Origin of the sequence: Bremerella volcania (assembly GCF_007748115.1) — a bacterium.
Lineage (GTDB): Bacteria > Planctomycetota > Planctomycetia > Pirellulales > Pirellulaceae > Bremerella > Bremerella volcania.
This window is the reverse complement of the sequence record NZ_CP036289.1, coordinates 2,477,959-2,593,301: the sequence shown is the minus strand read 5'-3', so window position 1 is coordinate 2,593,301 and position 115,343 is coordinate 2,477,959. Positions and strand designations below refer to the sequence as shown.

108 protein-coding genes and 3 tRNA genes (2 of these 111 only partly in view) are annotated in these 115,343 nt (G+C 55.8%); 58 read left to right on the top strand and 53 right to left on the bottom strand.

The window, feature by feature from the left end:
• The 5 genes from gnd to Pan97_RS10625 all read right to left on the bottom strand — a co-directional run.
• On the bottom strand, positions 1–629 hold the start of the coding sequence (gnd, locus tag Pan97_RS10645) for a decarboxylating NADP(+)-dependent phosphogluconate dehydrogenase (RefSeq protein ID WP_144972341.1). 817 nt of this gene lie to the left of the window's left edge; 629 of the gene's 1,446 nt are visible here — the first part of the coding sequence; the start codon lies at positions 627–629; its stop codon lies beyond the left edge, outside the window.
• 193 nt (positions 630–822) lie between these two features.
• Positions 823–1,692, bottom strand: a complete 870-nt coding sequence (locus tag Pan97_RS10640) for an HAD family hydrolase (RefSeq protein WP_144972338.1) — start codon at positions 1,690–1,692, stop codon at positions 823–825.
• 60 nt (positions 1,693–1,752) lie between these two features.
• On the bottom strand, positions 1,753–3,057 hold the full coding sequence (locus Pan97_RS10635; RefSeq protein WP_144972336.1) for a diphosphate--fructose-6-phosphate 1-phosphotransferase: 1,305 nt from the start codon (positions 3,055–3,057) through the stop codon (positions 1,753–1,755).
• Between the two features lie 128 nt (positions 3,058–3,185).
• Positions 3,186–4,292, bottom strand: coding sequence for a calcium/sodium antiporter (locus Pan97_RS10630; protein ID WP_144972334.1), 1,107 nt, complete (start codon positions 4,290–4,292; stop codon positions 3,186–3,188).
• A 119-nt stretch (positions 4,293–4,411) separates the two neighbouring features.
• The gene (locus Pan97_RS10625) at positions 4,412–4,918 is read right to left on the bottom strand and encodes a CBS domain-containing protein (RefSeq protein ID WP_144972332.1); all 507 of its coding nucleotides are present in this window, start codon (positions 4,916–4,918) and stop codon (positions 4,412–4,414) included.
• A 274-nt stretch (positions 4,919–5,192) separates the two neighbouring features.
• Here Pan97_RS10625 and Pan97_RS10620 point away from each other — a divergent pair, with 274 nt between their 5' ends.
• A complete protein-coding gene (locus tag Pan97_RS10620; RefSeq protein ID WP_144972330.1) occupies positions 5,193–5,468 on the top strand; it encodes a hypothetical protein in 276 nt (91 codons plus the stop codon).
• Positions 5,469–5,544: 76 nt separating this feature from the next.
• On the opposite strand, the gene Pan97_RS10615 is transcribed toward Pan97_RS10620, so the two are convergent.
• Positions 5,545–6,387 (bottom strand): enoyl-ACP reductase FabI, encoded by an 843-nt coding sequence (locus Pan97_RS10615; RefSeq protein WP_144972328.1) that lies wholly within the window; start codon positions 6,385–6,387, stop codon positions 5,545–5,547.
• Positions 6,388–6,604: 217 nt separating this feature from the next.
• On the opposite strand from Pan97_RS10615, the gene Pan97_RS10610 reads away from it, so the two are divergent.
• Positions 6,605–7,330, top strand: a complete 726-nt coding sequence (locus Pan97_RS10610; protein WP_144972326.1) for an SDR family oxidoreductase — start codon at positions 6,605–6,607, stop codon at positions 7,328–7,330.
• A gap of 73 nt (positions 7,331–7,403) precedes the next feature.
• Complete coding sequence (locus Pan97_RS10605; protein ID WP_144972324.1) at positions 7,404–7,730, top strand: thioredoxin family protein; 327 nt, start codon at positions 7,404–7,406, stop codon at positions 7,728–7,730.
• Positions 7,731–7,742: 12 nt separating this feature from the next.
• Here Pan97_RS10605 and Pan97_RS10600 read toward each other — a convergent pair whose 3' ends face one another.
• Positions 7,743–8,087, bottom strand: coding sequence for a DUF4190 domain-containing protein (locus tag Pan97_RS10600; RefSeq protein WP_144972322.1), 345 nt, complete (start codon positions 8,085–8,087; stop codon positions 7,743–7,745).
• Positions 8,088–8,310: 223 nt separating this feature from the next.
• Between Pan97_RS10600 and Pan97_RS10595 the strand changes: the two genes are divergently transcribed.
• Positions 8,311–9,564: a serine hydroxymethyltransferase gene (locus Pan97_RS10595; RefSeq protein ID WP_144972320.1), complete on the top strand. Its 1,254-nt coding sequence runs from the start codon at positions 8,311–8,313 to the stop codon at positions 9,562–9,564.
• Between the two features lie 93 nt (positions 9,565–9,657).
• On the opposite strand, the gene Pan97_RS10590 is transcribed toward Pan97_RS10595, so the two are convergent.
• Positions 9,658–10,131, bottom strand: coding sequence for a hypothetical protein (locus Pan97_RS10590; RefSeq protein ID WP_144972318.1), 474 nt, complete (start codon positions 10,129–10,131; stop codon positions 9,658–9,660).
• A 374-nt stretch (positions 10,132–10,505) separates the two neighbouring features.
• Between Pan97_RS10590 and Pan97_RS10585 the strand changes: the two genes are divergently transcribed.
• Positions 10,506–10,937 (top strand): hypothetical protein, encoded by a 432-nt coding sequence (locus Pan97_RS10585; protein WP_144972316.1) that lies wholly within the window; start codon positions 10,506–10,508, stop codon positions 10,935–10,937.
• A gap of 446 nt (positions 10,938–11,383) precedes the next feature.
• Here the strand turns inward: Pan97_RS10585 and Pan97_RS10580 are convergent, their stop codons facing one another.
• Entirely contained in the window at positions 11,384–13,504 is a 2,121-nt protein-coding gene (locus tag Pan97_RS10580) for a prolyl oligopeptidase family serine peptidase (RefSeq protein ID WP_196782344.1), read from the bottom strand.
• A 274-nt stretch (positions 13,505–13,778) separates the two neighbouring features.
• On the opposite strand from Pan97_RS10580, the gene mnmA reads away from it, so the two are divergent.
• Positions 13,779–14,903, top strand: coding sequence for a tRNA 2-thiouridine(34) synthase MnmA (mnmA, locus tag Pan97_RS10575; RefSeq protein ID WP_144978298.1), 1,125 nt, complete (start codon positions 13,779–13,781; stop codon positions 14,901–14,903).
• 265 nt (positions 14,904–15,168) lie between these two features.
• On the opposite strand, the gene Pan97_RS10570 is transcribed toward mnmA, so the two are convergent.
• Positions 15,169–16,209 (bottom strand): IS110 family RNA-guided transposase, encoded by a 1,041-nt coding sequence (locus Pan97_RS10570; protein ID WP_144972314.1) that lies wholly within the window; start codon positions 16,207–16,209, stop codon positions 15,169–15,171.
• A gap of 477 nt (positions 16,210–16,686) precedes the next feature.
• Here Pan97_RS10570 and Pan97_RS10565 point away from each other — a divergent pair, with 477 nt between their 5' ends.
• On the top strand, positions 16,687–17,106 hold the full coding sequence (locus Pan97_RS10565) for a hypothetical protein (RefSeq protein ID WP_144972312.1): 420 nt from the start codon (positions 16,687–16,689) through the stop codon (positions 17,104–17,106).
• Positions 17,107–17,389: 283 nt separating this feature from the next.
• Here the strand turns inward: Pan97_RS10565 and Pan97_RS10560 are convergent, their stop codons facing one another.
• The 3 genes from Pan97_RS10560 to Pan97_RS10550 all read right to left on the bottom strand — a co-directional run bounded on the left by Pan97_RS10560 (position 17,390) and on the right by Pan97_RS10550 (position 20,236).
• Positions 17,390–18,742 carry a mandelate racemase/muconate lactonizing enzyme family protein gene (locus Pan97_RS10560; RefSeq protein WP_144972310.1) on the bottom strand — a complete coding sequence of 451 codons (1,353 nt, stop codon included), beginning with the start codon at positions 18,740–18,742 and terminating at the stop codon, positions 17,390–17,392.
• Positions 18,743–18,881: 139 nt separating this feature from the next.
• Positions 18,882–19,514 carry a response regulator gene (locus tag Pan97_RS10555; protein WP_144972308.1) on the bottom strand — a complete coding sequence of 211 codons (633 nt, stop codon included), beginning with the start codon at positions 19,512–19,514 and terminating at the stop codon, positions 18,882–18,884.
• Positions 19,515–20,164: 650 nt separating this feature from the next.
• Positions 20,165–20,236: transfer RNA gene (locus tag Pan97_RS10550), tRNA-Cys, on the bottom strand.
• A gap of 253 nt (positions 20,237–20,489) precedes the next feature.
• On the opposite strand from Pan97_RS10550, the gene Pan97_RS10545 reads away from it, so the two are divergent.
• Both Pan97_RS10545 and Pan97_RS10540 read left to right on the top strand, forming a co-directional pair.
• The gene (locus Pan97_RS10545; protein WP_144972306.1) at positions 20,490–20,819 is read left to right on the top strand and encodes a hypothetical protein; all 330 of its coding nucleotides are present in this window, start codon (positions 20,490–20,492) and stop codon (positions 20,817–20,819) included.
• 137 nt (positions 20,820–20,956) lie between these two features.
• Complete coding sequence (locus tag Pan97_RS10540) at positions 20,957–21,301, top strand: hypothetical protein (protein WP_144972303.1); 345 nt, start codon at positions 20,957–20,959, stop codon at positions 21,299–21,301.
• A gap of 33 nt (positions 21,302–21,334) precedes the next feature.
• Here Pan97_RS10540 and Pan97_RS10535 read toward each other — a convergent pair whose 3' ends face one another.
• From Pan97_RS10535 to Pan97_RS10520, 4 genes are all read right to left on the bottom strand, one after another.
• On the bottom strand, positions 21,335–21,595 hold the full coding sequence (locus tag Pan97_RS10535; RefSeq protein ID WP_144972301.1) for a hypothetical protein: 261 nt from the start codon (positions 21,593–21,595) through the stop codon (positions 21,335–21,337).
• A gap of 125 nt (positions 21,596–21,720) precedes the next feature.
• Entirely contained in the window at positions 21,721–25,296 is a 3,576-nt protein-coding gene (locus Pan97_RS10530; protein WP_144972299.1) for an efflux RND transporter permease subunit, read from the bottom strand.
• 54 nt (positions 25,297–25,350) lie between these two features.
• Entirely contained in the window at positions 25,351–26,616 is a 1,266-nt protein-coding gene (locus Pan97_RS10525) for an efflux RND transporter periplasmic adaptor subunit (protein ID WP_144972297.1), read from the bottom strand.
• The gene (locus tag Pan97_RS10520) at positions 26,613–27,086 is read right to left on the bottom strand and encodes a MarR family winged helix-turn-helix transcriptional regulator (protein WP_144972295.1); all 474 of its coding nucleotides are present in this window, start codon (positions 27,084–27,086) and stop codon (positions 26,613–26,615) included. Before Pan97_RS10520 ends, Pan97_RS10525 begins: the two co-directional genes overlap by 4 nt.
• A 205-nt stretch (positions 27,087–27,291) precedes the next feature.
• Between Pan97_RS10520 and Pan97_RS10515 the strand changes: the two genes are divergently transcribed.
• Both Pan97_RS10515 and Pan97_RS10510 read left to right on the top strand, forming a co-directional pair.
• Complete coding sequence (locus Pan97_RS10515; protein WP_144972293.1) at positions 27,292–28,014, top strand: superantigen-like protein SSL4; 723 nt, start codon at positions 27,292–27,294, stop codon at positions 28,012–28,014.
• 72 nt (positions 28,015–28,086) lie between these two features.
• Positions 28,087–28,530: a nucleotide pyrophosphohydrolase gene (locus Pan97_RS10510; RefSeq protein WP_196782343.1), complete on the top strand. Its 444-nt coding sequence runs from the start codon at positions 28,087–28,089 to the stop codon at positions 28,528–28,530.
• A gap of 15 nt (positions 28,531–28,545) precedes the next feature.
• Here the strand turns inward: Pan97_RS10510 and Pan97_RS10505 are convergent, their stop codons facing one another.
• Positions 28,546–28,896: a hypothetical protein gene (locus Pan97_RS10505; protein WP_144972291.1), complete on the bottom strand. Its 351-nt coding sequence runs from the start codon at positions 28,894–28,896 to the stop codon at positions 28,546–28,548.
• A gap of 25 nt (positions 28,897–28,921) precedes the next feature.
• A complete protein-coding gene (locus Pan97_RS10500) occupies positions 28,922–29,302 on the bottom strand; it encodes a hypothetical protein (RefSeq protein ID WP_144972290.1) in 381 nt (126 codons plus the stop codon).
• A gap of 137 nt (positions 29,303–29,439) precedes the next feature.
• Between Pan97_RS10500 and Pan97_RS10495 the strand changes: the two genes are divergently transcribed.
• Entirely contained in the window at positions 29,440–30,054 is a 615-nt protein-coding gene (locus Pan97_RS10495; RefSeq protein WP_144972288.1) for a nitroreductase family protein, read from the top strand.
• 182 nt (positions 30,055–30,236) lie between these two features.
• On the opposite strand, the gene uvrB is transcribed toward Pan97_RS10495, so the two are convergent.
• Both uvrB and Pan97_RS10485 read right to left on the bottom strand, forming a co-directional pair.
• Positions 30,237–32,312: an excinuclease ABC subunit UvrB gene (gene uvrB, locus Pan97_RS10490; protein WP_144972286.1), complete on the bottom strand. Its 2,076-nt coding sequence runs from the start codon at positions 32,310–32,312 to the stop codon at positions 30,237–30,239.
• A 126-nt stretch (positions 32,313–32,438) separates the two neighbouring features.
• Positions 32,439–32,765 carry a tetratricopeptide repeat protein gene (locus Pan97_RS10485; RefSeq protein ID WP_144972284.1) on the bottom strand — a complete coding sequence of 109 codons (327 nt, stop codon included), beginning with the start codon at positions 32,763–32,765 and terminating at the stop codon, positions 32,439–32,441.
• A 166-nt stretch (positions 32,766–32,931) separates the two neighbouring features.
• On the opposite strand from Pan97_RS10485, the gene Pan97_RS10480 reads away from it, so the two are divergent.
• Positions 32,932–35,166, top strand: a complete 2,235-nt coding sequence (locus Pan97_RS10480) for a COG1361 family protein (RefSeq protein WP_144972282.1) — start codon at positions 32,932–32,934, stop codon at positions 35,164–35,166.
• 6 nt (positions 35,167–35,172) lie between these two features.
• On the opposite strand, the gene Pan97_RS10475 is transcribed toward Pan97_RS10480, so the two are convergent.
• The 3 genes from Pan97_RS10475 to Pan97_RS10465 all read right to left on the bottom strand — a co-directional run bounded on the left by Pan97_RS10475 (position 35,173) and on the right by Pan97_RS10465 (position 39,190).
• Positions 35,173–36,150, bottom strand: a complete 978-nt coding sequence (locus Pan97_RS10475) for an SMP-30/gluconolactonase/LRE family protein (RefSeq protein ID WP_144972280.1) — start codon at positions 36,148–36,150, stop codon at positions 35,173–35,175.
• A 78-nt stretch (positions 36,151–36,228) separates the two neighbouring features.
• Positions 36,229–37,410, bottom strand: a complete 1,182-nt coding sequence (locus tag Pan97_RS10470) for a ribonuclease D (RefSeq protein WP_165698695.1) — start codon at positions 37,408–37,410, stop codon at positions 36,229–36,231.
• 145 nt (positions 37,411–37,555) lie between these two features.
• On the bottom strand, positions 37,556–39,190 hold the full coding sequence (locus Pan97_RS10465) for a sodium:proton antiporter (protein WP_144972275.1): 1,635 nt from the start codon (positions 39,188–39,190) through the stop codon (positions 37,556–37,558).
• 288 nt (positions 39,191–39,478) lie between these two features.
• On the opposite strand from Pan97_RS10465, the gene Pan97_RS10460 reads away from it, so the two are divergent.
• The 3 genes from Pan97_RS10460 to Pan97_RS10450 all read left to right on the top strand — a co-directional run bounded on the left by Pan97_RS10460 (position 39,479) and on the right by Pan97_RS10450 (position 40,993).
• A complete protein-coding gene (locus tag Pan97_RS10460; RefSeq protein WP_144972273.1) occupies positions 39,479–40,195 on the top strand; it encodes a (5-formylfuran-3-yl)methyl phosphate synthase in 717 nt (238 codons plus the stop codon).
• 169 nt (positions 40,196–40,364) lie between these two features.
• Positions 40,365–40,574 (top strand): hypothetical protein, encoded by a 210-nt coding sequence (locus Pan97_RS10455; protein ID WP_144972271.1) that lies wholly within the window; start codon positions 40,365–40,367, stop codon positions 40,572–40,574.
• A 104-nt stretch (positions 40,575–40,678) separates the two neighbouring features.
• Positions 40,679–40,993 carry a polyhydroxyalkanoic acid system family protein gene (locus tag Pan97_RS10450; protein ID WP_144972268.1) on the top strand — a complete coding sequence of 105 codons (315 nt, stop codon included), beginning with the start codon at positions 40,679–40,681 and terminating at the stop codon, positions 40,991–40,993.
• Here Pan97_RS10450 and Pan97_RS10445 read toward each other — a convergent pair whose 3' ends face one another.
• The 6 genes from Pan97_RS10445 to Pan97_RS10420 all read right to left on the bottom strand — a co-directional run bounded on the left by Pan97_RS10445 (position 40,994) and on the right by Pan97_RS10420 (position 49,643).
• Positions 40,994–42,526 (bottom strand): AarF/UbiB family protein, encoded by a 1,533-nt coding sequence (locus Pan97_RS10445; protein WP_144972266.1) that lies wholly within the window; start codon positions 42,524–42,526, stop codon positions 40,994–40,996. It lies immediately after the preceding gene.
• 131 nt (positions 42,527–42,657) lie between these two features.
• The gene (locus tag Pan97_RS10440; protein WP_196782342.1) at positions 42,658–43,263 is read right to left on the bottom strand and encodes a chemotaxis protein CheC; all 606 of its coding nucleotides are present in this window, start codon (positions 43,261–43,263) and stop codon (positions 42,658–42,660) included.
• A gap of 9 nt (positions 43,264–43,272) precedes the next feature.
• Positions 43,273–46,266, bottom strand: a complete 2,994-nt coding sequence (locus Pan97_RS10435) for a chemotaxis protein CheA (RefSeq protein WP_144972264.1) — start codon at positions 46,264–46,266, stop codon at positions 43,273–43,275.
• Between the two features lie 57 nt (positions 46,267–46,323).
• Positions 46,324–47,151 carry a CheR family methyltransferase gene (locus Pan97_RS10430; RefSeq protein WP_144972262.1) on the bottom strand — a complete coding sequence of 276 codons (828 nt, stop codon included), beginning with the start codon at positions 47,149–47,151 and terminating at the stop codon, positions 46,324–46,326.
• Between the two features lie 96 nt (positions 47,152–47,247).
• Positions 47,248–48,969: a methyl-accepting chemotaxis protein gene (locus Pan97_RS10425; protein ID WP_165698694.1), complete on the bottom strand. Its 1,722-nt coding sequence runs from the start codon at positions 48,967–48,969 to the stop codon at positions 47,248–47,250.
• 149 nt (positions 48,970–49,118) lie between these two features.
• Positions 49,119–49,643, bottom strand: coding sequence for a chemotaxis protein CheW (locus tag Pan97_RS10420; protein WP_196782341.1), 525 nt, complete (start codon positions 49,641–49,643; stop codon positions 49,119–49,121).
• A 523-nt stretch (positions 49,644–50,166) separates the two neighbouring features.
• Here Pan97_RS10420 and Pan97_RS10415 point away from each other — a divergent pair.
• Positions 50,167–50,529: a response regulator gene (locus Pan97_RS10415; RefSeq protein WP_144972260.1), complete on the top strand. Its 363-nt coding sequence runs from the start codon at positions 50,167–50,169 to the stop codon at positions 50,527–50,529.
• Between the two features lie 99 nt (positions 50,530–50,628).
• Here Pan97_RS10415 and Pan97_RS10410 read toward each other — a convergent pair whose 3' ends face one another.
• Positions 50,629–51,768, bottom strand: a complete 1,140-nt coding sequence (locus Pan97_RS10410; RefSeq protein WP_144972258.1) for a hypothetical protein — start codon at positions 51,766–51,768, stop codon at positions 50,629–50,631.
• 120 nt (positions 51,769–51,888) lie between these two features.
• On the opposite strand from Pan97_RS10410, the gene Pan97_RS10405 reads away from it, so the two are divergent.
• From Pan97_RS10405 to Pan97_RS10380, 6 genes are all read left to right on the top strand, one after another.
• A complete protein-coding gene (locus Pan97_RS10405; RefSeq protein ID WP_144972257.1) occupies positions 51,889–52,551 on the top strand; it encodes a tetratricopeptide repeat protein in 663 nt (220 codons plus the stop codon).
• Positions 52,552–52,598: 47 nt separating this feature from the next.
• A complete protein-coding gene (locus tag Pan97_RS10400; protein ID WP_144972256.1) occupies positions 52,599–54,176 on the top strand; it encodes a glycerol-3-phosphate dehydrogenase/oxidase in 1,578 nt (525 codons plus the stop codon).
• Positions 54,177–54,200: 24 nt separating this feature from the next.
• Complete coding sequence (gene glpK / locus Pan97_RS10395) at positions 54,201–55,694, top strand: glycerol kinase GlpK (RefSeq protein WP_144972255.1); 1,494 nt, start codon at positions 54,201–54,203, stop codon at positions 55,692–55,694.
• Complete coding sequence (locus Pan97_RS10390) at positions 55,691–55,912, top strand: hypothetical protein (RefSeq protein ID WP_144972254.1); 222 nt, start codon at positions 55,691–55,693, stop codon at positions 55,910–55,912. The genes glpK and Pan97_RS10390 overlap by 4 nt, the downstream gene beginning before the upstream one ends.
• Positions 55,913–56,033: 121 nt before the next feature.
• Positions 56,034–57,368 (top strand): rhomboid family intramembrane serine protease, encoded by a 1,335-nt coding sequence (locus Pan97_RS10385; protein ID WP_144972253.1) that lies wholly within the window; start codon positions 56,034–56,036, stop codon positions 57,366–57,368.
• Between the two features lie 138 nt (positions 57,369–57,506).
• On the top strand, positions 57,507–58,700 hold the full coding sequence (locus Pan97_RS10380; RefSeq protein ID WP_165698693.1) for a rhomboid family intramembrane serine protease: 1,194 nt from the start codon (positions 57,507–57,509) through the stop codon (positions 58,698–58,700).
• Between the two features lie 63 nt (positions 58,701–58,763).
• Here the strand turns inward: Pan97_RS10380 and Pan97_RS10375 are convergent, their stop codons facing one another.
• Complete coding sequence (locus Pan97_RS10375; protein ID WP_144972251.1) at positions 58,764–59,924, bottom strand: thioredoxin family protein; 1,161 nt, start codon at positions 59,922–59,924, stop codon at positions 58,764–58,766.
• Between the two features lie 993 nt (positions 59,925–60,917).
• On the opposite strand from Pan97_RS10375, the gene rho reads away from it, so the two are divergent.
• On the top strand, positions 60,918–62,243 hold the full coding sequence (gene rho, locus Pan97_RS10370; RefSeq protein ID WP_144972250.1) for a transcription termination factor Rho: 1,326 nt from the start codon (positions 60,918–60,920) through the stop codon (positions 62,241–62,243).
• Between the two features lie 22 nt (positions 62,244–62,265).
• On the opposite strand, the gene Pan97_RS10365 is transcribed toward rho, so the two are convergent.
• The 6 genes from Pan97_RS10365 to Pan97_RS10340 form a co-directional block, all read right to left on the bottom strand.
• A complete protein-coding gene (locus tag Pan97_RS10365) occupies positions 62,266–62,997 on the bottom strand; it encodes a prolipoprotein diacylglyceryl transferase (RefSeq protein WP_144972249.1) in 732 nt (243 codons plus the stop codon).
• The gene (locus Pan97_RS10360) at positions 62,994–64,493 is read right to left on the bottom strand and encodes a radical SAM protein (RefSeq protein WP_144972248.1); all 1,500 of its coding nucleotides are present in this window, start codon (positions 64,491–64,493) and stop codon (positions 62,994–62,996) included. Before Pan97_RS10360 ends, Pan97_RS10365 begins: the two co-directional genes overlap by 4 nt.
• 20 nt (positions 64,494–64,513) lie before the next feature.
• Positions 64,514–64,906: a hypothetical protein gene (locus Pan97_RS10355; RefSeq protein ID WP_144972247.1), complete on the bottom strand. Its 393-nt coding sequence runs from the start codon at positions 64,904–64,906 to the stop codon at positions 64,514–64,516.
• Positions 64,907–64,908: 2 nt separating this feature from the next.
• Positions 64,909–65,382, bottom strand: a complete 474-nt coding sequence (locus Pan97_RS10350) for a hypothetical protein (RefSeq protein WP_144972246.1) — start codon at positions 65,380–65,382, stop codon at positions 64,909–64,911.
• Positions 65,379–66,032, bottom strand: coding sequence for a hypothetical protein (locus Pan97_RS10345; protein WP_144972245.1), 654 nt, complete (start codon positions 66,030–66,032; stop codon positions 65,379–65,381). Before Pan97_RS10345 ends, Pan97_RS10350 begins: the two co-directional genes overlap by 4 nt.
• A 76-nt stretch (positions 66,033–66,108) precedes the next feature.
• On the bottom strand, positions 66,109–66,690 hold the full coding sequence (locus Pan97_RS10340; RefSeq protein ID WP_144972244.1) for a hypothetical protein: 582 nt from the start codon (positions 66,688–66,690) through the stop codon (positions 66,109–66,111).
• Positions 66,691–66,849: 159 nt separating this feature from the next.
• On the opposite strand from Pan97_RS10340, the gene Pan97_RS26245 reads away from it, so the two are divergent.
• The 4 genes from Pan97_RS26245 to Pan97_RS10325 all read left to right on the top strand — a co-directional run bounded on the left by Pan97_RS26245 (position 66,850) and on the right by Pan97_RS10325 (position 70,528).
• Positions 66,850–66,932, top strand: a tRNA-Ser gene (locus Pan97_RS26245).
• A gap of 94 nt (positions 66,933–67,026) precedes the next feature.
• Complete coding sequence (locus tag Pan97_RS10335) at positions 67,027–68,262, top strand: DUF1559 domain-containing protein (protein ID WP_241676384.1); 1,236 nt, start codon at positions 67,027–67,029, stop codon at positions 68,260–68,262.
• Between the two features lie 53 nt (positions 68,263–68,315).
• The gene (locus tag Pan97_RS10330) at positions 68,316–68,738 is read left to right on the top strand and encodes a hypothetical protein (RefSeq protein ID WP_144972243.1); all 423 of its coding nucleotides are present in this window, start codon (positions 68,316–68,318) and stop codon (positions 68,736–68,738) included.
• Between the two features lie 401 nt (positions 68,739–69,139).
• Positions 69,140–70,528, top strand: a complete 1,389-nt coding sequence (locus tag Pan97_RS10325) for a tyrosine-type recombinase/integrase (RefSeq protein ID WP_165698692.1) — start codon at positions 69,140–69,142, stop codon at positions 70,526–70,528.
• A gap of 30 nt (positions 70,529–70,558) precedes the next feature.
• Here Pan97_RS10325 and Pan97_RS10320 read toward each other — a convergent pair whose 3' ends face one another.
• Positions 70,559–71,086: a hypothetical protein gene (locus Pan97_RS10320; RefSeq protein ID WP_144972241.1), complete on the bottom strand. Its 528-nt coding sequence runs from the start codon at positions 71,084–71,086 to the stop codon at positions 70,559–70,561.
• A 123-nt stretch (positions 71,087–71,209) separates the two neighbouring features.
• On the opposite strand from Pan97_RS10320, the gene Pan97_RS10315 reads away from it, so the two are divergent.
• Positions 71,210–72,091, top strand: a complete 882-nt coding sequence (locus Pan97_RS10315; protein ID WP_165698691.1) for a DUF4238 domain-containing protein — start codon at positions 71,210–71,212, stop codon at positions 72,089–72,091.
• 518 nt (positions 72,092–72,609) lie between these two features.
• Here the strand turns inward: Pan97_RS10315 and Pan97_RS10310 are convergent.
• From Pan97_RS10310 to Pan97_RS10295, 4 genes are all read right to left on the bottom strand, one after another.
• Positions 72,610–73,392, bottom strand: coding sequence for a hypothetical protein (locus Pan97_RS10310; protein ID WP_144972237.1), 783 nt, complete (start codon positions 73,390–73,392; stop codon positions 72,610–72,612).
• The gene (locus Pan97_RS10305; RefSeq protein WP_144972235.1) at positions 73,392–73,802 is read right to left on the bottom strand and encodes a hypothetical protein; all 411 of its coding nucleotides are present in this window, start codon (positions 73,800–73,802) and stop codon (positions 73,392–73,394) included. Before Pan97_RS10305 ends, Pan97_RS10310 begins: the two co-directional genes overlap by 1 nt.
• A gap of 83 nt (positions 73,803–73,885) precedes the next feature.
• A complete protein-coding gene (locus Pan97_RS10300) occupies positions 73,886–74,377 on the bottom strand; it encodes a hypothetical protein (protein WP_144972233.1) in 492 nt (163 codons plus the stop codon).
• Between the two features lie 18 nt (positions 74,378–74,395).
• Complete coding sequence (locus Pan97_RS10295; RefSeq protein ID WP_144972230.1) at positions 74,396–74,992, bottom strand: hypothetical protein; 597 nt, start codon at positions 74,990–74,992, stop codon at positions 74,396–74,398.
• A 106-nt stretch (positions 74,993–75,098) separates the two neighbouring features.
• Between Pan97_RS10295 and Pan97_RS10290 the strand changes: the two genes are divergently transcribed.
• The 3 genes from Pan97_RS10290 to Pan97_RS27145 all read left to right on the top strand — a co-directional run bounded on the left by Pan97_RS10290 (position 75,099) and on the right by Pan97_RS27145 (position 77,118).
• Positions 75,099–75,416, top strand: a complete 318-nt coding sequence (locus Pan97_RS10290) for a hypothetical protein (RefSeq protein ID WP_144972229.1) — start codon at positions 75,099–75,101, stop codon at positions 75,414–75,416.
• A 226-nt stretch (positions 75,417–75,642) separates the two neighbouring features.
• Positions 75,643–75,715: transfer RNA gene (locus tag Pan97_RS10285), tRNA-Arg, on the top strand.
• 758 nt (positions 75,716–76,473) lie between these two features.
• Complete coding sequence (locus tag Pan97_RS27145) at positions 76,474–77,118, top strand: helix-turn-helix domain-containing protein (protein WP_144972226.1); 645 nt, start codon at positions 76,474–76,476, stop codon at positions 77,116–77,118.
• A 22-nt stretch (positions 77,119–77,140) separates the two neighbouring features.
• On the opposite strand, the gene Pan97_RS10275 is transcribed toward Pan97_RS27145, so the two are convergent.
• Positions 77,141–77,572, bottom strand: a complete 432-nt coding sequence (locus tag Pan97_RS10275) for a YciI family protein (RefSeq protein ID WP_144972224.1) — start codon at positions 77,570–77,572, stop codon at positions 77,141–77,143.
• 141 nt (positions 77,573–77,713) lie between these two features.
• Here Pan97_RS10275 and Pan97_RS10270 point away from each other — a divergent pair, with 141 nt between their 5' ends.
• A complete protein-coding gene (locus Pan97_RS10270) occupies positions 77,714–78,100 on the top strand; it encodes a VOC family protein (protein ID WP_144972222.1) in 387 nt (128 codons plus the stop codon).
• A 49-nt stretch (positions 78,101–78,149) separates the two neighbouring features.
• Here Pan97_RS10270 and Pan97_RS10265 read toward each other — a convergent pair whose 3' ends face one another.
• The 3 genes from Pan97_RS10265 to Pan97_RS10255 all read right to left on the bottom strand — a co-directional run bounded on the left by Pan97_RS10265 (position 78,150) and on the right by Pan97_RS10255 (position 82,273).
• Entirely contained in the window at positions 78,150–79,976 is a 1,827-nt protein-coding gene (locus tag Pan97_RS10265; RefSeq protein WP_144972221.1) for an SLC13 family permease, read from the bottom strand.
• 43 nt (positions 79,977–80,019) lie between these two features.
• Positions 80,020–81,534: a mechanosensitive ion channel domain-containing protein gene (locus tag Pan97_RS10260; protein WP_144972219.1), complete on the bottom strand. Its 1,515-nt coding sequence runs from the start codon at positions 81,532–81,534 to the stop codon at positions 80,020–80,022.
• Between the two features lie 124 nt (positions 81,535–81,658).
• A complete protein-coding gene (locus tag Pan97_RS10255; protein WP_165698689.1) occupies positions 81,659–82,273 on the bottom strand; it encodes a cob(I)yrinic acid a,c-diamide adenosyltransferase in 615 nt (204 codons plus the stop codon).
• Positions 82,274–82,370: 97 nt separating this feature from the next.
• On the opposite strand from Pan97_RS10255, the gene cls reads away from it, so the two are divergent.
• Entirely contained in the window at positions 82,371–83,807 is a 1,437-nt protein-coding gene (gene cls, locus Pan97_RS10250) for a cardiolipin synthase (protein ID WP_196782340.1), read from the top strand.
• 162 nt (positions 83,808–83,969) lie between these two features.
• Complete coding sequence (locus Pan97_RS10245; protein WP_144972215.1) at positions 83,970–85,703, top strand: hypothetical protein; 1,734 nt, start codon at positions 83,970–83,972, stop codon at positions 85,701–85,703.
• Here Pan97_RS10245 and Pan97_RS10240 read toward each other — a convergent pair.
• Together Pan97_RS10240 and Pan97_RS10235 are read right to left on the bottom strand one after the other, a co-directional pair.
• Positions 85,700–89,143 (bottom strand): protein kinase domain-containing protein, encoded by a 3,444-nt coding sequence (locus Pan97_RS10240; RefSeq protein WP_165698688.1) that lies wholly within the window; start codon positions 89,141–89,143, stop codon positions 85,700–85,702. The genes Pan97_RS10245 and Pan97_RS10240 overlap by 4 nt on opposite strands.
• A gap of 163 nt (positions 89,144–89,306) precedes the next feature.
• A complete protein-coding gene (locus Pan97_RS10235; RefSeq protein ID WP_144972211.1) occupies positions 89,307–90,404 on the bottom strand; it encodes an FHA domain-containing protein in 1,098 nt (365 codons plus the stop codon).
• A 365-nt stretch (positions 90,405–90,769) separates the two neighbouring features.
• Here Pan97_RS10235 and Pan97_RS10230 point away from each other — a divergent pair, with 365 nt between their 5' ends.
• Together Pan97_RS10230 and Pan97_RS10225 are read left to right on the top strand one after the other, a co-directional pair.
• Positions 90,770–92,017, top strand: a complete 1,248-nt coding sequence (locus tag Pan97_RS10230; protein ID WP_144972209.1) for a CBS domain-containing protein — start codon at positions 90,770–90,772, stop codon at positions 92,015–92,017.
• A gap of 65 nt (positions 92,018–92,082) precedes the next feature.
• Positions 92,083–92,451 carry a bleomycin resistance protein gene (locus Pan97_RS10225; RefSeq protein WP_144972207.1) on the top strand — a complete coding sequence of 123 codons (369 nt, stop codon included), beginning with the start codon at positions 92,083–92,085 and terminating at the stop codon, positions 92,449–92,451.
• Here Pan97_RS10225 and Pan97_RS10220 read toward each other — a convergent pair.
• Positions 92,448–93,767 carry an ATP-binding protein gene (locus Pan97_RS10220; RefSeq protein ID WP_144972205.1) on the bottom strand — a complete coding sequence of 440 codons (1,320 nt, stop codon included), beginning with the start codon at positions 93,765–93,767 and terminating at the stop codon, positions 92,448–92,450. The two genes, Pan97_RS10225 and Pan97_RS10220, sit on opposite strands and share 4 nt — an antisense overlap.
• Positions 93,768–94,117: 350 nt before the next feature.
• On the opposite strand from Pan97_RS10220, the gene Pan97_RS10215 reads away from it, so the two are divergent.
• A complete protein-coding gene (locus Pan97_RS10215; protein ID WP_144972203.1) occupies positions 94,118–94,312 on the top strand; it encodes a hypothetical protein in 195 nt (64 codons plus the stop codon).
• A 62-nt stretch (positions 94,313–94,374) separates the two neighbouring features.
• On the opposite strand, the gene Pan97_RS10210 is transcribed toward Pan97_RS10215, so the two are convergent.
• Positions 94,375–94,554 carry a hypothetical protein gene (locus Pan97_RS10210; protein WP_144972201.1) on the bottom strand — a complete coding sequence of 60 codons (180 nt, stop codon included), beginning with the start codon at positions 94,552–94,554 and terminating at the stop codon, positions 94,375–94,377.
• A 349-nt stretch (positions 94,555–94,903) separates the two neighbouring features.
• Between Pan97_RS10210 and Pan97_RS10205 the strand changes: the two genes are divergently transcribed.
• From Pan97_RS10205 to Pan97_RS10175, 7 genes are all read left to right on the top strand, one after another.
• Positions 94,904–95,797, top strand: a complete 894-nt coding sequence (locus Pan97_RS10205) for a methyltransferase domain-containing protein (protein WP_144972199.1) — start codon at positions 94,904–94,906, stop codon at positions 95,795–95,797.
• A gap of 199 nt (positions 95,798–95,996) precedes the next feature.
• Positions 95,997–97,490, top strand: coding sequence for a sensor histidine kinase (locus Pan97_RS10200; RefSeq protein ID WP_144972197.1), 1,494 nt, complete (start codon positions 95,997–95,999; stop codon positions 97,488–97,490).
• Positions 97,491–97,524: 34 nt separating this feature from the next.
• Entirely contained in the window at positions 97,525–97,926 is a 402-nt protein-coding gene (locus Pan97_RS10195) for a response regulator (protein ID WP_196782339.1), read from the top strand.
• 16 nt (positions 97,927–97,942) lie between these two features.
• A complete protein-coding gene (locus tag Pan97_RS10190; RefSeq protein ID WP_144972193.1) occupies positions 97,943–98,269 on the top strand; it encodes an STAS domain-containing protein in 327 nt (108 codons plus the stop codon).
• An 18-nt stretch (positions 98,270–98,287) separates the two neighbouring features.
• Positions 98,288–100,018 (top strand): GspE/PulE family protein, encoded by a 1,731-nt coding sequence (locus tag Pan97_RS10185; RefSeq protein WP_241676382.1) that lies wholly within the window; start codon positions 98,288–98,290, stop codon positions 100,016–100,018.
• A 14-nt stretch (positions 100,019–100,032) separates the two neighbouring features.
• Positions 100,033–101,229 (top strand): type II secretion system F family protein, encoded by a 1,197-nt coding sequence (locus Pan97_RS10180; RefSeq protein ID WP_144972191.1) that lies wholly within the window; start codon positions 100,033–100,035, stop codon positions 101,227–101,229.
• A 194-nt stretch (positions 101,230–101,423) separates the two neighbouring features.
• Complete coding sequence (locus Pan97_RS10175; RefSeq protein ID WP_144972189.1) at positions 101,424–101,603, top strand: hypothetical protein; 180 nt, start codon at positions 101,424–101,426, stop codon at positions 101,601–101,603.
• 3 nt (positions 101,604–101,606) lie between these two features.
• On the opposite strand, the gene Pan97_RS10170 is transcribed toward Pan97_RS10175, so the two are convergent.
• Entirely contained in the window at positions 101,607–103,292 is a 1,686-nt protein-coding gene (locus Pan97_RS10170) for an ABC1 kinase family protein (protein ID WP_144972187.1), read from the bottom strand.
• A gap of 247 nt (positions 103,293–103,539) precedes the next feature.
• Between Pan97_RS10170 and Pan97_RS10165 the strand changes: the two genes are divergently transcribed.
• Complete coding sequence (locus Pan97_RS10165) at positions 103,540–104,799, top strand: outer membrane protein assembly factor BamB family protein (protein WP_144972185.1); 1,260 nt, start codon at positions 103,540–103,542, stop codon at positions 104,797–104,799.
• A gap of 143 nt (positions 104,800–104,942) precedes the next feature.
• Positions 104,943–105,872, top strand: coding sequence for a hypothetical protein (locus Pan97_RS10160; protein ID WP_144972183.1), 930 nt, complete (start codon positions 104,943–104,945; stop codon positions 105,870–105,872).
• Between the two features lie 2 nt (positions 105,873–105,874).
• Here Pan97_RS10160 and Pan97_RS10155 read toward each other — a convergent pair whose 3' ends face one another.
• Entirely contained in the window at positions 105,875–106,306 is a 432-nt protein-coding gene (locus Pan97_RS10155; RefSeq protein WP_144972181.1) for a ComEA family DNA-binding protein, read from the bottom strand.
• A 102-nt stretch (positions 106,307–106,408) separates the two neighbouring features.
• On the opposite strand from Pan97_RS10155, the gene nadC reads away from it, so the two are divergent.
• From nadC to Pan97_RS10100, 11 genes are all read left to right on the top strand, one after another.
• On the top strand, positions 106,409–107,332 hold the full coding sequence (gene nadC / locus Pan97_RS10150) for a carboxylating nicotinate-nucleotide diphosphorylase (protein WP_144972179.1): 924 nt from the start codon (positions 106,409–106,411) through the stop codon (positions 107,330–107,332).
• 185 nt (positions 107,333–107,517) lie between these two features.
• On the top strand, positions 107,518–108,129 hold the full coding sequence (locus tag Pan97_RS10145; protein WP_144972177.1) for a type IV pilus modification PilV family protein: 612 nt from the start codon (positions 107,518–107,520) through the stop codon (positions 108,127–108,129).
• Complete coding sequence (locus tag Pan97_RS10140; RefSeq protein ID WP_144972175.1) at positions 108,122–108,913, top strand: hypothetical protein; 792 nt, start codon at positions 108,122–108,124, stop codon at positions 108,911–108,913. The genes Pan97_RS10145 and Pan97_RS10140 overlap by 8 nt, the downstream gene beginning before the upstream one ends.
• Positions 108,914–108,915: 2 nt before the next feature.
• On the top strand, positions 108,916–111,117 hold the full coding sequence (locus tag Pan97_RS10135; RefSeq protein WP_144972173.1) for a LamG domain-containing protein: 2,202 nt from the start codon (positions 108,916–108,918) through the stop codon (positions 111,115–111,117).
• A 20-nt stretch (positions 111,118–111,137) separates the two neighbouring features.
• A complete protein-coding gene (locus tag Pan97_RS10130; RefSeq protein WP_144972170.1) occupies positions 111,138–111,380 on the top strand; it encodes a hypothetical protein in 243 nt (80 codons plus the stop codon).
• Between the two features lie 49 nt (positions 111,381–111,429).
• Positions 111,430–112,014, top strand: a complete 585-nt coding sequence (locus tag Pan97_RS10125; RefSeq protein WP_165698687.1) for a GspH/FimT family pseudopilin — start codon at positions 111,430–111,432, stop codon at positions 112,012–112,014.
• 66 nt (positions 112,015–112,080) lie between these two features.
• Positions 112,081–113,148 (top strand): pilus assembly protein PilM, encoded by a 1,068-nt coding sequence (pilM, locus tag Pan97_RS10120; RefSeq protein ID WP_144972166.1) that lies wholly within the window; start codon positions 112,081–112,083, stop codon positions 113,146–113,148.
• On the top strand, positions 113,145–113,876 hold the full coding sequence (locus Pan97_RS10115) for a hypothetical protein (protein ID WP_144972164.1): 732 nt from the start codon (positions 113,145–113,147) through the stop codon (positions 113,874–113,876). The genes pilM and Pan97_RS10115 overlap by 4 nt, the downstream gene beginning before the upstream one ends.
• Positions 113,873–114,421, top strand: coding sequence for a type 4a pilus biogenesis protein PilO (pilO, locus tag Pan97_RS10110; RefSeq protein ID WP_144972162.1), 549 nt, complete (start codon positions 113,873–113,875; stop codon positions 114,419–114,421). Before Pan97_RS10115 ends, pilO begins: the two co-directional genes overlap by 4 nt.
• Positions 114,422–114,459: 38 nt before the next feature.
• A complete protein-coding gene (locus tag Pan97_RS10105; RefSeq protein ID WP_144972159.1) occupies positions 114,460–115,164 on the top strand; it encodes a hypothetical protein in 705 nt (234 codons plus the stop codon).
• A 25-nt stretch (positions 115,165–115,189) separates the two neighbouring features.
• Positions 115,190–115,343, top strand: the 5' portion of a protein-coding gene (locus Pan97_RS10100) for a hypothetical protein (RefSeq protein WP_144972157.1). 2,006 nt of this gene lie beyond the right edge of the window; 154 of the gene's 2,160 nt are visible here — the first part of the coding sequence; its start codon is at positions 115,190–115,192; the stop codon falls past the right edge of the window.

Here is a 115,343-nt window from a genome sequence, read left to right as displayed (position 1 = left end):
TTGAGCAGGAAGTAGGCTTCGCAGATCAGCTGCATGTCGCCGTACTCGATGCCGTTATGCACCATCTTCACGTAGTGCCCGGCACCGCGAGGGCCAACCCATTCGCAGCAAGGAATGTCTTCGTTCGGACCCACCTTGGCCGAGATGGCCTGGAAGATCTCTTTGATGTGCGGCCAGGCAGCTTCGCTACCACCGGGCATCAAGCTGGGGCCCTTGAGGGCGCCTTCTTCACCGCCGGAAACGCCCGAGCCGACGAACAGCAGCCCCTTTTCTTCGACGTACTTGGTACGACGTTCGGTATCGGCGTAGTGGGTGTTACCACCATCGATGATGATGTCGCCTGGTTCCATCAGCGGGAGAAGTTCTTCGATCACCGCATCGACCGCCGGGCCGGCCTTGATCAGCATCATGACCTTGCGTGGACGTTTCAGCGAAGCGACCAGCCTCTTCAGATCATGGCAACCGACGAACTGCTTGCCGGCGGCACGGCCTCGAATGAATTCATCCGTTTTCTCGGTAGTTCGATTGTAGACGGCCACCTTGTAGCCGCGGCTTTCGACGTTCAGGGCCAGGTTTTCGCCCATCACGGCGAGACCAATCAAACCAAAATCGCAGGAAGCATCGGACATGATGTTTCTTTCCTCTGAGAATTAACGGGAATCTAGTGTATTGGTAGTCCCCTCTCCCTTCCCAAGGGAGAGGGCTAGGGTGAGGGTTGTTGAAGCGGGTACCACGTTCGCCCCTCACCCTAACCCTCTCTCCCCAAAGGGGCGAGGGGACCGGAGTAGGAGGGCGGTGGTGAATTGCCCGCTCTCGTTTTATCTAGCCAACGACCGGCCAGCTTGGTTTTTCTGGCAGGTAGCGGTCGAATTCATCGAGTAGTGCCTGCTGGTAATCGCCGGCGAACTCGAGCTTCAGGAACTTGTCGATTCCTTCGTCGTAGAATCGCTTCCAGCTGTTTTCTTCGTCGCCTGGGTTGATCGGGTAAAACAAGCAGTTGTTGGCCACGGCTGCTTTGTAGTCGCCAGGAGCGTCGCCGATCATCAGCGCTTGGTTCGGCTTGTACTTGGCGGCGTTGGTCAGCGTTTCCTTCTTGTTGCCAGCTTCCTGGCCGCAGATTTCGGTCACGTACTGACGGATGTCATGTTCGGTCCATTCGTCGTTGAGCGCATCGTTGGGCGTGGCCGAAACGACGAGCATGTCGGCCTTGCCGCTCAGCTTTTCCAGGCACTTGCGAACCGAAGGGAAGGGGGCCACGCCGCGAACCATGCCGGCGACCGTTTCGTTGACCGCCTTCGACCACTTCAAGCAGTGGGCCAGGTCGGGGTCATTCGACTCGGCGACCTTCGCTTCCAGAGCCGGATTGCCCAGCTTGGTTTCTTCGGCGATCCACTTCTTGAGCGACTCGGGAATGGTGATCTTCGCGCCGCGTTCGATCACTTCGGGACGCTTCTGCAGCCATTCGAGCGCTTCGACCAAAGCGTGAAAACGATTGATGCCGCGGCTCTTGGAGTACAGATTGACGAACTCGGCGGCTTCGCGAGCGTACTTGCTGACGCCTTGCAGTTCGTAGTAGTTGATGATGTTGGGAATGAAGCATTCCTTGTGCTTCAGTTCCATCGTGTCGAAGACGCAACCATCCGAGTCGATGCCGACAAGAAACTCTTGTTTCGGTTCAATCTGATAGACCATGGTCGTTCGTTCTCGCTACTTTCGTTTGTCGGTTGATGGGGGTGTGGATTCGACGCAGGCTTACTTCTTCGGAGCTTCCTGGCGATCGGCCTGCGGCACGTAGGCCGGCAGCTTTTGATCGGCGTACAGGTTTTGCAGACGGGTCATACGTTGGCGACCATCGATCATCGGCAGGCTGACCATCCCTTCGCCCAGCAGCGGCTTGGCATACTTAATGAAGTCGTCGGTCACGTCGTAACCGCTTGGCGCGATCCAATCCTTGGGGAAGGTTCGTTCGCTGTTGGCGACTTCCGACAGAGGGGCCTTGTCGTAACGAACGCTGTAGACGTCCCCTTCGTTTCGCAGGATGGTCGACATGTAGCCCGACTGACCGGTCGAGGCCAACACGGCGGCCATTTCGCCCGCGTGGTACGCTTCGTCCAGGTCGACCGAAGAAGCGTATGCCATCGCGTGACGCTGATCGGTACCGCTGACGTTACAACGAGCGGCACCCTTGACGGCCAGCCCGTTGTCGTTGAGGTAGTTGGTGACGATCTGAGCCACCGTGATGTTACTGGCACTGAAGCTGGTATGTCCGAACGAGTCCTTGCGGGCACCGATGTCGCCGACGTCGAAGCCTTCGCTGAGGACCACGATGCAGCGGCCATCCTGCTTGAGCTGCTTGTTGACGTTTTCGTGCAGTTCTTCGAGCGAGCACGGCGATTCGGCCATGTAGATCTGCAGCGGCATTTCGCGTTTGGGGTCGGCCAGACGAGCGGCGGCCGGGATGTAACCGATCTTGCGTCCCATGGCCTGCATGACCAGCACGGGATCTGCCGGCGAACTGCCGCGGTTTTCTTCGTTAGCGTACTGAATCATGTGCATCCAGTACTTGGCCGTCGAAGCATAGCCAGGCGTGTGGTCGATCAGCTTGAACTCGCTGTCGCCGACGTCGTTGTCGATCGTCTTCGGTCCGCCAATGCCGACCATATCGAGGCCGCGATCCTGGGCCATCTTGGCGATCTTGTTGGCGGTGTCCATCGAGTCGTTGCCGCCGATGTAGACGAAGTAACCAACGTTGTGGGCCTTGAACACTTCCATGCAGCGATCGAAGTCTTCGTTCTGCCATTGCTTCAGCTTGTAACGGCAGGTACCGATCGAACCGGCAGCCGGCGTGTAACGCAGCAGCGAGATTTCTTCGGCGGGCTGATCGGTCAAGTTGATCAGTTCTTCTTTCAGGACCCCTTCGATCCCGTGATGGGCACCATAGACCGTCCCAATGTTGTCCGTTTGCAGGGCCGCTTCCACCAGGCCACGCAGCGTGTTGTTGATAACCGGACTGGGACCACCACTTTGGGCAACAATCAAGTTCTTCTTGGTGCTCATGCTTTCCACCGAAACGAGATGGGGACCGTCTGCGCCTTCCTACTTCCAGATCAGGTCGGCAAGATAGGGTAAACCGCGAATTTTACTAGACATGGCAGCAACCGGCAATGAGGTGCCGACGCGGCAAACTAAGCTCTATTGCCACTTTCGTTTGGCATTTCAGGCCCCGAGCGGCGCGTGAAAAGAACCGAAACCACCAATATTAGAACCGTTAATGGAACGCCGCCCAGCAGGAGGATACTCCCCACCGTTTGGGCTAACGGCGATTCGGTCGCCACCAACACGAGATAAACGGTGTAAAGAACGTACCACGCCAGAAAGAGCCCGCCTTCCCACCGATCGATCCGATATCCGGTGAAGAAGATCGGCAGGCACATCACGCTCGCCGCAATCATCACCGGAAACTCTTGCCAAATGGCAGATGGGGCTACCGGAACGCCATCGGGGACGATCACGGCCGTCATCCCGAGCACGCACATCAAGTTGAACAGGTTGCTTCCCACGACGTTGCCTACGGCGATGTCGCGTTCCCCTTTGATCGATGCGGTGATCGACGCGACGACTTCGGGGAGCGAGGTCCCCGCGGCGACGATCGTCAGCCCGATCAACAACTCGCTCATGCCCATCTGCCGGGCAATCATCACGGCACCATCGACCAGCCAGCGCGAACCCAACGCCAGCACGACCAGTCCCAGCACGATCCACAGCAGTTGTAGCGCCAGTCCCCATTTCGACCGGGGAGGCTTGTCGAACTCTTCGGCGAACTCCTGCACGACGGCCTGGGACTCGCGGCGGCTTTCGATCACCGTCCAGGCGACGTACGCGATCAGCCCAGCCACCAAGACAAGCCCTTCAATGCGTCCCACGCTTCCACTGTACGCCAGGCCCCACGTCACCACCGAGACCAATACCATCAAAGGAAGCTCGCGGCGGATCAGTTGACTGTTGACCACCAGCGGAGAAACCAGCGCCGAAACGCCCAAAATGAAGAGGATGTTGAAGACGTTGCTCCCCACCACATTGCCGACGGCGATGTCGGCCTGGCCTGAGAGACCCGCTTTCAGCGAGACCGCCAGTTCCGGGGCACTGGTCCCGAAGGCAACAACCGTCAACCCGATGATTAGCGGAGAAACGCCAAGATAGGCCGCGAGCGTGGACGCCCCACGAACCAGTAGTTCCCCTCCCACAACCAAAGCCACCAGACCAACGACAATCAAACCGACGGCCAATAACATACGGCTCTTTCCACAGAAGCAAGATGAAGAGCCGTCATTATGAGAAGCGAACCCGACCGTCGAACAGGGGACGTTCGACGGCTTGCGGGATTTCGCAATCGGGAAGGCTTAGCCGGCGTTTAGTCGACCGGAGCGTCGTACTGTTCCATCAAGGCACTGAAGTACATGACGTACTTGCCGTTTCGCTTGTCACGTTTGTCGATCATTTGCATCGCCGCATTGAGCAAGTCGCGACGGCTTACCTGACCGATGAGCTTAGTCCCTTCCAGCACCGGCAACCGCCGATAGGGAGTGGAAAGGAAGATCTGGGCACAGCTTAACCAGTCGGTGTCGGCGGTGATCAACCGAGCGATGTCGGTGTTCATGAACGCCCCGACCCGGTTCGAGGGAAGCTGCGAGTAGGCAGCGTCCAACAGGAAACGCATCGAAGTCTTTTCGGAAAAGATCCCCAAGAAGTTTCCTTCGCTGTCTACCACCGGAGCCCCGGAAATTCGATAGTGCAGTAGTTTTCGAATGGCCGCCAACGCATCCTCATCCGGGCTGAGGGTTATCAGCTTGGTAGCCATAAAGTCGCGCGCCGTGAGCGTCGGTGCGGTCGGCGCAGTCGTCGAAGTCGGAATCGACATGCAAAGTTCCTCCTGCGAGAAGTGGGGTTAATACCACGCAGCGTTGTCAGACGAGATCTTCATTTTACTGGATAGAAAACTCAATTTTCCATCCTTTTTTGTTACGACTGACAAAACAAGCAACTCAATAGCCTGCAATTACCATGCCTTTTATAGGGAAATATCTCGTGTCATATGGTTCAGATTGACGATTAATAGTCCGCGCGATAACCTTAAATTAGGGAGTTTTCTGGACGATACTCCCCATCGTGGCCTTAACTCGAAGAGGATTTCGATGATTCGCCCCGGCGATGTGGTCGTCTATACCAAGACCAAACACACAACGAGCCCCGGACCGAGGGCTCACGACATCGAGCCGGAATCTCGCGGGGAATACTACACCTACGCCGTGGACAAATATTGGATTGTCGAAAGCGTAGAGTCCGATGGCATCACCTGCCGCACGCGACGCGGTAAAAGCCACCGAATTTCGTTGGACGACCCACGTCTGCGTCCGGCAAGCTTCTGGGAAAAGTTATTTTTGAGAAGCAAATTCCCCTCGCCAGCTTAACGAGCCAGCACACAAGTGAAAAAACGCCGCGAATGATCGCGGCGTTTTTTTGTGTCTCAATCGCACTGGCAAAGGGTTATTTACCTTCCACTTCCTTGCGAAGCCGCATGTATTCGCCTGCCATCCGGCCAGGACTGCCCATGATGTTGTAGCCGCCATCGACATGCAGAATTTCGCCGGTGATGCCGCTGGCCAAGTCCGACAACAGGAACGCACCCGAGTTGCTGACTTCTTCCATGGTGATGTTACGGCCAAGGGGCGAGACAGCTTCGTACAGGTCTTCCATTTCCTTCGACCCCACGGCACTCGCGGCCAGGGTCTTCAAAGGACCGGCACTGATCGCGTTCACTCGAACGTTGTACTCGCCCATGTCAAACGACAGATACTTCACGATGCTGTCCAAAGCGGCCTTGCAAACGCCCATCATGTTGTAGCCCGGAACCGCCTTTTCGCCGCCGAAATAGGTCATCGCACAGACCGAAGCGCCGTCGTTAAATAGCGGGCGAGCGGCATTGGTCAGGGCAATCATGCTGTAGGCGCTGATGTCCATGGCCAGTTTGAAACCTTCGCGACTGCACTGCACGGTCGGCACGCGGATGTCTTCGATCGTGGCGAAGGCAACCGAGTGCAGCAGAAAGTCGATCTTGCCCAGTTCGCTTTCGGCGGTCTTCATCACTTCGGCGATGTTCGCGTCCGACTGAACGTCAAGCGGGACCAGAAACTTGGCGTTTTCGTATTCGTCGGTAAGCTTGGAAACGCGGCGACGATTCTTCTGACGCTCGTCGTCCGGCTTATCAGGCAGGTGAGTGAATCCACACTCGCCTCCTTCTTCCATGATCTTTTGAGCGATTCCCCAAGCGATCGATCGATCGTTGGCGACACCGACGATCAGGCCTTTTTTACCGGTGAATAGTCCCATCGTTCTCTACCCTCGGGAAACATGTCTTCGCGGAATTGATGAATATCACGCGACCGATTTTCTCCAAATCGCGCAGCGTTTAGGATAACGACATTCGGCCTGCCGCAAAAGGCGACCCAATCGGCATAACGCCTGCGGGGCGGATGCCGAGATAGGTTTAGCCGCCGAATGTATCCCTGATTGCAAAACAATGACTCAAATAGGAAGGCGCTTGCTCATGTCGCTGGAAGGAAAAGTCGCTCTGATTGTTGGTGGTGGTTCGGGTATCGGCAAGGCGATTGCCCTGTCGCTGGCCGCCGATGGAGCGAAGGTCGCCATCGCAGGCCGCCGATTTGAAGTCCTCGAGCAGGTCGCTGCCCAAAGCGAAGCCGAGATCCACTGCCACAGCGTCGACGTATCCGATCGAACCAGCGTGAAGGGGCTGTTCGACTTCGTTTCGAAGACGCTCGGCCCGCTCGATATTCTGGTCAACGCCGCCGGCATCAACATCAAGACTCGCAGCATGGCCGAAATGACCCCTGAGCAGTGGGACCAGGTCATGCAAATCAACGCGACCGGCGGCTACAACCTGCTGTACGAAGCACTGCCGCCGATGCGCGAGCGTAAAGATGGGCTGATCATCAACATCTCGTCGATCTCCGGTAAACGAGCCTATGCATTGGGCGGCATCGCCTACTGCGCGTCGAAGTTCGCAATGACCGCCCTGGGCACCGCCGTCGGCAACGAAGTCGCCGCCGATGGGGTCCGCATCACCAACATCTACCCCGGCGAAGTCGAAACCCCGATCCTCGAGCAGCGCCCGGCAGCCCCAACGGCCGAGCACCGTGCCCGGATGCTGCAGCCGGAAGATTTCAGCGAGGTAGTCCTGGCGATCTGCCATCTACCGCCACGAGCCCACGTGGCCGAACTGATCATCAAGCCGACAAAGCAGGAATATACTTAATGCCTGCGTAACCAAGACGCGAGCCGTGAATCTTAGGATTACCTAATCACTGCTCGCACTTCGGAGACGACCGATGCCGTTCGATTCGCAATACCACGAACAGGCCCCAACCCGTGAAGAGATCGACCAAACGCCTGGCAAGGTCGTTCTCGAGTTCGGTGCCAACTGGTGCGGCCACTGTCAGGGGCTTTCCTCGACGGTCGAGTCGCTTCTATCGAGTGCCCACGACGTCCAGCACATCCGCGTCGCCGACGGCAAAGGCAAACGCCTGGGACGCAGCTTCGGGGTGAAGCTCTGGCCGACGCTGGTGCTGCTTTCCGATGGAGAGGTCGTCGAGCAATTGGTGCGCCCCTCGCCAGACCATTTGACCAATGCATTCACGTCATTCGCGTCGACGTAACTACCGCGAAGCTTAGCTGACGAATCCGAACACGATCGTTCCGATGCACGACAAATTCATTAGCGTGGCCAGAAAGCCCAGCACGATTCCGATCCACGCGTGGACCGATCCTTTCACCGCCGGGTTCTGGGCCCTTCGACGCAGGCCCATGATGCCCAGGACGAAGGCCGGGATCGAGGCGAAGATGCCGATCACCGGAAAAAGCCCCACGATCCCTAGGTAATAAGCACCCAGCGCGGCTGGGTTTTTGTAAGGAATCAGCCCGCCGGTGCCGTCTCCTGTAGTATCCAACGGCTCGACGCCGGTCGATGCTTCCAAGCCGCTATGAGGCGAATTGTACGGATTGGACTCATTCATCGCGGGACCCTTTGTTGTCGATAAGCTGGAAATTGGAGGCCTTTGCCGCTCCGGCATGCTTAATTCTGACTTATTGGTGTTCTCTTGGCGATATCTGTATGGGTCAAAACCAGCGACATCTGTGCCCGTTGACGAATGGGAGACGCTTTCCGACAATTCAATATTCTTTCCGGGGCTGGGGAACGCTCTGGGGGTCTCACTAGGTCTCAACCACAACGCTGGCATGAACTTAATTAAGCAAAACGATCCCGAGGTTTGGGCAGCCATCCAGGCCGAGCAGGTCCGTCAGGCCGATGGGCTCGAAATGATTGCCTCGGAAAACTACACCAGTGCCGCCATTCAACAGGCCGTCGGCAGCGTGCTGACCAACAAGTACGCCGAAGGCTACCCTGGGCGTCGCTATTACGGCGGCTGCGAACATGTCGACGTGATCGAACAACTGGCCATCGACCGAGCCAAACAACTGTTCGGTGCCGAGCACGCCAACGTGCAGCCCCATGCCGGCAGCCAGGCCAACTTCGCCGTTTATCTGACGGCCGTCGAGCCAGGCGATACGATCTTGGGCCTGGACCTGGCCCACGGCGGTCACCTGACGCACGGCATGAAGCTGAACGTCAGCGGCATTCTGTACAACTTCATCAATTACGGCGTCGATCGTGAAACGCATCGCTTGGATTTCGACGCGATCGCCAAGCTGGCCAAAGAGCACAAGCCGAAGCTGATCGTCGCCGGTGCTTCCGCCTACCCGCGTGAGATCCCGCACGAAAAGTTCGCCGAGATCGCCAATGACGTCGGGGCGAAGCTGTTCGTCGATATGGCTCACTACGCCGGCCTGGTCGCTGGCGGCATCCACAACAGCCCGGTGCCGTATGCCGACTTCGTCACGACGACCTGTCACAAGACGCTGCGTGGCCCTCGTTCGGGTCTGATCCTGTGCAAGGAAGAGCACCAGAAACTGATCAACCGCAACGTCTTCCCCGGCACGCAAGGGGGCCCGCTGATGCACGTCATCGCCGGCAAGGCGATCTGCTTCCAGGAAGCGTTGCAGCCTGAGTTCAAGCAGTACGCCCAGCAAGTGGTCGACAACGCCAAGACCCTGGCCGACACGCTGCTGGCCGGCGGCTTGAAGCTGGTCTCCGGCGGCACCGAAAACCACCTCATGCTGGTCGACGTCACCGCCGTGGGTACCACCGGCACGGCTGCCGAAAACGCCCTGGGTGCGTGCGGCATCACGGTCAATAAGAACATGATCCCATTCGACCAGCGCAAGCCGATGGACCCCAGCGGCGTGCGAATCGGAACCCCAGCCCTCACCACGCGTGGCATGAAAACCGACGAAATGAAGACGATCGGCGGTTGGATCCTGGAAGCCCTGAAAGCCCCCGAGGATGCCACCCTCCACGGCCGCATCCGCGGCGAAGTCGCCACGCTGTGCGAACAGTTCCCGGTACCAGGACAGGCGGTTGAGTTGCACTAAAGCGTCTGGCAGGTAAGTCATAATGCGTAGCTCGTTTATGGGCTACGCATTTTTTTCGCTTACGGAAAGGCCAGCGTTTCGGTGTCCCTACGACTACTTCCTTCCGAATAGTAGCATACCAATACCGAAGCCGATGGCACCACCTAGTCCACCGCCGATGGCACCACCCACAGCTCCTCCTGGGAGCATGCCTGTTTCACGACTGGCCACCAACACAACTGCGACCCCACCCATCATTCCGATGACACCGCAAACCTGAATCGCCCCATTCGACTTGGCCTCGGCCTGATCGTTGACAGGCTTTCCTTGCTGATCGTAGAGGGCACTGAAGACGGGGGCGTTGTTCTCGAAGATCGTTAGTTCTGTCGCTGTCGCGTTGGTCATCTTGCTGACGACCGATCGGCTGATCTTATATTCACGACTACCGGCTTTGAATTTTTGGGGCTCGTCATCGACCAGCTTTCCTTCGAAGAGAATCTGCCCATTCAGTGAGATGCGATCCTTGCCCGACACAAACGCTTTGTCGATCTTGATCTTGTCTCCAAGTGCTTCGATGACGGTCGCCATGGATTTAAGCCGACTTTCGTGAGAAGACCATTTTGCCAACGCTGTAGCCAATTGCTGCCCTACGGAGGTAGTTAAGACCATCAGTATAGGGGCCTAGCAAGCGATTGCCACTAACGATTTCACACATCGGGCGAAAAAAGTTTACGCACGGAAATCGGGGGGATTTAACGTGCGTCCCCGGCTACATTCGGTCGCCACTCCGGAGTTCGAAACGTTGTGCGCATGCGAGAGCGTTGCCCATAAGTTCAAGCGGACTTGAACATGGTATCGAGGCATTCACAGTGTCCGACGATCCGTCACGGAGGTCCACGTTCATTCGCGCAATCCGATTTAGGTGCCATGCCCATGTCGGCTTGGGTGTGTCTTTGTGGGGCATGATTCCGCGGAGCACCTCGTTTCCGCTGCGAACGTTTCTTAGCCAACTTCTGCAACCGCCTGAGTTCGCTTCCCTGCCGGTCGAGCACTTTCAGGTGAAACGACACCCACGCCAGCGCGCGGTCGAGCTGTATGGCGGACGGCACAAGGAGGCCGTCGATGGTTTGGGCAACGAACGAGTTCCGACGGGGCTGCTTCGAGTGGCGGGGCCGAGCAGGGGAGGGGCGTTTGGGCCTGGTAAGCGATGCGCGGTTTTCACCTGGGTGCGTGCCGCTTGCGTGTTAGTAGAAACGCTGGAAGCCGGCGCCACTGGCGGGGAGGGTTCTTCAGGCGACGGCTCGTCCAGCGGTTCGGAATTCACGGCAATCACCAGTTGCCCCACGACATCCGCCGGCACCTCGACCAGCGTCCCGCAGGTCGAGCACAGGTAAGTCTTCCCAGCGCGCACGACGACCCGTGGAGCGTTCCCTTGCGAGAACGATCCAGAGGGATCGGGTTGTGCGGGGGCAGTGGAAGACATGGAATGCTCGTTACGATTGTGGTTGAAAAAATCAGTGAGTACCCCAGACTTGAAGTGATCCGAGGACGATACGAGCAATTTAGCGGTGAAGCGCTTCAGTGAGATAGTGCGCGCGGAAATTTTTTTTGAAGAGAGATTACGGTGCGAGAGAACGCACGTGAAAAAGAGTGTGGCATCCAGCTAAGTAGGGCCCCGCGTGTCGCGGGTCGGAAGGTTGGTACCAGGTATCCGACCCGCGACACGCGGGGCCCTACCGAGAGTTAGATCAATCACTGCTCGTTAGCCCCTCACCCTAGCCCTCTCCCCTCGCACGGAGAGGGGGCTGGATGTGGCGGCAGACCTCTTTTGGGTATATGCCTATTTCCCCATGAGTTGCTGTTTGAGGAACTCGTAGGTCAACGCCGTCATGAAGGCGCGCTGTTTGTTGTCGGCGGCGCCGGCGTGGCCTCCTTCGATGTTTTCGTAGTAGAGAACCGGATGCCCCATCTTTTTCATCTGGGCAACCATCTTCCGGGCATGGCCAGGGTGGACGCGGTCGTCGCGGGTGCTGGTGGTGAAGAGGGTGTTGGGGTACTTCACGTCCTTCTGCACCAGGTGATACGGCGAAAAGGTTTTCATGAATTCCCATTGCTCGGGGTCGTCGGGGTTACCATACTCGCCCATCCAACTGGCACCGGCCAGCAGCAGATGGAAACGCTTCATGTCCAGCAGTGGAACCTGGCTGACCACCGCGCCCCACAGGTCAGGCCGCAGCACCAGCATGTTGCCGGTGAGCAGACCACCGTTACTGCCACCCATCACGCCGAGATGTTCGGGCGAGGTGACCTTGCGGGCGATGAGATCCTCGGCGACCGCAATAAAGTCTTCGTACGCTTTGTGGCGGTTTTCTTTCAGCGCGGCCTGATGCCACTTCGGTCCGAACTCGCCGCCACCGCGAATGTTGGCCACGACGAAGACGCCTCCTTCGGTCAGCCAGGCCGTGCCGGTGGTGGCCGAGTAATTCGGCGTCAGCGGAACTTCAAACCCGCCGTAGCCGTAGAGCAAAGTGGCGTTTTTGCCGTCGAGTTTCAGGTCTTTGTGCGAAACCTGGAAGTAGGGAATCTTGGTGCCATCCTTCGAGGTCGCTTCGTACTGCTCGACCACCATGCCGGTCGCGTCGTAGAACGCCGGCAGCGACTTCAGCTTTTCCAGCTTGGGATCACCGCAGGTACCCAGGTACAACGTCGTTGGCAGGGTGTAGTCGGTGACCGTCAGGAAGAACTCGTCCGACTCTTCTTCGTCGACCGCACCGGCCGAGATCGAACCGAACTGCGGCACGCCCGGCAGGGGCTCGCTCTTCCACTTGCCATCTTCGCCAGGGGTCCACAAATAGATCTTGTTGCGGACGTTATCCAGTTCGTTGACGATCAAGTGATTCTTGGTCGGGCTGTAGCCGGCCAGCGACTTGCGGTCAGTCGGCTCGAACAGCACGGTAAACTCCCGCTTGCCGTTCATGTAGTCGTCGTAGTTGCCCACCAGCAACGCACCTGGCTCGTAGGTCTTGCCGCCGACTTCCCACGTGCTGCGCGGTTGGACGAAGATCCACTCGCGGTGGACGTTCACCTCGGCATCATCCGGCTTTTCGATCTCGATCAGTTCGCCATCGACCACTTCCCACAGCTTGCTGGTCCAGAAGGTGATCGCCCGGCTGACGAATTCGCGCTCGAAGCCAGGCGTTTCGTCGTAGATGCCGGTAACGCTGACGTCGGTCTTTTCCCCTTCGAAGATCGTCTTGGCCGCGGACAGTTCGGTGCCGCGTTTCCACTCTTTGACGATGCGCGGGTAACCGGAGTCGGTGAGCGAGCCTTCGCCGAAGTCGGTACCGACGATCAGGGTGTCTTTATCTTTCCACGAGACGCGGCTCTTGGCTTCCGGAAGGTAGAAACCGTCTTTGACGAACTCACGCGTTTCCATGTCGAACTCGCGTTTGATGTCGGCATCGGCGCCGCCGCGCGAGAGCTTCACGATCGCGTGACGATAGTCAGGCCGCAGCATCGAGACGCCGTGCCAGACCCAGTTTTCCCCTTCTTCCTTACCGAGGGCGTCGACGTCGATGATGACGTCCCACTCGGGGTTATCCTTCTTGTATTCTTCCGGAGTGGTGCGGCGCCACAGGCCACGCGGGTGCTCGCCATCCTGCCAGAAGTTGTAGTAGTAAGGGCCGCGTTTGACGACGAAGGGGATCCGCTCGTTCGAGTTGAGGATCTTCAAAATCTTGTCTTCCAACTGCTGAAAGTCTTCCGACTCGGTCAATTGAGCGGTGCTTTCTTTGTTTTGTTCTTTGACCCAGTCGAGGGCCTTTTCGCCGGTGACGTCTTCCAGCCAAAGATTGGGGTCTTCGGACGGTGTTTCCGCGGCCGTTTGCGCCATGACGATGTTTCCTCCGTGAGGCAAAAGAAATGAGACCAAACCAACGAGAAGCAGGGGGATCGCACGCATCAACTGGCTCCATGTTCCGTGGGATATATCCTGGGGTTCGAGTATTGATTTCCATCGTACGCGCGGGACTACCCCTGTGACAACCTGGGCGAATTGGCCGAAATTTGCTCATTTCGCGGGTCCCCGCCGCTGTCGGGGGTGTCTCGACGAAGGGGGCGTTTTCTAAAATGCATGGATAAATAATTGAATTCACCAAAGGGGTAGGGCCCGCGTGTCGGACCCCTGGTACCAGTTTCTCGACCCGCGAAACGCGGGCCCTAAGTGGAAAGAAATTTTGGCGCGTGTTGTATTAGCCATGTCTGGGGGTGTCGATAGTAGTGTCGCCGCCCATCTTCTCAAACGTGACGGTCACGACGTCATTGGGGTCTTCATGCGCCATGGCGAGGAAAGCCCCGTGGCTGAGTGCAAGCTGGATGCTCCTGGCGGCGGGACGGCCTTGCAGATTCTCAACCAACGAGCCGATCACAAGCAAGGGTGCTGCAGCGCGTCCGATGCAGCCGATGCGCGGCGGGTGGCTGATCGGATGGACATTCCGTTCTACGCGTTGAATCTGCAGCAAGAGTTCGGGCAGATCATGGAGTACTTCGCCGACGAGTACATCCGCGGTCGCACCCCGAACCCATGCGTGATGTGCAACAACTGGATCAAGTTCGGCAAGCTGTTTGACTACGCAGACAGCATCGGGGCCGAGTACGTCGCGACGGGGCACTACGCGAAGCTGGTACCCTCGAACCAGCCGGACGGCGTGCCGCGCATGGTCCGCGGCGTCGATCCTGGCAAGGATCAAACGTACGTGCTGTTTGGCATTCAACGTGATTACCTCAAGCGGATGCTGCTGCCGGTGGGGGACTTCCACAAGGACGAAATCCGCATGATGGCCGGCGAGACCGGTCTGCGCGTAGCCGATAAGAAGGACAGCCAGGAGATCTGCTTCGTGACCAGCGGCAAGCACGATCAGTTCGTGAAGCAGCGCCGCCCAAACGCCGAGACGGCTGGCGATTTCGTGCTGACCGATGGCAGCGTGGTCGGGCAGCACGACGGGATCGAGCGATTCACCATCGGCCAGCGAAAGGGTCTGGGCATTGCTCTGGGCGAGCCGCACTACGTGGTGAAGATCGACCCCGTCGAAAATCACGTGGTGCTGGGCCGGATCGAAGAGCTGGGCTGCGCCGAGCTGACGGCCAACCACTGCAACTGGCTGGTCGAACCCAAGTCGGACGAGTTCCGCTGCGAGGCGATGATCCGCTACAACAGCGCGGCCTTGCCGGCCACCGTGAAGATGCTGCCAGAAGGTCGCATCGCGGTAACCTTCGACGAGCCTCGCAACGGCGTCGCCCCAGGACAGGCCGTTGTCTGCTACGACAGCGATACGGTGCTGGGGGGGGGCTGGATCGAGTAACGCTTTCAGGGTGGCCCTCTATGAAGACAGACTCGTTGTCAAGTGTTTTCACCGGTGGTTCCCTTCCTCTATCCGAGCGTTTCCCGTGGTGGGATAGCCCCTGTGGGTGTTTTCGAAGTAAAGGGGAAGGCTGCCCTAACCAGAGACGAGCTTGAGCCCAGGGCCACCTCGAGCGTACCTTCCCGCCGGAACAGGTGAATGCTTGACCAGTCGCTTCTTTCGAAGGATCTCCCAGAGTTCTATCGAGTTGTGGGGATTCCTTAATTTAAACGGCTTGCTCTAAAACGCGATCCGCTTGGGGCGTTTCGCGGCGTAGTTCGTGGTGCAGCCAGCGAACCCAACGATTGGCGACCGCCGCGACCACCACGTTCTTCGGTTTGCCTCGACTCAGCATGCCGGTCGCTAGCTTGGTCCATGGGCCACTTGTTTGTCGAATCAGTCGATGCCCCAATTCGATCAACACAGTCCGCAGGTCGGGGTTGCCGGCCTTGATCAGTCCTGCATCTGCCTGACGTTGTCCACTGCTGGCATTGCGAGGCGTCACTCCGCAGAACCGAGCCAGTTGCTTGCCACGCGTGAAGCGATCGAAGCGACCGATCTCGGCGCGAAGCGTAACCGCCGTCACCAGCCCCACGCCGGGCATTGTCAGAAGCTTCGCAACGACCGGATCGTCTTCGACCGTGTGCCTGATCTTGGCTTCCACAGCACGGATGCGACGCCCCAGGGAAGTCAATTCCTCGAGGTGGTCTTCCACAAGCCACCGGTCGCTTGGTGCCAAGTCGTCTGTTTCCTGCAGCCATGTGAGCCACTTCTTCGTCCAAGGCGTGCCGCCCGGTGAAGGCACCCGGTTTTCTCGTAAAAGCCCACGAATCCGCAGTTTAACGTCCCGCCGCCGCCGCACCAATTGAGCCCGATGGCGGACCAGGCGTCGCAGTTGCCGCGTTGCTTCGGGGGCCAGCCACACGCTCGGCAGGTAATTGACGCGAGCCAGATCGGCCAGCAGTTGGGCATCGGCCAGGTCGGTTTTGTCAGGCGAACGCTTCATCCGTGCGACGTAGCCTGGATGAGCCAGCTGCACCGGCAAATTGCGATGGGTGACCAGTTCCTCGGCCAGATCGGCCGCCCCGCAACAGGCCTCGATCGCCACGCGTTGCGGCGTGCCATGCTGCAACGCAAAGCGGGCAATCAAATCAGCCTCATTCCGCACCGACCGATTCGCCAGCGTCCGCCCTTCCGAATCCAAAACACACACCTGAACCAAATCCTGATGGTAATCAAGCCCGACGAAAGTTGGTAAACTAGACATCGCTCGTTGCTCCTTTTGGGTTTATGGGTTACTAACACACTCGTAGTAAACCCTAGGAGCAACGGGTCTTCATCCCTATCCAGAGAGATTCCTCTCTGGGTCGGCATCGCCGACAAGCGGCTCGTGAATGGAGTTTGTCGGAGGTGGGGACGTTCGATTCTGTTCATGCTCGATGCATGAGCCGCTTGTGGCCTGCGGCCACCCAGAGAGAAATCTCTCTGGGCCACCCCTCATCGTTCTAACCGCGCGTAGGGTGAAACAGGCCGCAAGCAGATGCAGTGCTATCGCAAGACGGGAAAGCTGGCTCGAGCTTAACGAGCGTGATGTAAAACGGGCGAGGGAAATCTCGATTTTGCCGATGATTCAGGCCCTTTCTGGCCGACTCTAGAAGACGTACGCGTGCTCGGTTGCCATTTGGGCATCGGCGCTGCCTGCGGTAACGTCGCGACGACAACCATATTCTGGAGTAGATAACCCATGACCAAGTTGATTCCCTTCACGTTCGTTTTGGCCATCGTCGCCCTGACCTCGCAGGTCAATGCTCAAGAGCTGAAGGTGGTCGAAGGAAACGAAGAACACAAGCCGTTGAGCGTCGAAGACGTTCCTTCGCTGGGCAACGCGACCCCGGAAATGTGGTTCTACCTGCAGGAGTTGCGTCGTTACGAAGATCCTTCCGCTGCGCGTCGCCGCCGTGCCGAGTTGACCGCCTCGGCTCGCCGCGCTCGCATGTTCTCGCAGCAGTGGTACGGCATCAACAACCTGCGTCCTTCGGCCAACGCCGTGCCGATGATGTACCGCTACTCGGCTCACCAGTCGAACGTCTCGTGGGACGCCACTCAGCACACCTACTACAACACCGCCGCCACGCCCACGACCGGCGGCCCTCGCCAGTTCTAATTTGGCGAACAAGACTCACACAACAAGAAACAGGACGAGCAGAAATGTGCGTCCTGTTTTTGTTTCGAAGGAAGAGGGTTAGATGCGCCTCGCGCATGATGCCACAGAGCACACAGAGGTCACCGAGGGAAGAAAACTAGGTGCCCCTGCTGGACGAGCCAGCAGGGGCACCCACGTTCAATCAATCCTATCTGTGTTCATCCTTGTAATCCGTGGTTCAAATTCTTTCCTTCCTCCCTCTGTGTCCTCTGTGGTTAATCCTTCTCCTGCACGAAGGAAAGCACTAAAAACCCAGGCCGGGCCCGGTGAGGATGCCGGTGCCGACGGTGCCGTTGGTGATGTTGAACATGGCTGGGAAGCGGTCGCGCCAGAGGTCGTTGCCGGCCGGACAGTATTGCCGGCCGTTCCCTTCGATCGCGGCAATGGTGGGTAGGCGAGCGGCGATGCTGGCCGAGTGCAGGAACGAGGCTCCGGGGCAGGTCAGATCTTGCACGCACAGAAATAGCTGGTACTTCTGAGCCGCGGCCCCCATCAGCAAGGCCTCGGAGTGCCCTTTGCACGCTTTCAACGCCACGCCGCTGTAGCCTTGCTCGCGGGAGAGAAAGAGCGTGTCGAGATCGATCAGCGATTCGTCGATCACCACCGGCTTGATCTTGGCGGCCGCGTGCATCTTGTTTTCAGGGTGCTTACGCAGATCGCGATGGGTCGGCTGTTCGATGTACTGCACGCGGTCCATGGCCGAAGGGCTGACCTCTTGTAGTTTGGCCAGGAAGTCGAGCACGTACTGCACGCTGGCACACTTCTCGTTGAAGTCGAGCGAGTAGAACCACGACCTGACGCCGCGCTGCGACTGCGCGGCGGTCGAGACCTTGTCGATCTTGGCAACCCGGGCCACATCCCAGTCGAGATCGTCGCCGTTGAGCTTGATCTTCAGATGCGTCAGACCATCGGCCACAATCCATTGGGCCAACGTCTCAGGCAGGCCATCTCCGACCGGTTGCTCGAGTTCGTCGTGATCCAGCGGATCGAGCGCCCCCACCAAGTGATACAGCGGCATGGTGGGCTGTGGGTCGCGGGTAGTGTACTGGTCGAGGTACTCGCCGGCGAAGTCTTCGTTCAAGAAGCCGGAGAGGTCTTCCTCGATGAACTCTTTGCCGAGCGTGTTGTAGCTGTTGAGTCCCAGAGCTTTGCCATAGGCATCGTGCAGAGCCGCATCGATCGGACTGCCAGCGACCAAGAGGGCCAGCGGAGGAATCGCTTCCGGCAGCGAGAGTTCGGTTTCCAACTGCTTGCCGATACTCATTAACGGCTGATGCAGCGAGCGGGCATGCTGCAGTGGATGCGCGGCCTCGTTCAGTTTGTCGGCTTCGGCCGAGAAACGCCGGGCGGCTTCGATCATCGTACTGAGCGTCTGACTGCTGTCGACTTGCTGCGAAGGCCAACCCCAGACGTTGCCCATCGGCATCGAGCCGAATCCTTGGCCGACTTTGCCGTTCTTGGTTTCGACCGTGATCTCGACGTTGAAGAGAGTCACGTCGTTGACGACACGCCCCCCAAACTTCATCGGGGTGCGATACTGAATGGTTTCGGTCGAAGGCTTAACGTCGCGAACGACGATATCGGTGGGCTTAGTCATGGCGGCTCGTCCTGGCAGAAGGAAGATGGAGCCACCCATCCTAAGCTTTGACAGGTGACGTGAAAACGGGCCACGTCACCTGAAACGCTTTGTGCCTGAAGCCTCGCGCCGCCGGAGCGGCACGAGAAAGGCATGCGCTCTAAACCAAACCTTTACGAACTGCCCAGACGGCAGCTTGAGTACGATCCGACACACCGACTTTACGCAAGATGTGTTGGACGTGTTCTTTGACCGTTTCGTAGCTGATGTGCAGTGCCTGGGCGATTTCTTTGTTGGTCAATCCCAGGGCCAGTTGGCGAAGCACTTCACTTTCGCGTTGGGTCAGCGGCACTTCGACGTCGGCATTGAGACGTGGCGTTGCCAACGCGCCGGTCACGCGGCGAAGTTCGTCGCGAGTCCAGGCATTTTCGCCCCGATGCGCCGTTCGAATCGCGTCCAACAGACGATCTCGCGGATCCCCCTTAAGAACGTAACCGCTGGCGCCTAGAGCAACGGCACGCGCGACGTAGGTAGGGTTGTCGTAGGTCGAAAGGACGAGAATCGCCAGATTGGGATGATCGAGTTTGAGACGCCCCAACGTCGTCAAACCATCCCCCTCAGGCATACGAATATCGAGAAGCACGACGTCTGGCTTGATTTCGTCGACCATTGAGATCGCCGCGTCCCCCGTCGCTGCTTCGCCGACAATTTCAATGTCACTGTCTGCTACCAGTGTCTTCAGTCCGCAACGTACCACTTCGTGGTCGTCCGCAACTAATACTCGAATTGCCATCGATTACTCCACTTCAGTCACTAAATAAGCCGCATCATGGATTCTCTTGGAGAATCAACCATCAACACATCTCATGAATGAGACTGCCCATCTCACCCTTTTGTGTCGGAGTAGCTCCCTGGCCCGAAAGCGACTCTCGATACGGTTTGATCTACCGGCTTTGCCCTGTCATCGGCGGATTGATGATGCGCGTTTGACGAAAAAAGCTTGCGCCTAACGCTAATACCCCACAAGTGTCATGCGATATTAACCACACCACCCGCTAGAGATAGATTAACCTAACCCATAGAAATTGCTAGGGCTTCGACCCGCAAGTGAAGTAGTATCTCTTCAAGACGTATTAAAAAACCAGGAAGTTCCAACTACTTACGGCAAACCGCTTGCGGTATTGCCGCACAAGCTCTTCATTTCACTTCATGGGATTTCTTTTGATCTTTGTTGAGATAGGTATCGGTTTCTGCGTAGATACCGCAAAGGGGTGTCAACTAAAAATTCGTAATTAACTTCGCGCAGAAAAATCAAATTCAGCCGATGGATTCCAAACCGCACAACTTGCAACTTAAAAAAACTTGTCGACAAAAAAGAAGTGATGCGCGAGAGAAGAGATTGCGTCGAAAAAGAGAGATAGTCTACGCAGAATAAAAAAGAAGAGGCGCCGGCCGGATTCGAACCGGCGATGGCGGATTTGCAATCCGCTGCCTTAGCCACTTGGCCACGGCGCCTTGAAAGATCGCATTTGCGCGATCGTTAGCGATTGGTCTGATTATTCCAAATTCGCTGACTTTGACAATGGTATCGGAAGCTTCAAGGCTCTCTCTTCACCGAATTTCTTAATATCTGGCAAGCTTTCACCAGCTAGTAAGAACCAAACTCTCGGCAAATAACTGCCCTGATTGCTGGTGAGCGTTCGATCTCTTACTTCGTACATGGATATCCCATTCATGCTTGAAGCGAGATCGAAGAAGGATTCTTTCCGTGCGGCGTTTATTAGCTTGGGTCAGCAGTTTCACCAGGAATGACCAGATCGTCAACCAAGCGGTTCGTCAGTTGACCGAAATTGCCCGAGAAAGAGTCAATTCGTCTGCTGGCATCCATCCGCATGCCGTCGCCCAAGGGTATCAACGTGCACGTTTGCGGCAAACGGTGCGTGAGTACCTGGAGAGCCTCGATTCGGGGCGGCGCGAGGTTTCGCCGGCCAGGCGTCGGCAGTTGATCGAATCGATCGTGGAACGGTTGATCGCGCAAGATCTCATTCAGACCGAAGCGTCGGCCCCGGCTCAAGTTGTGCCCCGAAAAGCGGCATAACCGTTAGCCTTCACGCAGATCGCATTATTTTTCATCGATCAGGCCGTTACTGCCAATCGAACCACCTCGCGGCTGCCGATCTGGCAAAGAACTCCCCCGAGGAGATCCCCTACGACTCATGCCATGCGAGGTGACTGATGAATCCAACCCCAAACTCGCTTCCCGATCTTCGCCAACTCAACCAACGCCTGGCCCTCCATGGCGTTCGCGTTCAAGCGTTTCTCGACGGCCTGACGCCGCGTCTGGATCAGCTAGTCCGGGCCGTTGCCGAAGGAAACATGGCTGAAGTGGGCCGCACGAGTCATTTCATTCATCGCTGCTGCGACGTGTACGGCTACGACGATCTGGCAGTGAAAGCCGGAGAAGTTTGCCAGGCGGCAGCCGCATGCGAATCGATGGAAGTCGTCGGACGAAAAGTCGTGCGGCTGGTGGGTGCATTTGGCCGCACGTCGGAAGGCGGCCAGGTCACGATGGCAACGTAAGGCCGGTGAGGTTGAGCGAGAGTTGGAACCGGCCTAGCCCTGTTCGAGCTTTTTGAGTCGCTCTTCTTTCTCTTTAGCCTCTTGCCGTTCCCTCTTGCGTTCTTCCTCAGTCTCGCGGTTGGTACCGTAGCCGACCACGATGACCCCCAGGAGGACGCTGAGAACGACGACAATGTAGTTCAGCACCCAGCTTTTGCCGGCCTCTTCCTCTTCTCCCTGCGCAAACACGGGATTCGAGATCACGTGGAGGGTAAACAGCGTAAGGAAAACCAAGATCAGGCGAAGCTTTGGCATGGAGAATTCCTGCAAGCGATTTGAGCGAGTTTCGAGAACTGTAGTTTAACCAGAACCCCCAGGGCCGCAAAACCAGACGTCAGACATTTTACCCGTAGGTGAAAATGCCTGGACGGGCGACCGCATTATTGATGACTGGGTGCCGCCGCGTATTCCGGCGGGGAAATCGCCTCGAAATCATCCTCTGGCAGACGATCGGACGACTCTCCATCCTCTTCATCACGCCGCCAGGGGGCCACGAGCCCTTCATACGTCTCGACCGTCAGGCTAAAGAGGCTCGGCACCAGGATCAGCGTCAGGAAGGTCGAGACCAGCAGCCCCCCCAGCACCACGCTACCGAGCCCACGGTAAAGCTCGCTGCCGGAACCAGGAAACAGGACCAGCGGCATCAGCCCCAAAACGGTAGTCATCGTGGTCATAAAGATCGGCCGAATGCGCGAGCGCACGCTCTCCAGAACGGCGTCGTTCAGTTCCATTCCATCGTCCCGCATGTGATTGAGGGCCTGGTGCACGATCAGAATCGGGTTGTTCACCACCGTCCCAATCAAAATGACGAAGCCAAGCATCGTCAGCACGTCGAGCGATTGGAAGTAAAACAAGTTCAACAAGGCCAAGGCCATCACGCCGCCGACCGCCCCCAGCGGAACCGACAGAATGATCACGAAGGGATAGATCCACGATTCAAACAGGGCCGCCATCAGCAGGTAGGTAATCACCAGTGCCAGGAGGACGTTGATCCATAATGCGTTCCAGGTGTCGGTCAACTTATCGGCCGTACCGGAAAGCCCGACGCGATACCCGCTGGGGATCTTTCCTTCGGCGGTCATCGGATCGACCAGTTGGGTCGAGATCATCTGCATGGCGTTTTCCAACGGCATCGTCTCTGGGGGTGACACTTCGATGGTGATCGAGCGGAGGCGTTCGCGATGGTTGATCTGCTCGGGGCCGCTGCTGATGTTCACGTCGGCCAGGGCAGCCAGCGGAACGAGTTCGCCGCCGGGGGTCGCGATCGGCAAGGCACCAATCTTTTGCGTGCTGTCGGCGAAGTTGGTTTCCCCCAGGATGGTCAGGTCAATTTTCTTACCATCCAGGAAATAGTCGCCGGCGTAGGCACCGTCGATCAGCGCGTTAGCCGTATAGCCTAGGTCGGCACTGCTGATCCCCATTTCCGCGGCCTGGACCAGCTTTGGTTCGATATGCAGTTCCGGGCTGGAAAGGTCCAAGCTTGGCACGGGGCGAACCTGGGCGTCGGGAATCAGCCCCTTACCCATGAACGGTCCGGCCCCTTTGACCCGCATCAGCATCTCGCCACCCAACTCGACGAGCTTATCGAGTTCCGGCCCGGTAATTTCGATTTCCACGGTTCGGCCTGCGGTCAGCCCCCGTTCAAAGAGACTCGACTGCTTGGCCACCGCGAAGGTCCCCGGCAGCTTCGCGCCAACGCTGGAAACCAACGGAACCAATTCGCCGCAGCGCTGGTCGTCGTAGGTACGCAGCCCCATGAACACCTGACGCCCGCGAGCGACGAAGAAGAAGTCGCTGATCGCCGGATACTTGGCATTCTGCACGGCGGGATCGTCCGGATCGACATCCCAGTAGGGCTTCAGTTCTTCTTCCACCGTTTCCCCCAGGAACATCAGCTGATCGATGTTGTACCCCGGCGGCGGCAACAGAATCCCGAAGACTAGGTTTCGGTTCCCGGTGGGCAGGTATTCGACTTTCGGCCACAGGGCCCAACTGATGCCGACCGTGCCGACCAGAATCAAAGCAATGATGGCCACACGACGGGTCACGCTGCCCATCAACCAGCGATTGAGACTGACGATGGCCTCGATCGTCGAACTTCCGGCGCTGCCGATGCCGGCTTCAATTCCCGAGGCAGCGGCAATTGCCTGGTGCGAAGGCTTGCCGTTTCCTTTCTCGGTGGCGCCCTGTTTTCCTTTGGGGTTGCGATGGAAAAGACGCGAGGCAGCTGTCGGAATCACCGACATCGATACGACCAACGAAAGCGCGACGGCCGCACTGATAGCCAAGGCAATGTCTCGAAACAACTGCCCCGCTTCTTCCTGTACGAAGACGATTGGCAAAAAGACGGCCACGGTCGTCGCCGTCGAAGCAAACACGGCTCCCCACACTTCCTGCGTACCCTTCGCGGCCGCTTTCAACGGGGGATCGCCCATCTGATAGTGACGATAGATATTCTCGAGCACCACGACCGCGTTGTCGACCAGCATCCCCACGGCAAACGCCAGACCAGCCAAGCTGATCACGTTCAGCGATCGCCCCAGTGCTCCTAGGATCAAAAACGTGCCGATGATACTGGTCGGAATCGCCAAGGCAACCACGAGCGCGCCACGCGCGAACCAGAAGCCAGCCGTGATGAGCAAGATCAGGCAAGGAATGAACAGCCACCCGCTGACCGTTGCCGAAGCAATCGCCAGGGCCATCGCCGGTGGAATCAATAGCAACGTGCGTGCCCCGAGATGCAGGAACAGCATCAGCACGCAAATCGTGAGGGCGCCACCGATGAAGATGTTCTGGCGAACCAGGTCAACCGACGAGTAGATGTAGTCGGTTTCGTCGTAGACCTGCACCAACTGCAGGCCACGCGATTTGAGCAGGCCTTCGTCTAGTTCCTCGCGCACTTGCCGCAAACCATCCATCACGTCCAGCACGTTGGCATTGGTCTCACGCACACAGTTGATGCCAATGGCCGACTCGCCAAAACGCCGCATGATGCCGGTCGGCTTCTTGTAGCCATGCTGGACTTCGCCAATATCACGCACGTAAACTGGCACACCATCGCGCACGGCCAACAGTTGATTCTCGACTTGCTCCGGCGTGCGAAATTGACCCAGCGTACGAACAACCCACCGCCGCTTGCCTTCCCAGAAGTCACCGGCCGAGGTGTCTTCGTTCTGGCCGGACAGCACGCGGCGAACGTCCGAGACGGTCAAGCTACGGGCCGCCAGGCGTTCGGGGTGGACGATCACTTGGATTTCGTCTTCCAGACCGCCGATCACGTTCGACTGCGAAACCCCCTTGACGCGTTCGAAGCGGGCTTCGATTTCGTCTTCGGCGAATCGCTTCAGAGTTTGAATATCGAGCGTTGCCGGCGGCATCAGCTCTTGGAATTCCGGGTATTTTTCCGACGCCCGACGCAGCTTCAGCATCTGCACGCCGATATTGGGTGCGAACTCGACTTCGTCGATCACCTCTTTCAGCTTGGGATACTTCTTCCGCATTTCGGCGTACTGTTCGTCGGAAGGACGGCGAGCACTGAGCACGAACCAGGCGATCGGTCGATCGGATGAATTGGCGGTGGTAATCACCGGCTGATCGGCATCTTCAGGATAGTCTGGCACTTGAGCGAGGCGGCTGTTCACCTTGAGCAGGGCCTCGTCCATGTTGGTACCGACGAGGAACTCGAGCGTGATTTTGGCCTGCGAGTCGCTGCTTTCGGAGGTCATCTTGCTGATGCCTTCGACGCTTTTGAGCTGCTCTTCCTGCTCGACGACGATCTCTTGTTCGATTTCCTGAGGGCTCGCTCCAGGCCACTTCGTTTCAATCGAGATCGTGGGGGTCTCAACCTCAGGCGTCAAAGCCATCGGCATTCGCCAGAGAGCGACGATTCCGAAGAGGGCCATCAGCAGCACCCCCACAGAGACTTTCACCGGATTGTTCAGGAAAAACTGGATCATCGAATTGGCTTTGTTGCAGAAGGGAGGGGGGAAACGAGAGGAGGGGACAGGGACCTAACGACCAGCGGCACTTGCGGTGGAAGTCGCCGGCAACACCGTGATTGGCTGGCCAGGACGCAACCGCTCGTTGCCGTGCGTTACCACACTCATGCCCGGTTCTAACTCGCCCATGACTTCGATATCGCTTCCATCGTGAATGCCCAGGGTCACCGGCACCATCTTGGCAATCTGACCTTGCTCGGCCGGAGCCACCACGTAAATCACCTTCGAGCCTCGGTTGAGCACGACGGCATCTTTCGGCACCACCAGCGCGAGCTTCGTTTCACTGGTTGGCAGCATGACGTTACCCATCATGCCGGCCTTGAGCACCGGTTGATCTTCGTCGAATTGGTTCGGAACGCGCACTTTGACGGGAAAGGTACGAGCCCGAATGTCGGCCTGGGGAATGATCGCAACGACCTTACCGGGGAACTTGCGTCCGGGGTAAGCGAAGACTTCTACCTGCACTTCGCGGCCAACGCGGACGTGAGGGATGTCCTGCTCGGGAACGTTGGCGACGACATCCAACTCGTCCAGCTTGGCCACTTCGGCGATCGCTCCGCCGCTGTTGGCCCACGCCCCGATCTCGGTCGACTTCTTCACCAGGTAACCATCGAACAGCGACCGAATGGTGTACTTGTTGATCCGATCGTTTAGCTCCTGGACGATCGCCTCTTGCACGGCAACGCGTGCTTTGGCCTGCTTGATTTGTTCTTGGCGCGGTCCTTCTTCGGCCAGTTCGTAGGCCTTCTGCGCGTCCATGAATTCCTGCTCGGCGGCATCGGCGGCGGAGACGGCCTCGTCGTAAACTTCCTTCGAGGTCACCCCCCGTTTCTCGTACAATTCGACGGCTCGATCACGCCGCAGTTTCATGTAATCCTTGCGCGACTGGGCAGCGAGCATCCTGGCTCGCATCTGCTCGACTTCCAGCGTGCGCGTACCGTTTTCGAGTTCTTCCAACTCGGCCTGGCGAACTTCCAGTTCAGCCACCGCCGCATCGCGCTGTAGTGAAATCGTATTGATCAGCAGTTGGGCGACGGGTTCGTTCGCTTTGACGAAATCTCCTTCCTCGAAGTTGAACTCGACGACGCGGCCGTCCACGGCGCTTCCCAGAATGGCGTGCTTCGAGGCCTGTACCGTTCCGACGAACATTTTGTGAGAAGCGATCTCGCGCTGTTGGACCGCAACGGCCCTCACCGGTGACTGGGCAAATGCCGGGGTCAGAAGTGAAGTCAGCAGCAAGCTGCAAACAAGAGCGGTCAAAGAGTTGAGAGATTTCATGATGAATTGGCCGGGGTTCTTTCGTGACGGGAAGGCTGGGCGATTTCACCCAGATTGAGGAGGACCTGGCTGAGCAGACCATGCAGCTTTTCGACTTCTTCCGGGGACATGCCGCAAGTGGCCTGCTCGCGCACTTTGTTCAGCACTGCGACAATCTTTTCCCACACAGGCTCCGCCGCGGGACCCACATCCAGGTACTTCTTGCGGCGGTCTGTATCGCAGCTGGCTCGCACGATCCACTGCATCGACTCCATGCGCGTCATGATGCCGGCAAGGGTCGGGGGCTCGATGGTCATCCGCCTGGCGAGTTCGCTCTGCGTTAGCGGACCTTCGTATTTCAGCCAGGCAATCACCTGAAACTGACGGAAGGTGATCCCGAAAGGGCGTAACTCGGCATCGACGTGCTGCTGATAGTGATGCGCGGCGAGAGTTACCCAATAACCGGTGCTGGCATGGAAGTCATACGTCATAAGACTAATGGATCATGGTATTTAGTTAGGCTGCCTAAGGAATTATGATGGCTGATGCGATCTCTGGTCAAGCGAAATCTGCTATCACGCGGTGCGATTCCTACAATCGTTAAACTCTCGATGGTTAATTGACGATGAAACCGTTGACGCGGTGATTTGCGCCGTGCGCCGTGAACAAATATGTCACGCAGAGTAGGGGGCGAACATGACGCTCATCCAAAGCCAACAGTCGAAAACTCGAGTTCGCTTAACGCGACTTTCCGCGCAATTAATTGCCGCATCTCTTCTGTTTGGGGGGATGCAAACCGCCTGGGGGCAAGGTGCCGAATCGCGTTGGTCCCCCTCGAACCCGCCAACACCGGCGATGGTGCACATGCCACAAAAGCCGCAAGATAACGGTCTTCGCCGCTTACCCCCCATCGACCAGGAAATAGCGCCCAAAGCGGAACCATCGTCTGTTACGCCCACCGAGAAGCCTGTCGAAAAGCCCAAAATTGCGGCCAAACCGCAATCTGCGGCATTGGCGGCTCAAAAAGCGGAGCCGGTCAATTGGTCGAGTCCCAACATCGTGATTGGCCCGGAAACTTCTGCCCGGATGGTGAGTCACGAAGAAATCGTCTCCGTTGCGAAGCGGCAGATGAAGCCGTCTCGCTATTCCAGTGCCTCGGAAACAGCTCCCGCGGCAGCCGCACCCACGACGCAGTCGCGCTTCACCCAACGGGCCGCGGAAAAACCGAAGCAGGAAGTCGAGTCGGAAGCCGACAAACCGGCCGCCGCGGTCTTTGCCCGAGTGTTCGACGAAGAAGCCGAAACGCCAGGGATTTCGCAGCCGGAAGTTGCCACCCTCGATTCTGGGCTTTCTCCGATCTTCGCCTGCCGTCTGCTCGGCCTGCGAGCGACCAAGTCGGAATCGACGACGCTCCGTTAAGTTTGCCCGGTTGAAAGCCACGGCGAATTCTTCAATCATGAGTCACGCGGCCGAGGACCGTTGCTCCTCGGCGTGACCCACGACGAGAAGAGGACTTCGCCTGTGACCGATCCGCCGCCATCTCTGCAAGCACGCATCAACGCCATCTCGGACGACGCGGCCACGCCGGTCGCTCAGCTGCGTGACATGGTCTCGCACTTCGTTGCCGAACGCGACTGGCACCAGTTCCACGCCCCCAAGAACATCAGCATGGCCCTGGCGATCGAAGCGGCCGAACTGATGGAGCACTTCCAGTGGATCACCGTGGAAGCATCCCGCGCCGACATGGAAGCCGACAAGCGCGCCGCCATCGGCGAAGAAATTGCTGACGTGATGTGCTATGCGATGGCGCTGTGCAACGAGATGGGTTTTGACGTCGCCACGCTGATGCGCGAGAAGATGAAGAAGAACGTCGCGAAGTACCCGGCGGATGAGTTTAAGGGGCGGTATGGGAAAGAGGATCTTCCGAAGGAATAGGAGCCGCATTCCTTCCTACGAGAGCAAGACGATGCCAATCGACATGACCAGCAGCGTGTTTGCGATCACGCCCAGAATGGCCTGCGGCTGTACCCCTTGAACTTTGGTTGACATGAAGACGGCGTAAGACGAGTAGGCGATCCCCACCAGCAAACAGGCCGGAATGGAGAATATGAAGACCAGGTCCATCTGCCGGCCCCAGACGACATACAACGTCCAGGTGAACCCGATCATCGCGAAGGCCAGAAGCGGAAAGATCCAGCCCAATCGAGCCCTCCACACAATCTTCTGCGAACGCTCCCGAGGAAGTTTCAACTGACTGGCTTCGGTGGGGGACTGAAACGGATTGTGGATGTTTTTACTCATTTTGAAATGATTTTCGGCGCGTCATCTACCCAGGGTACGACGTGCTCACCGCGAGCAACAGTAAGAGCACCAGACCGCCCAGGATCGCCATCAACACAAAGTTTGTGGCCAGCCCTCCCCAGACATGCGGCCACAGGGCCTGGTAACTCTGCGACCAGAACATGCCGTAGATGGTAAACAGGATCCCCCCGGCCAGACACAGAAAGATACCGATCAGAATAAAAAAATTCAGAGAAGTTCCAATCACATACATCGACGCCAACAGCAACAACGCGAATAGGCCGATGCCGATCAGCGGCAGCAGCCACCCCAGCCGGGCAAGATGCACGACGCGTTCCAACGACGCGCTCGGATCGCTGGCCGCCGTCGGGGATTCAAATGGGTTGTCTTGATCGGATGTTTCCATGGGGCAATTTCTACCAGATCACACGGCCACTTCCCATGCGAGAATCCGCGGCAGGGTAGTCGAATGCTTTGTTTACCGCCAAAATACAGAGACAAGCAACGTAAAAGATATCAGCAATCAACCACGGAAACTCTGGCATGGATACCTTCGACGCCATCTACGGCCGCCGGTCGATCAAGCACTATCATCCCGAACACGAACTGACCGACGAAGAAATCACCAAGCTGATGCAGGCGGCGATTCAGTCCCCTACGTCGTTCAATATTCAGCACTGGCGGTTCGTGCTGGTTCGCGATAAAGAAACACGCCAGCAGCTCAAAGCGGCCGCCTATAACCAGGCCCAGGTCGCCGATGCGTCCCTGCTGATCGTGCTGACTGCCGACATGCATGCGTACAAGAAGGAGCCGGAGCGTTACTGGAAGGATTCTCCGCCGGAAGTGGGCAAGAAGCTAGTGGGGATGCTGGTCGGCTTGTACGACAACCAGCCGCAACTGCAACGCGACGAAGCGATGCGGTCGATGGGGATCGCCGCCCAGACGATCATGCTGGCCGCCAAGAGCATGGGTTACGATACCGGGGCGCTGGTTGGCTACGATCCAGACAAGGTCGCCGAGATCATCAACCTGCCCGAAGACCACGTGCTGGGCATGATGATCGTCGTCGGCCAGGCCACCCAAGGAGCCTGGGGCAAGCCGGGGCAACTATCGCTGGATGACGTGATCGTACACGACAAGTTTTCGCCGGAGAGCTAGTCAACCGACGGAATGGGCGGCCCAGAGAGATATCTCTGGGTCGGCTTGCCGACAAGCGGCTCAGGAATGGACGTTGCTAAAGATAGAAACGTCCTATCTTGCTGATATATGAACCGCTTGTGGCCTGCGGCCACCCAGAGAGGAATCTCTCTGGGCCCACCCTCATGCGATACAGGTGTCGCCTATGAAGCGCCTTTCTTGGGGCGGGGAATCTTCCCGCCGCTGCGAGTACGGCGGCCGCGTTTGCGACCTTTGCCTCCGTCTTTGACGTCGACTTCGCTCTTCTTCTTGCCGATCGAATCTTCCATCTTGGCAATGCGATCACGAATGGCGGCGGCCCGTTCGAACTCAAGGTTCTCGGCCGCTTCGAGCATTTCGGTTTGCAGTTCGTTGATGTATTCCTGCGTGATGATCTCGGAGTCGTCATTGCGGCCGACCGCTTCATTCGCCTTGCGGTGCGCTTCCGCTTCCGACTCGATACCACGGCGGATGTTCTTCTTGATCGTCTCCGGCGTGATGCCGTGCTCTTCGTTGTAGGCCTGTTGTATTTCACGACGACGGGCCGTTTCGTCGATGGCACTTTGCATGGCCGCGGTGACCTTGTCCGCGTACATGATCACCTTGGCGTTCACGTTACGAGCCGATCGACCGATCGTTTGAATGAGGGACGTTTCGCTGCGGAGGAAGCCTTCCTTGTCGGCATCCAGAATCGCCACCAGCGACACTTCCGGCAAGTCGAGACCTTCCCGCAAGAGGTTCACCCCGACCAGGACGTCAAACTTCCCTTCGCGAAGGTCACGCAGCAGTTCGACCCGCTCGAATGCGTCAAGTTCGCTGTGCAGCCACTTACACGCGACCCCTTGTTCGTTGAAGTAGTGCGAAAGGTCTTCGGCTAATCGCTTGGTTAGCGTCGTCACCAGGGTTCGATCACCGGCTGCCACGCGGGCCCGGATCTCTTCCAACAGGTGCGGTACCTGACCACGAGCCGGGCAAACTTCCACGACCGGGTCTAGCAGCCCGGTCGGCCGAATGATTTGCTCGACCACTTCGCCAGAGGTCTTTTCCAGTTCGTAGCTCGAAGGAGTCGCCGAAACGAAGACGGTCTGGTTCAGGACGTTTTCCCATTCCTCGAACTTCATTGGGCGGTTGTCGAGTGCACTGGGCAGGCGAAAACCGTGCTCGACCAGGTTCATCTTGCGGCTGCGATCGCCGTGGTACATGGCCGAGATCTGCGAGACCGTCACGTGCGATTCATCGACGAACAGCAGAAAGTCATCGGGGAAGAAGTCGTACAGCGTGCTCGGCGGAGCCCCCTTGGGTCGACCCGATAGTGGCTGGCTATAGTTTTCGATCCCGGGACAGAAGCCGACTTCCTGCATCATCTCTAGGTCGAAACGGGTGCGTGCGTTCAGCCGCTGGGCTTCCAACAGCTTGCCCGCCTGCTTCAGTTCTTCCAGGCGGCCGTTCAGTTCGGCGCGAATGTTCTGCACGGCCTTTTCAATCCGCTCTTCCGGCATCACGAAATGCTTGGCCGGATAGATGAACAGTTGATCTTGCTGGCTGATGATTTCGCCGGTGGTCGGATTGATGATCGCCAACTGCTCGACTTCGTCTCCCCACAGTTCGATGCGGTAGGCGAACTCTTCGTACGATGGCCAGATCTCCAAACAGTCGCCGCGGACGCGGAACTTCGAGCGTTCGAAGCCGACGTCGTTTCGTTCGTACAGGATGTCGACCAGGCGGGAAAGGATCTCGTCGCGATCGACGATTTGCCCCTTGCGGACGCTGACCATCATTTTCTTGTAGTCGTCGGGCGAACCCAAGCCGTAGATGCTCGACACGCTCGCCACGATGATCACGTCACGGCGGCTGACAAGGGCGCTGGTCGAAGCGAGACGCAGGCGATCGATCTCGTCATTGATCGAAGCGTCTTTCTCGATGTAGATGTCACGCTGCGGAATGTAGGCTTCGGGCTGGTAGTAGTCGTAGTAGCTGACGAAGTAATGGACCGCGTTGTTGGGGAAGAAATCTTTGAATTCGGAGTAGAGCTGCGCGGCGAGCGTCTTATTGTGCGAGATCACCAGCGTCGGACGCTGCAGATTCTGGATCACGTTCGCCATGGTGAACGTCTTCCCGGAACCGGTCACGCCAAGCAGGCACTGATGCTTTTTGCCAGCCTTGATGCCCTCAGTCAGGGACTCGATGGCGGCAGGCTGATCTCCGGCGGGCTTAAATTCCGACGCTAGCTGAAAGTCCACTCCGTCTCCCTTGTCTCTGCTCGACTGGCCTCGGCGACCGCCGGCCGCTTATTAAGTAGGCATGCTGGCGGAAATGTTCTCCCCCGAATCCATCTATTCTAACGATTTTGTGGCGGACCAGGGGGATTACTCGCCCAGGCTTCCCAAAGAAGCCAGCAACTCGCCCATTTCTCCGGCGGCATGCCCATCCCCTTGTTGGCGGGCAATCTCGATCCCTTCGCGGAGAACCGTGCGCGAATCCTCGATTTCACCCATCTCGGCTAGCATCTGGCCACACATGAACCAGGCAGCTACATAGGGGGGAGTGCTGCGCATGAGCTTCTCGAACTCGACACGGGCCTCGGCGTGGCTCCCTTCTTTCCGCAGCTCCATCGCCAGACCGTAACGCAGAAAATTGTCACTGGGGTCGTTTTCCAACAAGCTGAGGATCTGCTGTTTGCGTGAATTTGTCACGAAGTTATTGCTCTCACTAGGATTACGTCGAACTGGAACATTCCGAACAGGATACCCAAACCGTCTATTCTCCAAAATCGGAACGATTCTTTAAACCACTAATCTTGGAATGACCGATACCCAGATTGGAATCCAAATATTGTTTTGATGGGTGACAGGAAATTCAATGATGCATCGTAGCGCAATTCTGGGAACCGCGGGACTCATCGTACTCGCCGCCCTCGGCCACGTCGTCATTTCAGGACTTATGCCGCAGCAGGAAGTTTCGGCCGAAACGAAGCAGTCGGTTGTCCACGAGTTCGCTCCCCCTGCGCCCAGCCGATTTACCGCTCCGGAAAGCTCCGTACCGCTGCAACCAATGCCAGCACGCATGAATGCCCAGGCCGCGAACGGCATGCGACTTACGGCAGGAGAAGAGTCGACGCGACCTTCCAGCCGTCGCCGCGTGACCACCACCGAGTTGGAAGAACCGGCCGAAGTGGAAACGAAGCCTGAAGCTGCCCCACCGGCTGGGCTCCCTTCTTCGCTCGACGAAGCCCTGAGCCGTTTCCGCGAGAATCCTGTTACTCTTGGTAGCGAACCGGAAGCTGCCCCTGAGTTGGAAGCCCCCGCACCGCAAGAGGCCCCTAAGCAGGAAGCATCCCCGATGCCTAAGCCTGCGGCCCCTGGCAATGTGAACCCTTATCGCTATCAACCTTCGCCATCGGCAACCGAAACCCCGGCCGCCAACGGTGCCGCTTCGATCGGAGCCGCACGTGTCGCAGTGAAGGAAGAGCCAAAACCAGAACCGGAACCGCAGCCTGTGGCACCCCAGCAGACGGTCATTCCCCGCCAGACGCTTTCCGCCATTGAAACGCCTGCTCCGCGTCCGCAGCCGGCCACCACTTCCGCCACGCTCTTCTCGGTCAACAGCCCAGCCGTGATCGTCGACGCCGCTGGCCCGAAGTCGCTGGTGATTGGCAAGCCGTCGACCTATCGCATCCATGCACGCAACATGGGAGACGCCAACGCTCGCCAGGTCACCATTCAAATGGTGCTGCCACCAGGCATTCAATTGCAAGACCTGCGAGGAACCCTCGGTTCGCCACGCCAGGTGCAGACGCAAACAGGCATGATGGCCATCCAATGGGACATCCCTGTTTTGCCTGCCCACAGCGAAGGCTCGCTCGATCTCGGGTTGATCGCCACGCAAACGCGTCCGTTTGAACTGGGTCTGGAAGTCGCCTACGCACCGCTGAGTGCGAAATCGCCGATCTCGGTCCTCGAGCCTAAGCTCGACATGGTGATCGATGGCCCGCAGGACATCCTGTTTGGCGATTCGCAGATCTTCAAAGTCATAGCCAAGAACACCGGTACCGGTCCAGCCGAGAACGTCTCGATTACGATCATGCCGATCAAGAAGGGGCAAAACCCGACGGTCATCGACTCGATCGGCACGATTGCCCCGGGCGATCAGAAGGTGATCGAATTGGAACTGACCGCCAAGCAGGCCGGAACGCTTTCGCTGCGAGCCGAAACGACTGCTGACAACGGCCTGCGTGCCGCTGCCGCCCACGACGTTTTGGTGCGTCGTGCCGAGCTTGCCGTCAATGCCCAAGGACCTGGCATCAAGTATGCCGCCACGACCGCCACCTACGCCGTCGTCGTTGCCAATGCGGGTAACGCACCGGCCAGCAGCATTCAGGTCGAAGCCACGCTTCCAACCGGATCGAAGTTCGTGTCGGCATCGCACGGTGGTAAGCTCGACGAAGCTTCAGGCCGCGTGACCTGGAATCTGCCGAAGCTGGAAGCCGGCACCCAGCAGCCGCTTCAGGTCGTCAGCACGCTGATGGTCGAAGGAAACAACATCCTACAAGTCAGTGCCAACGCCGATCAGGGGCTCTCCAGCCGTCACGAATTGATCACCCGCGTCGAGTCGGTGGCTGACCTCAAACTGCTGGTGAACGATCCGACCGGTCCGATTCCGGTTGGCCAGGAAGTGGAATACGAATTTACGCTTAACAACCGCGGCACGAAGGAAGCCCGCGGCGTGAAGGTTACCGTCAGTTTCGGCAGCGGCATCGAGCCGGTCTCGGTTGAAGGTGGCAAAGGAACCATCCAGGGTGACATCGTTCAGTTGAACACGATTCCGGCCGTCAACGCTGGCCAGGAGATCACCGTTACGGTCAAGGCCCGCGGCCGCAGCGAAGGGAACCACACGTTCCGAGCGGAAGTTCGCTGCGATGATCCGACCACGCGTCTGGCGATCGAAGAGTCGACCCACTTCTACGGGGCAGCGATTCAAACCGCTTCGCCACAGATGCCAGCACCACCGTATCAACCGCAGACGCCTGCTGCTCAAACCCCGGCCGGTGGCACCCCGGCACCGCTGAGCCCAACCCCGTTCAGCCGCTATCAGTAAGCGGCCTTAAGGGGCGTGACGACCGATGAGGGGGCGAAGATCGTAGCGATAGATCGCCTCCTTTTCGGGAATCGACATCAGCAAAGCATCTTGCCACAGCGTAAGCCCGAAGACGCTGTCGCTATGACACGAGATGACCTCAATCAGCTTGCCATTGGTCGTATCGATGACGGCCACTTCTCCGCGATCCCACAGGCTGACGTACAGCCAGTTCCGGCGATCGATTGCGATATGTCCCAGACGACCGATCTCTTTCGGATCGTCGACATCCAGCAGCAGCGTTAGAAAGTACGCGGCCACCTTTTCGGCGGTACCGTCTTGCTGGTTGATCCCGTAAACGGAAATCTGCCCGCGGCCCGACTCGGCAACGTACAGTGACTTTCCGTCCGAACTGAGGCTGATACCGGTAGGTTGATCGAGACCATCGACCAATAGCACAGGGCGATTCGTCACGACATCGAATCGATACAGCGAACCAGTCGCGTCACCGCCGGAAACTCGCTCAGGCTCGGAGAAATAGATGTTTCCACCCGGGCCGATATCGATGGCAAACAGCGAGTCGAAACGTCGCCCCTGGATTCGATCGGCGAGCGTGGTCACCATCTTCGACTCAGGTGCATAGCGCAACACGCGACCAAGCTGGGAATCGAGGACAAGGATTCGTTGATCGTCATCCAAAGCGATACCGACCAGGGAAGATGCTTCCACAGGCTCAGCGACTGCCAGCGGAGCGTCAAAAAGCAGGGCAGCACCGTCTTGCTGGCTGATCTTGCCGACCGAGCCGAGATGTCGATAGTTGGTCGCCAGAACGTTGCCTTGTCCATCACAGCACATGGCCGTGTGGCCAGCCAGACCCGTCGCGAAAAGCTCGCATGGCGATGCCGGCGGACTAATCGCATCCTCGGCACGCGCAGCCCCGGCAAGCGCGAGGCAGCCTGTAAGGGCCAGAAGTTGAATCGTTCGAGATGGGATAATGAAAGTCATGTCGGGAGGAAGCTGGAGGAGAACTCGTACGACGATCCTTGTCCCGCGTGCTTCATCCGCTGAAGACTTGGGTTACCTTTAAGCCTGATCGGAATGCCGTTCGAATGCCAGGGGCTCGTCGGCACGCGGGTCGCCAATTTTGACGACCAGTGATCCATCCAACAGGTCTTCGATCGTGCGACCGATGACCTCGGCCCGCCACCCTTTGGCCAACGAAGGCAACTCTCCGGTCTTATCTAAATGATAGGCCACTAAATCGCGGACGTCCTGAATGGTACACGCCAGACTGGGGGCGATGCGGGCTTCGCGGCAGATGCTACCCAGTGCCGCGCTGAGGAATTGGCCCAGCACGGTGTATTGCGAATTGGCCGTTCCCCGATGATTCATCGGGCAGTCTTCATCGGGCAGTTCGATGGCCCGGCGAACGCAATCGGCCAGATCTTCGATGTACGGATCGAGATCGCGTCGGTTCATGCCTCGGAGGGCTTTGATCTGGGAAACCTTGGCGGACTTGCGTTTGGAAAGCTCCACCATCAGATCGTCGCGTAAGATCCGACGGGGGGGAACGTTCTGCGACCTCGCATGGTGATCGCGCCAGGTCCAGATCTCGCGAATGATCGCCAGCGAGCGGCGATTCAAGTTGCCGATTCCGGAAACGCTTCGCCAACCGGGGCGCGTCGAATAATCTTCCCAGATCGTCTGAAAGCGAGTCATCTCGGCTTCCATCCAACTGGCACGGCCGAGGTTCTCAAGCGCTTCGGCCAGTTGCTGGTAGATTTGGTCGAGATAGATGACGTCATTCAGAGCGTATTCGATCTGCAGCTTGGAAAGTGGGCGACCACGCCAATTGGTACGTGTTTCTCCCTTGGGAAGCCGTTCGCCCAACTGGCGCGTGATCAGATTGCCAAGCGAGATGGGAAACTCCATTCCAATCAGCCCGGCGGCTACCTGAGTATCGAAAAGTTGAGTCGGCCACTTGCCGGTCGCCCGAAAACAGAACAGGAACTCTTCCCGTGCCGCATGGGCCACGACGGTCACGTCGTCGCTGGTGATCAGATCCCAAAAGGGGCTCAGATCGATCATCCCCTTGGGGTCGATGACGGTCAGCCCCGACTTGCTTGCCACTTGTATCAGACACAAGTCGGGCAGGTACACATCCTCCGAAATAAACTCGGTATCGAAGAAGATGTGCTTATCGTCGGCCAGTTGTTGGCAAAGAGCTTGTAAGTCACGGTCGTGACGGACGTAGGAGTAATCCACCGTCGTATCGCTTATCATCCGTGGGAAGTTCGAGACTACGCGGTCCAGTCCCCGCAGTTACCGCTCAATAGTATCGGATAAACTTCCCCGGGCCGCAAAGGGTGAAAGTGCCCGATGCGGCGAAATCTGCCTGTGCAGCAGGCTTTTACAGAAGGAAGACCAGCGACACGATTGCCAAAATGGGCAGCAAGATCGGAATGCTGAAGAACAAAACGTAGCCAAAGAAGCTTGGCATCTTGACGCCGCCTTCTTCGGCGATGGCTCGGACCATGAAGTTTGGACCGTTGCCGATGTAGGTCATCGCTCCCATGAAGACCGACCCCAAACTGATCGCGACCAACTCCAAGTGGGACTTGCCGGATGTATCCGCCAAGGCGGCATGAATCATCTCGGAATCCATGTTCGGGAATGCCGTCTTGAAGAAGACCAGATACGTCGGGGCGTTATCCAAGATCGAGGAAAGACCACCGGTAATCCAGTAGAACTTCATCGGCGTGTCGATACCCAGGCTCGGACCTTGTTCGTTCAAGATCTCCAAAGCAGGCTGCATGCAGATAAAGATACCCACAAACAGCGCCGCCACTTCGACGATCGCATGGTAGTTGAAGCGATTGTCCTCGCGGACCTGCCTGCTACCCAGCCACAAGCTTAAGCCCACCAGGGCCAACTGAACCACCTCTCGCAGGTAGACAAACGGATACCAACCAATACCCGGTAGTGGTTTGGTCGGATCGAGCAGTGCCACCGAAAAGATCACGCCCAACAGCAGCAAGGCGTTTGGCCAAAGGCCGCGAATCTGAAGCGGCGTGGTTCGCACTTCATCTCGCAGAACGTCTTCGGCATCTTCCTTGGGGTAGTAATAGAACTTGTCCATCACCACGTACAGGATCAGCAGTAACGCGTTGGTCAACAGCCACGGCTGCCACAACGCGGTCATCGTCCAGAGGAAGTTGACCCCCTGCAGATAACCCAGGAACAACGGTGGGTCACCGATTGGCAGCAAGCAACCGCCGCAGTTGCAAACGACGAAGATGAAGAAGACGACCGTATGCTGGCGGTAGCGACGTTCTTTATTGGTTTCCAACAGAGGACGAATCAAAAGCATCGCCGCACCGGTAGTTCCGATGAAGCTGGCCAACAAACCGCCCACCAGCATGAACGCGGCGTTGGTGGTCGGATGGGCTTTCAAGTCGCCGGAGATACGGATGCCGCCGGAGATCACATAGAGTGAGAACAGCAGCACGATGAATGGAATGTATTCGCCCAGGATGGCATGATCGATTCGATGCCACGCGGCGCTGAAACTAGCGGCCTCGTAGACCGTCATGTAATAAGCCAAAGTGACCAGCGCCAAGCCTGCCGCGACGATCAATCGATTTGTATTGCTTTCCCACCAATGTTCGGTGAACTTCAACAGGGGAAGCACGGCAATCGCGCCAAGCAGCAGCACGAACGGCGCGACCGCCCAGACGTGCGGCAGGGGATGACTGCCATGGCCGCCATGAGCCTCAGCGGCGTGAGGATCGGCATGTTCATCATGATGCTCGTCAGCATGAGCCGCATCGTGATGCGCCTGGGCAGCGGCATTTGAATCCGCAGCAGCTTTCGGAGAAACCGTGAACCCGGCCACCGATGCCACAGCATATGCGATCAAAAGAACAACGATGCCGATCAGCAAAGGTTTGTCCGAACCTGAGCCGCCTGAATGATGATCGCTCACCGCCTGGTGTCCTCCGAGAATCCCGTTGATGTCCGTCGATGTGATTCCAGTCTGACCCATGCTTGGCCACCTTTGTTGCCCCGGGGAAGGTGTTACAAAATACCTATGCCCAGTTGTGCAATCCGGCCAAACGACGCCGATTTGCGGGCATGGTATGTGTGCCAAACGTTAGGTTATGCTGAAGCAAATTAGGCTATCAGAGCGAGGTTTTCGTGCCAAGGTGGCACGATGGCGGGTCCCCGGTGCGGATTATCGCGGATTTGCCGTTGATTCCACTAAACAGCCTGATTTGCAGATTCGCACCTTTTGGCGCCAAATTCATTGATTCCTAAAGAAACAACCAATTGCATGCAATTACTGGTCAGCGTTCGAAGTGTCGCCGAAGCAAATCTCGCAGGACAATTGAGTGTCGATCTCATTGACTTGAAGGAACCCAATTCAGGCTCTTTGGGGGCTACCTCCCCAAAGGTTTGGCAAGCGGTCGCCTGCCAGTGGCACCAGCGAACTCGGGTCAGCCTAGCTTTGGGGGAACTCCCGGAAGTTGTATCCGTAGCGAATGTCCCCGCGGAGGCTGACAGCGTGAAGATCGGTCTGGCCGGTTGTCGCCGCCAACCCGATTGGCAAAGCGAACTGTCCACGTTATTCGATCAGCTTCCCAATGGCGTTCAGCGCGTAGCGGTGTACTACGCCGACGCGCACCTGGCGGACTCGCCGTCTTTGGAAGACGTGCTGGACATGGCGCGACAACTCGAGTGTCAAACTTTTTTGGTCGACACCTACGACAAATCAGCCGGGGCAGTCTTCGACCACATGTCCCCCATGCAGCTAAAGAAACTGCGAGATCGGTTGCATGCCGACGGCCTTCATTTTGCGCTCGCCGGCTCGCTACGCGTGAAACACTTGTCGTCAGTGGCCAAAATTCAACCAGACATCGTGGCAGTAAGGGGCGCCGTTTGTCATCGTGATCGAACCGGTGAAATCGATGCGGAATTACTGCAGTCGTTTCGCGAGCAGTTACGACTCGCTTGGAAGCTCGACAGGCAAGAAGTCCTTTCCCGCAGCTAAACATTCACGGGCCCCACTGGTGGAGGACTTCCCCCAAAAGTCGCGACAACTTGCTTGACTTTTGCATTTTGGGTTTCGATACTGGCGGGTCGTTCTGTGCTTCCCAGTTGGCTTAGACAGAACGCAGATATATTCCGTGCTTCGCTTGCCATGCAAGGAGAAATCGACCGTGCCAAGTTCCGTTCTCGACGCGATTCGCCTAGGTATTTGGGATTACGAACCGGAGAAAGTGGAGTCGAATCGATTTGATCCAACGGGCGCGCTTCCCGGATCCAACGAAAAGTTAGACATCTTGGCTCGTCGTCTCGCTAATGGACTCCCTTTGTGGCACCCCGAAGACCGTCGCTCTTACGACGACACCGTCAAGGCAGAAGAGTAGTCCGGCGATCGTGATCTCTTATCCACGGCTTGCATTCCTGGTCTAATCAACGAAGATTGGACTAGTAACATCGCAACCGGACTTCTTTAACGAAGAGAACCATCATGCCTGGCTTCAAGGTCGAAGTTCCCCATCCTCTTGGTCAAGACGAGGCTGCCAGCCGCGTCAAAACCCTGCTGGAACACCTGCGCGGTCGTTTCGAGGGGCAGATCAAGGATATGCAACAAACCTGGACCGACGACGACGTCATGCAGTTCTCGTTCAAGACGGCCGGCCTGGTCATTAAAGGCGAAATGGACGTGCAGCCTGACTCGGTGCTCGTGCATGGCGACTTGCCATTTGCCGCAATGCTCTTCAAAGGCCGTATTGAAAGCTCGATCAAAGAAGAGCTTGAAAAGTGCCTGAGCCATCCGGCCTAGTTATTCCAGCCAGACCTTCACCTCGCGCTGCGGATCAGTCAATTCAAAGACGCTTCCCGGGACGTACCCTCTTCTTCGGACGTCCCTAACGATCTTTACCAGGTCGATTCGCTCATCTTGGATTCGCCGTAGCGTTTCGTCGTCGAGAAACTTTTCCAGGCGATCGATCGCCGCCGCTGCCAACGTGACGCTGGCTTTCAATTGACCGTCTCTTAATACTTGCACTTTCAAGTGCCTGGCTAACGTCTTGTAGTCTGACGTGGGCAATGACGGCAGCACCAACTGCCCCATAGCCTGACGATTGTTCGTGACATGCGTTTGCAGGGCGCGGCACCAAAGCACCTTGGCATCGAGTCCGCCGAGATAGGTGATCATCGCATGGAACGATCGGAGCAGATAAATCAACTTCGGCGGCCCAGCCATGCGAAAGTTCATTCGCTCGTCTCCGAGCAAGTCGTTCAAGCGTTCGCTCAGTCGCCATTGGTTGGTATCGTAGGGATACTCGACACAGAAGGGTTCTAACAGCACGCGGCTCAGCGCCGGCAAGCGACTGGCTAGCGGCTCGAGTAGCTCGTGGCGAAATCCCAGCGCGACCAAGAAGGGGAGGGGGGCCTCGCTTTGATCTCGGGTTGCCTGAATGAATCGCAAGAGCGTCAATCGCTCGGTCGCATTCATTTGGTACACCGAACCAAAGTCGTACAGAACGAACTTCGGACCGTCACTCGTCCGCAAGAATCGCACGTTCCCCGGATGCAAGTCGGCGTGCAGTTGCCCATGCTCGAACAGGCTTTCGAGAAACCAGAAGAGCAAGCGACGTCCCAGCTCCGACTTCTCTTCAGGGCTCCATTGTGACTGAACTTGCTGCCAGGTGTCGCCGTCGATCCACTCTGAGACGAGGACATTCTCGCTTGAAAGCTCTTGATCGACCTGGGGGACGATTACCCATGGATTACGCCCCGGACCATTGGCGAACGATGCTTGAGCGATCGCTTCCTGGCGGTAATCGAGTTCGGTCTTGAGACCTTCGAGAATCATTTCTCGATATCCTTCCAAGTCGAACCCGCCGGATAGATTCCCAAACGGTTTGGCTAACCAACCCAGTCCGGCCAGGTCGGCCATCACGGCATCGTGAATGCCTGGGTATTGAATCTTAATTGCCAGCTTTCGACCATCGTGCAACGTAGCGGCGTGCACTTGCCCTAGTGACGCTGCCTTGCCGCTTGGATCAATCTCTTGAAACAGCGTGTCCGGGTCGACTTCCCAAGAGGCTTGCAGGATGGGACGCATGGTCGACCAGGGCAGGGGCTGGGCCGACTCGTATAGGCTGCCGAAAGCCTCTTGTTTCGATGGGTCGGCAGAGAAGGCCATCATCTGGCCAACCTTTTGAGGTAGTCCTCGCATCCGTCCCAGACGCTCGGCAACGAGCTTTTGGGCGGCCTGTTTTGCTTTCTCGTCGCATGACCAGCGAACTTTGACCGAGTCCTTGGCAAGCTGCGCGTAGTTCCAGGTACGGCGAATCGACTCGACAGGCATGTCAGGGCCCCACAAGCATCACTCAGAAGAAGAGAGCCACTGCGATCAGGCCCCTTCCACTTCATCGACCAAGCTCCCGGCCTGCGTGAACTGGCAGCAAACGATTCCGATTATGTGGACCTTGCCGACGACTACGTGGCCGAGCGAAGCATTTCTCGCATCTTCGGATCAGGCACGAACAGGATATTCCAGTTCAGTTTTTCGGTGTCTTGCAGGAAAGTGGTCTGGCAGATGAGAACGTCCGTCGTCTCGTGGGCCTGCTGCATGAGAGCCTGCTGTAGCACGCAGACACCGTAGTCTTGCAGAAACGTCGGCGGGGAAGGAACGAATTCGCAATCGACCAGGCGAGCGATGGCATTGAAGTAAGCACATCCGAGGATGTTGCCCGTTTCACTGAGTGCGGACTGCTCCAGTTCCGACCATTGGGGATCGGTTGAAACTTCCTGCTTGAATAGCGTGGCTGCCAGACGCCGGCCATTTTCCTCGTCGAAAGTGAGGATCATCGTTCCACCGGTCTCTCCTTCGATCGTCAGAACAACCATCGTCAGCAAATCCATTCCCAGATCGAATTCCTGGGTTACCATCTCCAGTGGCAATTCACGAACGCAATCAAGCGTCAGCGAGATCTTGCCACCGGTCCAGACGCTCATTGCCTGCGAGGCTTCTTCCGTCGCCGCACCCAGGACTTCCTGAAACATCTGCAGCTTCTGGTCATTCGTGCTCGTGATCATATTCATGGGGGCATCCTAACAAACGGTTGTTTCCACCTGGCTGCGAACAGCCAGATCAATGACGGCAGCTGGATCGAGAATGAGAGCAACTCGCCCGTTGCCTAGCACACACGCACCAGCAATGCCTTCGACGTTCTGATAGTTTTCGGCAAGCGACTTCACGACGACGTCCTCTTCACCCAAGATCCCATCCACTACCAGCCCCATTTCCCGGCTGTCGTTGCGGATAATGATCATGGTGACGTCCCCATGCGAAGTCGATCGCTGTGTTGCATGACTCCAACGGAAAGTGTTGTGCAGCTCTACTATGGAGACAGGGCGCCCGCGAACCATGGCCGTTTCCTTGCCATGAACCGTTCGCAGTTCGTCACGTCGGAGGCAAACGATCTCGACGATCGACTCGACCGGAATCGAGAACAAATCGTCGTCGATTCGGGCCATTAAGCTCGGCAGAATCGCCATCGTCAGCGGAAGCTTGATGGTAAAGACTGTGCCTTCACCATGCTTGCTGTCGACTTCGACGACACCATTGATCGATTCGATCTTGGCACGAACGATATCCATTCCCATGCCGCGGCCTGAGATTTCCGTGATCGATTCGGCGGTGCTGAATCCAGGCTCCCAGATCAACTGGTAAATCTGCTGGTCGGTCATGCGATCGAGGTCGTGCTGAGTCACCAGGCCTTTTTCGATAGCCTTCATGGCGATCTTTTCACGACTCAGTCCACGGCCGTCATCTATGACCTGAATCACGATGCTATTGCCGCGATGGAACGCGTTAAGCGTGATGGTGCCGCACTGGGGTTTCCCGGCAGCGGCTCGATCTTCCGGCGATTCGACGCCATGGTCTGCCGAGTTGCGGACCATGTGGATCAGCGGATCCCCTAGTTCGTCGATCATGCGCTTATCAAGTTCGGTCTTCTCACCGTTGATCTCAAGCGTGATCTCTTTGCCGTTGGTACGCGAAATATCCCGCACGACGCGACGGAAACGACCGAATAGAGGACCGATCGGAACCATTCGTGTATCCATGATCGTCTTCTGGATGCCATCGGTCACGCGATCCAGCTGATGAACGGCGTCAAAGAAGCTGGTCATGCCAGTACGAATGGAGTCCATTCGACGCATCTCTTTGGTGATCGCGGCAAGGTTCTGTTGAATCTTGCGAACCTGGACATGAACCTCGGACCACTCCTTGGACTCTTTCTTCGACTTAATGCCACCCGATCGTTCCAGCATCTTTTGACACATCAACTCGGTCGAATCAAGCCACTGCTGGCATTGCTTGTGCGGAACGGCATCACGCAGGTTTTCACCCAGCTGATTGAAGCGGGCTTTACTAATCACCAATTGCCCCGCCAGATTCATCAATTGATCAAGACGTTCGATATCGACACGAAGCGTTTCGGCCGGCTTGGCATGGTTCGCATCAGCAGGCTTGCCAGAGGTTGCCGCTGCAGGTTTCGCCGCGGGCACATTCGTTTCCGAAGCCTTCGGAGGGACGACTTCTGGCTTGACTACCGGTGGTTCGACAACCTTCTCTTTCGACTCAACTTGAGGAGGTGCTGCCGGCAGTTCTTCCTGCTTCGCTTCTACCGTCTTGGGAGTAACACTCAAGTCGCGCTGGATCTCTGAAATGTTGACGTCCTGAACTCCGGAGACGTTCAACAGGCTGTAGAGCGCGGGATCTGCCAAGCTGGTCACCACACCGATGACGATTCCGGAAAGCTCACCGATCGTTTCAAGCTTGCTTCGCTCGGGGTCGGTCAGCAGCACAGCGCCTTGTCGTGCCAGCTTCTCGCAAAGCAATTGAGCTTTGAGGCCGACCAGCGGGACGTGGCTTGCCAACTTGACGTTTAACACCAGCAGACGCGCGGCGTCGTCATCAAAATGATTGGCAGCAAGTTGCTGAAGCCGCTCTGGATCGAGCGTTCGTGGCTGTACGCTCGTTGTTTCTTCTGCGACTCTCGGTTTTTCGGCAGCATCGCTGACCGATAGGCAATCCGCTTCGACGGCGAGCAGCTCGCTGGCACAAGCGGCGAAGTCGACTTCCACCGTCTCGCCACTGCGAAGCCCCTTCAGGTAGGCTCGCAGCGCGTCGGAACATCCCAGCAGGGCGTCCACCAGAAACGGATCCAGACTCTTCTCGGCATCGCGGTGTCGCTGCAGGACGTCTTCCATCATATGTGCCAGCTTGGCCGGTCGATTCAGACCGATCGAAGCTGCCGAACCCTTGATTCGATGCGACGTGCACATCAGCGTGCGTACTGACTCAAACAGCAGCGAGGCATCCGAATCGAGCAAGAGGTCCGTGATCTCATCGAGCGATAACTCGGTTTCATCCAGGAAGATCGCTAGATACTTCGCTGGAATTTCCGCCTCGTCATGAACTTCGGCGAACATGGCAGTACAATCGTACGGATCAACGAGCGGCAAAGTCTCTGCCGAATCAATGGCTGGTTCCATGATGGTTTCTTCCTCGGTCAATGGTTTTGTCTCGGCTTCCGCAGATGGTTTAGGACCGCCAAACGCATCGTCAACGTCGCTTTGTGCCCCTTGCTCTTTCAGGGCCTCGCCAGCAATCAGTACCTCGGCAATCGCAGCAATCTGCGGCTCGCAGTCGAGATCATCCGACTGCGTATCACGGAGGTGATCGATCAATTCACTCAAGCGATCCACGGATGCGTAAATCACGCCGACCACATGTCGCTCGATCAACAGCTGCCCTCGCCGCGCCGCGTCGAAGACGTTCTCGATGTTGTGGGTCAATCCATTGATACGGGGCAGGCCCAGCATCGCGGAAAGTCCCTTGATGCTATGCGCTGAGCGAAACATGTCGTTCAACAAGGCCTCGTCGATGGTGACGCCGGAGCCGGTTTCGTCTTGAACCCATTGCTCTAACTCCATCAGGCGTTCGTTGATCCGTTCGATCAGTTGGGTCGATTCGTCGAGAAAATCGGTCAACAGATCGTCTGAGCAATCATCTCGAATCACTGTGTTTTCGCTCATTGTGCTGCCCCAAGTTTGCAAAACCAGGTTTTGCGTTTTCCTTCACTCTGTCAGCTGTTATTTTCGCAGATAGAGCCAGGGATGAATTCGTTCGAACCCTCCCATCAGGTCGCCGATTCCCTCAGCTGCTCCAGCAACCAAATAGCTACCAGGCTTCATTACTTGTTCCACGTTCTGCATTACGCATTTCTTCGAATCGGCGTTGAAGTAAATCAGCACGTTCTTCAAAAACACGAGATCGAACGGCGACTCGGCAAGTCGGTCCAACAGATTGTGCTGTCGAAACTTGGTCATTGCGCGAAGCTTTGCTTTGGGCTCCCAAATGGCCGCTCCACCTAGCTGGGTGAAGTACCGACGCTTCAAATCGTCAGGAACCAAACGCATGGAGCGCTCATTGAACTTCGCGTCGTTAGCGTCCTGCACGGCACCGATTCCGATATCCGTTCCCAGAATCTGAACCCGCCACGAGGATGGATTGCGAAGGCCATCGGCAACACAGGTAGCGATCGAGTACGCCTCGTCACCGGTGCTACAAGCAGCCGACCAAACTCGCAGTGAGTTTTTATCGGTCTTCTGCAATTCCGGCAGAAACGTTTCCCGAAGCCACTTCCAGTTGGAGTCGTCGCGAAACAGATAGGTTTCGTGCGTCGTTACTTCTTGCAGAAATCCATCCCATTCGACATGCGATATCGGCAGCTTCTTCAGAAAGTTGTAGTACTGCTCGAAATCGGCGATTCCCGATTCTTTCAAACGACGTCGAATGCGGTTGGAAAGCAGTTGCTTCTTCGCCGGAGAAATCTCGATTCCAGCTACTTCGTAAATCATTTTTGCATAACGCCGCATTTGGTCGTCGGTGACTTGTACGGTGGAGTCTGTTGAACTCATTTGCTGTTTCCTTCTTCAATCGTTCCTGCCCAAACGGTAGTCGCCTCGTCTCGCGGCGTCTGGCCGCGAGACGAGTGACCATGTTTACTCGCTCGCTTAGATACGGAAGCGGCTGACCAGTTCGCGAAGCATGGTTGCCTGAGCACCCAACTCTTCGCTGCTGGAAGCCATTTCTTCCGAGGCGGCTGCCGACTGTTCGGTAACACCGGAAACCTGCTGGATCGCACCAGCGACTTCGTTGGCGTTTTGAGCCTGTTCGACGGTCGCGGTGGCGATTTCCGAGATCTTGTCGGCCGTCGAGCTGACGCCGGCGATGATCTTCTCCAACGCGGCACCCGTTTGGGCACTGAGCGTCGAACCATCTTGAACGCGTTGGGTCGACTCTTTGATCAGCGAGGAAATCTCCTTGGCGGCTTCGCTCGAACGTTCGGCCAGCTTGCGAACTTCGTCGGCGACAACGGCGAATCCGAGGCCATGTTCACCGGCACGAGCAGCTTCGATCGCCGCGTTGAGTGCCAACAGGTTGGTCTGGCTGGCGATTTCCGAGATCACTTGAATGATTTCGCTGATCTGTTCCGAGGAAGTCTTGATCCGTTCCATCGCTTCGATCGACTTCTGAACGGCGTTGCCACCTTCTTCAGCCATCGTGCTAGTGTCACCCGCCATGCGGTTGGCTTCACCAGCGTTGTCCTTAACCGAGTCGATGCTGCGAGTCAGTTCTTCAATTGAAGCGCTCATCTCTTCGACCGAAGCACTCTGGGTTTGCGCACCCTGGGCCAGGTTCTGCGAGTTCTCAGCGATCACCGAAGCACCTTCAGCAAACTGCATGCCGCTGTCAACAACCTGGCTGATGATGTCACGCAGGTCGGCGATCATGCGATCGATGCCTTCGGCCAGCTTGCCGATCGCATCCTCTCGGTTCAGATCAATACGCCGGGTCAAGTCACCTTCGGCGGCAGCTTGAACGACGGCCAGGATCTGGTCGACGTTGCGAAGCAGTTCGGCCTGTTCGGTACGTTCACGCTCGTTGCGTTCTTCTTCGGCCTGCTTCGCTTTGACTTGATTGGTGACCAACGACCAGGCGACCATCGGGCCGGTGTAGCGACCGTCTTTGTCGTAAATGGCACTGGCCTGTAGATCGAGGTATTCCCCTTCGATCTCAATCTGAGTGTTCACTGGCAAATTGCTCGGATCGCCTAGCAGACGACGCTGGTGAGCGGGATTCTTGTGGAAGATGTCGTACGAAGCACCAACGATCTTGGAAGCTGGAACCGGCAAGATGTGCTCGATGCTACGCAGCGTCTTTTCCGAAGCTGGGTTCATGTAGGTGATCGTGCCGTTCAGGTCCGCCAGCAGAATATTGATCGGAGCGTTCTCGACGATGGCAGTCTTTTCGGCAGCCGAAGCTTCCAGGCGACGCTTTTCGGTAACGACTTCCCAGGTGACCATTGGGCCGAGGTACTCACCGGCTTCGTCGTAGGTTGCCGAAACCAAGAGATCGGCGGTTTGATCGCCCAATTCGATATTAGTGCGAACGGGCAAGTTCTGTGGATTGCTGAGAATGCTACGTTGGTAGGCCGGGTCCTTGTGGAAGATGTCGATCGACTGGCCGACGACTTCTTCCGGTTCGCAGGGTAGGTAAGCAGCGAGAGTACGCAGCGTATCCAAGCTGGCGGGATTGACGTAGGTAATGGTGAGGTTCGTGTCGGCCATCATGATGTTGATGGGCGAGTTTTCGCTCATGGCTTTCGCTACCGAAAGCTCGCTACGAAGATCCTGGGCGTCTTCGTTCGTCTGAGATGTTTTATTAGTGGTCATGGTTAAATAACTCGTTGATTCAGTAGTCATGTAAGTAAACTGCTCCCTCCAATGAATTCCGCGTGCTCCTGCTCGCGCGGTCATCCGCATCGCCTGGGAAGCTGAACTTCCCTGTTAACGTGGTTCCGAGACGCTCCTCGGAGGGTGGCTTAACCGATTCGAGCTTCGATTTGTTCGACTTCTGCTTTACCCAAGATCTTGTCGATGTTCAGCAAGATCAAAAGCCGCTTGTCGAGCTTCACCAAACCAGTGAGATACTCACGACCCAACCCAGCCACGGTTGGGGGCGGAGAGGAAATCTGGTCCTTCGAGATACGCAGGACCTCGCTGACTGCGTCGACGATGATGCCGACCGTCTTGCCACCGACGTTCATGACCATGATGCGGGTCTCGTCAGTGGACTCTTGTTCTTGAAGCCCAAACCGCAGCCGCAAATCCACGATCGGAATGACCGTATTGCGGAGATTGATCAGGCCCTTGATGTAAGGAGGGGTTTGAGGGACGCGGGTGATTTCGCCCACCAGGATGATCTCCTGAACGCGGGTTATCTCGATCCCGTATTCCTCTTTGGCCAATTGAAAACTGACCAGTTGCATGGAATTGAGCCCCTCGCGACGCTGAGACTCGTGGCTCGAACGCTCTTCCGTCATTAGATCTTCAGTTGTTACGGACAAAACTCTATCTCCTGATCAATGCTGGAACGAATATTCGATCCGCTGCCCCGAGATTCTCGGGCGGGACGGCCATGTCCGCGACTTGTTCTCCTTCACCTTCGGATAAACGCCGTGAGTCAGGTGCATCCAGCCCACTGCATGCCTGTGGCGTTCTCGTATAAAGGTCGGTTAGTAAATACGAAAAAGTTTGGTCAGGTCATAAATTTTCTCCCCTCAATTAAGTCATCCCCTCTGACCTAGACGAAACAAACGGAACAAACCCACCACAATCAGAGTGTTATCCGTAAAACGCATCCGCCAGCTTCCGTTTCCATGCCATAACCGGCACCGATATTAACGCGAAGTCCCAGGATGACGTCAGCGCTATGGCTGAGCGCGAAAAGTGGATTTTTCCCACTTAAGATTTGACGGCCTAAGAGCGTGACCTAATGTTCGGTAGAAATTTTCAATTTCCCCGAGGACCATTCTCCACCGGCCTATCCAGGCTGAGCGGGCAGGGCTAAACACAGGAGCTTTAAAGAAAATGTCCACACGCGTACTCGTAGCCGACGACTCCAGCACCATGCGCAAGATCATTCTCCGTTCCCTTCAAGCGGTCGGCGTGCCGAACGCGGTTGAAGCTGCCGACGGGGAAGAAGCAGTCAGTCTGTTCAAGCCAGGTGAGTTCGACCTCGTACTGACCGACTGGAACATGCCAGGCAAGAGCGGCCTGGAAGTGATTCAAGAGATTCGCAAGATCGATGCCGACGTGAAGATCATGATGGTTACGACCGAAGCTGAAAAGTCGCGCGTCATGGAAGCCATCCAGGCTGGTGTTTCCGACTACTTGGTCAAGCCATTCACCGCCGATACACTTCGCGAAAAGCTCGAAAAGCACGGCTGCTAAGTTCAGCCACTCGCGGAAGAACATTCAGAATCAATCAGACGACAAAGCCCTATAATGGGTGATGTCGTCTTTTTTTATGCCCGCGTTGGATAGTTCGCCTTATTGCTTCTTCGTAACGACGATCTTCTGTTCCTGAATCTCGTAGGCAAAGTCCGTATCCTTGAAGACCGCATCGAGCAATCCGGTCATGTCAACGGTTTTTACGCTGAAGGTAATTCGCCGAGCCAACGCGTCTTCCATCCCCTCGGGCACTTCAAACTTCTTGTCCAGCTGTTGCTCTAGCGCTTTGAGAACCGGCCCCAGGGGAAGTTGTTCGACGTTGAGCGTGTACCGTTTCTCGCCTGGCATGACGACTGTGTTGCGTGCCGTCCCTCCTCGCAGCAATTTGGCAACTTGCTCTTGAACTTGCTGAGGTCCTGTTACGGCCAATTTCCGCTTGCCATCCGATTGAACCTGAGCCTCCGGAAAAAGCTGCTTGATCTTTTCGATCGCTTCGTCGTGATTGCCGGCATAGGGATAAACACGCGTGAGAGATAGTTCTTCCGGAATCGGAACCAGTTGGAGTTCGACGCCATCGTTGGCCTTGTTAAACCGATACGACGCATGATAGCCAGCCAAGACTAACGTCAGGTATTCGGTCGTCTTCATCGACGGAAAGTCGACCGCTGGCCACAGGTCGTGCTTGATCACGACATCCAGATTGCTCCAGCGCATCCCGTGATTGGTAGCTACCTCCGTCAGAATCTCTTCCGGGGTCGAAAGCTTGGGCCAACCGTACTTCTTTCGATCGAGCAATTTGACCGCTTCCGGGTAGCCGCTTGATTTAGCAAACTGTGCTTGCAACTCGGCCACGGTGGGTAAGCGGCTGGCCGTCTCTTGTGGTCCGAGGTAAATCACGTCGCCGACACGTGCCATGCCGATTCCCAACTGAGCGGCGATCCGTTGCAGCCCAAGTTCCAGCCGCTCGTCGGAAAAATTCATCTTCATCGTCTGATCGGGATCAACGCGGCGATCCAAGAAGATGGCAACCCGCTGCGTTTGTGCCAGACGCATGAGGCCATCGCGAAGGGGGACTTCTTCCCATGTTAAATCGAAGGTCGATTGAAGCTGCTTTTCCAGGTCGGCTTCGGTTCGCCAAGCGATGGTCTCTTGTGCTTGCGTCTGACCGCTTAATAGCAAAATCTGGACTGTCAATACTCCCAAGAGAAGCTGGGAAAGATTACATTTCGACGATCGCATCGATTATTTGCTCCGGGGTTACCGCGTGATTACACTCGGACATTGTTCAATGGACTGACCATAATGGATTTTCGATCTCAGGACGAGAGAAATGCACTTTGATTGCCGTAAGGCCAACTTGTGAGCGACTCCCCCGAGCGTCAACCCGTACTCCTTTCTATCTTCCAGAAATATCTTTCGGAAGAGAATACTGCCGCGTTCATTCACCGCGTGGCAGCTGTTTATACGTGCGGAACGTTGGAGCGTCTTTGCCAACACGGCACCCCCGAAGTACGCCGCGCGGCAGTGATGGCCCTTTGTTTTGTCAGCGACTATTCTTCGAACCATACCGTTGGCATGGCGCTAAACGATGCCGACCGGGGCGTCCGCTTGATTGCAGAGAATGGCATTCGCTCGCTTTGGATTCGTGCCGGCACGCAAAGCCAACGCCATCGTTTGCGTAAAGTCATGACCCAGATCCAAGGAAACTCTTTAGATTCCGCGTTGCAGGAAGCCGATTCGCTAATTGTCGATGCTCCGTGGTATTCTGAAGCGTACAATCAACGAGGCCAAGTCTACTTCAAACGGCAGAACTTCGAGCGATCGCTACGTGACAGCCATCAAGCCCTGGAGATCAACCCATATCATTTCCCGGCGGCCATCTCGATGGGGCAGTGTTACTTACGCCAGGGTGAAAACGTCATGGCCCTCGATAGTTTCCGCCGCGCACTGCGTCTGAATCCCAACCTGGAATCGATTCGCACGCAAATCACCTACCTGGAGCGACAACTCGAAGAGATGTAAGCTACGGGTGTTGGCCTTTTTGCTTCGCCACAGCAGGGACTGCGAACATGGCACAAGATCTCAACCCCGTTCTCATCCTCGGAGCCGGCATCAATGGTGCCGCCCTGGCTCGGGAACTTCTCCTCAATCAGATACCGGTCGTTCTGGTCGATCACGCCGACATTGCCTCAGGCACCACCAGTTGGTCGTCGCGCCTGATTCATGGTGGGCTCCGGTATCTCGAGCACGGCGAAGCTTCGCTCGTTTACGAGTCGCTGGCCGAGCGGGAACGCTTTTTGCGCAACTCGCCGGAACATGTCTCCCCGCTTGAACTGATGATTCCGGTCAAATCTCAGTTCGCAGGACTTATCTCCTCAGCGGCCGGGTTCTTCAATCTGCCCATTTTCAAATCCAAGAATCCATCGCGTGGTGCCTGGGCGATCCGCAGCGGGCTCACGATGTACGACTTTCTGGCTGGTAGCCAAAACCTGGGATCGCACAAACGCATGTCCCCAAAACAGTGGAAACCGATTGGTTTCGATGCCAGCTTCGTCGACGTCTTCAGCTACTACGATGGGCAGATCGAATTCCCTGAGCTTTACGTTTCAACGCTCATTCACGACTGCCAGCAAATCGCACAACAGCACGGCGTCCGCTTTACGCTTCGTACCTATCGACGTCCCAAACTGAATGGCAAACATTTCGAGTTTGAGAACCTCCTAGACTTCGATGCGGCGATCGATCCCTTAGAGCCATCAGTTCTGATCAACGCGTCGGGGCCATCAGGCGACGAAACGCTGCAAGAGTTGGGCATTCGCTCGAACCGACTCTTCGGTGGAACGCGTGGTTCGCATTTGATTTCTCACAAGCCCGTACTGAAGGAAGCTCTCGGTCCGCTTGGCATTTATGCCGAAGCATTCGACGGACGCCCCGTCTTTATCTTGCCCTGGAACGGCGGAGTATTGATCGGCACGACCGACATTCGGCACGACGGCGACCCGGAACAGGCAACCGCGAGCCAGGAAGAGATCGACTACCTTCTCAAATGCGTCAATTCGGTACTGCCAGGCGTCGACCTTGGGCAAGATGACATCACTCAGCACTACAGTGGCGTTCGCCCGCTTCCTTACGTGCCCGCAAGCTCGACCGCGTCAATCCCGCGCGGGCACTGGTTGCACGAACATACTTCCACGCCATGGCCATGTTACACGATCGTCGGCGGCAAGCTTACGACCTGTCGCTCGCTGGCCGAGCACTCGGCCAAGAAGATTCTCAAGCAACTTGGCCGCGAGGTCGTCGCCGACTCAAAGAAGCGTAAGACTTACGAGGGCGATCCGCCGCAAATCGAGCCGGGACAACGTGCCCGGTTCATCATGCAGCACCTTACCGGCATCGACAGCGCGTCGGATATTCAAACACTCGCAGCGGCGGCGATTTCCCAGCTTCATGCAAAGACCATGGCCGATATCGTGGAGCGTCGCTTGATGCTGGTCTTCGATCCGGGACTGTCGCGTTCCCAGTTAAGTGGGATCGCCGATGCCCTGATTGCCGCTGACAAGCTTGCCGCCGATGCCAAACAGGAAACCATCGAAACCTACATTCAGAGATTACAATCGCGATTCGGAAAGCAGATTCTTCCCGACTAAATGCTCCTCGCAGGACTCGTCACCATGCCCCAATACCTACTCGCCATCGATCAAGGCACTACTTCCAGTCGTTCAATCTTGTTCGATCACGATGCCCGGATTGTCTCGGTCGCCCAGGAAGAATTCCGTCAGATCCTGCCGTCGCCGGGACATGTCGAACACGACCCCGAAGACATCTGGAACAGCCAACTTAATACCGTCCAAGGGGCACTGGGAAAAGTCGCCCTCGAAGAAGTAGCGGCGATCGGCATCACCAATCAGCGCGAAACGACCTTTGTCTGGGACAAACGGACCGGCCAACCGATCCACAACGCCATCGTGTGGCAAAGCCGCGTGTCAAGCTACCTCTGCGATCGGCTTCGCAAAGAAGGACTCGAGCAGACCATCCGCCAGAAGACCGGCCTGGTTCTCGATGCGTACTTCTCCGCGACCAAGTTGATGCACCTTTTGGAAACGGTCGATGGTGCGCGACAAGCGGCGGAAGACGGTCACTTGCTGTTCGGCACGGTCGACTGCTATTTGGTTTGGAAGCTAACCGGCGGCAAGCGGCACGTGACCGATGTGAGCAATGCTTCGCGCACGATGATGCTGAACTTCGAGACGCTCGACTGGGACGACGAGTTACTTGCGGCGTATGACATTCCTCGCCAGATGTTGCCGGAGATCGTCGACTGCAGCGGCAAATTCGCCGAAACCGATCCGGCGATTCTCGGAGCGCCGATCCCGATCGCCGGCATGGCTGGCGATCAACAGGCCGCCTCCTTCGGCCAGACCTGCTTCGATCAAGGGATGGTGAAAAACACGTACGGCACCGGGGCTTTCGCCTTGATGAACATCGGCGACAAGCCTGTCCTTTCGCAAAACAACCTGCTAACCACGGTCGGCTGGAAGATCGGCGACCAGGTCAGCTATGCCCTGGAAGGGTCGATCTTTGTCGCCGGCGCCGTCGTGCAGTGGTTGCGTGATGGCCTGGGCATCATCGAGTGCTCGTCCGAGGTCGAACCTCTCGCAGACACCGTGGAAGACAACGGCGGCGTCTACTTTGTACCGGCGTTTGTCGGGCTCGGGGCGCCGTACTGGGACCCGAATGCTCGTGGGACGATCGTCGGTCTTACTCGAGGAACGACCGGGGGGCACCTGGCCAGGGCAGCGCTCGAATCGATGGCCTACCAAACGCGCGACATGATCGAAGCCATGCAGCGCGACGCAGGCGTGCCGCTGCAGGTCCTGCAGGTCGACGGCGGGGCCAGCGTGAACAACGCCTTGATGCAGTTTCAAACCGACCTTTTGGGCACGCCGGTCCGCCGTCCGAAGATCAGCGAAACGACCGCCCTGGGAGCCGCGTTCCTCGCGGGACTTGCCGTAGGTTTCTGGCAGTCGCAAGATGAGCTTCGTGGGCTCTGGAGTCTGGATAAAGAGTTCGCTCCGGCCGCCGATCGCAGCAAGATGGATCAGATGTATGCTCGCTGGAAAGATGCCGTCGAGCGAAGCCGAAATTGGGAAAGAGCAGGGGAGTGATGGAGCTAGGCGTCTGGATCATGACGATCTTTACCGGGCTGTTGGGAGTTGGTGGAATCTGGGCCGCGATTGTCGATGCCTCGGCCGTATTTCAATCTAGCAAGATTGCCTTTCTCGAACATCGGATCGGTCACAAGAGCACGCGTTGGATTGTGGGAATCGGCGGAATGCTGCTCATTTTGCTATCCATTAGCTTCGTTGCCTTTCCGCCAGGCTAATGCAAACGTTTCGGGAAGTTGCGTCCATTAAATTGAATTGGGGGGTTGGGTTTACTACCCTTTAGGTCTATGCCATCCAATTCCTTCTTTCGCAGCGGGATGCTGCGACTGCTGGCCATCCATGTTTATTCCATTCAGTACTGACGCCCCCCTCTATCACTGGCCGATCGTGACGGTCTCGATGATCGTCATCAATACGCTCGTCTTTTTTACGTATCCTCTTCGGTCGGAATTTGAATACTCGGACATCGATCCCGAGCAGTTCGTCGCCTTCATCGAACAGATGCATGACGAAGGGGTCATCACCGATGAAGAATATGAAGAGGCGATGGAAGAACTCGAAGCCGAACTACCCGATGAAATCGAAGTGGAATCGGCCCCCGAAGACGGCGATCCGTTCACGCTGCAATACGGACGCGGCCTCAAGCCATGGCAATGGATCACTGGGCACTTCCTGCACGCCGACTTTATGCACCTGCTTGGCAACATGCTGTGGCTGTGGACGTTTGGCTTGATCGTCGAGGGGAAGATCGGATGGTGGAAGTTCCTGGCCGTCTACATGGGAATAGGCGTCGTCGAAGGCTTCATGGAACAGACGCTCATGCTAGGCATGGAGCCGCTGCCGTGGAACTGCTCGGTTGGGGCGTCGTCCATTATCTTCGGCATTATGGCGATTGCGATGATCTGGGCGCCGGCCAACGACGTTCATTGCACGTTCGTCATCTTCGTCTTCATGGTCTTTCGCTCGTTCCAGTTCAGCCTGCCGGTTGCCGGCCTGGGGGGCTTTTACTTGATCTACAACGTCGCGATCGCGGTCTTCTTTACATACGACGGCGAGTTCATCACGCCAACCAGCGAATTGCTACATACGCTGGGTGGCATTGTCGGCCTGGCGGTCGGCATCGGCATGCTGCGCATGAACATGGTCGACTGCGAGAACTGGGACGTCTTCTCGGTATGGTCCGGCCGCAACCGAATGTCACGGGAAGAACTGCGCGAGCTGGACGTCAACCATTCGGCCTATCAGGAAAAGCAACAGCAGCAAGTTGCCAGCGGACTGGCACAGATTCGTCAAATCGTGCGTGAAGGACATTCCCCCAAGCTGGCCTACCGGGCTCACTTGAGCATGAAGCAGAAGTACGAAGATTGGTCGCTGCCGGATGCCGATTTTCTGATGATTATCAAGCACCTTTGCGACCAGAAGCTATGGGACGACGCGACGCTGGCCATGGGAGAATACCTGAAAACCACGCGCAGCAAGCAAGACCAGGTACGGCTGAAACTAGCTTCGATTTTGCTCGAACACATGGGTCGCCCCAGCCAATGCATTTCGGTTCTTTCAAAGGTTGCCAAAGACCAGCTGAACGAACGGGAAAAGACGATCTATCGACAATTGGCCGCCAAAGCGAACAAGATGAAAGAAGAGGGCGTGATCGATACGCTGGAAGACTGGTAAGCCAGAATTCCTGGCAGATGCTTCCAATATTCCGCGACTGCCGCCGAATAACGCTTAGCATCAACCCAGCTTTCCCCGCACTCTTTCACAATGTTCATACCCTACGGAACCGACGCCCCTCTCTATCACGTACCCGCCGTGACGATCTCACTGATCGTCATTAACTTTGGCATCTTCTTCGCCGAGCCAATCACTTCTGCCATCGCTCCCCAGCCAGGGCAGCAACCAGTTGCCATCGCCGAATGGATTATCGACGCCGGCAACCACCATCCCAACGCCTACATGCTTCAATTCGGCGAAGGGATCAAACCGTGGCAAGGAGTGACCGCCGCCTTCTTGCACGCCAACTTGCTGCACCTCATCGGCAACATGCTGTTCCTGTTCGTGTTCGGCTTGATCGTCGAGGGCAAGATCGGCTGGTGGAAGTTTCTGTTGATCTATCTCGGAATCGCATTGGTGTGGGGGCTGATGCTTCAGGTTATCGTGGCAATCTTGAATCCAGGCCTCCAGGTCGCGGCCCTGGGAGCATCCGGGGTTATATTTGGATTGATGGCTATCGCGGTGATTTGGGCTCCCTTGAACAACTTGGAAATCGTGATCGTCTTCCAACGATTTGGCAACGCCTCACACAGCGTCCAGCCGGTCGATGTCCCGGTGGTAACGCTCGCCGGAGGCTACTTGCTTCTCGACATCGTTACGAGCATTTTCATCGTCCAAGGCCGCTATGGGTTTGTCCCCTATACCTGTGTGCTGCACGCAACGGGGGCCTTGCTGGGAGCTGCCATTGGACTGTGGATGCTTCGCTGGAAAATTGTCGACTGTGAACGCTTCGACATATTTTCGGTCTGGGCCGGAGATCACGAAAAAACACAGGACCAGCTCGATCAAGAATCGGCGGCCAAGACAGAAAAGACACTTGTCCAGCAAGGACTTGATCAGATACGTCAGATCCTCGACGAGGGCGAAAACCCGCAACTGGCCTATCGGGCCCACGTGAGCATGGCCGAGAAGTATGCCTCGTGGCATCTGCCAGAACGCGAGTTTCTCACGATCATCAAACAACTCTGCGACCAGCAACGAGACCGCGACGCGGTACTCGCAATGGAAGAGTACCTGAAAGCCAATCGCCTCAAGCAGAATCAGGTTCGCATGAAACTGGCTTCGCTGCTGACCGGTTCGATGCAACTGCCTGGCCAGGCACTCAGCACGCTACTGCCGATTCGATACGGTGACCTATCACCGAAAGAGCAGGCACTCTATGAAAGGATCGCTACTGAGGCAAAAACCTCGCAAGCCGCCGGCGTCGTCGATTTACCTTTAGACGATTGGTAAACAAGAAAGGCGATCACTGTTGATAGCGATCGCCTTCGTGTGTTGTTTATGCTTGGCCGCGTTCTAGCGACGCATGTTTTGCGAAGCCATGGCCTGTTGTACCATCGACGAGTAACGCTGTGGATCGTTCCAGAACGTTTGCAGGCTTTCTTCGCTGCTGAACAAGTAAAGCGTGCCGCGGTAGGTCAAACCGAACCGACGGTCGCCGGGCACAACTTTTCCGTTGCCCAGATAAGCGACCGGGTCGATGCCCGACATCACAGGGCTATACTGATTGGGGTTGGCCAAAAACTTCTGCTGTTCGTTTTGCGACGAGAAGAGGTAGATCTGACCTTGGTGCTGAGCACCCCAGCGAGGATCACCCTTTTGCCACTTCATTTGCTCTACCAGCGTTACAGGGCAATAGCCATCCATGGCAAACTTCGGCTGCTGCGGTTCAGGCTGCGGTGCCGGAGAGGAAGGAGCTGCGGCAGGCTGCTGCTGGGCAAACTGCTGCATGGGTGGCTGCGAAGGAGCCACGTTCTGCGGTGGAGCATTCGAGGAGAACTGGCTTTGATTGGGTGCCTGGGTTGGCATGACTTCGCTGGGGCTTGGTCCCATCGAAGCAAATCGCGACGTCGACGGCTGCTGTGGCGCAACCTGCTGTGTCGGTTGCGATGGGGCCGTTTGCTGCGGAGCAGGATTCGACGTGAAGCTTGAGTAACGCGAACCTTGTGGTTGACTTGGGGCAACCTGCTGCGGTGTAACTGGGGTGGTGTTCGCGGCTTGAGCGATCATGCCGGCACCTGGCCCTGCTGGGCTGGCACTGGGATTCAGCTTGGCGGAAACCTGAGCCAGAATACCGGTATAACGATCTTGATCCTGTGGGCTAATCATGCGGTACACAACCTGACCGCTGGGCGCAATGACAACGTCTTGCGGCCAGCGATCGACGCCGAACTCTTTGGCGATCGCAGGCTGGTCACTGGCGTTGATCTTGATCGGAATGTAGTTCTGCTCGACCGCCTGGGCGAAGCTGGCTTGCGAAAAGACATTCGCCTCCAGTCGACGGCAGGGAGGGCAATTATCGGCATAGAAGTGAATCAAAACCAACTGATTCTTCGCGGCCGCGACACGCTTGGCGGTATCGAGATCAGGTGCCCAGCGGACGGCGTCCTCAGCGAGGATCATCGTCTGGAACGCCAGCAACAGGGCGATAGCAGAGGTACGAATAATTGGCGACATGAATGAACGAGCCCCGGTAAGCGAGTTCCAAAATTCAGCTTGGTTCGGTTTTCCATTGGTTCGTATCGGGACCGGGGCTCACCGGAGTGCATCAAAAGTAACGGATTTGCGGAATTTCCTGGACTAAACTGCCGAAAGGGTCGTATCAATCGTTCCGATTAGGCAAATCATGCGGGCGCTAAGTCGCTTACTGCCAACGACTTGCTAACATCGCCGTTTTTCCCGTGTAGAAAATGGAAAACTCTGTCGATTGAAAGAGAATGATAGCTTGACACAACCGGGTAAATCCTTATGATGCCAGTAGTTTGATCGTCAGTGGTCTGTGGCAAACCTTGCGTTTTGCAGACGAAACTGGCCATCCTTTCTGCTCAAAGGCGTCGGACTGAGATCTTCAGCAAACGTCAAGTTCTTCGGGCAGTTATGGTTCTCTTTGAGACGTCACAGTAAGTAGTGTGACCCGTTTGAGAACCAAGGAAGCTTTCAGTTCTTCAGGGAACTGTTTCGGCTACCACGAGACTTCACTAGGGTAACTAGTCTTGCTAGAGAGCACTTTGTTGGGCTGAGGCAAGGGACTCGGGTAACCACCGATTTTCATTTGTGACTCGCTAGGTAACGGAATTACCTCTCGACCTTCATAAAAACTCCGAGCAGTACGCCCTCGGCATCCTGTTCGGATACTGTTGCCATCCGTAAAGCATCCTCGCTTTCGGTGAATGGCAACCCGGAAACCTCTCACACATCAGGCATTCTCGTGGGATGCCTCGTCCCTTACGTGCGTGAGGTTGAGCTAGATTCGGCACGATCACTTTGCCAGTTTTTCTGGCATCGCTTGTGCGAGTTATTCGCTCCCAAAGTACTTAGGAATCTTTTTAACCCCGTTCAGGTGAAACTCCCACCTTTGGGAGAGCAACCTCAGGAATCTGTTAATCCGATCCAGTGATCTTTCTGAAGACGCCGGCTCGAACCTGACTTCTGTGATTAGGTAGTTTTTCAATGTCAAACAAACGGCAGACCCGCTCAAAATCTGGCGGGCGACGACGTGGTAACAGCGGTGGTTCTCAAAACGGACCCGGCCCCAAGGGGCGCGGTCGTTCCGGTGGAGGTCGACGCCGCTCTTCTCCTCCAAGCTCTAATGTGCCACGTAACAATCTCGAAAATGAAGAATTTGAACCAGGGGAACCCATTCCACTGGAACCTGGCTACGGCCTTCTCGAGATGCACCCCAACGGCTACGGCTTCTTACGCAGCCCGGCTAACAACTATGCTCGCGAACGTACCGATCCTTTCGTGCCCGGCACGATGATCGAACGTTACGGTCTTCGCGAAGGGGTCATGATTCGCGGCATGATTCAACGCTTCCGCCGCGGGCAAGGTCCTCGCCTGCGAGATGTTTTCGACGTCGACGGCATGCTGCCGGATGATTACCTGAACGTCAAATCGTTCGACGATTTGACTCCGGTCAATCCGTCGGAACATCTCAAGTTGGAATACGATGGCGGTCCACTTACCAACCGCGTCGTCGACCTTCTGGCGCCGCTGGGCAAAGGCCAACGTGCGTTAATCGTCGCTCCGCCGCGTACCGGTAAGACCATGCTGCTGCAGAACATCAGCCGTGGTATTTCCGCGAATCATCCAGACGTCAAGCTGGTGGTCCTTCTGATTGACGAACGTCCTGAAGAAGTGACCGAAATGCAGCGCAGCGTGAAGGGTGAAGTGATCGCGAGTAGCTTGGACCGCGACATCGAAAGCCATGTGCGCCTTTCACAGCTGGTAATCGAACGCTGCAAGCGTCTGGCTGAGTCGGGCCAGGATGTCTTCCTGCTGTTGGACTCGATTACCCGCCTGGCTCGTGCGTTCAACAAATGGGTTGGCGACAATCGCGGCAACAACGCCATCATGTCGGGCGGTATCAACGTCAAGGCGATGGACATTCCCAAGAAGTTGTTCGCCACTGCTCGCTCCTTCGAAGAAGGAGGCTCGCTCACCATCGTCGGTACCGCACTGGTCGACACCGGCAGCAAGATGGACGAAGTGATCTTCCAAGAGTTCAAAGGCACCGGCAACATGGAACTGGTCCTCGATCGCAAGTTGGCCGACCGACGCGTCTGGCCGGCGATCGACATTTCGCAGTCGGGTACCCGTCGCGAAGAACTGCTTCTGACCGAAGAAGCCCTCAATGCCGTCGTGGCCCTGCGACGTACGCTGACTTCGATGCATCACATCGATGCCATGGAACAGCTGACCAAGCAACTCGGCAAATACGACAACAACGATCAGTTCATCAGCCTGATTGCCAACAGCCGCGACCGTTATCAATAACGTTCCGCGAAACGAAGCCAACTCATTCGGAGCCGCTCGCGATCGACGGCTCCGTTTTTGTTGCGCCGAGTGGTTTCTGATCTCGCCAGATCAAGAACGCGAACAGAGGAATCGCCGCAAGTTGATAGGCGGTCAGTCCCAGGGCGAACGTCGGTTCCGGGCGTAGCCACTCCGTGAAGAAGCGGTAGGTCATGTACGTAATCAGATAGATCTTGAACAACTGCCCGGGAAACCTTTTCTTTCGCCACAACATGAAGAAGACCGCGGCGCACGTCAGGTGAAAGATCGATTCGTAGATCTGAGTCGGATGCCGTAGAAACTGTCCCCCATCCGGAGCACTGGGAAACGCCACGCCCCATGGCATGCTACACACCTGACCGAAACAGCATCCGGCAACGAAGCAGGCCCATCGTCCGATACCAATCGAAACCGCGACCGGCACGACAAAGCTATCGCCTGTCTTGGTGCGAATATCGAGTATCCACTTGGCAAGCTCCACGCCAAAGTAGCCCCCCAAGAGACCGGCGATGATCGTCTTGCCGTGGGCGAACCAGGTCGTCCCATCAAGAAGTCCGTCCCAGTCGTAAATGGCGAAGGGAAGTTTCGCGCCAATCATCGCCCCGCAAAAACCACCCAGCGCAATGCCAGCCTTTTCCCACCAGGCGAGTTCCAGCTTCTCTTGAAATAGCCGCAGCAAGATAACGCCGACAACAATCGCCGTCAGCATGATCGCCATGTATGCCAAGTGGGTCATCGTGTAATCTCAACGACCGCCTTCAGCGGCGGAAGCTCCACGTGACCTTCACGATACAAAACGTTGTAGGCGCAAAACGGTACGACGTGCCCGCTGGGCAGCAGATGGTGCACGCAGCATTTCATCACACGGCGGACGTCAAAATTGTAGACGTCTAGAAAGGAGGTGATCATGATGCGAAAGACGTCTTCCGCGCCAAGCTCTTCCTGCATGGCCCGGGTAAAGAACTCGACGGCTGCCTCGGCATGACGCGGGTCAGAAGCGTTCAGCGCGCCGATGAGTTCATCGATTGGGCTGCTACTGCTAAGCACCGGCAAGGATGAACCGCCAGAGGAGGGCGGGGGAGCACAACTTCCGCCGGGGCAGCACGCTTCGCGAACCAGGTAACGTTCCAGCAGTTCCTTGACCGCTCCGCGCTGAAAAGAGATCCCCCCGGAAAGCAGATCCAAATGCTCGGCCGCTTTGATGAACCTCATCAGCGGAATCAGCTCCCCGTTGCGGCGATACGCATACGACATCTGGTGACAGTTGGGATGGGCACACGGAAGAGGCATGAAGTCGGCTTCGGTGTACATGCCGGACGTTTGATCGACGATCCCCCGAATGACGTCCGGAAACGTGATTCGGTTTTCTAATTCCTCCGGCAGGACGTGCCGGCCGGAATAGGTCGCCGGCTGAAGGCTTAGCCCGGTTATCCAGGGACGCGTCGCACAGTACCGTACCAGGTCACCGAGTTCGTCATCGTTCACGCCTGGCTGCAGCGTCGATACCAGGTTCACGTGCAATCCGACCTCGCCACACCGCTGGACGGCCTTAAGCTTAGTCTCGACGAGTGCTTCGCCTCGTAGCGCCAAAGAAGTCTTGTCCCGAAAACCATCGAACTGCAAATAGATTTCCACCCGATCTCGCCGCTCGGCGAGGAACTCGAGTACGTCTCGATCGTGCGCCAGCCGAATGCCATTGGTGTTGATCATCACGTAATCGATCGGCCGCGCGAGAGCGTAGTCTACGATCGCGCGGAAATCGGGGTGAATGGTAGGCTCGCCCCCAGAGATTTGTAGCACCTCGGGATTCCCTTCGACCTCGACATAGCGATCAATCGTTTGCCGGCACTGCTCGAGCGTCAAATGTTTCCCACCGGGGCCGCTCGACGCGTAACACATCGGGCAGGAAAGATTGCAGTTGGAAGTAATCTCCAACAACCCAATGCACGTGTGTTGTTCGTGCTCGGTACACAGGCCACAGTCGAGCGGGCAACCCTTGTTCGGTTCGACGCCAAACTCACGCGGGATCTTGCCCGGCACATTGAACTGCGTTTGGTCGTACCAGGCCACGTCTGAGCAAACGTAGTCATCGCGACTTCCATGGACTTCACACCGCTTGCGAAAGTAGACGCGACTGCCACGCGTAATGATCTTCGCCGGAACGACGGCATGGCACTCGGGGCAAAGACTTTGTGTCACGCCGAGAACGGTGTAGTTTCGGAACTTGGCCATTCAATATCCTTCCGGCAGCATCAATGATGGACTAAGGCTTTGGAAAATTCGGTCGAGCAGTAGACGAACGACACCACCGCCGCCAAAACGCTGAGACCAATGGCTCCGGTGGCAATCATCGCGGCACTCGTTTTCGACATGCGCTGGGCTAACTTGGCGCGCTGATTCCCTCGCAGTTTTCGCAGGCAAACACCACTGGCCAATAGAAGTGGAAACACGAGCACAGCCCACGTCAGAAGCGATTGCCATCCGACTTCAAGCATGAGCAATCCACCGCCACCGACCACGAAAAGAGCAAGAATAAACAATGCCGTTGCCCAAGCCGCTGTCTCCATAACCGCCGGACGACTGGCAAGCTTCTCTTCCGGCTTCTCACTCGTTGGCTGGCCTGGGCCTCCTTCAAACGGCTCCATGCTCAAAATCCTCCCGAGGCCGCGATCACCATGAAGCAAAACGCCAACAAGGCAATAATCGACGCAATCCCCAACAACACCATGGCACCGGCCGAAACGATCAGTGCCGAAAAACACATCGCGATTCCCCGTAGCCAAGGGTTTTCACTTTGATTTCCCTTTAAGATCAAGACGCCAACACCAATACAGAGTGGTGTTACAGCCATCAAATAGGGGAGTAAAACGCCAGGTTCATCGGCGTAGACGCCCAACCCTACCACCATGGCCCCCAACGCTAAAAAGATGAATGCCCAGATCCCAAAGATGCGTCCCACACGATCTTGCCGGGGGCTATCAATTGGGGAGACAAGTTCCGCTTCTACCAGTTCTTCGCCTTCATACAGGGGACGACGGCAGATCCAACAAACGTTGGCGAATGAGTTGTTCTCTGCACCGCACTCGGGGCAGTTGATGTGAGGCAAATCGGAACGCGTCATTTCGTCTCCTTTGCCTCGGTGTGCGCGAGTCGATCGTGATACTGCTGGGCAAGCGGTCTGGCCAGACGAACGATCTGACCAACGACGATGCCAGTTCCTCCCAAGCAAGCCAGGGACACCCCTTGCTGCACGAGCGGAACGGCGTGATCGGCATCGAACCAGGCATCATCCACCATGCCGACCGTTCCCATATAAGCGGCCATCGCTCCCAGCGTCGCCAGCCAGACAAGACGCAAATCAAATCGCAACCCGGTCATGGCAATCACCAGGTAAAAGGCCCCGGTCAAGGAGGTCGCCATCGGACCACCGGCATTACCCACTAGCAGTGCAACCGCCAGCAAGTCGACAATCGTGGTTAAGAATGGCAACCAAACCGGCAAAATTCGCTTCAAAACGAGTAGTAAAACGAGAAGCGAAACCACGATCAGCAACACTGCGGTTCCCGTTGCCACACGTTGAAAAGAGAGGTTCGCCGCCTGGCCTTCTTCACTGAGCGAGAGAAAGTGAGCGACCTGACAACCGTAAAGTACGACGACGGCGATCACCCTTAAAAGAAGGACGCGCAGCTCGCTCGCGTACGTTTGCCAACGCCGCACAATAAACCAATGGCGATCCGCCTCTGGTGAGTTATGTTGTGAATCTTGATTCATACCAGGCGTCTTCAGGTTGCCAATTCGTGTCGGGACATTCGCATCTCAATATAACGAGCTTGACCAGGCATGAGCATTACGCTGTTGGCTTGGACTTGCGATCTTCCATTTCGGCCTGGCCGGACGTGCTCCGTAATGTTAGTCGAAAGCAAAGCATGAAGGAGACTAGGCCGGCGATCAGCCCAATCGGTATGCCACCATAGATCATGTTGGTAAAGCCATATTCATCCCCCTTGGGAAAAGCGCTCACGGCGATCATCGCACCAGCCCAACAGACGGCGTAAAAAGCAATGCCTGTCGCGATCCAGATCGGAATCATGATTAGTGTGGAGATTACGAATGCGCTTGCCTGATTCCAACCCTCAGGCCAACGACCGGTGGCTCGAAACTCCTTTCGCATGGCAAGAATCGCGCGAAGATTCGCAGGCACCAGCACCAATGCCGCGAGCACCCCAATTCCTGGCGAAACAAGGAAAAGGCCGATGATGATCAGCACCGAAACCCCGGCTGCGGCGAGGGTACCCGTGAGCGCTGCCGGTGGCATTCCCGATTCCATCTTCGCCCCGGCATCCTCGGTCTCGGGCGACTTATAGGGGTTCGGCTCTTTTCCCGGCTCTGACATCACCTGGCCTGACTCTTTCATAGGGTGCGTGACCATAGGCAAGGTTGCCCACGCACATGATACGCGATAGCGGCCCCCATTGCGGTCAAAATAGTTGGCCGCTATTCTCTAGAACCTCACGATCAGTTAAGATGCACCGTGAACCAAGAGCCCCCGTCAGGCCTCCCTTAGGGAAGCTTTACGGTGCATCTGACTGGAGGGTAAGCGAATGGTTAGCGGTCACATTGGAAATGTGATGCCCCCTTGTGGGGTTGCGAGTTCGAGTCTCGTGCCCTCCGCTTCGAGCCGTGTTGGTTAGACCATCACGGCTTTTCTTTTGCGCGATATCCTTCATCGCAAAGCCCCTCTTAAAGGTCGGTTCTCGACCCTCAAGTGTGTAACCCAGAAGATGAAATAAATCTTTTTATTTTCTACAGCCTCAGATATAATTCACATAACGCCGAAGAGTTTTTACCTGAAGGGCCGGATACTCATCAACTGCCCTTTATGTTTCGGCCAGCTTTTCCTTGTCTCCTCGTCTCTTACTGCTTCTCATTCCCAATGTCTGCACGGATGTCGACACGCATTTCATCTTATTACTTCTTCAACGTTTCTCTTTTTGTGAGACCAAGAATGTCCTCGTTTGCAAATTCATCTCAACGCTCAGGTTTTACACTGGTCGAACTGCTGGTGGTAATTGCCATCATCGGAGTTTTGATCGCCTTGCTTTTGCCAGCCGTTCAACAAGCCCGTGAAGCGGCTCGCCGCATCGAGTGCAACAACAAACTTAAGCAATTGGGATTGGCACTGCACAATTATCACGACACCTATCTCAAGTTTCCCGCCGGTGCACAAATGGGTGACGGCAAGACCACAAGTTGTACGACCAATGGACGTGGTGTCCCATGGACCGTTGCCATTCTTCCATTTTTGGAACTGACGAACCTTTACGACCAGGTCGACATGTCGGCAGAGTTCGTTTCCTCCAACGCAGAGTCACCAACCTCAGGTGTCAATCGAAACGTCTGGAGAACGTCCGTCGCCGCTTTTCAATGTCCTTCGTTTCCCGCGGAAGCCGTCGATAAGAATCACACGAATTATTACGGAGTGATGGGCGGCGGGGATTCTAGCCTTGGCAACTGCCAATCGAGCAATGTGGGACGACGGTTTTATATTAACGGTATCCTGTTCCAGAACTCTCGGACCAACTTCGCGAGCATCGTCGATGGTTCTTCAAATACCTTCCTCGTCGGTGAAACTCGCTATCAGCTCTTAGATGGTGGTCGTGGTGATTCGCACTGGCTGGGCTGGGCGTCGACCAATCGAGGCGGCGGTTCCGCTACGACTGGCAACTTGGCAGCTGCCCAGATTCAAATCAACAGTTGCGGTGGCGGTTGCCATGGTGATAAGTACGACACCACCTTCGACAGTGCTGGGGGCAACTACACGGTGCCCGGTGGTTTGGGGCAAGGCCTCCATCAACGCACCTTCGGCAGTTTTCATCCCGGCGGATGCTTGTTCCTGCTGGGAGATGCTTCGGTACATTTTCTGAGCGAGACAATGGACCTGACGATCTACCGCAACCTGGCGATTCGCGATGACGGCAATGTAGTGTCGGTGAAAAACTAGAACTTCTACTGCGTCCCATCTTGAATCCAAGGCTCCGCTACTGAAAGGCTGCAATGCGATCTCTATCTTCAACTCGTATTTTTTCCGGAGGCATGCTTGCCCTGGCGATGCTAATGATCGCCGGATGCGGGGCCGAGAAGGCGTCGAACGTCTTCTCGGTTTCCGGCAACGTCAGCTATGATGGCAAGCCAATTCCCAAGGGAAATATCTCCTTCGCGCCGGACGCCTCGAAAAACAATCAAGGCCCTGGTGCGACGGCGGAAATAAAAGATGGCAAGTACGAAATGATGCCAGGAAAAGGCATCAGCGGTGGACCCTACGTGCTGGTTATCAATGGTTATGACGGTGTCCCGGTCGCCAGCGGCGAAGGGGGCATGGACCCCAACGGCAAAGTGCTTTTTGAATCGTATAAGATGACGGTCGATTTTCCTCACGAAGATACCCAGCGAGATCTTGAAATTCCGAAACAGAAGTAATTTCAACGGGTCCCGCATCGAACCATAGTCAGCAGGTCTCACGAATCCGTGAGACCTGCTTTTTTATTTGAAGCGAGACGACAAGCCGCCAAATCGAGGTAAGACGACCACGAACCTCGTGCCCAAACATGGCCTCCCATCCATATCGCGTAAGCTGGCACTTCCGCTGGCAAGCTGAATCACGTAAAACAGGTCAGTGAAACGATTTGCCCTCGTAGCTCAGGGGATAGAGCGACGGTTTCCTAAAAACCGAGATCGCCAAAAAACCCCGGTAAAAACGCACTTTTTCGCCAAGCTGTGGACACCTTTTTCAAGAAAAGGTGTCCAAAAAAGGTGTCCACTCCAGCAACCAGTAACAAATCGGATTCCAGATGGAACCGACATACTGGAGACTCGGAGTGATGGCGAAAGATGCAAAATTGCGATGGCACGACGACCCCAAACGAGCCGCTGGGGGTCGCTGGAAAAAGAAGTACAAAGGCAAGACCTTTTACTTTGGGGAAGTTTCTTCCAAGAGCGACAAAGACGGCTATCTAAGGGCTTGTGAAGCCTTCGAGATTTGGCGAGCCAAGATCGATCTTGGCTTAGATGCGTCTAAGCCTCATCAAGCCGAATATCTCCAGGAAATCCAGTTTCGGCAGCAAGCCTTGGAAATTCTCGACCTGGAGCCCAGCAGCAAGGCAGAGTGGGAACGCCCACTTCTTCAGGATGAACTGGCCCAGCTTCAGAAAGAACTGAAGAAGGCGAAGCCCGAAAAGCCCCAAACCATGCACAGGTATAGGCGGGAAAGCTGGAAGTCCAAAATCGAAGTCTTGGAGAAACACAAAGAGTATTCAGGAAAGCGGACCATGAAGACCGAAACCGTCCAACATCATGTAGATGAATTCCTCGAAACGCAGCGAAATCGAGTTGGGGCAGGGCTGAAGCCTGGAAGTTTCAAATCGATCAATGACCGACTTCCCCACTTCGCCAACCAGTTTGGTTCCTTGAATGTGGACGAGATCAACGGAAGGACTTTAGCCAATTTCCAATCGTGGCTACACGCTCAGATGGGATCGGGGCGATTCAGCAGCCGTTTCGCTGACCAGATTTTGAAACAAGCTATCGGCTTCGTCAAACATCTGTACCGAACGGAAGTAATCGACCAACTTCCCAGAAACATCGATACGCTACGAATCGAAGTGGAAGACCCCGATATCGAGATTTTCACCAAGGAAGAAATCAAAACCCTGTTGGAAGGCCCAGGGGCCGAACGAACCAAGCTCTATCTTCTTCTCATGCTCAACTGTGGGTATTACGCTTCGGACCTTTCAGAGCTTCGCCAGGATGAGGTTGATTGGAACGAAGGACGCATCAAGCGAAAACGGACCAAAACCAGAAAGCACAAACAAGTCCCGGAAACAGACTTCAAGTTGTGGGACAAGACTTTCGAGCTTTTGAAGAAGTATCGCAGCAGTGACAAAGAATGGGCTTTGACCAACGATGAAGGCAGGCAACTTGTAAGGCGGGCTGTCACCGATGACGGCAAGGTGTCAACGACCAACAACGTCACGAAAGCCTACGAACGATTTACCAAGCGAACCAAGGTAGAGAAGCCGAAAGCGTTGATGTTGCTAAGGAAGACAGCAGCAACCGAACTAGCGAAGAAGCACAAAGATTGTGTGGACTACTTCCTTGGCCATGCGCCAACGAAGCTCAGCGATAAACGCTACGTGATCCCCGATCACGCCGACTTTGATCTGGCGGTTAAGTGGCTGGGAGAGCAGTTCGAGCAAAAGACGGACAGGTAAAAACTGAACATCGACGAAGCGAAAGCCCGCTCATTCGAGCGGGCTTTCTTGTGTTTCACTTTCAAATATTTGGAAATCGACCAAATGTGCCTTTTGATCGAATTTCAGGAATGCTCCAAACTTATAGCACACCAGTTGCCCGTACGTGAGCCCGCCAGTTAGTGCTTTGAGCTTGAATAAATCTTGAGATTCGTCATCCCTATTCCAAGTGGTTTTTACTTCGATGACGAGAAGATTGTTTTGGCGGTCGACCTTTCCCCGATTATGTACAACGATGTCGGGGAAAATGCGACTCCCACCGATGTCAAGCCAGTGCGTCTTGATCTTTCCATCTGGATGAAGAAGAACTTTGTAATCCCCGTTTTTCTCAATTCGACTGTATTCGCAATCTACTTGCCACCCTTCAAACCGCTTTTCCAGGTACACGGCAAGTCTATGTGTAATTGAACGCTCACTCCCTTTGACCTGAAAAAGAAGGCTATCCTTCTCCTTCAACTCAGCGACGGCTTCCCGAACCAACGACTCGATTTCCTCCCAAGGCGTTTCGGCTGTAATCACTTGCTTTTCTCCATGAAACAAGTCAATCATTCTTTTGTGGTTAGCAAAAAGGCGATCACCTTTGGGACGGTCAATGTGTCAACGTCCTGAAGGGTTTCCACGTAATAGTTAGGTATGTCTACCATGTCCAATCAACCACGTCATCACCACTACGTCCCTCGTTTCTACCTTTCCAACTTCACCGATAACGGTACATCCGATGGTTCGTTGCATGTTCTCGACACGGAAAAACGGAAGACTTGGAGTTGCAAGCCGAAGGCCGTTGCACACCAACGAGATTTCTATCGGATAGAGAACGGACCTGATGGCGACCCAATGTTCGTTGAAAAGGCACTAGGAAAACTTGAAGGCCAGTGGAGCATCGCACTTCGAGATACACTTGCAGAAGGCACGTTCGGCAACAATGACAGATTCAGTGACATAATGATATTCATCGCATTTTTGGCGGTTCGTGTCCCTGGGCTCAGAAACATAGTTGATACCTTTGTTTCAAATGTTAAGAAGAACCATCAGTTCGCCGAGGAATACGCCAAAAAAAACGGGTGGCAGAGTGAAGGCGATGGAGAGGAACAGTGCGGAGACGTTGATAAGACGTGGCACGTCAAGACAATGCTGACAAACGCAACGCTGCTTCCTGCAATTTTAGCAGATCGACATTGGTGCATTTGTTCGGTCGCCCATGATGCTCCAGACTTAATTTGCTCAGACTGGCCTGTGTCGATCACCCCGCCAGCTTTTGGGCTTTATCCGACCGGATTCGCAACAAAAGGTACGCTAGTAACCATACCAATCCACAAACGGCACGCATTGGTTGGATCATTTGAGTTTGAACAAGAAAAGATGGAAATTGGCGGGGACAAAGTTGCCTTCATCAACGCTGCGAGCCGCCGAAACGCAGTTCAGTTGTATTCTTCTAGCAACGACTTCACTTGGCTGACGCCGAGCGGAACAATCGGTAACCGTTCGGACCTGATTGATACCATCGGCCAACGCAAACAGTCTTGAGTTGATCGTCACCAGTTTTGTAGAATGCCCATAACTTTCTCAAACAGGCTCACCAATCTGGCGACCGGGCCAATTCTGATCGGTCCCAAAAAACTGGTTTTTCCAAACTAGATTAAAAAACTAGATGCTGTTGCTTACATACCTGGACAGCATCGGCGACACCCAAAGGTCGCCGTACATCTTAGATTGTTGAACACAGTGAAACCCTGGCTGTAGATGGTTGGAACCGTAGGCTGGGGCGTAGCCCAAGACTTTGGGAAGGCGGACGCAACCGCCTTGGTGGCGACGAGCTTGAGGCCCCGCTAGAAACAATACGAAGCATTGAAGTCGGCGACGGCATTGCAATAAGGTTGATCGGTTTAACTGTTGTTCGACGGGCGTTCCTTGCAGCGAAAAATAGCTGCTAAATTGCTGGGGCTAGTTACTTCCAAAATCCGCTTTGATTGTTAGAAAGCAACTGCTTGTATGCTCGCTTCGCTCGCAAGCAGGCCCGCCTTCGGCGGACCAGCCCCCTAGTTTCAGAAGTAACCTACGGGAGCAATTGTTTCATCGTAGGACGTGTAAGCAATGTAGTCTGTTCCAATCGAGCCCGTAGGGTAGACGATATCGTATCCGACCCTTTGCACCACTTCGTCTTGAAGTGCCGTGGCGTTGTCGAAGTTGGCTGTAAAGTAGTTGTCGCTGGCATACGGGTTATTGTCCTGATATCGCCAGATGCACGAGCCGTGAAAGAGAAGTAAACAAGCTGGGCGGGTCGTCGTGATATCCGGGGCTTGGACTTCTCTGTGGTCGGGATCGGTTGGGCCGTCGTGCGTCCAAACAACTTGGTCAGAATAGTAGGCGTCGATACCGCCAGAACCCACGACCCTAACGATACAGATCGTTTTTAGACTGCTTGATTCACCATCGTTGAAGCGAAATTGTGATGCGGCAACGTCATTAGCGTTAGCGACTTTCCAGAAGCATTGGGAGCAACCTTCTACGTGTCCTTGCGTGGGAAAATCGCCGAACGTGTCGGTCTTATTTACGGTTCGCTTGTAAAGCTGGGTCCAGCTTGGTGTATAGCCACCACCGTCTGCCACAGCAGTGAAACCAACATCGGACCCAAAGAAAGGTTCGTCGTTGGCGGACGTACAAAACGCAAAGAGCAAATCACCAGCTTGGATTCCAGAAGGCGCAGTAACGCTACGGGTCGACCCCGAAGTACCGCTTGAATTCGAGTACGACGCCAAAAAAGGCGGCACGAGCGAGCCGCCCCCAAAGACCAATCCGCCAGTTGGCGCTTCCAGAAAATCAGTCATTACGTTTCGTTGGCCAGGGTCAACTTCGGCGTGATCGAAAGACTGTCGCCGTTTGTCAACGAACGAGCGGAAGCAAACCTTTCGGCCCACACAACCGTATTGGAATCGTTCTCAGTCACGTAGTAGCCGTAGATCGTTTCCGAGCTTGTAGAGTTGAAGGTTTGCGGCGTTGCGAATTCCACTTCTGCTTTACCGTCGCCGTTAGTTGTGACGCTTCCCCAGCCATCACGAGCCAGAGTCTTAGAAACATATCCAGTAAAGCTCGCTTCCGTGAAGCTGCCAGCGGTTGAAGCGTCAACCGGGGTGTAGTCGTTGGCGTAAAGCCGTAGTTGCAAAGAAGGCGGCGTGGCGTCTGTAACCGCCCAAGTCAATAGAAGAAGCTCGCCGCCGTTCGGGACCAAAAGAGCCATGAAACCTCCAGGGTAAAAATCTGGAGGTATGTAGGGCTGAACTTGTAACAAATTGCTTTTAGTTTGGAATACTGACAGGGCGACTAACCGACAAAAGACTCAGCTACCCCGCTATACTCACATTTGGGGCAAACTTGCGTTTCGCCAATACTCAACGACTCGGCTTCCAGGTCGAACCATTCAGAACATCCAGGGCACATTAGCTTCATCATGGCCGTGGCGGTATATACATGCTGGCGAAAAGGATTGTTTGGCATCGGCCCCGCAAGTGCCATTCTTATTGCCGACTCTGCTGATGGCATGGGCGTCAAGACTGGATTCCATTCATCGTCGTTGTAGTCGATGTTACCCGGAGGAAAATAGCTTCCAAATGCTTGGTGGCTGTATTCGATGTTCCCGTCAGGATTAACTAGCTTGATAATTCGATGACTTGGCCCGATGCGAAGCACGACAGCAGGAACCATGTTCGCACGCCCAGCGAACCCAAAGCGAGGATTGACTGTCAATACCCGCTTAAAACCAAGCTCTTGCTCGTGATCCGTCAATTCATCGCTGTAGTTTTCGTAGCGTTGCATTTTTCTTCCCTTCCCTGACTACCCAGCAAAATTGGCAAGAGTCTTCTTCATCGTGGTTGCCAACCTATCGACAACCGCATTGAGCATATCCTCATCGAAAGAGCCAATACCTATTTTTTGTGAACACCCCCAGACAGTTCCTCCAAAGTCAGATATCGAAATATCCCAACCGGACACTCGATAGCCGTATGCTTCGACACCATGCACATGCGAATTCTTTTGATGCGTAACATATTCATCACAAATCTGGTCCGCAAGTTCTTGCGTCAACAATCGAATCTCGACAATCCCCAATTGCGATAGGCGATAAGCAATCTCGCAAGCCCAAGGGGAATGTTTAGTTCCGACCGACCATTTATGTTCATCTTTTTCTTTGTTGAATTCCCGTTCGACCACCTTCATTTCCGCCGATTCCGCATAGTTAGAAAGGCAGGTTTTAATCGCAGCCAATTCTTCCTGTTGGATGGCTCCTAAGTTTGCACTTTGCCACTGTTCGTTCTCAGCAATTTTTTCCTGGCAATAAGGGCAACTAACAATTGTCAGTTGACGCTTGTTTGCTTGGTTTTCAGGAAAGGTTTTTTGGCATTTTGGACAGGCGAAATCTTGGATACCCATTTCTAAACATCCCATGAATGAATGATGGACATTCCAAGTTGTAACATTTTGATTTCGGATTGGAACCGACAGGAAGAAGAACTCAACCTCGCAAGGAACCTGACCGATGGCTAACCAATTCAAGACCCGCTGCAAAGAAATCCTTCAACCTGTGACCTTTGAAATCGTCATGGCTCAGAGCCCCGCCAAGCTAGACGGCCTTTCGGGAGAAGCCGAAGTAGCGAAAGAGGAATTTTTGAAACTGGCCGAAGAATTCGAGGGCAAAGACCACCGGAAAAGCGAACTCTGTAAATTCGCTGCTGGAGTTCTCGAAGGACGGTTCCAAGCTGTGGTTCAAGAACAGATGGAAGCGACTGAAGCCCACTTTGAAGAAGTTCAGCAGGCATTGCTCAAAGCACTCCCAGGAGAACAAGGGGCGTTCTAGTTTCTCAATTCAACTGTGTGAGACTTGCCCCCGCTGGCCCGCTCTGCGGGCCAGCGGGGGCTCTCCCTTTTGCGTCCTATCTTGTGTCCAATCGATCCCTGCCAAGCCCCCTCCAGTAGCCCCAAAATGCCCAGCCTGCTAGACTCAAAGGTGTCCACACTTTTGGGCAAAAAGATGTCCAAAGTGTGTTGCTGTAAACGGTTGCTGGGAAACAGGTTACAGCTTGGCCCTCGTAGCTCAGGGGATAGAGCGACGGTTTCCTAAACCGCAGGTCGGAGGTTCGATTCCTCCCGGGGGCACTTAGTCATCTATAGGCCCGTCTGGCCATACAAATCGATAAGCGACCATGCGTTTACCTTGGTCGCGAATCTACTTGGCTTCAGCAAGCCATCTCTAGAGCGGCCGCAATGAGAAAAGCCTTCTGAGAAAGAACTCTCAGTGCTTGAAGAAAAACACCTCCGGCACGCGTCGTTTTTTCCGTGTACCGGAGGTGTCCTTGGAGTCGGCCCGTTTCAGCCCGGAAAATCGTCGGCTGTACGTCTGCCCTCGCCCACTCGTTTGCCCTATTTCTAGCCTACCTACATTTTTGTGGTTCAACAGGAACGCAACCGGCACGCTCGACGGCACATATCTTTTTGCGCAGCCAAGAGAAAATTTCAAGCTAATTTTGCGAATCGGATTTTTTCGCGTCACATTCTTCCACTCTTTTTCGCATATCTACTTAGAAGCACCTCGGCGGCGCACGGCTAGGAAATTGACTGCCAACGTTTAACGAAGCCGTCGTATGTTGGCTGATTTGAGTTTCAGCGGTTGAAAAATTCCCGTTGTAGTTTGTTACGGGAAACGTGATTAAACCACTTTAATACCGTCTGATTTGAGAATTTCGCCAAGAATGACAAGGGCAGAATGGCCACCCTACGGCTGGCCTATTCTCGCCCCCACTTGGCAGGTTGTCACCATTAGTGACCGTGAATACAGTGACACAAACATCGAGAAGATGCGAAATGAATCCCCTTCGCTCACTCGATGGCTCACTTAGGAAAGCCTACGAGGAACAATGAATCGAGCTTACGCGTGTAATCGAGATTTTTTGCGTCATCTTCGACTACAAAACGGATGGACGCAGGCTGATTTGGCCAAGCGAGCCGGCTATAGCGAACGGTTGATCAGCAAGGCTGAAGCTGGGGTTCCTATCGCGAGAGACACGATTGTTGATCTCGCGGACGCTTTGAGCGAGTCCAAAGCTGAACCGATCTTTTGGGAGGATCTGGCGAGCGATCCAATTCAACTTGCCCAGCGGTATCTCGATGCACTGCACATACATCAACAGGATGCGGTCGATCACCTTCTTGACTTTATGCACGAAGATGTTGTCTTTCGCATTGCGGGGAATCCGTCTCAAATCCCATTTGCGGGGGAACACGCCGGGATCGACGCGGTCCGCAATATGTTCAATATCTTCTTCTCTGTTTTGGAAGTTCCCCCGAACCACGATTACAACCAGGGCTATCAAGTCATGGGGCAAGGACCCAACGCGATCATCTGGGGCGAATCTTGGATTCACCCCATCGGAAAGCCTATACAACAGCCCATTCGCGTTTCCAATTTGCTCATGTTTCGGCGAGGTAAATTGGTGTTTCTCGACGATTGCTACGACACGGCGGCCGGAGCTGCCTGCTTACAGGGTACTCCCGTTCGATAATCAGGCTTGCGGCATGCCCGCGTTATCGCCCTCGCTCCAGTTCGTCCCGTAGCTTTTGCTCGGCTGCGCGAATCTCTCCGGTCGGATCTTGTTCGGCGAAGTCTTCCGCTTCAAAGATTGGGCGTATCTCGACATCGGACTCTTCCCCTTCGGTCGGGCAGGGACATCGCTTGAGCCAGTCAATTGCTTCCCGCATCGAATCGACCTTCCAGATCCAATACCCGGCAATCAATTCTTTCGTTTCCGTGAAAGGACCATCAATGACCGTACGTTGATCCCCCGAGAAACGCACGCGAACCCCCTGCGAACTGGGCTTGAGACCTTCTCCGGCTTGCATGACTCCAGCGGCAGCTAGTTCTTCGTTGAACTTGCCCATGGCCTGCAGTAGCTGGGTGCTCGGCATCACACCAGCTTCCGACTGCTTCGACGCTTTCACGATGACCATAACTCGCATGGAACCTGCCTCTACTTTTTAGATGAAAACTTTTGTGGAAAATTCTAAACTCACCCGATAGTCGAGCATCCGATCCGATAATCGACATTGGGTAAGAAACTTTTCGCGAATCATCTCTTCTCACTTCAAGGACCACGCATCATGACTACCTTCAAGCCAGACGGATATAACTCGGCTTCTCCCTATTTGATCGTCAAAAGTGCCGATGCCACCATCGACTTCCTGAAACAGGTTTTCGACGGGAAACCGCTTCGACGTGTTCCCCGAGAAGATGGAAGCGTCATGCACGCCGAAGTACGCATCGACGATTCGGTAATCATGATGGGTGAAGCGGCTGAGCATTGGCCAGCAGTCAACTCACATGTACACGTCTACGTGCCGGACGTCGACGCCACGTATCAGAAAGCACTGGCCGCAGGCGGAACGTCTATCATGGAGCCATTGCAGAGAAGCGAGGAAGACGACAAACGGGGCGGGGTTACTGATCCCAGTGGCATCCATTGGTGGATTGCTACACAGCCGAGCTAATCAAACGGAAACGGTCGTTCCGTCCCAATGTCGGCCAACACCGCAATCGCTAGCCGTACCACCATGGAATGAGAATCACGCAAGCGATCAGTACCAGGATCGTGAACGGCGTACCTATTTTCAGATAGTCGCCAAACTTATACTCGCCAGGTCCCATCACTAACGTGTTCACCGGCGAAGCTACCGGAGTCATGAACGCGGCCGAAGCGGCAATCGCTACGGTCATCACGAACGGGTACGGAGAAACATCCAACTGTTTGGCGATACTCATGGCAATGGGAGCCATGAGTATCGCGGTAGCCGTGTTCGAGATCACCAGGCTAAATCCAGTGGTTAGCACAAACAGCACCGCGATCAACACGTGCATACCGGCTCCGTCCAACGTGTTCATCAAGAAGTCGACCGCCATTTCGATGCCCTGGGTTTTCTCGAGCGCTATCGCGAACGGCATCATGCCGACGATCAGGATAATACTTTGCCAGCGGATTGACCGATAAGCCGTTTCAACATCCAGACAGCGGAATAGCCCCAACAGCAGGCAGGCAATTAACGCCGCAACTGCGTTCGACACGACGCCGGAGACCATCAACACGATCATTATCGCCAAGGACGCCAGCGCCCATGGTGCCTGCGAATGGGCAGGGGCAAAGTCGTCGCTTTCGGCCGGCAACGAGAGAACCAAAAAGTTTCGCTTCTGCGTACGCAGAAAATGGATCTGTTTCCAAGGACCAATTACCAGCAAGATGTCTCCGGGCCGTAGTTTTTCTTCGGCGACAGCCCCCTTGATTGCTTCGCCTCCTCGTCTCAGACCAATCACGCTGAGCCCATGAATGGTACGAAACTTTTCTTCCACGATCGTTCGACCAATCAAGCCTGACTCAGGCACAACGGCGACTTCCGCCATGCCTACATTCCTGGACTGTTGACTGAAGTAAGATCCTTCGATCGGCAAGACGACGAGCCCCAGTTCATCGACGAACTTCTCCAAGTCGTTTTCAGGATGTACCAAGTCCGCCAGCAGAACGTCACCAGGGCGAATCTCGGTCTGCGAGATCGGATTGAGCAGATACGTCTTCCCACGTCCCTGACGTTCGATACCAATCAGGTTCACGCCATTTCGCTGTCGCAGGTCGAGTTCCCCCAAAGTTCGCCCCACGAGTTCGGAAGAGTAGGGGACCTGCAATCGAAAGGCGCGGTTTTGCAACTGGTACTCATCGATGAACGACTTAAGCGTTCGCCGACGAGAATGGGTTGTCGTCGCCGAGCTTTTCGCCGCCAACCAATGCCTTGCCACCAGCATGTAAGCCACACTCAGCACCAGAATCGACAGTCCCATCGGCGTAAAGGAAAAGAAGCTAAAGCCCTCGCGTCCTTCGCTCTTCAAGGCGCTGTCGACGATCATATTGGGCGGCGTCGCCACCAGTGTCATCATGCCGCTGATCAATCCCGCCACGCTCAGAGGCATCATCATCCGACCAGGATGAATGTTGAGGCGTGACGTCACGTTCAAAACGACCGGGATAAATATCGCGACGATACCGGTAGAACTCATCACGCTTCCCAGCAAGCCAACGCTCAGCATTAGCAGGACGACCAACTTCGCTTCGCTGCTACCAGCTTTTCGCGCCAGCCATTGGCCGACCTGCAGGGCGATCCCCGTTCGCGTGATTCCTTCGCCAATGACAAACAGCGCGGCAATCAGTACGACGTTTGGATCAGAAAAGCCGGCGAACGCCTCTTGGACACTGACGATTCCCAAAACCGGCAGCGCGACCATGGCGGACAAAGCCACGACATCCATGCGCGGCCAGTCGATGATGAACAGCACGATGCAAACCAAGAGCAGCCCGAGCACGACCGCCAAGTCCCACGGCATCGCTTTTTTCCCTTCAAGCCACCAACTGCCGAAGCTGACGGAGTTAACCGCTTTGCTCGACCGGGTGTCCTTCCTTGTTGATGGTATAGAAATGCACGTCTTGTTGCGGGTACGGAATCGAGATGCCTGCTTCGTCGAAGCGGCGTTTCACTTCTCGCGTAACTTCCGTCTTCACTTGCCACCAGTCAGAAGTCTTGGCCCAAGGCCGACACACAATATTAACTGAGGATTCCCCCAGGTCGTGCGTGATGACCTGCGGTTCAGGCTTCTTCAATACCTTCTCATGGGCGTCGACGACATCCAGGATGATCTGTTCGGCCTTCTCGAAGTCGTCATCGTATCCGATTCCGAATTCCATATCGACGCGGCGCGTGTGGTTGGCCGTGATATTGGTAATCACGTTGTTCCAAATCTCGTTATTGGGGACATAAATCGTCTGGTTGTCGAACGTTTTAAACCGCGTCGATACCAGGTTCATTTGATTGATGACGCCTGTGACCCCGCCGGCAGTGACCACGTCTCCCACGTCGAATGGGCGATTGACCAGAATCATCAAACCGCTGGCGAAATTACTGAGGGTGCCTTGCAGCGCCAACCCTACGACCAGACCGGTCGCCCCGATCGCTGCGATGACCGGAGTGATGTCGATTTCCAAGGCAGTCAAAGCAATCGCGAAACCGATGACCAGCACAATATTCTTGATCATCCGCGCGATTAGATGTTCGGCGAGTTGGCTCAATCTTAGTTTCTTTTCCAGAAGCCAATTGGTCAGTGCCTGAACGAACTTGGCAACGATCCAACTAATCAGCAGGATCAAGGCAAACTTACCGATATTCCAAGCCAAACGTTGCCCACCTTCCTTGGAAACCAACCAGCCTGTGATGGCGGCCCAAGTAGCTGTCGCGTCGGTCGTGTCGACGTCGATTCCTGAAACGGCGAGGATGTACTTACGATATTCCTCGACTTCGCCCCCTTTTCTTTCGAGCGAGAGCAGAACAATTTCCAGTCGATCGCTCAGTGCGGTTCGCTCATCCTGCAAGACCGTTACGTCTTCGAGCAATTTTCCCTTGGTGTCGGCGGCGGCGTTGACGTCCATCGGATCTTCGGCGTTATTTTCAGCCTCCGCTTCGTCTTGTTGGGCAGCCTCTTTTCCCTCAATGCCAAGTTCCTCTTGGGCAGCATCGATGATTTCTTTCTCTGTCGCCTTGGCCTTTTCCTCGGCTATCTGTTTTACATTCTTAGCTTCCAGCAGACTCTCTTTCGCGGCTTCGACGTCGCCTGCCGCCATCGCCTCGTTGGTCTTCTTCACACCCAATTGAACGGCAGCGATCTGGCGGGCCTTCGTTGTCAGAAGTTTGAACCAGGCGGCCGCTTCTCCCTCAAGCTCTTGTTTGGTCAACGGCTTGACCATCACGCGGAGCTGATCGACCGGCACTCTTGGGTCGACGGTTGTAATCGGAACATATTGCTCTTCGGCCGGTTTCTCGTCTTGTGCCCATAGCGGCATCGCGACAGCCGTTGCCACTAACAGTCCCATTGCCACGCTTCGAAACGACATGTCGCTCTCCCCTCAACACGGTTTTGAAAGTAGCCCCGTCAGTTCATTCGCAAATCCAACTGGCTTGCGAGGCATGCCTTCATCATCCCGTCTTCGTACAGCGTTGCAACCCTGGCCAAGCGTATTAACCCTCGTTCTTTTTCCCCGATCCTCTCCAAAGTTCTTCGTGGGTTGATAAATGAGCCGTTATCCATCGGGTATAGGCAAAGAGGTAGTCGCTCAACCGATTCGCAAAAGCCAACACCCAAGGCTCGATTGGCGAAAGTTCATTTCGGCGAACCAAAACTCGTTCCCATCGGCGACAAACGGTTCGTGCTACGTGAGCATGCGCGCCGAGCATGCAATCGCCTGGAATGGTGAAACCATCGATCGCATCGAACATTTCTCGATACCGGTCGATGCGATTTTCCAGAAACGTCACCCGAACGTCCGCGGTCGCGTCGTAGCTGGCAGCATCGGTCGTCGGCGACTTGGCACTCGCCAGGAGGGCGCCGGCCTCGTACAGAATATTCTGGATCTTCCGAAATATCTCATCCGTTTCGGCGGCAATTTTAGCGTTGGGACGCGTCCGAGGGTCGGTGGCATAGGCCCTGACCACCCCCAAGAAGCTGATCAACTCATCCGATTCACCGTACGATTCGACTTCCAGCGATGACTTGGACACCTGAACCCCGCCTGCCAAGGCAGTCAAGCCGCCGTCACCAGCTCGGGTATAGATTCGATGGATGTGAATCGACATGGAGTTGCTCCGCGGGTAAAACTGAGAACCTGTCCCGATCCCCATCATCGCAAATGGGCCCGCCGGAGAAAATGGCGGCCACCAAGGAACTGCCCGCTTGTTCGACCTGCAATCCTTCACGATCGTCAGTCTCATCTTGACTTCGATCCACATTTTGGGGCTATTTGCCGCAATCGATGCGATCATGAAGGCACGGACCTCCCAAGGCGCAATTGCCTGGATGCTGCTGCTGATTCTCGTCCCCTACATTGCGTTTCCCTTCTATTGGATCTTTGGCCGCAGTAAGTTTCAGGGGTACGTCAATACGCGGCGAATTCGGGCCAAGGACATCAAGGAGAATACGCAAACGTTTCGGGCAGTCGATCCCGACGTGGTCGCCGACTTCTACGAACAACCAGAAAAGCTCGTTCTGGAACGCCTGGCCGATTTTCCGTACACACACTCGAACTCAATTCGCCTGCTGGTTGACGGGGAAGCAACCTTCGACGCGATTTACGAGATGATCTCAAACGCGACCGAGTATGTCTTGTTTCAGACTTACATCTTTCGCGAAGACGGCGTAGGCAAACGATTTACCGAGCTACTTGAACGCAAAGCGAAGCAAGGGGTCGCTATCTACTTCCTGTACGACGAAATCGGCAGCTACCAACTGACTCGTAAGTTCCTGCATGAACTGCGTGAGGCAAATATTAACGTGCGACCTTTCCATACCACCCGTGGCAAAGGCAATCGCTTTCAGCTGAATTTCCGCAATCACCGTAAGATTATCGTCGTCGATGGAAAGGTCGCCGCGGTCGGCGGACATAACTTTGGCGATGAGTATCTCGGCTTGTCGAAACGGTTCGGTCCTTGGCGAGATACCCACATCCGAATTCAAGGTCCCGCCGTTCAGGCAGTGCAATGGTCTTTCATGGAAGACTGGTACTGGGCCTCCGGCAACAGCCTGAACGTCAACTGGGAAGAAGAACCGGCGGAAGATGGGGACGAGGTCGCGCTGGTCATTCCTATGGGGCCGGCCGACACGATCGAGACTTGCGGGCTCTTCTTCGTACATGCAATCAATTCGGCCGAGCGGCGAATCTGGATTGCGTCTCCCTACTTCGTACCCGACAAGCAGGTCATCTGCGCCTTGCAGCTAGCAGCCCTGCGTGGATGCGACGTGCGGATCATGCTGCCCGAGCGTCCTGACCATTTGCTGGTCTATTTATCCAGCTTTCACTTCATTTCCGAAACGGCGATCGAGGATCACATCACGTTCTATCGCTATCAACCTGGTTTCCTCCACCAGAAAGTAATCTTGATTGACGACGAGATGGCTGCGGTCGGTACGGCCAATCTCGACAACCGCTCGTTTCGCCTCAACTTTGAAATCATGGTCGCCGTGGTTGGTGAGAATTTCGCTCACGCTGTCGAAGCAATGCTTCTGGAAGACTTCAAGCATTGCCGCCTAGTCGACCCGCAAGAGATCCAAAAACGTTCGTTCTGGTTTCAACTTGCCGTGAGTGGATCGCGGTTGATGTCGCCGATTCAATAGTCTGCTAGCGGCACTATTAACCGCAACATCGGCAAAGTTTACTTAACCGGAACCTATCCGACGTCCGAAAACGAGAAGGACGCCTTGTCTCCATCACGCGATGGGCAAGGCACCCCAATCGTACCTTGTGGATTTGCCACTTAGATTTTGCGGACGGATATCATGCCAGCATCGTTTCGCCCCAACTTGTTCGCGACTCTCACCCTCGCGACGACTGTCAGCATGACCGGATGCATCTTTCCGTTCACACGGTCAAGCGATTCCAAGCTGACGGAACTTGTCACGGAAGAGCCGCTGCCACAACCCAAACAGCAAGTTGCCGCTGCACCCAAGCCGGAAGCAGACAAGAAGATGCCCCCGTTTGCGCGTTTCCTGGGTGGAATGTTCGGAGGTCAGGACACCACACAGGCAGAGCCGGAGCCTGATCCGATCAACCTGAACGCACCGGAGCCGACGCAGCAAGTTGCAGAAGTCCCGACCCAAACGCCTGCTCCTCAGCCCAGCGCCATTCAGCCAGCGCAAGACCTGGTGCAAAAGACGCCGCAGACGCCGATCTTCAATCCACCGGCCAACCAAATGCCAGTTATCGTAACTCCGGAAACGAATCCTATGGCGGATAAGCCTGACGTCGTTTCCCAGTTCACGCAAAAGGCAACGCAGTTGATCGAATCTCCGCGACCTGAGGTTGTCGTTCAACCAATGCCAACCCCCCAGGTACAACCTCAGCCACAACCAACGTCAGAAGTAGCACCGGCTGCCCAGGTCGCCAAAACAACGCCTGTCAAACTGGGCGATGAGGCCCTGGCCGCTCATGCCCGATCACCTTGGGGAGAGAGGAAGTTGCTGGATATGGCCAAGGCCAACAGTTCAACCAGCACCACTACACTCGAACACTCGTTGGAGTTGGCACTGGAAACCGTCCGTCGAGAGCGCCTTGGCGAAGGACCAGCCCCAGCGGTTGAAACGACCAAGCCGCAACCGGAAATGACCGTCCAGGCGGACGTCGAGAAAGAAACATTGGCTCCGGCCGCAACCGAGTCCGCATTGCCCCCGATGAAAGTTGCCGCGAATCCGCTTCGTTCGTCCAACACTCGGACCGACTGGTCAGGCAGTTCGCTTCGCGACAGCCAGCCACAGACCATCGTAAACAATACGGTTTCTAAGTACCCTCAGACCGACTCGAAGTGGTCGCAAAAATTGGAACCGACTCAGCCGGCGCCGGAAGAAGTCGCTAAGCAGGAAGGGCCAGCGGCCGAGCCTCAGGTCACCGTTAATCCCTATGCGAAGACCGTGGGAGAAGCGATCACGGCAACCCAGACACTCGGCCCGCAACTTGTCGACAATTCAGCGGCAACAACAAAGACCGCTGACGCAGAGCCGCAAACGACCGACGACATTCACTTTCAATCGTCCCTGCTCAGCAAGCTACAAGCGGCCAACCGGCAAGCCAAGTGGGACTTCGACACCACGCCCCAACAGCCAGAACCGGCAGCAGAAGTAGCGACGATGCCTGAAAATGCCATGCCTAAGATCGTGGATAATGAGGCAGTCCAGCCAGAGCTTCCTCTTGTCTCCGCAAGCGAGCCGGAGCCAGCACCGACCCCTACGGTTCAGCCCAAGACGACCATCAATCCTTCGGTCGCTCAAGTGGAAACGAAGGATGAACCGCAAGAGATCAAACCGTTCATCATCGCCGAACCATCCCGAGCGGCACCTGTTCACCGTGGTTTGATCCGGGCAGCCGAGCCTCAGCCACTGGTCATGGAGAACCAGGACGGCAACTGGCAGAATGTAGCACCCAAGCAACTGCCCAAGCTTGCTCCTGTCGTGCGAGCGAGTGACTACCAAAGGCCTACCGCCCCAAGTAGCGGCTCGAAGACCTACATCGTGAACTAGAGTTCGGCCCAGTGCACATCGGCTCGGGTAAGCAGCCGATCCGCGACCGGAACGTAATCGGGACGGTTTTCAATCAGTAGTCGGGCAGCATCTCGCAAAGGAATGTTGCCCCCAGACTCCATCCAGATCACCTTGGGCAGTTTGGTTCCCAGTGGGGAACTGCCAGCCAAGTGAGGTGCTGAAGTCGTCACAGTGCTGTTGTCGGCCACCGATTCTGGCAGGAACATCAACCGCGAGACCGATGGCCCCAGTTGAGTCAGGCGGCAACTGGAAGAGGCAACTCGTTGCTTCCAATCGGGGCCTTCTTGCAGAGAGCTAAGGAACTGGCTCTCACTTCCTTCTTCCGATGCACTTCGGCGTGCGAGGTCCTTGCCGCATTCCATCATGACGTCGATAAGCTTGTTGACGCCGTTGCGTTCTTCGTGCAGTAAGTTGCAGAGTCCGCCATGCTCGGCATTCAAGACGTCATCGATTTGATTCTCCAGCACTAAAAGCTTCTCAAGAAACTTTGGATCTTCTGTCAGGGAAGTGTCATCCAATGCCATTCGCTCGCGGGCTTTCGTCTCAGCCATTTCCAAGCTGACGATCGTGTTCTTGATCCACATGTTGTCACGCATGATGGCGGTTCGCAGATGTTGAAATACCTGACACGTTGCCAACACGATAACGCCATGAGTTCTGAGCAAGGCGTAATTGAGCCATAAGGAACGGAGCTCCGACAGCCCCATACGATGGTCCGCACCACGGCCGCCTCGTTTTGAAGCTTGGTGAATCACCGGGAACAGGGCCGCCCGGACCTTTTCTACTTCCTGCTCGGTTCGATCTCCCATCGCACGAACTTTGTCTTCCAATTCGCATAGACGCTGGTCGACTACGGTCGAAAGTTGTTTCACGCCGCGCACGCGGAAGGAGGATTCATTTAAAATCTCATGAATCTGATCGAGCACTCTCTTTTGATAATGAGCCGCAATCTGACGAATGTGCGGGGCGATCTCCGAGTGCAGCGAAACGGCGATCAGTTTGCCTGGCTCGGCTTCCATGTTCGAGGCACCGATCAATTGATCGAGCGAGTCGAGCATCTGAATGGTCATTTCGGCAGAGGTCGGCGGAATGCGCGAGGCACTGATCTCGTTGGCAAATCGCCCAATGGTTTCATTGAAATAGTCTTCCGGCCGCGCTCCGATCTCGTCTTCAACAACCTGAGTCACCATGTCGATCACGGTTTCGAGACGGAACTCGCAGTCCTGGAAGATCTTGGCCGAGCGAAGGTCGAGAATCTTTTGATATTGGTCTGCGCGGGTCGATGCATGTTGATCGTTGTTGTTCAAATGCGCGAGCTTGCGTTGTTCTTTCTCGCCATGCCCTGTGCCGTGCCAGCGATGAAGCAGTTCCATGGTGTAGCGAGCCGCCGCAAGATCAAGATGCCCACTAGAGCACAACGCCTTGCCGGCAAATGCCCAGGCGGAAACGGTCGGACCGGCATCCTTGGCGGAGTCTTCCGAATCTTGACGACGTTGGGCAACTTCACGGCCTTCATACACATTCATGTACAACAGGTCCGCCAGATCATGGATAGCAACTGGAACGTTGCGTGTTTCTGGTGAACTACCGGTCTCAAACAAAGTGATCTGTTTCGAGACCTTTTCGGTCCAGCGCTGCGGCGGAATCTTCGTGACCGCATCGCCGGGATACTCACCGGTGACCTGGAAGTGAAACAGCTCGCGCAAACAGGCATACGTGTTACAGCGTGCGAGATCTTGTTGTTCGGTACCGTTGGGCGTTGCGTGAACCAGCCATAGTGAGACGTCGTCTGCGCTGCCGCCAAAATCCTGGATGACTTCTTGTGCCAGTGCGAACGCATCCCATACCATGCCGCTGCCGGTGCCACCGCTACTGCTCATCACGAGCACGATGCGCGGCTTTTCTTGCCAGGAAAAGTGTTCGCTACGCGTATCGACATTTCCTCGAGCCAGGTCTATCGCATCCGCTACGGCATCTCGGATCTGCTCCCGCAAACGGTTGGCATGGTCGGCGAAAGCAAGCCGGCCTAAGGGACGCATGCCTTCGGTTTTCAAGGACAATGGAATGTTGTAGAGCCAACGTCGGCTCATCGATTTGGTCAAGTGTCGTGATAAATTGCGATAGGCCTGAGGTCGACGCAGCGGCATTTCCACGGTGGAAAGGGAAGGGGTTCCAGCCGCGGCCCCTAACTGTCCGGTGGATTGCACCAGGTCGCTCGTATCGGTATCGATCGCCACACAACGGCACCAATGCTGTTCGGCATTCGTGCCGACAAGTTCCAGGCGTCGATCGACGAAATGCCGGATGATACGACTTCCCAAGCCACCGATGCCCAGCACCACGCTCGGGCGCAGTTCGCGCTGGGCGCGATCGTCCATCACCGGCGGCAGGACCTCTTGTTTGCGAGGCGTAATTTCCTCCCAAACATGGCTCGACCTTGCCTGCCACTGCTTGCTATCGCGATCCATTCGGATCGTCTCAGGATCAAAATCCTCGGACGATCGACTGCCGTCACTCGACTTCGTGTCATTGCAGTTGATCGTCTTGGTGTCGGTCTTGGAGGACTCGTCCTGGCCAAGAGAACCACTACGTACCTGGGGAAGGTGGGCAATGCTATCGGCCTCGATCAAGGCCTTGATCATTTCCGCGCAACTGCGATACCGCTCGGTCGGTTTTTTCGCAAGTGCCTTGGAAAGAATGTCTCGATCTCGCGGCGGAAGCGTGTTCAACCGCGGCGGACTGTTGAGGTGCTGGGCAGTCAACTGGGCCAGGTTACGCCCCGGGAAGGGAAGGGTACCGGTTAGCATTTCCTGGTACACAATTGCCAGGCTGTATTGATCGCTTTGTCGCGACGGCTGATCGTTGAACACCTCGGGCGAAGCGTACAATGGCGTGAGGCCAGCCATCATCGAAGCGGTCACATCTTGAATCGACTTGACCAGACCAAAGTCGGCCACCTTGGCATGCGTGCCTACGATGAGCAGGTTCTCAGGCTTCACGTCCAGGTGCTGCAGCGAATGGACATCGGTCATGTAGTCCAACGCTTCCGCTGAGTCAGCCAGATAACGCAGTAGTTCTTCGCGAGGGATACCAGGCAGGCCTTCTTTGCGGCACTCGTCGAAGCGATCCTTCAAGCAACAGTCAGCCAACTCGGTAACGACTACCAACTGGGCATCGATCACTTCGATGCGTTCCAAAGATAGAAGGAACGGGTGGCGAAGGTCTTTGATACGGTTGAGTGCCTTCAGCTCACGCGAGGCACGTGCTTCGTCGTGGAAGCCGAACACCAACTTGACGGCTTTGGAAAGACCGCCAGGGGCATCGGCACGCCAAACTTCGCCGTACCCACCAGCTCCGATTCGTTGTACGAGACGATATCCGTCTACTTCCCGTACGGTTACACTTGTCTCACTCGACACGATTAGGGACCTTATTTCGGGTCTGCGAATGCGATCATCGCAAGGGAACACCCAGTTGTATATTGGCACGCATTGCTGCGTTGAGCTTTCGCAAGGAACCTTGCTTCCAAGGAAGCGAGGTTAGGTAAAGGACGTCCTGTCCGATGAACCATCAAGCATTGTTTCAGGTGGGAAAACGTACTATCGCATGGAACCCCATCTGCTCTAATGCTTGATTGTCCGGTCCGCTGGAACCTGCCTGGGCAAGTGCCCGGCAACCAGTGGACGAAACTTCCTGAATGAATTCGTGAATGTTATTGGCAACCGCCGGACTTCGCGAAGTGGCTGACAAGGCGCTGGCAGCAACCCCGATCATCGAACAGTGCTCGAGCACCTCCGAAATGATCGGCGGTTTGAATTGATCGATGCCCACGACGGCAAGTTGAGCACCCATGCCCCGAAGATCTTCGACAAGCGGGTTATCCATCAGGTTGGCTTCCCATAACTCAACCTTCGCCCCCAGTACGACTTTGAGCGACGAACCAAAGGTGGTTCGCATCCAGCCAACGGTTTCCAACAGATCTTGCCGCTGGAAATCGGCTTGATCGAGTTCCAATAGCAGGAATCCACCCATCTCCTGGCGTTCCTGCAGGGCGAACATCGCCGACACATGCTGTAGCAAACGGAGTGGGTTCTCTAAGACGAGTGATTCTTTCAGCAGTCGAGTTTCTTCGTGGTTTTGATAGGCCTTGCGAAACAACGGACACCAGTGCCCGACCGTCTTCTGATCGCTGATCGATTGGACCGAGGTCAGACCAGGGTCGATGCGATTGAGTCCGGACCATTGATTCACGGTCCGCAGCGCCTGAATCAATAGATGCGGATCCTCAGCCGGCTGGGCAGCCTGGGCGCGATCTTCCATCGCCAGGGTTACGGTCTGACGTGTCGTCGCGGCGGAAGGACAGTGAAAGTCGAACTCAAAGTCGGCGATCGAGACGGTATCTCCATCCACCAGAAGGTGTTCGTCGATCTGTTCGCCATTGATATAAACGCCATTGGTGCTGCGCAAATCGCGAATCAGGTAACCACTTCCATGACGGATAACTTCGGCGTGTTCTCGCGACACACGGCCTGATTCGACGGTCAGATTGCAGGTTGCGTTGCGTCCAATGATAAAGGGAAACTCATCGATCACCGTCTTGGTCGACCGGCCGTTGGCTTGATCGAGGTACTCGAGGTAAATCGAGTCGTTTCCAATTTGAGGAAGCAGCTGCGTCTGCATTCGTCCTACCCTAATGCTGGCGTCTACTCGAAAACCGACGCTAGATTCGTGGAATCTGGGGTCGATCAGGAAAAGTCTTAGGAAAAGCTGCCGCGTTGCGCTGATTGTTTCACTTCGCGGAGATGGGTGGGAAAGTCACTCCCAAAACAAACATAGGTCACGAATGTCTGGTGTGACTGCGAATTCCTCTGAAGCGATTCGCAAAATTTCCTTCTGTGGGGACCGAGTCCCCCCTGAAAAATCAACTTCCGAAAATGATTTGGCCTCTTTCCTGGCGGAAGTGAACTATGCTTTCGATAGCTGCGCGGGGACTACCATGCGCCGCTGGCTTCTATTCTTCTCATCTTTGGGTAGCAGGTAGTTCTATGGTTTCACGCGCTCTGCGAATCGTCGTCGTCTCTGAGGACCGTCAGCACCTTCGCGATTGCTTCGACTTCTTCGTCGCTTGCGGATATGAGGTCGAAACTCGCTGCGATTCCGTCTACCGCGAGTCCGATTCGCCCGAGAAAAAGGACGTTTTGATCTACGACTACGATGGAAGCCAGTCGACGATCAGCCACAACAACCTATTCAAGATCGCGGTCGTTCCGGCCGATAAGCCCGACCTGGTGCAAAAGGTCATTTCAGAAGCAGCCGATGATGTTGTCCTGAAGCCGGTTACCCCCGCCAAGCTGCTGGTGCGCGTGCGAGCGGCCGCCGCGATATTGGAAGCACGGGTAGCCGTTTCCCAGCAATATGGGCGCGACTCGCGCAAAAGCTATCCGAGCGAAGGCGCTTTCCTAGGCACTTTGCAATACACCATCGAGCAAATAGCCGTTCATGCGCATTGCGTGTGTGCCACGTTATTCTCCGTTTCTAACAGCAATACCGATCGTTACCGGGAGTGGTTGGCAAGCCTCGAGGCATCGGCCCTTCCTGATTCGCGCATCTTCGAGCTATCCGGTAATCGCGTGGCCGTAGTTACTCCTGCGTCTTCTCCCGATCAAGTTACGCACTGGGCGGCCGACCAGATGGCGCAAGCATCGGTCCGCGATACCTCGCACACCGACGTCTCTCCTCTGAGCGTTTCGGGAAGTTTCGTGAGCACACGCAACGAATCGGCCACCAGCGAGCAAGTTTCTCTGCTGCTGACCGACCGGCTGAATCTTGCCCTGAGTCTTGGCGAGGGCCTGTTGGTCGATGATTCGCTGGAAAACCAATGGCTGCCCCAGCAACCGACCGGAAGCATCTTCGACGGCATGACCGCCGAGGACATCATGCAGCCCACGACCGTTCGCCTGAATGCATCCGATAGCGTCCAAAATGCCCTGGAAACGATGCGTCTTTGGAATGCCGACATTGCTCCGGTCTTCCAGGCCGACGGCAAGCCATGCGGCCTGATCCGCACCGATGATCTCGTTGAAATGGAAGACAAGCAGCAGGCCATCGAACGATACTGCCTGCCGAATATTCCCCAGGTTCGCTGTGACTCGACATTCGAAGAATTCGTGGCGTTGTTTTCCTCAAACGATTCGTCCTGGCTACAAGTCCTTCGCGACGGCACGCCGGTTGGCGTCATTCACTGCGATGACCTGACCTCCATGAATTCTCCAGTGATGGTTTCACTGCCGTAAAGAAGTTAGGCTGTCTCATTCGCTGTGACGACCAATTTTCCATAGTCACGAGATGGGAATGAGCCATGCTGCTGGAAGCGACTCCAGTGTTGCGCGTCACGTGCTTACGCGACGCAGAGCACTTCTATTTGGAACGCCTCGGATTTCAGAACCAATTCTGCTATCGTCCCGATCCAAACCAAATAAACCCTGCCTATATGGGAGTTGAGAGAGACGGTGCCGTCCTGCATCTCTCGTCATTTCCCGGCGATGGAAGATTGGGGGGCGTGGTCTTCATAACGGTCGATGACGTTGATCGGCTGCATGAAGAATTCGTCGCTCGCGGTATCCCGATCACTTTGCCACCCACTGACCAGAGCTGGCGGATGCGCGAGATGTACGTGAAAGATACCGATCAGAACACGCTAAGATTCGCTCAATCTCTGGCTGGTTAGTCGTTGCCAGCAACCACGGTAAAGTAGCTTCCCACGACCAGGTCAAAGTACTCTGGCCGCATCTCCATTGGAAATCCTTTGTAGACGCAGTAGTTGCGGATTTGCGTCAGAAGGTCGCGCGGCTGGCAGCGTCGTAGCGGACGCTTGTTGGGCGTGTAGTGCTTGTCAATCAGATGGGTCACCGACTCTTCGTCGTAACGGCAGCCAAACTGCTTGGTAAAGATCTGAAACAGCTTGTGGAACTCTTCGTGCGAAGCATCTTCCACTTCAATTTTGTAAGGAATACGACGCAGAAACGCGTCGTCGGTCAGGTCGGAAGGTTCGAGGTTGGTCGAGAAGATGATCAACTGCTCGAAGGGCACCTGAATCTTCTTTCCATTGGGCAGGGCCAGGTAGTCAACTCGATTTTCCAGGGGAACGATCCAACGATTCAACAACTCCTGCGGCTGCATACGCTGGCGTCCGAAGTCGTCGATCAGCAGGCTACCGCAGTTGCTCTTCATTTGCAGCGGAGCTTCGCAAATGTTGTTGATCGGATCGAAACGAATTTCGAGGCTATCCATGGTCAGTTCGCCACCCACAACCACGGTCGGACGTTGAATCTTGACCCAGCGATGATCGAAGTTGTCGTTCTTGATGATGCTGTTTTCCTCTTGGTCGACCGTCTCATGGAAAGCGGCGTCGAACAGCTTGATGAACTGGCCATCTTCCACAACGGTCCGTGGAATCCAAATCTCTTGCCCGTAACAGGCTGTAATTCGTTTAGCAAGGGTCGTCTTGCCGTTGCCTGGAGCACCATAAAGAAAGAGACCAGCCCCGGAATTGACGGCTGGTCCTAATCGATCGAACATGCCTGGCTCGACAGAAAGTCCCTCGAACGCACGACGCAGATCCTCCTCCTTGGGCGTTTCATTTCTTACCGACTGGGCCTCGACCGAGGTGATATAGTCGTCCAGCGATACCGGCGCGGGGCCAAAATAGGAACACGAATGCATGTAGGTCTGGGCCCGCGTACGTCCCTGATCGGTCAGGGTATACGTGTAATCATTCAGCGGGGCGGAACCGCAGTGGGTGATCAATTGACGTGTGCGAAGCGAAGTCAGCAGTCCCTCGACCACGCCAAACGGCAGGCAGATGTGCTCGGCCGTCTTGCGACCGCTCATCGATCCAATGTTCAGGTACAGCTTGAGGATGATCGACTCAACCAGCGTTGCTGATAACTGAGTGTCCTCCAATGTCTTGGGTTCTTCAGGACGAAATCCATCATCCGCTAGCAATGCCGCAAGAAGACCTGACTTAAGTTCGGTACCGGACATAGTTATGACTTCCGCATTGAACGACGGCGTAGACCTACTTGCCTCAAAGGGCGCACGACACTCGAAAAGTCTAGGACGTGAGGGCCGATTGTCCCGGAAGAATCGTGCTTTTTGGGCCTTTTTTCAAAAAGTTGAAAATGTCGAAACACCAGCTAGCGCCCTGGTGTTTTTACGTCTTATAACAATATCCCAAGCGAAACTTCGCGCTAGTAATCAACATGTGGTGCCTTATGACCTAGACTTTCTCGCGTGACGATAATAATAGGTGCAACGGACGCGCAGGTTCATATTTCTTGCCGAGCCTTTTCATGGTAGGTTCTGCAAATCACCAACACACGCGAGTCAAAGCCATGGCCAACGAAAAAGCCAAACTGCTGCTTGAGAATTCGAGCGATTACTTCGAGCGAATTTCCGCTATCCAGGCCGCCTTGCAACTGGGGATGCCGATGGAGGAAATCGAAGATTATCTCGATTGGCTGCGCTTGCTTCGCGCCGAGAAGTGCGAGATGGCAGCCGCTGGTTCGGCAAGCACTCCGGGAATCTAGCTTCCGAGGGGCCATAGAGACACGCCCCTTCAAGAGATACGTTCTGCGACGCAGCTCGCTGGCTACTGCTCCAGCTTCTTCAGCATCTCGATCGCTTGTCGAGCATTCTGTATCCCGCCAATCCGCTGAATGAATAGTTGGACTCCGAGCAGTTCACTCGGCGATAGCAGATCTTGCCCGTACTCCATCAGGATCTCGAGTTCATGGGCAGGCAGGTTTTCGATCTCGACTCTTGAAAGCATGAAAGTATCCGATCCGTATCCAAATCTTAGCAGCAACTAACGAGATGTATCGGAACGAAACTGCCCGGTGGTTAGTACGGGGACATCCGCTTCCGTGCTGAAACATCAGATTCTCAAGGGCTGATGACCACTTATCGGACTGATCGGTAAAACCTGTGCTTCCTGATAGCACGCCTGCAACGCGTTGGAGCATTCCTGGCCCCTTGTATTCGCTCTTTACCGCTTTTGCGGTTTGTCCTGCATCCTTGAATTAACCACTCTAACCCTAACAGATCCGCCTTGCGGCACCTCGGCAGGGGCACTACTATTGCCCCGCTTGTACTCCCTGACCTGAAAGGATTCCGACGAAGTGAGTTCTCCTGAAGTCCTCGGCCAGTTTATTCCACTGCACTACCACTATGATATGCTCCGCGACAACTACCGCATGACCTCGTTCCAGCAGGCCATCGCGGAAACGGTTCGCCCCGGAATGACCGCTGTCGACCTGGGTGGGGGCACAGGCGTTCTTTCCTATTTTGCGGCGATGCAGGGAGCTAAGGTCTTCTACGTCGAGCGAAATCCCGAACTCGTCGAAGTGGCCCGGCGTTTCCTGCGTATCAATCAGGTCGAAGATCGAGTCACCATCGTCCACCAGGATGCCGCCACGTTCGTCCCGCCCCAGCCGGTCGACGTGGTCACCTGCGAGATGCTGCATGTCGGTCTGATCCGCGAAAAGCAGACGGCGGTGATCGAGGCATTCAAGCAGAATTACACGCAAAAACACGGGCCAAAGCTTCCTCGCTTTATTCCCGAAGCCACCATTCTGGCTATCCAGCCGGTGATGCAGAGCTACCAGTTTGCTGGCTTCCACGCCCCGGTACCGCTGTTTCAACCACCTATGGCCGAGGTCGCTGGCACCCAGGACCTGGGTTCGCCGGCCGTTTACCAAACGGTCATTTACGATGAGACATACACGCACGAGGTATCCTGGAAGGGCATCGTGATGATGCAAAAGGGGGGGACCCTTAACGCCTGGCGTTTGGTCACCAAGAACGTGCTATCGGTGTTGCTCGAAAAGCAATCGGAAGTCTGCTGGCACAATCAATACCTTGTGGTCCCGCTGCACGAGCCCCTGGAGGTCGAACCAGGCGACCGTGTGGAAGTCCAGATTCAATATGCCTTCTGCACGGAACTGTCGGATTTGTGGGATGGCATTTCTCAGCGTATCGTCCCCAACACAACGGTTCGACGAGTCTCAGCCTAGTCCCAAATTCGCCTGGTATCGATTATTTCGATTATGAAAGCGATACGCATCACTCGATGCAACGATGCGTCGATGGACTTCGTGTTGATCTGACCTAAGTTTTGTTAGCTTTCCCGCTTCGCGGACCACCCTGAACTGCGCATCAGGGGCCCAAGAGGCGACGGATTAGAGCCGCAACCCTTTCAGATCGACGTAAACAATGACTGCGAATCGACCGGGGATATTCGCCCTCTTTGCCTGGTCATGCCCCATCGTATTGGGCCTGACTCTGGTCGCCACACTAGTAGCAATCGCCATGGATCCGGCCGGAGCATCGCTTCCGGCGGTTTCGACCATGGTCGGCGTGGCTATTGCGCTGGTATTGAGCATTGTTCAGCGATCGTCTTATCGCCAACTTTCCCAGACTCTGTACGAACAGCTCGAAAAGCTCGCCGCCATGTCTTCTGACGACTTGGATCCCGAGAGTTTTCAGCAGCAGATTGCGCAATCCAACCTATCTGCCCGTGCCCAGAACATTCTGCTGGAGATCTTCCAGTCCATTGATCAGGACCGCGAGAAGATCTACGACTTTCAACAGAAGTCCGCCAGCAGTGAAGTCAAAGCACACCTGGCCGAAACCCGAGCCGCTCAAATCTATTGGGTCATCGAAGGCCTGACCGAGCCGGTCTTGATGGTAAATCAATACGGTGAAATCACCCTGATGAATCCAGCCGCCGTCAAACTGCTGGGGCTCGAGAAAGTGGCCGAAGGAACGCCACTGGAAAAGGGATTGAACTGCGAATCGCTCGTACAACTGCTGCATGAGACTCGCCGCCGCAAGCTGAAATCGACCCGCCTGGCCGAGATTGAACTGGAAGACCCCGACAGTGAAAAGCACTGGTACCGCGTCACGGTGAACACCGTTTCCGAAGGCGAACACGAAGGCGCTTCGGATTCCGGTTTCGGTGCCGTGGCCGTTATGCGTGACATCAGCGGCTACAAGGCAATCCAGCGCCGTAACGCCGAATTCGTCTCGGCGGTGAGCCACGAAATGAAAACGCCGCTGGCCGGCATCAAGGCCTACACCGAGCTTCTTGCCGATGGTGAAGCGGAAGACGAAGAGACTCGCGACGAGTTCCTCGGCGTGATCAGCGGCCAGGCCGACCGCTTGCAGCGATTGATCGACAACCTGCTGAACTTGGCTCGAATCGAAGCCGGCGTGGTGAGCGTCAGCAAGAAGCCGCGTTCCTTGAACGACTTGCTCGAAGAGGCCGCCGCGATCGTTCAGCCTACCGCCGAACAGAAACAGATCACCCTCAAGGTCGAACTTAGCCCAATGTATCTGGGCGTGCTGGCCGACCGCGACATGATCCTGCAAGCCGCGATCAACCTGCTTTCCAACGCCATCAAATACACGCCTGACGGCGGCAGCGTGACGCTACGCAGCCGGATGTCCGATCGTGAAGTTCACTTCGAGGTGGAAGACACTGGGGTGGGGCTCAGTCCGGAAGACTGCGAAATGGTCTTCGAGAAGTTCTACCGCGTGAAGAAAGACCAGAAGATGGCCTCAGGCACCGGTCTCGGACTGCCATTGGCCAAACATATTGTCGAAGACGTCCACAGCGGAACGCTCACCGTCAAGAGCGAACTGGGTAAGGGCAGTACCTTCATGATTGCTCTGCCTACCGTGCAAGTGATCGAACACGCAAGCTAATCGCGAAATACTATGTAGAAAAGGAATGACTCCGATGCCAGTCCAAGTTCTGATTGCCGACGACGAGATGCATATCCTGCGTGCCGCTGAGTTCAAGCTGAAGCGAAGCGGCTTTGAAGTGACGTGCGTGGAAGATGGGCAGGAAGCATGGGAAGCGATTCAAAAGGAACGTCCGGACATCCTGATCACCGATTTCCACATGCCGCGCATGGATGGTCTGTCCCTCTGCCGCACGATTCGTTCCCACAGCGAAACAGCCGACTTGCCCATCATCATGCTCACGGCCAAAGGGTACGACCTTTCCGGCGACGACGGCACGTCGGAACTGGACATCGCGGCCGTCCTGGCCAAGCCTTTCAGCCCTCGCGGCCTGGTGCAGTGCATTCAAGAGGTCCTGGAAACAGGCAAGTATGTACCGAACGTCGCTACCTTTTAGCAACAACCAATAAAGTATGAATCTGTCGACTGAAATCTTTGGCGCCGTCATGGTGGTCCACACTCCTGAAGAATTGGGAGAGGATCAGGCCGACAACGTACGCGCGTTCCTCGAATCACGCGAACGTCAAAAGCTGATCGTCGATCTCGACGGCACGGAAACGATCGACAGCGTCGGCCTGGAAACGCTGCTCGACGTGCAAGATACTCTGCGTGAGAAGGGGGGAGATCTGCGAATCGCCACGACGAACTACGCCAATCGCAAGATCCTGGAAGTCACCCGTCTCGATTCAATGCTGGAAGTTTTCGACAGCGTCATCGATGCCGTCAAGAGCTTCGCCTAAGCGGAAAGGAAGGATGCCATGGAATCGATGATGAACCCAATGACCAGCGCCCCGCCTCGGCTGGGTAATCTTTTGATCCGCCGCGGGTACGTCACGGTCGAACAACTGGAACAAGCGCTCGCTTATCAGAAATTGCGAGGCCAGGGCAAGCTGCTGGGTGAAATCCTCGTCGAGCTTGACTTCTGCTCCGAAGATCACGTCATCGAATGTCTGGCGACCGAGTATGGTGTGCCGCATGCGCGTCTGGAAGCCCGTTTGTACGACCCGAAGGTGGTCGACCTCCTTCCGCGCGAGTACATCGAAAAGCACGGCATCTTTCCGCTGTTCAAAATACGCGGCGTGCTGAGTGTCGCTCTGTCGGAACTCTCAAACCTGTTTCTGATCGAAGAAATCAAGACCCAGACAGGTCTTCAGGTTCAAATCGTCGCGGCTTCGTCCAAAGACATACGCCGCATGATCTCGCAGTTACCTGACTCGCGGGTCTTCGTCATCGATGACATCATTGAGGACAACAACGAGACCGAAGTCACGCTGATTGAGGACGCGATCGAAGATATCGGCGACGTCGAGGAAATCGCGGGCCAGTCTCCCGTGATCCGCCTGGTGAACTACGTCGTGTACAACGCAGTCAAGGAAGGGGCGAGCGATATCCACATCGAGCCGGCCGAACGCTGCATGCGGGTTCGCTACCGAATTGATGGCAAGCTGCATAAATCGCTGGAAGTTCCCATTCACCTGCTCAACGCGGTTAGCAGTCGTATCAAAATCATGGCCGGGCTCGACATCAGCGAACGCCGCTTGCCGCAAGACGGCCGCGTGAACGTGATGCTCGACTCGCGCAAGATCGACCTTCGTGTGAGCACCTTCCCCGGCAACCGAGGCGAAAAGACCGTGATTCGCGTTCTCGACACGAAGAAAGTCACGCTCGTTCTCAAGAACCTCGGTTTCGCGGAAGACATTCTCACACGACTATCCGCCAACGTGCATGCTCCTAACGGCATCGTCCTGGTGACGGGACCGACCGGCAGTGGTAAATCGACGACGCTCTACGCGGCGCTCAACGAGATCGCCACCATGGAGAACAATATCTGCACGGTGGAAGACCCAATCGAATACCACTTGCCGTTGATCAACCAGTTTCAAGTCCAAGAACGCGTCGGCCTGACGTTCTCGGTTGCATTGCGTACTCTGTTGCGACAAGACCCTGACGTGATCATGGTGGGTGAAATTCGTGACGAAGAAACGGGACGTACCGCTATTCAAGCGGCCCTCACCGGTCACTTGGTGCTCAGCACGCTGCACACCAATAACGCCCTTTCGGCCGTCACCCGTCTGGTCAACATGGGCGTCGAGCCGTACCTGATCGGCGCCGCGCTCAACATGGTACTCGCCCAGCGGCTTGTTCGGCGTATCTGCCCGAAGTGCAGCGAATCGTACGAGCCGGACCGCAACCTCCGCCGGGCACTCGAACGCATGGGGTACGAGATCGACTCGTTCCGCCGCGGTGTCGGCTGCCGGGCATGCCGCAATACGGGCTACAGCGGACGTATTGGCGTTCACGAACTATTGACCATTTCGGACGAACTCCGTGACGCGATCGTCAACGGGGCTTCGCTCGCCGAGATGCGCAAGATCGCTCAAAACAACAACTCGCTGATCGGAATGCAGTTGGACGGCTACCGCAAGGTGAAAGAAGGAATCACAACCGTCGAAGAAGTGATTCATGCCACCGGGGACATCGTCTATTAAACAAGCAGTAAGCCATGCAAACCTTCGCCTATCAAGCCAAAGACAAGCTCGGGAATATTCACGATAGCTCGATCGATGCCGAAAGCGTCGACGAAGCCCGCAGCATGCTAGCCGGTGATGGCCTGCAGCTGATCGCAATTGAGGAAGAATCTTCCGGCGGGTTTTCCCTCGGTGGTAGCCGCATCACCAAGCATGACATCATCTACATGACCAGTCAGCTGTCGGTGATGATTGAAACCGGCATCAACCTTTCCACCGCTCTCCATGGCATCGCTTCTCAGGAAAAGAACGAAGCCCTGAAGGGGCTGATCCTCAGCCTGAAAAAAGAGGTGGAAGGGGGCGAAGACTTCTCGTCGGTGCTGGCTAAATATCCGAAGTATTTCGATCAAACCTACATCGCCCTGATTCGCGCGAGTGAACAGACAGGCCTCATGGGCGAGATGCTCGAGAAGGTTGCCCAGTACCTTCGCAAGGAAGCCGAAACCAAGGGCAAGATCCGCGCGGCGCTCGCATATCCTGCTGTCATGATCCTGCTGGCATGTGGCGTGACCATCTTCCTGCTGACGTTCGTGCTTCCCAAGTTCGAGCCGCTCTTCAACCGCAAGGGGGTGAAGTTGCCTGGGCCGACCGTCTTTATGATGACTGCATCCGATTTTCTGTTGAACTACTGGATGTATTGGATTCCGGCGTTGATCGCCACCGGCGTGGCTTTCTACTTTTTCAAAAGAAGCGAGACAGGCCGAAAGGTCATCGACACGGTCAAGCTCAACGTTCCGATCATCGGGCCGATGATTCGCAAGGTGACCATCGCCCGAAGTCTCAATACGCTCGGCACTTTGGTCCGTAGCGACGTTCCCATGCTTCAGTCGCTGGAGCTGACTTCGCAGGTTTGCAACAACGCCAACTACGCGCAGCTTTGGCGTAACGTAATCGATGCGGTTACCTCAGGTAGCCAGATCCATGAAAGCCTGCGCAAGAGCAAGCTGTTCCCGGCGACCATCGTGCAAATGATTGCCGCCGGCGAAGAAACCGGCCGCCTGGACGACGTGCTGGAAAAGGTGAGCAGCCACTACGAACACGACGTCGATCTCTCGATCAAAACCACCACGAGCCTCATCGAACCGATCATGATTGCCGTGATGGGGGTGGTCGTGGGTGGGATCGCGTTGGCGCTGCTCATGCCAATCTTCTCGCTCAGCCGTAATGTGTAAGCCGAGAAGTCGTCGGCGTAATCCGTTTGAGGGGGCTGATCTGCTGGCAGGCAAGCGAAGAGATCGCGCGACCGGTACAGCTTAACATTTTAGCCTGACTGCCAGCATCGCAGGGGCTATTTCGTCGTTCAGATCGTCCGAGCCAGTTCCGATTCTTCTACGGTCGAATCTCTTTCCGGGCTCAGGACACCTTCATGAGTACTTCCGCTCGAATCGCAAACATCGTCGACGAACTTTGCCGACGCCAGGATCAAGTTCTGAAAGAGCTGGACACCCTCGACCAGCAGATCGAACAAGTCCTGAAGTCGCTCGCTCCCAAGCCGGAGCCAGCCACGATTCCGGTCACCATTCAATCCGACCGCAAGGCCGCCTAGGGCCTATTCTCGATCCAACTTGCCAGATCGGTTAATTGCCATCACCAGGCGAAAGCCGATCGCAAAGCTGATCACAAGTCCGACTGCCCCAGGGATCGAGATATCTTTCATCTGTAGCCACGACTCTTCCTTGAAGAGCAGGGGAGGGACGTCCGAGCTGAGCATCTGCGACGAACCGATGAACAGGGCCGCGGTCATAATCCCCATCACCATGCGATTGACCGAAGGTTCCAGCCGCCGGTGATCGAGGTGAATGTCAAATTTGCCGACCCGCACCAGTTCCAGGATCTCGCTGATCCGCCGCGGCATCACCTCGGCCAGCCGTTCCAGCTCGTTGTACATTCGCCACAGTTTCCGCAGTCTTCGCGACGGCGAGAAACGCTTCATCATGATGCGGCGACGATGCTTGTGCAGCAGCTCACTCAAGCTGAACTGAGGATTCAACATTCGCCCGGTGCCATCCAGCATCATCATCGTCTTTAGCAGCATGACGACCTGGGGGGGCAACTGAATACGATAGTTCCGCACGATCTTGAACATCTCGTTGACCGCGTCGGCGAAATTCAGTCCTTCAAGCTGTTGGTTCGCGAAGTCCGAGACATAATCATTCGCGTCGCGGCGCAAGGCTCGTTCATCCAGATCAGGCGGGGTCGATCCAATGCGGATGATCGTCGACGTCAGTAGCTCTGCATCGCGACCCGTGATGCCCATCAGCAGGTCTTCGATATCTTCCCGCAATCGGTCATCGATCCGTCCGATCATCCCGAAATCGAGCAGGCCGATCACATCCCCAGGCAGAAGCACCAAGTTGCCAGGGTGCGGGTCGGCATGGTAGAAGCCGGTGTCGAAGATCATGTGCATGTACAACTCGGCACCACGCCGAGCCACTTCACTGAGATCGATCCCTTCGGCCACAAGCCGTTCTTGCTCGTTCAGTTTGATCCCATCGATGTACTCCATCGTCAGCACCCGCGGGGTGCATAGATCGGGGTAGACCTTCGGAATTTGAACGGTATCGTTATGCTCGAAGGCCGCCTCGAACTGCAGAATGTTGCGTTCCTCGCGTCCAAAATCGAGTTCGCGGCGAAGTGCCCGCTGGAACTCGGCCACGGTTGCCTTCGGGTGATAGTCGCGAAACTCCGGAACGTTTTCCGCCAACGCTGCGAGGCCGGATAGTATGTCGAGGTCTTCGGAAACCTTCTTCTCGATGCCGTGGTGCTGTACTTTGACGACGACCTTCTCGCCGGTAAACAGCCGGGCAAGATGAACCTGGCCAATCGATGCCGAGGCGAGTGCTTTGTCTTCGAATGTCGAAAAGAGTTGATCGATCGGCTGCCCCAACTCTTCTTCGATCAGCTTGCGAACTTGTTCCGGTGGATCGGCTGGCACGTTGGCCTGCAGCTTTTTCAGTTCTTCCGCCTGGTCGACCCCCACGATATCAGGCCGAGTGCTCAAGATCTGACCGAGCTTAATGAAGGTCGGTCCGAGGTCTTCCAAGGCCATCCGAACGCGGGCTTCGCGCGTATATTTCGCCAGAACCTCCCCATCTCGATCTTTGAGAAATCCTTTGGCGAAGTCGAACTGAAAGCGTTGAATCCAGTCCGCCAGCCCGTACCGGCTGAGCACCGAGAGAATCTCAGTCCAGCGGTTTACGTTGCGATAAAGCTGGGGGATGTTGGTAAGTCTCATGAATCTTCTCAAAGGAGGTCGACACCCCTTTCCTATTAATTCAAGCATCTACGACCAAGCTAAGTCGTAGTAAGTCTTGACCGCCTCAGCATAATGCCGCAAACTTTCCATGTCCGCACTTCTCGGGCCAAAAAATGGCAGTCCGAGGCAAAGCAGGGCCGTTTCGTCCGATTTTTCGGTCGATTACCCCTTATAATGCGGCAATCTTCGAAAGCCTAACCCGTTGTCCTCCGACGGAAACCCACTCATGAAAAGCACGATTCCCGCCGTTCTCCTTCTCGTCATTACCATTGTTTCGTCCGCGACCGCGGAAAATTGGCCCTCGTGGCGCGGTCCTGAAAACCAAGGGATCAGTTCCGAAAAGAACCTGCCCACCCAGTGGAGCGCCGACAAGAATATCGCCTGGCGATTGCCCATGCCAGGGGCGGCCGGCTCGACCCCAGTCGTCTGGGACGATCATATCTTCCTGACTTCCGTCGCCGATGACGACCTTATCTTGATGTGTGTCGGCACCGACGGCGTCGAGAGGTGGCGGCGCAAGCTGGGTAGCGGCAACCGTGACGTTCGCGGCGACGAAGGCAACTCGGCAGCACCCTCTCCTTCGACCGATGGTAAACATGTTTGGGCTTTCTTCTCGAACGGCTCGCTTGCCTGCTTTGACTTTGAAGGGAACGAGGTCTGGCAGATCGACGTGCAGGAAAAGTACGGCAAGTTCGACATTCAGTTCGGGCTGACCAGTACTCCGGTTCTGCACAAAGACAAGATCTACCTGCAGTTGATTCACAGTGGCGGCGCCAAGGTCGTGGCCATTGATAAGGCCACCGGCAAGAAGGCCTGGGTCACCGATCGAACGAGCGATGCCCGCCAGGAGTGCGAACACAGCTATGCCTCGCCGATCGTGTACGACGGCAAGGAAGCGAAGTTCCTGCTCACTCACGGTGCGGATTACTCAATCGCCTACGATCTGGAAACGGGCAACGAGATCTGGCGCGTCGGTGGCTTGCATCCTCCTGGACGCTACGACGTGACTCTTCGCTTTGTTTCCTCTCCGGTCGCCAAGGATGGAATGGTCGTGGTTCCTTCCGCCAAACGTGGTATCACGGCCGCGGTGAAGACGACCGGCAAGGGCAACATCACCGATAAGAAAGACCTGTACTACTGGACGTTCGAGATCACGCCAGATGTTCCGTCGCCGCTGATCGTGGACGACTTAGTTTACCTTTGCCGCGAGAACGGCAATCTGATCGCCCTGGAAAAGGAATCGGGGAAGCAATTGTACGAGGAACGCACCAACCGCATTCGCCATCGGGCGTCCCCCGTTTATGCGGACGGAAAGATCTATCTCACCGGTCGCGATGGGATGGTGACCGTCGTGCAAGCAGGCCGAGAGTTTAAGGTCCTCGCTCAGAACGAAGTGGGAGAAGCGATTGCCGCTTCGCCGGTCATCAGCAATGGAAAAATCTACCTGCGGACGTTCGATGCCCTCTGGGCGATCGGAAACGAGTAGATTCTTCCGCTGGTCAAGTGAGGCTGGCGGTAAACCGGTATTTCCTGAATAATCGCTACTCTTGAGCCGATAAGAGCCCTAAGAGGTTGCCCGATTCGTCCGGACTACCACCAATGCCACCAGCTAGCAAAACCAATAGTGTCATGCGTATTTGCTTTGCTCTGATTCTCGCGTTTTCCTGTTTAACCTCGTCGGTTGTCTGGGCTCAGAACCCGGTTGTACCAGGGCAAGGCCAGCGTATTTGGCTCGATGACCTGGAAGACGAGAACTGGGAATACATCGACAACCATCCCAAGTCGAGCCACGAACAGGACAACAACGTCCGCCTGCCTGGTGGGATGTCAAAGAACAAGCTGTGGGGCGAAAGCAGCAAGCGCGGTCATCCCGACTACATCCGCCGCGTCGAAACGCCAGAAGGGGGAATTCCCGGAAGCAAAGGCGCGCTCTTGATGATGACGCTGCAGTCCAACATCCCCTTCCGTGCCAGCCATGAACTTGGCCAGGACGACTTCATCTGCCGTGTGCCTGGCAGCTACTCGGTACGTCAGTACCCGAGTGCCGTGACCCGGGTTTACCTGCCACCATTCGAGAAGTGGGAACAGTACAAGGGCGCCGCAACGTTTGGTTTCCGCACGACCTGCATCGGAAGCCGCTCGAAGAAGAAGGGGGCAGGCCTTTTCAGTTACACCTCGAATGAAACAGAGGAAAACTGGCCAGGCATCTTCATCGAATTCCAACCAGCCAAGCCCGGCACCGAACAGGAACCGGCTGCCCAGTGGATCATTCGCGGGGCCCCCTATGGTGACGTGCGAGGTCCGAAGATCAGCGTCGATCAGCTCGGCTGGTGGACGATCGGCATGTCGTTCACGCCGGATGGCCGCTGCCACTACTTCATCTCGCAAGGTGCCGACGACCTGACCTCGCAAGATCTGGTCGCTTCGTACCTGCCGTACAATTACAAGATCGAAACGGTCAGCGGGATGTTCTTCAACGTCTTTAACTTCGACAACGGCAAGAGTTGGTCAACCCCATGGGTAGTCGATGATCCCGCTTTCTATGTGGGTCGCCGTTGATTCTAACTGGCCGGCACGGCGGGAGCATCCGACGCGATCGCTTCCGCCTGGGGCATTGGCAGCAGATAGCCGCGCAGCGTTTCCACCGTCCTTGGCCCGATCCCTTGGACCCGCTGCAAGTCAGAGTGATCGAGAAACGGTCCCTGCATTTCGCGCGACTGCACAATCCGCTTGGCGAGCGTCTCGCCAATGCCAGGCAACTGAGCGAGTTCCGCCCAATCGGCCTGATTCACGTCCACCAGAAACTGGTATTCGACGCTGGGTGCCTGGTCGATATCGATGTAGTCGATCGACCTCATCTTCTGGACGCCGAAGTATGCGGCTCCCGAAAGCACCGCCATCACCAGGATCGACGCGATTACGAGTTGATCGCCGCGGCGCAGAAACCACCGCATCACGATTCGCTCTTCCGGTTTTTGACGTCGCTTACCCATGTCACCCCTTGGTCATGCAGCCCCCATTATCAACAATGAAGGCCAGCAAGGCGAGTCATTCTGGCTCGTCCGTCGTTTTGCCTACCAAATGCAGCGAAAATCATGGCCAAGCAGTTCCATCAAGTCGTCTGGGATGACCTTCTACAGGATGATTGCCGCCAACTCCTCGATCTGGCCGTGCGTGAAGACTTGGGGCGCGAACACGACTGGTCGACGCTCAGCCTGATTCCTGAATCGGCGACCGGGACCGTTAGCATTGTGGCTCGACAGGAAGGCGTACTCGCCGGCAGCCGAATCATCGACTTGATGATCGACGAGTTGGAACTCGATATCGAAGTTGTCTATCACCTCAGCGACCGCTCGGCCATGATGCCTGGCGATAAGCTGATCACGCTTAGTGGCAGTGTTCGCGATTTGCTCACCACCGAGCGCATCGTCCTGAATTTCCTGGGGCGGCTGGTTGGAATCGCGACCTTGACTCGAACGTACGTCGAAAAGGTTCAGGGAACCGCGGCCCAAGTTTACGATACCCGCAAGACGACGCCCGGCTGGCGGCGACTCGAGAAATACGCTGTGCAGTGCGGCGGCGGTACCAATCATCGCACCGGCCTGTATGAAGCAGTGATGCTAAAAGATAATCACCTGGCCTGGTACACTCAGTTCACCGGCAAGTCGGCGCAACTAGGGGACCTGGTCGGTATTGTGCGGCAATTCCTGATCGATCAGTTGGGGGAAGCCAATGGTTCGCAGCGGATCATCGAAATCGAGGTCGACCGAACCGAGCAGCTCAAGCAGGTCCTTCCCAGCCAGCCCGATATCGTACTGCTCGATAACATGGACTGTGAGACGCTTAAGAAGGCAGTCGAGCTGCGTAACGAGCTGGCTCCGGAAGTCCAACTGGAAGCCTCTGGCGGCGTCAACTTGCAGACCATCCGCGGTATTGCCGAAACAGGCGTCGAGCGAATCAGCGTCGGAGCGCTCACCCATTCCGCGGTGAACGTCGATCTGGGCTATGATTGGGGCTGATCGTCCCACGGGTGTTGCTTTTTCACAACATGCCCCCCATCGGTCGCGGCTGTTTTTCGATTATCTGCCGCAACTCATCTCGCGCAAATTGACGAATGCGCGAGCAGACCTAAGTTTCATACGGACCCTCAGGCACGCGTACTTGCCTGAATCTCTCGCTTCAAGCGTCCCTGAAACTTGTGAACATGCCCGCTTTCGTAACCCCAAGCCGCCCCCGCTTTGGCTTCTCGCTGATGGAAGCCGTCGTCGCGATGTCGATCGTCGCGTTCGCCAGCAGTGTGCTCCTGCTGGGCGTCGAGGCAACTATGGAATCGGTCCAAGAACAGGAAGAGATCACGATCGCCGACGGTTTGGCTCGGCAGATGCTCGACGAGATTCAAGGGCAAAGCTGGGTCGATCCCGCATTGCGAGCCCATCCCTATCAGACGTCTCTCTCCGCCTCGCCGGACGAACTTCTCGGACCTGGCAGATCGAAATTCGACGACACCGACGACTACAACAATTACACAGCTAAGCCCCCCGTGCATATCGACGGCAAGGCACTCGCGGCGACCGACTCGACCGGCGATACCCTGCCGGAAGCATTTCGCCCCAGAAGCGATTTCCTCTCGAATTGGCGACTCACCGTGGAGGTCGCTTACCTGAGCGAAAGCGATCACTCGGTGCAAATGGCCGACTACCAACCAACCAATTATCGCGTGCTGATTTGTCGCGTCTACCGCCTTAACCGGGACAACACCTGGCGAGAGATCGTCGCGCGAGAACGAGTCATTTCCTACATTCCGGCCCATGACTAACGGCACATTGAATCCGAAACGCGGACTCTCGCTAGCCGAACTGCTGGTAGCCAGCGCGGTGATGGGGATCATTTGCCTATCCTTCGGCACGTTGGCCATGTCGGTCCAGATGGCCAACGAGTATTCGCAGGAAAAGAATCTCGTCGGACAGCATGCCCGCGTCATCCTCCAGCGTGTCGAACGCACCATGCAAGGTGCCCACGCCACCGATAGCTTTCCAGGCATCTTGCCGATCACGTATTACTATTCGAGCTACGACTTTCCTCAGGCAATCGCCGTTTGGGATCCCGATGGCAGTCCGATGGCCAACTACCCTCAGGTCGACGAATTGGTGATCTTTGCCGTCGATCCCGACAATCCCAATCGATTTCTGGAAATCCGAAATGAAAGCGATACCAGTACAGCCCCAGGCTTAACCGACGAGACGGCCTGGCGAACGCTCATCGCGAATCTGATCGACAGTTCCGACAGCGAGATCGTTGAAATCAGCGACCTTATCCGAGCCGGTAAAGCTGGAGCAAATTATTACAGCACGCTTCGCTTTCAAACCCGCGTGGTACCTAGCGACGCAGAAATTGCCGCGGCACGGGCTGGGTCGGTCGACTGGGAAGACTTGAACTGGGCTACCAGCATCTACTCATCCAAGGCCGGGGTTCGTCAGGTTTGGTGTCACTTCGAGTGGCAACTCGTTCCGAGTTCCAACATCGACGAACATGGTCGCCTCCAAGAACAAGCGGTGCCGTTCTTCGGTTCCTCGGCCATCTACTACCAGGTGACGAAATAACCATGGGCCTGCATGCAAACCGCCATCGCCGCGAAGGCTTTGCCGTTGTAATCGTCCTGGCCCTGTTGTCAGTGACCTTGGCCTTGTCGTATTCGATGATGCGCGTGCAGTCGACGACCAGTCAGATTCAACAGAACATGAGCCGCCAGGCCGATGCCCGGCAGGCTGCCATCTCAGGCGTTTCCGCCGGCGTGCGTGAAATGTATGAGAGCGACTGGGGTGGAATCGACTCGACCCTGCAAATGAACCTGGGGAACAATCGCTCGTACCAGGTAAGCTACCAGACCGGCGACCCTTGGCTTGAATCGGACGATCCCGACTACTCGGAAAAACCGTTCCGCGTGACGGTGGTTTCGACCGGATACGCGTTTGATTCGGCAAGTCCTACGGTGAGATCCGAATACAAGATCCGCGCGGTGGTGCAACTTGTGCGGCGTAAGCTGCAGTCCAACCCAAGTGGCTATGCCGCCGCGGCGGGACACTCGATGTACAGCTACGGATCCGGCACCAACACACTGGAAGCACCGAGCCAGGTTCATGGCAAAACTTTCGTCAACGGAAAGCTCGAATTATGCGAAGACTGGCAAAAGACCAATCGACCTTTCCACGGCTTAATCGACGAAATTGCCATTTATGACCGCGAAATGGGCGGTTTGGAAGTTTATCTGATTGGTTTGACCAGCAACCTTTCCAACTCCTCGCTCGCGACCGCGCTATCGACTTCCGGGATTCGACATTGGTGGCGATTCAATGAAACGGACTCTTCGGCAACCATTGCGGCTGACTCGGCCGGTTCGAGAAACGGAACCTACAAGGGAGGCGTCTACCCAGGCGTTGATATTGGCGGCGGTAACAAAGCCGTCTATCTCGATGGCGTCTCAGGCCGCGTCGATTTGGGAAACATGTCCCTCCCCAGCGCTTACAACTTCACGATGATGGCCTGGGTCATGCCGATGACGTTGACCGGTAATAACGAAGACGGACGAATCTTCTCGAAAGCAACCCATACAGACGCCAGTGCCCACTTACTGATGCTCAGCACGACACGTAGCGGAAATAGTTCCTACCCGCGAGTGCGTCTCAAAACATCCAGCGCCTTTTACGAAAACGTTGCGAACAATGCCAGCTTGAGCACGAATTCCTGGGTTCTGTTAACCCTCACGTTCAACGCCGGAACCGATGACTTCAAATTGTACGTCAATGGCATTCTGAAAAAGAGTTGGAGTGCAGCAGGCTATGCACAATCTTCCAGCAACATATTAGCCTGGATCGGTGACAACCCACCCGGCTCCGCGCGAACTCGATATCTGGAGGCCACGAAAGACTTGGCCGAGGCCGACCTGGGAGACTATCGCCCCCTTGCCGGGGACGTCACTCTTTCCAGCGATCACAATGACCTGAGCACCGCCCTGACACTTACCCGACAACTTGGGTGCAACCTTTCGTATCAGTCAACATCCACGAGTTCGCCGAGCAGTTCTGCTATTAGCGGTTCGACATATCGTCTTTACCCTGGCGGCCAGGAGTACACAATCCCCAAGGTTAGCTCGACGGTCCACTACCAGACCCTTGAACCTGATGTTGACACCAATCCCTTGGGCATCTTTCGCTTTCCAGGGACTGTCTCAATTGAAGACCAGACGACCTTGCGGGGTACCTTGATTGGTCAGGATAACGGAAGCGATATCCGCTTGCGGGGAACTCAGATCAAGATCACAGGCGTCGATTTACCGGCTTTGGACGACGATTCGACCGTCTACCAGTTACCAACGCTCATTGCTGGGGATGACATCGAAGCCAGTTACGGGGTCAACGCGACCGTCGAAGGTGCCGTCGCGGCGTTCGGGGACCTGGAGGTCGAAAACCTCTATTCCGACTCGGTATTTCAACTCACCGGCCAGGCGTACGTGGACGAATTCAAGCTGAACGCACGCTACGATTGGTCCACACTTGCCTACTACTCCTCGTATTATCTGACGGCCTTCGTCAATTACGTGGGGCATACCAATACAACGGCGAACTTCGCCAGCTGGCTTGACGAAACGACTTCTGCCAAATTCGAGAATAACGTTAAAATCGATCTGCCTGAGACGGCTCTCACCTACCAGTGGCTGGACCTTAGCCAGCCGATTTACCAAAAGGGAGACAGCGACACAGGCCTCGTGTGGGAACTCGTCCGCTGGAAGGACGACGGTGGCATCTGATCAAGTGAAGGAATTGAACTATGAACGAATCCAAAAAACGCTGGCAGCTATTGGTGATCTTTAACGTCGTTTGCCTGGCCGCCGGATGGTGGTATTCGCACGGTCATGCAGCGCCTCCGGAAACCAAACAGCCGTTTGCCAATGCCGTGCAACAGCGTGAAGCCATGATTCGGCTATTGCAGGAATCGAATCAACTACTGCGAGAACAGAATCAATTGCTCAAGTCTGGCAAGCTCAAAGTCCAAGTTTCGGAATCCCAGTAGGCCTATGTTCGGTAACACGACAAGTCGATTGACCAAAAGCCCGCGTCCCATGCCAATGCGTCGGGGGCTTACGCTTATCGAGATTCTGATCACCGTCGCCATCCTGGGGATCTTGGCGGCCGCCGTTATTCCCCAGTTCGGTGCCACCGCGCCAGACCAGGTTCGCGGTGCGGCTCAAATCGTCGCGGCCGATATGGAATACGCCCGATCGCTGGCGATTTCCAATAATTCGGCGTACCTGATCACATTCAGCAAGACCAGGAATGGCTACATATTGACGCATTCCGGCACGAATACCTCGCTGGATGACTTGCCCGACAATCCGTTTCGCAAGCCCTCGGAGGACTCGAAGTCGCTGATCGTCCTGCTCTCGGATTTCCCGCATGTCGGGCCAGACGTTACGATCGCTGCAATCGTCACAGACGAACCCTCTCCCCAAGAGGTCACCTCGATTGAATTCGACACGCTCGGCCAGACCACGCGAAAGCAACCTACACTTATTTGGCTTTCCTCCAGGGCTGGGGCGGAGGATATCTACTTGCCAATCGAAATCAATCCGGTCACCGGGATGACGACCATTGGCGAGATCACCAACGTAGCCCCAAACGTTTTGAGCGCTAAAGCCTCGACCTGATCTTACGCGAACCGAATCGAAATCGGCCGCGTCATTGGCCAGGCTTCCGGTTTCCGTACGGCTCCCATGATTCGGCTTCCATTTGCTCGCTACAATCCGATTGGCATCGACATCGGTTCGAAATCGATCAAGATGATCCAGTTCGCCCAGGACTATGGATCGATCCAAGAAGCCGCTTCGATCGAGCTTCCCGAGGGCACCGCATCCGAGAAGGACTTCGATGCGTACCTCGAATCGCTAAGCCAAACCTTGCAGCGTGCGCGAGTAGGCCGCAATTTCCGCGGTCACGACGCCATCATTTGCATCCACCAGCGAGACTTGTTCCTGCATAACATTCGCGTTGGCAAAAACGATCCCAAAGCCCTTTCCAATATCGTTCACCAGGAAGCAGCGGACCGCATTCCTTACTCCATGCTCGACGCGGAAATCCGCTTTGTCGAGTCGGAAGACATTCGCCAGGGAGAACAGACCCTGCGTGAAGTCATCATCATGGCTTGTTTCCGACCACGTCTGGAAGCGATTCTCGAGACTTGCGAAAAGAGCGGCTTCCGCCCTGTTTCGGTCGACGTCGAGCCGATGGCGATCCTCCGGTCGTTCACCACGCAGTACCGGCGCGAAGCGGACGAAGGCGATCGTGTCATCTACGTCCACGTCGGTTACACCAACACGTTGGTGATCATCGCTCAAGGGAAACAGGCTCTGTTTGTGAAATACATCGACGTTGGCGGACGACACTTCGACGAGGCGGTCGCGCGGCAACTCGACATGAGTTTGTCCGATGCCGTCAACCTCCGTAAACACAACTCCGACCGCCGCCGCTCGCAGCAGACGCCAGAAGTCGAACGCAGCGTCATCAACGCCATGCGAGATGAACTCGAACGATTGCAAAACGAGCTTGCCATGTGCATTCGTTACCATAGCGTGACGTTTCGTGGAAAGCCCCTGGTTCGCATGGTGCTCTCCGGCGGCGAGGCGACCGAATCGCTCCGCACCGAATTGCAGCGTGTCTCCGGGATCGAAACCGAACTGGGCGATCCACTGAGAATTTACGAATCGACTCAAAACTTCGGCCGACGTTCGCAATGGGACGTCGCCGCGGGATTGGCTGCCCGTCAGTTGGGAGGAACGAAATGACTTCCGACGAAATCGAATTCTTGCCGAAAAAGTATCGCGAAAAACGCAAGAGTCATAACTTTCAGATCTCGCGTTTGCTACTGATCGTCGGGATCGTGGCCGGCATGTCGGCGGTGCTCTTGTACCAGCTTGCTTCGCTCCACTCGGTAAATCTTCAGGTGGCAGCGCTCGACCAGCAGCACGAAAAGGTCATGCAGCTTATGCAGGAAGTCGATCGTCGGCGTAATGAAGTCGCCGTCAAACGACACCACGCCAAGTTGCTCACCTTCCTCGATCATCCCTACCCGAAATCGCAGGTCATTGCCGCGATTGCCAATCCGCTTCCCACCGAGATCACCATCACCCGGCTTCAGGTCACGGTCGAGCAGATTGCCGCTGCCAACGCCAAGCCGGCTTCCGAAAAGGGAAAAGCCGTCCCCAAGGGACATCCCATGGAGTTGGACCTCAAAGTATTGATCGACGAAGCCAAATCGCGTCGCTGCACGGTCGAAGTCGAGGGAACTACCGACGATACCTCTTGCCTATACACGTTTCTCGCCTCGCTTCACCAGGCCGAGATCATCGAGTCGGCCAAGATCGAGTCGATTGATCCTCAGCAAAAGACGGACGGGAGCGAGTTCTCCCATTTTACGGCCCACGTAAAAATCAAGCGTGCCTACCTGACACACTTCGAGACGCTCGTCGGACGAACAGTCCAGACCATACCCAGTCAGGAGGACCTCCGATGAAGCTGAAGCTACCCAAAAGCTCGACTCCGCTCTTGCTGGTGGGCCTCGGACTGCTGGTGTCCTTTGTGATGCTGGTATACGTGCCGCTTAGCCGAAGCATCGCCGCAGCGCATGACTCGCTCAAATTGAAGCAGTCGCTGGTCAGCCAGGAAGCATCACTGCTAGCACAGATCGAACTTCACCACCAAGAGATGGAAGACCTGAAAGCCTACACCAAGCAATGGGAAGAAGTTCCCAGTGCGAACTATCACTTGAGCCAGGTGCTGGGTGAAATCTCGCAGCATGCCAAGCAAGCTGGCACCGATGCATTGCGCCTTGAACCGGGCCAAGTTACCGAAATGGAAGCCGTACAGAGGATCCCTGTGCGTCTGGGTTGTAGCGGTAACTTTCAAGAGATTCACGACCTGATCGGTCGGATTGAAACTCTCCCCTACAAGATCTGGCTCCGCCAAATCGAGCTAGCACCGAAAAGCGATCAAAAGCACGACCTGACCTGTGAGATGGAATTTGAGGCTTTTATCGTCTCGGTAAAGAATTCGCATTAGGAAGACTATTCCGCAAGTCCGATAAAACGAAAGAAGAGATGCCCCGGTATCTCATCCAAACCGTGAACATACAGAAATCAACCACGCAACTGACCAAAGAAATCAAACGGAATCCTGCCAAGGCAGCGGTCCTGGGGGGTTTGTTATTGGTCGCGATCTGGTTCTGGTACCCCCTCGTCCAGAAATGGATGGGGAGTAGCTCCCGATCGGTGGCGAACCATTCGACAGAAAGCGACCTGGTCAAACCTCAGGCCGTACAGCTTCCAATCCAGGAAGAGGCTTCGGTCACCAAGCCAGCACCTTCCGGAAAGACAGACTGGCGATCGATCGCCACGCAGATTAGTGACGATCCCTGGATGAAAAGGGGAACGTTACGCCAAGCAGACTTTGATCCGTTCTTCCCAGAAGAACAAAACAAGACAATCCTGACCTCAACCAACGTCGAGACCGATACGGTTCCTGAATTAGACGTTCCGCCGGAAACGGTAGGATTGGCGGTCACCTCGGTGATCGTCGGTGGTCGAGTACCGATTGCCCGAATCAACAATCAAAACTACCGCGTGGGTGACACCATTCGTGCCACCGATGCCAACGTCCAATATACGCTCGTCGAAGTTCACTCGTGGGGAGTCTTGCTGAAAGGTACTCAGCGAGTCTACCAGTTAACGATCGACGAAACGCCGCTGACGACCAACCAACGCCTGGTCATCCGCAACGGAAACTTGATTTCCCCCGAGAACTGAGATCCTCAATCGACATGGAAGTCGAATGAAAAAACTCCTTATTCTAACGCTGCTGCTTGTCAGTACCTCTGGCGGGATTGCCTTGGCAATCTTCCTGGAGTCGTGCGATATGTCTCAGTGGGAACTCCCCAAGTTTCTCGCCCAGCACACGCAAGCTGCTGAGCCTGTCGAGCCCAAGT

Excerpts from the sequence above, each read along its gene's own strand:
- Pan97_RS10345 (WP_144972245.1), bottom strand. The coding sequence starts at position 66,032 with ATGAATCAAGATTCACAACATAACTCACCAGAGGCGGATCGCCATTGG.
- Pan97_RS10630 (WP_144972334.1), bottom strand. The coding sequence starts at position 4,292 with ATGTTATTGGCCGTCGGTTTGATTGTCGTTGGTCTGGTGGCTTTGGTT.
- Pan97_RS10185 (WP_241676382.1), top strand. The coding sequence starts at position 98,288 with ATGGAATCGATGATGAACCCAATGACCAGCGCCCCGCCTCGGCTGGGT.
- Pan97_RS10170 (WP_144972187.1), bottom strand. The coding sequence starts at position 103,292 with ATGAGACTTACCAACATCCCCCAGCTTTATCGCAACGTAAACCGCTGG.
- Pan97_RS10610 (WP_144972326.1), top strand. The coding sequence starts at position 6,605 with ATGTCGCTGGAAGGAAAAGTCGCTCTGATTGTTGGTGGTGGTTCGGGT.
- Pan97_RS10195 (WP_196782339.1), top strand. The coding sequence starts at position 97,525 with ATGCCAGTCCAAGTTCTGATTGCCGACGACGAGATGCATATCCTGCGT.
- Pan97_RS10520 (WP_144972295.1), bottom strand. The coding sequence starts at position 27,086 with ATGACGTATGACTTCCATGCCAGCACCGGTTATTGGGTAACTCTCGCC.
- Pan97_RS10530 (WP_144972299.1), bottom strand. The coding sequence starts at position 25,296 with ATGATCCAGTTTTTCCTGAACAATCCGGTGAAAGTCTCTGTGGGGGTG.
- Pan97_RS10580 (WP_196782344.1), bottom strand. The coding sequence starts at position 13,504 with ATGCGTGCGATCCCCCTGCTTCTCGTTGGTTTGGTCTCATTTCTTTTG.
- Pan97_RS10160 (WP_144972183.1), top strand. The coding sequence starts at position 104,943 with ATGCGTATTTGCTTTGCTCTGATTCTCGCGTTTTCCTGTTTAACCTCG.
- Pan97_RS10555 (WP_144972308.1), bottom strand. The coding sequence starts at position 19,514 with ATGGCAATTCGAGTATTAGTTGCGGACGACCACGAAGTGGTACGTTGC.
- Pan97_RS10330 (WP_144972243.1), top strand. The coding sequence starts at position 68,316 with ATGCGATCTCTATCTTCAACTCGTATTTTTTCCGGAGGCATGCTTGCC.
- Pan97_RS10515 (WP_144972293.1), top strand. The coding sequence starts at position 27,292 with ATGACGCTCATCCAAAGCCAACAGTCGAAAACTCGAGTTCGCTTAACG.
- Pan97_RS10415 (WP_144972260.1), top strand. The coding sequence starts at position 50,167 with ATGTCCACACGCGTACTCGTAGCCGACGACTCCAGCACCATGCGCAAG.
- Pan97_RS10315 (WP_165698691.1), top strand. The coding sequence starts at position 71,210 with ATGTCCAATCAACCACGTCATCACCACTACGTCCCTCGTTTCTACCTT.
- Pan97_RS27145 (WP_144972226.1), top strand. The coding sequence starts at position 76,474 with ATGAATCGAGCTTACGCGTGTAATCGAGATTTTTTGCGTCATCTTCGA.
- Pan97_RS10230 (WP_144972209.1), top strand. The coding sequence starts at position 90,770 with ATGGTTTCACGCGCTCTGCGAATCGTCGTCGTCTCTGAGGACCGTCAG.
- Pan97_RS10275 (WP_144972224.1), bottom strand. The coding sequence starts at position 77,572 with ATGCGAGTTATGGTCATCGTGAAAGCGTCGAAGCAGTCGGAAGCTGGT.
- Pan97_RS10355 (WP_144972247.1), bottom strand. The coding sequence starts at position 64,906 with ATGGAGCCGTTTGAAGGAGGCCCAGGCCAGCCAACGAGTGAGAAGCCG.
- Pan97_RS10565 (WP_144972312.1), top strand. The coding sequence starts at position 16,687 with ATGACCAAGTTGATTCCCTTCACGTTCGTTTTGGCCATCGTCGCCCTG.
- Pan97_RS10410 (WP_144972258.1), bottom strand. The coding sequence starts at position 51,768 with ATGCGATCGTCGAAATGTAATCTTTCCCAGCTTCTCTTGGGAGTATTG.
- Pan97_RS10180 (WP_144972191.1), top strand. The coding sequence starts at position 100,033 with ATGCAAACCTTCGCCTATCAAGCCAAAGACAAGCTCGGGAATATTCAC.
- Pan97_RS10125 (WP_165698687.1), top strand. The coding sequence starts at position 111,430 with ATGCCAATGCGTCGGGGGCTTACGCTTATCGAGATTCTGATCACCGTC.
- pilM (WP_144972166.1), top strand. The coding sequence starts at position 112,081 with ATGATTCGGCTTCCATTTGCTCGCTACAATCCGATTGGCATCGACATC.
- Pan97_RS10590 (WP_144972318.1), bottom strand. The coding sequence starts at position 10,131 with ATGGCGACCGTCATCGAAGCACTTGGAGACAAGATCAAGATCGACAAA.
- Pan97_RS10265 (WP_144972221.1), bottom strand. The coding sequence starts at position 79,976 with ATGCCGTGGGACTTGGCGGTCGTGCTCGGGCTGCTCTTGGTTTGCATC.
- Pan97_RS10155 (WP_144972181.1), bottom strand. The coding sequence starts at position 106,306 with ATGGGTAAGCGACGTCAAAAACCGGAAGAGCGAATCGTGATGCGGTGG.
- Pan97_RS10475 (WP_144972280.1), bottom strand. The coding sequence starts at position 36,150 with ATGACTTTCATTATCCCATCTCGAACGATTCAACTTCTGGCCCTTACA.
- Pan97_RS10215 (WP_144972203.1), top strand. The coding sequence starts at position 94,118 with ATGGCCAACGAAAAAGCCAAACTGCTGCTTGAGAATTCGAGCGATTAC.
- Pan97_RS10435 (WP_144972264.1), bottom strand. The coding sequence starts at position 46,266 with ATGAGCGAAAACACAGTGATTCGAGATGATTGCTCAGACGATCTGTTG.
- Pan97_RS10300 (WP_144972233.1), bottom strand. The coding sequence starts at position 74,377 with ATGCAACGCTACGAAAACTACAGCGATGAATTGACGGATCACGAGCAA.
- Pan97_RS10375 (WP_144972251.1), bottom strand. The coding sequence starts at position 59,924 with ATGTCGCCAATTATTCGTACCTCTGCTATCGCCCTGTTGCTGGCGTTC.
- Pan97_RS10255 (WP_165698689.1), bottom strand. The coding sequence starts at position 82,273 with ATGTCGATTCACATCCATCGAATCTATACCCGAGCTGGTGACGGCGGC.
- Pan97_RS10500 (WP_144972290.1), bottom strand. The coding sequence starts at position 29,302 with ATGGAAACATCCGATCAAGACAACCCATTTGAATCCCCGACGGCGGCC.
- Pan97_RS10600 (WP_144972322.1), bottom strand. The coding sequence starts at position 8,087 with ATGAATGAGTCCAATCCGTACAATTCGCCTCATAGCGGCTTGGAAGCA.
- Pan97_RS10130 (WP_144972170.1), top strand. The coding sequence starts at position 111,138 with ATGAACGAATCCAAAAAACGCTGGCAGCTATTGGTGATCTTTAACGTC.
- Pan97_RS10365 (WP_144972249.1), bottom strand. The coding sequence starts at position 62,997 with ATGACCCACTTGGCATACATGGCGATCATGCTGACGGCGATTGTTGTC.
- Pan97_RS10270 (WP_144972222.1), top strand. The coding sequence starts at position 77,714 with ATGACTACCTTCAAGCCAGACGGATATAACTCGGCTTCTCCCTATTTG.
- Pan97_RS10560 (WP_144972310.1), bottom strand. The coding sequence starts at position 18,742 with ATGACTAAGCCCACCGATATCGTCGTTCGCGACGTTAAGCCTTCGACC.
- Pan97_RS10440 (WP_196782342.1), bottom strand. The coding sequence starts at position 43,263 with ATGAATATGATCACGAGCACGAATGACCAGAAGCTGCAGATGTTTCAG.
- Pan97_RS10210 (WP_144972201.1), bottom strand. The coding sequence starts at position 94,554 with ATGCTTTCAAGAGTCGAGATCGAAAACCTGCCTGCCCATGAACTCGAG.
- Pan97_RS10595 (WP_144972320.1), top strand. The coding sequence starts at position 8,311 with ATGAACTTAATTAAGCAAAACGATCCCGAGGTTTGGGCAGCCATCCAG.
- Pan97_RS10165 (WP_144972185.1), top strand. The coding sequence starts at position 103,540 with ATGAAAAGCACGATTCCCGCCGTTCTCCTTCTCGTCATTACCATTGTT.
- Pan97_RS10245 (WP_144972215.1), top strand. The coding sequence starts at position 83,970 with ATGCCAGCATCGTTTCGCCCCAACTTGTTCGCGACTCTCACCCTCGCG.
- Pan97_RS10460 (WP_144972273.1), top strand. The coding sequence starts at position 39,479 with ATGCAATTACTGGTCAGCGTTCGAAGTGTCGCCGAAGCAAATCTCGCA.
- Pan97_RS10585 (WP_144972316.1), top strand. The coding sequence starts at position 10,506 with ATGATTCCGCGGAGCACCTCGTTTCCGCTGCGAACGTTTCTTAGCCAA.
- Pan97_RS10570 (WP_144972314.1), bottom strand. The coding sequence starts at position 16,209 with ATGTCTAGTTTACCAACTTTCGTCGGGCTTGATTACCATCAGGATTTG.
- nadC (WP_144972179.1), top strand. The coding sequence starts at position 106,409 with ATGGCCAAGCAGTTCCATCAAGTCGTCTGGGATGACCTTCTACAGGAT.
- Pan97_RS10260 (WP_144972219.1), bottom strand. The coding sequence starts at position 81,534 with ATGTCGTTTCGAAGCGTGGCAATGGGACTGTTAGTGGCAACGGCTGTC.
- Pan97_RS10615 (WP_144972328.1), bottom strand. The coding sequence starts at position 6,387 with ATGGGACTATTCACCGGTAAAAAAGGCCTGATCGTCGGTGTCGCCAAC.
- Pan97_RS10480 (WP_144972282.1), top strand. The coding sequence starts at position 32,932 with ATGATGCATCGTAGCGCAATTCTGGGAACCGCGGGACTCATCGTACTC.
- Pan97_RS10220 (WP_144972205.1), bottom strand. The coding sequence starts at position 93,767 with ATGTCCGGTACCGAACTTAAGTCAGGTCTTCTTGCGGCATTGCTAGCG.
- Pan97_RS10640 (WP_144972338.1), bottom strand. The coding sequence starts at position 1,692 with ATGGTCTATCAGATTGAACCGAAACAAGAGTTTCTTGTCGGCATCGAC.
- Pan97_RS10465 (WP_144972275.1), bottom strand. The coding sequence starts at position 39,190 with ATGGGTCAGACTGGAATCACATCGACGGACATCAACGGGATTCTCGGA.
- Pan97_RS10540 (WP_144972303.1), top strand. The coding sequence starts at position 20,957 with ATGAATCCAACCCCAAACTCGCTTCCCGATCTTCGCCAACTCAACCAA.
- Pan97_RS10430 (WP_144972262.1), bottom strand. The coding sequence starts at position 47,151 with ATGAGTTCAACAGACTCCACCGTACAAGTCACCGACGACCAAATGCGG.
- Pan97_RS10105 (WP_144972159.1), top strand. The coding sequence starts at position 114,460 with ATGCCCCGGTATCTCATCCAAACCGTGAACATACAGAAATCAACCACG.
- Pan97_RS10340 (WP_144972244.1), bottom strand. The coding sequence starts at position 66,690 with ATGGTCACGCACCCTATGAAAGAGTCAGGCCAGGTGATGTCAGAGCCG.
- Pan97_RS10625 (WP_144972332.1), bottom strand. The coding sequence starts at position 4,918 with ATGTCGATTCCGACTTCGACGACTGCGCCGACCGCACCGACGCTCACG.
- glpK (WP_144972255.1), top strand. The coding sequence starts at position 54,201 with ATGCCCCAATACCTACTCGCCATCGATCAAGGCACTACTTCCAGTCGT.
- Pan97_RS10495 (WP_144972288.1), top strand. The coding sequence starts at position 29,440 with ATGGATACCTTCGACGCCATCTACGGCCGCCGGTCGATCAAGCACTAT.
- Pan97_RS10310 (WP_144972237.1), bottom strand. The coding sequence starts at position 73,392 with ATGACTGATTTTCTGGAAGCGCCAACTGGCGGATTGGTCTTTGGGGGC.
- Pan97_RS10620 (WP_144972330.1), top strand. The coding sequence starts at position 5,193 with ATGATTCGCCCCGGCGATGTGGTCGTCTATACCAAGACCAAACACACA.
- Pan97_RS10145 (WP_144972177.1), top strand. The coding sequence starts at position 107,518 with ATGCCCGCTTTCGTAACCCCAAGCCGCCCCCGCTTTGGCTTCTCGCTG.
- pilO (WP_144972162.1), top strand. The coding sequence starts at position 113,873 with ATGAAGCTGAAGCTACCCAAAAGCTCGACTCCGCTCTTGCTGGTGGGC.
- Pan97_RS10425 (WP_165698694.1), bottom strand. The coding sequence starts at position 48,969 with ATGACCACTAATAAAACATCTCAGACGAACGAAGACGCCCAGGATCTT.
- Pan97_RS10135 (WP_144972173.1), top strand. The coding sequence starts at position 108,916 with ATGGGCCTGCATGCAAACCGCCATCGCCGCGAAGGCTTTGCCGTTGTA.
- Pan97_RS10290 (WP_144972229.1), top strand. The coding sequence starts at position 75,099 with ATGGCTAACCAATTCAAGACCCGCTGCAAAGAAATCCTTCAACCTGTG.
- Pan97_RS10400 (WP_144972256.1), top strand. The coding sequence starts at position 52,599 with ATGGCACAAGATCTCAACCCCGTTCTCATCCTCGGAGCCGGCATCAAT.
- Pan97_RS10200 (WP_144972197.1), top strand. The coding sequence starts at position 95,997 with ATGACTGCGAATCGACCGGGGATATTCGCCCTCTTTGCCTGGTCATGC.
- Pan97_RS10190 (WP_144972193.1), top strand. The coding sequence starts at position 97,943 with ATGAATCTGTCGACTGAAATCTTTGGCGCCGTCATGGTGGTCCACACT.
- Pan97_RS10235 (WP_144972211.1), bottom strand. The coding sequence starts at position 90,404 with ATGCAGACGCAGCTGCTTCCTCAAATTGGAAACGACTCGATTTACCTC.
- Pan97_RS10225 (WP_144972207.1), top strand. The coding sequence starts at position 92,083 with ATGCTGCTGGAAGCGACTCCAGTGTTGCGCGTCACGTGCTTACGCGAC.
- Pan97_RS10605 (WP_144972324.1), top strand. The coding sequence starts at position 7,404 with ATGCCGTTCGATTCGCAATACCACGAACAGGCCCCAACCCGTGAAGAG.
- Pan97_RS10450 (WP_144972268.1), top strand. The coding sequence starts at position 40,679 with ATGCCTGGCTTCAAGGTCGAAGTTCCCCATCCTCTTGGTCAAGACGAG.
- Pan97_RS10305 (WP_144972235.1), bottom strand. The coding sequence starts at position 73,802 with ATGGCTCTTTTGGTCCCGAACGGCGGCGAGCTTCTTCTATTGACTTGG.
- Pan97_RS10325 (WP_165698692.1), top strand. The coding sequence starts at position 69,140 with ATGGCGAAAGATGCAAAATTGCGATGGCACGACGACCCCAAACGAGCC.
- Pan97_RS10525 (WP_144972297.1), bottom strand. The coding sequence starts at position 26,616 with ATGAAATCTCTCAACTCTTTGACCGCTCTTGTTTGCAGCTTGCTGCTG.
- Pan97_RS10295 (WP_144972230.1), bottom strand. The coding sequence starts at position 74,992 with ATGGGTATCCAAGATTTCGCCTGTCCAAAATGCCAAAAAACCTTTCCT.
- Pan97_RS10535 (WP_144972301.1), bottom strand. The coding sequence starts at position 21,595 with ATGCCAAAGCTTCGCCTGATCTTGGTTTTCCTTACGCTGTTTACCCTC.
- rho (WP_144972250.1), top strand. The coding sequence starts at position 60,918 with ATGTCAAACAAACGGCAGACCCGCTCAAAATCTGGCGGGCGACGACGT.
- Pan97_RS10385 (WP_144972253.1), top strand. The coding sequence starts at position 56,034 with ATGTTTATTCCATTCAGTACTGACGCCCCCCTCTATCACTGGCCGATC.
- Pan97_RS10175 (WP_144972189.1), top strand. The coding sequence starts at position 101,424 with ATGAGTACTTCCGCTCGAATCGCAAACATCGTCGACGAACTTTGCCGA.
- Pan97_RS10505 (WP_144972291.1), bottom strand. The coding sequence starts at position 28,896 with ATGAGTAAAAACATCCACAATCCGTTTCAGTCCCCCACCGAAGCCAGT.
- Pan97_RS10360 (WP_144972248.1), bottom strand. The coding sequence starts at position 64,493 with ATGGCCAAGTTCCGAAACTACACCGTTCTCGGCGTGACACAAAGTCTT.
- Pan97_RS10635 (WP_144972336.1), bottom strand. The coding sequence starts at position 3,057 with ATGAGCACCAAGAAGAACTTGATTGTTGCCCAAAGTGGTGGTCCCAGT.
- Pan97_RS10140 (WP_144972175.1), top strand. The coding sequence starts at position 108,122 with ATGACTAACGGCACATTGAATCCGAAACGCGGACTCTCGCTAGCCGAA.
- Pan97_RS10445 (WP_144972266.1), bottom strand. The coding sequence starts at position 42,526 with ATGCCTGTCGAGTCGATTCGCCGTACCTGGAACTACGCGCAGCTTGCC.
- Pan97_RS10350 (WP_144972246.1), bottom strand. The coding sequence starts at position 65,382 with ATGACGCGTTCCGATTTGCCTCACATCAACTGCCCCGAGTGCGGTGCA.
- Pan97_RS10115 (WP_144972164.1), top strand. The coding sequence starts at position 113,145 with ATGACTTCCGACGAAATCGAATTCTTGCCGAAAAAGTATCGCGAAAAA.